80 protein-coding genes and 11 pseudogenes (1 of these 91 only partly in view) are annotated in these 102,840 nt (G+C 66.1%); 47 read left to right on the top strand and 44 right to left on the bottom strand.

What is annotated here, in order from left to right:
• Positions 1–151 precede the first annotated feature (151 nt).
• The gene (locus GO592_RS43910; RefSeq protein WP_016884958.1) at positions 152–571 is read right to left on the bottom strand and encodes an Hsp20/alpha crystallin family protein; all 420 of its coding nucleotides are present in this window, start codon (positions 569–571) and stop codon (positions 152–154) included.
• A 315-nt stretch (positions 572–886) separates the two neighbouring features.
• Positions 887–1,174, bottom strand: coding sequence for a hypothetical protein (locus tag GO592_RS43905; RefSeq protein WP_005561790.1), 288 nt, complete (start codon positions 1,172–1,174; stop codon positions 887–889).
• Here GO592_RS43905 and GO592_RS43900 point away from each other — a divergent pair.
• A protein-coding gene (locus tag GO592_RS43900; protein ID WP_202715318.1) for an IS3 family transposase occupies positions 1,154–2,370 on the top strand; the annotation gives its coding sequence in 2 pieces (ribosomal slippage) (positions 1,154–1,403 and positions 1,403–2,370; 1,218 coding nt in all). The genes GO592_RS43905 and GO592_RS43900 overlap by 21 nt on opposite strands.
• Here GO592_RS43900 and GO592_RS43895 read toward each other — a convergent pair.
• Positions 2,356–3,027, bottom strand: a pseudogene (locus GO592_RS43895) (IS701 family transposase); the annotation flags it as partial. The gene GO592_RS43900 and the pseudogene GO592_RS43895 sit on opposite strands and share 15 nt — an antisense overlap.
• 203 nt (positions 3,028–3,230) lie before the next feature.
• On the opposite strand from GO592_RS43895, the gene GO592_RS43890 reads away from it, so the two are divergent.
• The gene (locus GO592_RS43890) at positions 3,231–4,265 is read left to right on the top strand and encodes an IS110 family transposase (RefSeq protein ID WP_007296753.1); all 1,035 of its coding nucleotides are present in this window, start codon (positions 3,231–3,233) and stop codon (positions 4,263–4,265) included.
• 16 nt (positions 4,266–4,281) lie between these two features.
• On the opposite strand, the pseudogene GO592_RS43885 reads toward GO592_RS43890, so the two are convergent.
• Both GO592_RS43885 and GO592_RS43880 read right to left on the bottom strand, forming a co-directional pair.
• Positions 4,282–4,599 (bottom strand): annotated as a pseudogene (locus GO592_RS43885) (transposase); the annotation flags it as partial.
• Between the two features lie 664 nt (positions 4,600–5,263).
• Positions 5,264–7,237: a potassium transporter Kup gene (locus GO592_RS43880; RefSeq protein ID WP_050998590.1), complete on the bottom strand. Its 1,974-nt coding sequence runs from the start codon at positions 7,235–7,237 to the stop codon at positions 5,264–5,266.
• Positions 7,238–7,484: 247 nt separating this feature from the next.
• On the opposite strand from GO592_RS43880, the gene GO592_RS43875 reads away from it, so the two are divergent.
• Together GO592_RS43875 and GO592_RS43870 are read left to right on the top strand one after the other, a co-directional pair.
• Positions 7,485–8,963 carry an APC family permease gene (locus GO592_RS43875; RefSeq protein WP_007296757.1) on the top strand — a complete coding sequence of 493 codons (1,479 nt, stop codon included), beginning with the start codon at positions 7,485–7,487 and terminating at the stop codon, positions 8,961–8,963.
• A 296-nt stretch (positions 8,964–9,259) separates the two neighbouring features.
• Positions 9,260–10,813 carry an IS1634 family transposase gene (locus GO592_RS43870; protein WP_039950968.1) on the top strand — a complete coding sequence of 518 codons (1,554 nt, stop codon included), beginning with the start codon at positions 9,260–9,262 and terminating at the stop codon, positions 10,811–10,813.
• 517 nt (positions 10,814–11,330) lie between these two features.
• On the opposite strand, the gene GO592_RS43865 is transcribed toward GO592_RS43870, so the two are convergent.
• A complete protein-coding gene (locus GO592_RS43865; RefSeq protein ID WP_007296760.1) occupies positions 11,331–11,705 on the bottom strand; it encodes a hypothetical protein in 375 nt (124 codons plus the stop codon).
• A gap of 78 nt (positions 11,706–11,783) precedes the next feature.
• Between GO592_RS43865 and GO592_RS43860 the strand changes: the two genes are divergently transcribed.
• The 10 genes and pseudogenes from GO592_RS43860 (at position 11,784) to tkt (GO592_RS43815) (ending at position 22,339) form a co-directional block, all read left to right on the top strand.
• Positions 11,784–12,131 (top strand): dsRBD fold-containing protein, encoded by a 348-nt coding sequence (locus tag GO592_RS43860; protein ID WP_237720382.1) that lies wholly within the window; start codon positions 11,784–11,786, stop codon positions 12,129–12,131.
• A 270-nt stretch (positions 12,132–12,401) separates the two neighbouring features.
• Positions 12,402–13,172 (top strand): AAA family ATPase, encoded by a 771-nt coding sequence (locus tag GO592_RS43855; RefSeq protein WP_082324895.1) that lies wholly within the window; start codon positions 12,402–12,404, stop codon positions 13,170–13,172.
• Between the two features lie 353 nt (positions 13,173–13,525).
• Positions 13,526–13,618 (top strand): annotated as a pseudogene (locus GO592_RS43850) (universal stress protein); the annotation flags it as partial.
• A pseudogene (locus GO592_RS43845) lies at positions 13,612–14,394 on the top strand (aldehyde dehydrogenase family protein); the annotation flags it as partial. The pseudogenes GO592_RS43850 and GO592_RS43845, both read left to right, overlap by 7 nt.
• Before the next feature lie 82 nt (positions 14,395–14,476).
• The gene (locus GO592_RS43840) at positions 14,477–15,907 is read left to right on the top strand and encodes an aldehyde dehydrogenase family protein (RefSeq protein WP_202715317.1); all 1,431 of its coding nucleotides are present in this window, start codon (positions 14,477–14,479) and stop codon (positions 15,905–15,907) included.
• A gap of 55 nt (positions 15,908–15,962) precedes the next feature.
• Entirely contained in the window at positions 15,963–16,913 is a 951-nt protein-coding gene (gnd, locus tag GO592_RS43835; protein WP_082324894.1) for a phosphogluconate dehydrogenase (NAD(+)-dependent, decarboxylating), read from the top strand.
• Positions 16,910–17,911, top strand: coding sequence for a class II fructose-bisphosphatase (gene glpX, locus GO592_RS43830; protein ID WP_128642699.1), 1,002 nt, complete (start codon positions 16,910–16,912; stop codon positions 17,909–17,911). Before gnd ends, glpX begins: the two co-directional genes overlap by 4 nt.
• Positions 17,912–17,949: 38 nt before the next feature.
• Positions 17,950–18,963, top strand: a complete 1,014-nt coding sequence (gene fgd, locus GO592_RS43825; RefSeq protein WP_202715302.1) for a glucose-6-phosphate dehydrogenase (coenzyme-F420) — start codon at positions 17,950–17,952, stop codon at positions 18,961–18,963.
• 260 nt (positions 18,964–19,223) lie between these two features.
• Positions 19,224–20,073, top strand: a pseudogene (locus GO592_RS43820) (3-hydroxybutyryl-CoA dehydrogenase).
• 100 nt (positions 20,074–20,173) lie between these two features.
• Complete coding sequence (gene tkt / locus GO592_RS43815) at positions 20,174–22,339, top strand: transketolase (protein ID WP_202715301.1); 2,166 nt, start codon at positions 20,174–20,176, stop codon at positions 22,337–22,339.
• A 1,219-nt stretch (positions 22,340–23,558) separates the two neighbouring features.
• Here tkt (GO592_RS43815) and GO592_RS43810 read toward each other — a convergent pair.
• Positions 23,559–25,175, bottom strand: coding sequence for a hypothetical protein (locus GO592_RS43810; RefSeq protein WP_202715299.1), 1,617 nt, complete (start codon positions 25,173–25,175; stop codon positions 23,559–23,561).
• A 379-nt stretch (positions 25,176–25,554) separates the two neighbouring features.
• Positions 25,555–26,364 (bottom strand): annotated as a pseudogene (locus GO592_RS43805) (IS701 family transposase); the annotation flags it as partial.
• Here GO592_RS43805 and GO592_RS43800 point away from each other — a divergent pair.
• The 3 genes and pseudogenes from GO592_RS43800 to GO592_RS43790 form a co-directional block, all read left to right on the top strand.
• Positions 26,349–27,155, top strand: a pseudogene (locus tag GO592_RS43800) (IS701 family transposase); the annotation flags it as partial. The pseudogenes GO592_RS43805 and GO592_RS43800 sit on opposite strands and share 16 nt — an antisense overlap.
• A gap of 329 nt (positions 27,156–27,484) precedes the next feature.
• The gene (locus GO592_RS43795) at positions 27,485–29,101 is read left to right on the top strand and encodes a hypothetical protein (RefSeq protein WP_202715299.1); all 1,617 of its coding nucleotides are present in this window, start codon (positions 27,485–27,487) and stop codon (positions 29,099–29,101) included.
• Positions 29,102–29,227: 126 nt separating this feature from the next.
• Positions 29,228–29,599 (top strand): IS5 family transposase, encoded by a 372-nt coding sequence (locus tag GO592_RS43790; protein WP_039951996.1) that lies wholly within the window; start codon positions 29,228–29,230, stop codon positions 29,597–29,599.
• Here GO592_RS43790 and GO592_RS43785 read toward each other — a convergent pair.
• Genes GO592_RS43785 through GO592_RS43730 form a run of 12 tightly spaced genes read right to left on the bottom strand, consistent with a single transcriptional unit; the run spans position 29,586 to position 41,903 of the window.
• The gene (locus GO592_RS43785; protein ID WP_007298831.1) at positions 29,586–30,002 is read right to left on the bottom strand and encodes an SRPBCC family protein; all 417 of its coding nucleotides are present in this window, start codon (positions 30,000–30,002) and stop codon (positions 29,586–29,588) included. The two genes, GO592_RS43790 and GO592_RS43785, sit on opposite strands and share 14 nt — an antisense overlap.
• Positions 29,993–30,766 carry a tyrosine-protein phosphatase gene (locus tag GO592_RS43780; protein WP_007298830.1) on the bottom strand — a complete coding sequence of 258 codons (774 nt, stop codon included), beginning with the start codon at positions 30,764–30,766 and terminating at the stop codon, positions 29,993–29,995. Before GO592_RS43780 ends, GO592_RS43785 begins: the two co-directional genes overlap by 10 nt.
• Entirely contained in the window at positions 30,763–31,902 is a 1,140-nt protein-coding gene (locus GO592_RS43775; RefSeq protein ID WP_007298829.1) for a thiolase family protein, read from the bottom strand. Before GO592_RS43775 ends, GO592_RS43780 begins: the two co-directional genes overlap by 4 nt.
• Positions 31,902–32,312 (bottom strand): Zn-ribbon domain-containing OB-fold protein, encoded by a 411-nt coding sequence (locus GO592_RS43770; protein WP_007298828.1) that lies wholly within the window; start codon positions 32,310–32,312, stop codon positions 31,902–31,904. The genes GO592_RS43775 and GO592_RS43770 overlap by 1 nt, the downstream gene beginning before the upstream one ends.
• A complete protein-coding gene (locus tag GO592_RS43765) occupies positions 32,312–33,811 on the bottom strand; it encodes a carboxyl transferase (protein ID WP_007298827.1) in 1,500 nt (499 codons plus the stop codon). The genes GO592_RS43770 and GO592_RS43765 overlap by 1 nt, the downstream gene beginning before the upstream one ends.
• The gene (locus tag GO592_RS43760) at positions 33,811–35,217 is read right to left on the bottom strand and encodes an acetyl-CoA carboxylase biotin carboxylase subunit (RefSeq protein WP_007298826.1); all 1,407 of its coding nucleotides are present in this window, start codon (positions 35,215–35,217) and stop codon (positions 33,811–33,813) included. The genes GO592_RS43765 and GO592_RS43760 overlap by 1 nt, the downstream gene beginning before the upstream one ends.
• Positions 35,210–35,782, bottom strand: a complete 573-nt coding sequence (locus GO592_RS43755) for an acetyl-CoA carboxylase biotin carboxyl carrier protein (protein ID WP_007298825.1) — start codon at positions 35,780–35,782, stop codon at positions 35,210–35,212. Before GO592_RS43755 ends, GO592_RS43760 begins: the two co-directional genes overlap by 8 nt.
• Positions 35,779–37,518 (bottom strand): pyruvate, phosphate dikinase, encoded by a 1,740-nt coding sequence (locus tag GO592_RS43750; RefSeq protein ID WP_007298824.1) that lies wholly within the window; start codon positions 37,516–37,518, stop codon positions 35,779–35,781. Before GO592_RS43750 ends, GO592_RS43755 begins: the two co-directional genes overlap by 4 nt.
• The gene (locus tag GO592_RS43745; RefSeq protein WP_007298823.1) at positions 37,515–38,123 is read right to left on the bottom strand and encodes a hypothetical protein; all 609 of its coding nucleotides are present in this window, start codon (positions 38,121–38,123) and stop codon (positions 37,515–37,517) included. The genes GO592_RS43750 and GO592_RS43745 overlap by 4 nt, the downstream gene beginning before the upstream one ends.
• A gap of 23 nt (positions 38,124–38,146) precedes the next feature.
• Positions 38,147–39,619, bottom strand: coding sequence for an AMP-binding protein (locus GO592_RS43740; protein ID WP_007298822.1), 1,473 nt, complete (start codon positions 39,617–39,619; stop codon positions 38,147–38,149).
• Entirely contained in the window at positions 39,606–41,183 is a 1,578-nt protein-coding gene (locus tag GO592_RS43735; protein WP_007298821.1) for a hypothetical protein, read from the bottom strand. The genes GO592_RS43740 and GO592_RS43735 overlap by 14 nt, the downstream gene beginning before the upstream one ends.
• A gap of 3 nt (positions 41,184–41,186) precedes the next feature.
• Positions 41,187–41,903, bottom strand: a complete 717-nt coding sequence (locus GO592_RS43730; RefSeq protein ID WP_039951994.1) for a PEP-utilizing enzyme — start codon at positions 41,901–41,903, stop codon at positions 41,187–41,189.
• A gap of 107 nt (positions 41,904–42,010) precedes the next feature.
• Between GO592_RS43730 and GO592_RS43725 the strand changes: the two genes are divergently transcribed.
• A complete protein-coding gene (locus GO592_RS43725; protein WP_007298819.1) occupies positions 42,011–42,856 on the top strand; it encodes a helix-turn-helix transcriptional regulator in 846 nt (281 codons plus the stop codon).
• A 46-nt stretch (positions 42,857–42,902) separates the two neighbouring features.
• Here GO592_RS43725 and GO592_RS43720 read toward each other — a convergent pair whose 3' ends face one another.
• The 5 genes and pseudogenes from GO592_RS43720 to GO592_RS43700 all read right to left on the bottom strand — a co-directional run.
• The gene (locus tag GO592_RS43720; protein WP_237720500.1) at positions 42,903–44,048 is read right to left on the bottom strand and encodes a hypothetical protein; all 1,146 of its coding nucleotides are present in this window, start codon (positions 44,046–44,048) and stop codon (positions 42,903–42,905) included.
• Positions 44,049–44,071: 23 nt separating this feature from the next.
• Positions 44,072–45,700 carry a PEP-utilizing enzyme gene (locus GO592_RS43715; protein WP_039952015.1) on the bottom strand — a complete coding sequence of 543 codons (1,629 nt, stop codon included), beginning with the start codon at positions 45,698–45,700 and terminating at the stop codon, positions 44,072–44,074.
• Positions 45,701–45,702: 2 nt separating this feature from the next.
• Positions 45,703–46,737 (bottom strand): hypothetical protein, encoded by a 1,035-nt coding sequence (locus tag GO592_RS43710; protein WP_237737284.1) that lies wholly within the window; start codon positions 46,735–46,737, stop codon positions 45,703–45,705.
• Between the two features lie 158 nt (positions 46,738–46,895).
• Complete coding sequence (locus GO592_RS43705) at positions 46,896–47,273, bottom strand: PEP-utilizing enzyme (RefSeq protein WP_039951992.1); 378 nt, start codon at positions 47,271–47,273, stop codon at positions 46,896–46,898.
• A gap of 200 nt (positions 47,274–47,473) precedes the next feature.
• Positions 47,474–48,823: pseudogene (locus GO592_RS43700) on the bottom strand (fatty acyl-CoA synthetase); the annotation flags it as partial.
• A gap of 105 nt (positions 48,824–48,928) precedes the next feature.
• Between GO592_RS43700 and GO592_RS43695 the strand changes: the two are divergent.
• Together GO592_RS43695 and GO592_RS43690 are read left to right on the top strand one after the other, a co-directional pair.
• A complete protein-coding gene (locus tag GO592_RS43695) occupies positions 48,929–49,282 on the top strand; it encodes a hypothetical protein (RefSeq protein ID WP_007298815.1) in 354 nt (117 codons plus the stop codon).
• 69 nt (positions 49,283–49,351) lie between these two features.
• On the top strand, positions 49,352–49,600 hold the full coding sequence (locus GO592_RS43690) for a hypothetical protein (RefSeq protein WP_039952012.1): 249 nt from the start codon (positions 49,352–49,354) through the stop codon (positions 49,598–49,600).
• Between the two features lie 864 nt (positions 49,601–50,464).
• On the opposite strand, the gene GO592_RS43685 is transcribed toward GO592_RS43690, so the two are convergent.
• From GO592_RS43685 to GO592_RS43665, 5 genes are all read right to left on the bottom strand, one after another.
• Positions 50,465–50,914, bottom strand: a complete 450-nt coding sequence (locus GO592_RS43685) for a hypothetical protein (RefSeq protein ID WP_007298813.1) — start codon at positions 50,912–50,914, stop codon at positions 50,465–50,467.
• Positions 50,915–51,226, bottom strand: a complete 312-nt coding sequence (locus tag GO592_RS43680; protein ID WP_007298812.1) for a WhiB family transcriptional regulator — start codon at positions 51,224–51,226, stop codon at positions 50,915–50,917. It lies immediately after the preceding gene.
• A 2,370-nt stretch (positions 51,227–53,596) separates the two neighbouring features.
• On the bottom strand, positions 53,597–54,616 hold the full coding sequence (locus tag GO592_RS43675) for a beta-ketoacyl-ACP synthase III (protein ID WP_007298809.1): 1,020 nt from the start codon (positions 54,614–54,616) through the stop codon (positions 53,597–53,599).
• Positions 54,617–55,229: 613 nt separating this feature from the next.
• Positions 55,230–55,505, bottom strand: a complete 276-nt coding sequence (locus GO592_RS43670) for a hypothetical protein (RefSeq protein ID WP_007298808.1) — start codon at positions 55,503–55,505, stop codon at positions 55,230–55,232.
• Between the two features lie 347 nt (positions 55,506–55,852).
• A complete protein-coding gene (locus GO592_RS43665) occupies positions 55,853–56,404 on the bottom strand; it encodes a universal stress protein (protein WP_007298807.1) in 552 nt (183 codons plus the stop codon).
• 332 nt (positions 56,405–56,736) lie between these two features.
• Between GO592_RS43665 and GO592_RS46450 the strand changes: the two are divergent.
• The 3 genes and pseudogenes from GO592_RS46450 (at position 56,737) to GO592_RS43650 (ending at position 58,732) form a co-directional block, all read left to right on the top strand.
• Positions 56,737–57,159, top strand: a pseudogene (locus GO592_RS46450) (pyridoxamine 5'-phosphate oxidase family protein).
• Positions 57,160–57,602: 443 nt separating this feature from the next.
• Positions 57,603–57,931 (top strand): annotated as a pseudogene (locus GO592_RS43655) (hydantoinase/oxoprolinase family protein); the annotation flags it as partial.
• Positions 57,932–58,105: 174 nt separating this feature from the next.
• Positions 58,106–58,732: a carbonic anhydrase gene (locus GO592_RS43650; RefSeq protein ID WP_007298801.1), complete on the top strand. Its 627-nt coding sequence runs from the start codon at positions 58,106–58,108 to the stop codon at positions 58,730–58,732.
• A 263-nt stretch (positions 58,733–58,995) separates the two neighbouring features.
• Here the strand turns inward: GO592_RS43650 and GO592_RS43645 are convergent, their stop codons facing one another.
• Positions 58,996–60,393: an NAD-dependent malic enzyme gene (locus GO592_RS43645; RefSeq protein ID WP_007298800.1), complete on the bottom strand. Its 1,398-nt coding sequence runs from the start codon at positions 60,391–60,393 to the stop codon at positions 58,996–58,998.
• Positions 60,394–60,674: 281 nt separating this feature from the next.
• Here GO592_RS43645 and GO592_RS43640 point away from each other — a divergent pair, with 281 nt between their 5' ends.
• From GO592_RS43640 to GO592_RS43630, 3 genes are all read left to right on the top strand, one after another.
• On the top strand, positions 60,675–61,013 hold the full coding sequence (locus tag GO592_RS43640; protein ID WP_007298799.1) for a hypothetical protein: 339 nt from the start codon (positions 60,675–60,677) through the stop codon (positions 61,011–61,013).
• A 149-nt stretch (positions 61,014–61,162) separates the two neighbouring features.
• Positions 61,163–61,714 (top strand): hypothetical protein, encoded by a 552-nt coding sequence (locus GO592_RS46445; protein ID WP_007298798.1) that lies wholly within the window; start codon positions 61,163–61,165, stop codon positions 61,712–61,714.
• Complete coding sequence (locus GO592_RS43630; protein ID WP_337952693.1) at positions 61,702–62,100, top strand: ATP-binding protein; 399 nt, start codon at positions 61,702–61,704, stop codon at positions 62,098–62,100. The genes GO592_RS46445 and GO592_RS43630 overlap by 13 nt, the downstream gene beginning before the upstream one ends.
• Before the next feature lie 426 nt (positions 62,101–62,526).
• On the opposite strand, the gene GO592_RS43625 is transcribed toward GO592_RS43630, so the two are convergent.
• A complete protein-coding gene (locus GO592_RS43625) occupies positions 62,527–62,814 on the bottom strand; it encodes a hypothetical protein (protein ID WP_039952009.1) in 288 nt (95 codons plus the stop codon).
• 348 nt (positions 62,815–63,162) lie between these two features.
• Positions 63,163–63,828, bottom strand: a complete 666-nt coding sequence (locus tag GO592_RS43620; RefSeq protein WP_237720498.1) for a DUF1275 family protein — start codon at positions 63,826–63,828, stop codon at positions 63,163–63,165.
• A gap of 306 nt (positions 63,829–64,134) precedes the next feature.
• Here GO592_RS43620 and GO592_RS43615 point away from each other — a divergent pair, with 306 nt between their 5' ends.
• From GO592_RS43615 to GO592_RS43585, 7 genes are all read left to right on the top strand, one after another.
• Positions 64,135–64,500, top strand: coding sequence for an ArsR/SmtB family transcription factor (locus GO592_RS43615; RefSeq protein ID WP_007298794.1), 366 nt, complete (start codon positions 64,135–64,137; stop codon positions 64,498–64,500).
• A 131-nt stretch (positions 64,501–64,631) separates the two neighbouring features.
• A complete protein-coding gene (locus GO592_RS43610; RefSeq protein WP_007298793.1) occupies positions 64,632–65,510 on the top strand; it encodes a hypothetical protein in 879 nt (292 codons plus the stop codon).
• A gap of 68 nt (positions 65,511–65,578) precedes the next feature.
• Positions 65,579–67,492, top strand: a complete 1,914-nt coding sequence (locus GO592_RS43605; RefSeq protein WP_039952008.1) for a phosphoenolpyruvate carboxykinase (GTP) — start codon at positions 65,579–65,581, stop codon at positions 67,490–67,492.
• Between the two features lie 372 nt (positions 67,493–67,864).
• A complete protein-coding gene (locus GO592_RS43600) occupies positions 67,865–69,601 on the top strand; it encodes a SulP family inorganic anion transporter (protein WP_007298791.1) in 1,737 nt (578 codons plus the stop codon).
• Positions 69,598–70,005: a DUF5313 family protein gene (locus GO592_RS43595; protein ID WP_007298790.1), complete on the top strand. Its 408-nt coding sequence runs from the start codon at positions 69,598–69,600 to the stop codon at positions 70,003–70,005. Before GO592_RS43600 ends, GO592_RS43595 begins: the two co-directional genes overlap by 4 nt.
• Before the next feature lie 260 nt (positions 70,006–70,265).
• Positions 70,266–70,454, top strand: coding sequence for a hypothetical protein (locus GO592_RS43590; RefSeq protein ID WP_007298789.1), 189 nt, complete (start codon positions 70,266–70,268; stop codon positions 70,452–70,454).
• 180 nt (positions 70,455–70,634) lie between these two features.
• Positions 70,635–70,892, top strand: a complete 258-nt coding sequence (locus GO592_RS43585) for a hypothetical protein (protein ID WP_007298788.1) — start codon at positions 70,635–70,637, stop codon at positions 70,890–70,892.
• An 80-nt stretch (positions 70,893–70,972) separates the two neighbouring features.
• On the opposite strand, the pseudogene GO592_RS43580 reads toward GO592_RS43585, so the two are convergent.
• Positions 70,973–71,502, bottom strand: a pseudogene (locus tag GO592_RS43580) (universal stress protein).
• Between the two features lie 250 nt (positions 71,503–71,752).
• On the opposite strand from GO592_RS43580, the gene GO592_RS43575 reads away from it, so the two are divergent.
• The 3 genes from GO592_RS43575 (at position 71,753) to GO592_RS43565 (ending at position 73,965) form a co-directional block, all read left to right on the top strand.
• Entirely contained in the window at positions 71,753–72,025 is a 273-nt protein-coding gene (locus tag GO592_RS43575) for a hypothetical protein (protein WP_039951986.1), read from the top strand.
• A gap of 74 nt (positions 72,026–72,099) precedes the next feature.
• Positions 72,100–72,522 (top strand): pyridoxamine 5'-phosphate oxidase family protein, encoded by a 423-nt coding sequence (locus GO592_RS43570; protein ID WP_007298786.1) that lies wholly within the window; start codon positions 72,100–72,102, stop codon positions 72,520–72,522.
• A gap of 318 nt (positions 72,523–72,840) precedes the next feature.
• Positions 72,841–73,965 carry a calcium:proton antiporter gene (locus GO592_RS43565; protein ID WP_039951985.1) on the top strand — a complete coding sequence of 375 codons (1,125 nt, stop codon included), beginning with the start codon at positions 72,841–72,843 and terminating at the stop codon, positions 73,963–73,965.
• Positions 73,966–74,077: 112 nt separating this feature from the next.
• Here GO592_RS43565 and GO592_RS43560 read toward each other — a convergent pair whose 3' ends face one another.
• Together GO592_RS43560 and GO592_RS43555 are read right to left on the bottom strand one after the other, a co-directional pair.
• Complete coding sequence (locus GO592_RS43560; RefSeq protein ID WP_007298784.1) at positions 74,078–75,244, bottom strand: PQQ-dependent sugar dehydrogenase; 1,167 nt, start codon at positions 75,242–75,244, stop codon at positions 74,078–74,080.
• Positions 75,245–75,369: 125 nt separating this feature from the next.
• Positions 75,370–78,075 (bottom strand): cation-transporting P-type ATPase, encoded by a 2,706-nt coding sequence (locus GO592_RS43555; protein WP_007298783.1) that lies wholly within the window; start codon positions 78,073–78,075, stop codon positions 75,370–75,372.
• A gap of 501 nt (positions 78,076–78,576) precedes the next feature.
• On the opposite strand from GO592_RS43555, the gene GO592_RS43550 reads away from it, so the two are divergent.
• From GO592_RS43550 to GO592_RS43530, 5 genes are all read left to right on the top strand, one after another.
• Positions 78,577–79,533 (top strand): HAMP domain-containing sensor histidine kinase, encoded by a 957-nt coding sequence (locus GO592_RS43550; protein WP_007298782.1) that lies wholly within the window; start codon positions 78,577–78,579, stop codon positions 79,531–79,533.
• A 2-nt stretch (positions 79,534–79,535) separates the two neighbouring features.
• Positions 79,536–80,192 carry a response regulator gene (locus GO592_RS43545; protein WP_039952006.1) on the top strand — a complete coding sequence of 219 codons (657 nt, stop codon included), beginning with the start codon at positions 79,536–79,538 and terminating at the stop codon, positions 80,190–80,192.
• A gap of 47 nt (positions 80,193–80,239) precedes the next feature.
• Complete coding sequence (locus GO592_RS43540; RefSeq protein ID WP_039952005.1) at positions 80,240–83,200, top strand: UPF0182 family protein; 2,961 nt, start codon at positions 80,240–80,242, stop codon at positions 83,198–83,200.
• Between the two features lie 230 nt (positions 83,201–83,430).
• Positions 83,431–83,688 carry a hypothetical protein gene (locus tag GO592_RS43535; protein ID WP_007298779.1) on the top strand — a complete coding sequence of 86 codons (258 nt, stop codon included), beginning with the start codon at positions 83,431–83,433 and terminating at the stop codon, positions 83,686–83,688.
• 214 nt (positions 83,689–83,902) lie between these two features.
• The gene (locus tag GO592_RS43530) at positions 83,903–85,210 is read left to right on the top strand and encodes a hemolysin family protein (protein ID WP_007298778.1); all 1,308 of its coding nucleotides are present in this window, start codon (positions 83,903–83,905) and stop codon (positions 85,208–85,210) included.
• Positions 85,211–86,289: 1,079 nt separating this feature from the next.
• On the opposite strand, the gene GO592_RS43525 is transcribed toward GO592_RS43530, so the two are convergent.
• Together GO592_RS43525 and GO592_RS43520 are read right to left on the bottom strand one after the other, a co-directional pair.
• Entirely contained in the window at positions 86,290–87,177 is an 888-nt protein-coding gene (locus tag GO592_RS43525) for an AraC family transcriptional regulator (RefSeq protein ID WP_007298777.1), read from the bottom strand.
• A gap of 131 nt (positions 87,178–87,308) precedes the next feature.
• The gene (locus GO592_RS43520; RefSeq protein WP_007298776.1) at positions 87,309–88,067 is read right to left on the bottom strand and encodes an SDR family NAD(P)-dependent oxidoreductase; all 759 of its coding nucleotides are present in this window, start codon (positions 88,065–88,067) and stop codon (positions 87,309–87,311) included.
• Positions 88,068–88,662: 595 nt separating this feature from the next.
• Between GO592_RS43520 and GO592_RS43515 the strand changes: the two genes are divergently transcribed.
• Both GO592_RS43515 and GO592_RS43510 read left to right on the top strand, forming a co-directional pair.
• Positions 88,663–89,655, top strand: a complete 993-nt coding sequence (locus GO592_RS43515) for an alpha/beta hydrolase (RefSeq protein WP_039952004.1) — start codon at positions 88,663–88,665, stop codon at positions 89,653–89,655.
• 157 nt (positions 89,656–89,812) lie between these two features.
• The gene (locus GO592_RS43510; RefSeq protein WP_007298774.1) at positions 89,813–90,832 is read left to right on the top strand and encodes a hypothetical protein; all 1,020 of its coding nucleotides are present in this window, start codon (positions 89,813–89,815) and stop codon (positions 90,830–90,832) included.
• A gap of 90 nt (positions 90,833–90,922) precedes the next feature.
• On the opposite strand, the gene GO592_RS43505 is transcribed toward GO592_RS43510, so the two are convergent.
• From GO592_RS43505 to GO592_RS43480, 6 genes are all read right to left on the bottom strand, one after another.
• The gene (locus GO592_RS43505) at positions 90,923–91,726 is read right to left on the bottom strand and encodes a DeoR/GlpR family DNA-binding transcription regulator (RefSeq protein WP_157234278.1); all 804 of its coding nucleotides are present in this window, start codon (positions 91,724–91,726) and stop codon (positions 90,923–90,925) included.
• Between the two features lie 96 nt (positions 91,727–91,822).
• On the bottom strand, positions 91,823–92,599 hold the full coding sequence (locus GO592_RS43500) for a triose-phosphate isomerase family protein (RefSeq protein WP_007298772.1): 777 nt from the start codon (positions 92,597–92,599) through the stop codon (positions 91,823–91,825).
• 7 nt (positions 92,600–92,606) lie between these two features.
• Complete coding sequence (locus GO592_RS43495; RefSeq protein WP_007298771.1) at positions 92,607–94,322, bottom strand: dihydroxyacetone kinase family protein; 1,716 nt, start codon at positions 94,320–94,322, stop codon at positions 92,607–92,609.
• Positions 94,319–95,452 carry a substrate-binding domain-containing protein gene (locus GO592_RS43490; protein WP_007298770.1) on the bottom strand — a complete coding sequence of 378 codons (1,134 nt, stop codon included), beginning with the start codon at positions 95,450–95,452 and terminating at the stop codon, positions 94,319–94,321. The genes GO592_RS43495 and GO592_RS43490 overlap by 4 nt, the downstream gene beginning before the upstream one ends.
• Positions 95,425–96,441: an ABC transporter permease gene (locus tag GO592_RS43485; RefSeq protein WP_082324959.1), complete on the bottom strand. Its 1,017-nt coding sequence runs from the start codon at positions 96,439–96,441 to the stop codon at positions 95,425–95,427. Before GO592_RS43485 ends, GO592_RS43490 begins: the two co-directional genes overlap by 28 nt.
• Positions 96,442–96,494: 53 nt before the next feature.
• Positions 96,495–98,012 carry a sugar ABC transporter ATP-binding protein gene (locus GO592_RS43480; RefSeq protein WP_007298768.1) on the bottom strand — a complete coding sequence of 506 codons (1,518 nt, stop codon included), beginning with the start codon at positions 98,010–98,012 and terminating at the stop codon, positions 96,495–96,497.
• Between the two features lie 224 nt (positions 98,013–98,236).
• On the opposite strand from GO592_RS43480, the gene GO592_RS43475 reads away from it, so the two are divergent.
• From GO592_RS43475 to tkt (GO592_RS43460), 4 genes are all read left to right on the top strand, one after another.
• Positions 98,237–98,737: a ribose-5-phosphate isomerase gene (locus GO592_RS43475; protein ID WP_039952000.1), complete on the top strand. Its 501-nt coding sequence runs from the start codon at positions 98,237–98,239 to the stop codon at positions 98,735–98,737.
• 1 nt (position 98,738) lies between these two features.
• Positions 98,739–99,503, top strand: a complete 765-nt coding sequence (locus GO592_RS43470) for an SDR family oxidoreductase (RefSeq protein WP_007298766.1) — start codon at positions 98,739–98,741, stop codon at positions 99,501–99,503.
• Between the two features lie 99 nt (positions 99,504–99,602).
• Positions 99,603–100,727: a transaldolase gene (tal, locus tag GO592_RS43465; RefSeq protein WP_007298765.1), complete on the top strand. Its 1,125-nt coding sequence runs from the start codon at positions 99,603–99,605 to the stop codon at positions 100,725–100,727.
• Positions 100,728–100,806: 79 nt separating this feature from the next.
• Positions 100,807–102,840 carry the 5' portion of a transketolase gene (tkt, locus tag GO592_RS43460; protein ID WP_039951982.1) on the top strand. The gene runs 105 nt beyond the window's last position, so the window shows 2,034 of its 2,139 coding nt (coding positions 1–2,034); its start codon is at positions 100,807–100,809; its stop codon lies off the right edge, out of view.

Genomic DNA, 102,840 nt, shown 5'->3' with positions numbered 1-102,840 from the left:
GTCGGCGAGGATGCCCTCCGAATCGGCCACGAACAGGCCGAACTCGTGCCAGAGCCACACCTCGCACCCATCCGGCTCCGAAACCGTGGGACCGATGTTCGCCAATGTCATCGTGCTCACCCCCACTCACTCCCTCCCGTGCGGGTCGGGGTCAGGCGTGGATCGCCTTCTTCTCTCCGCTGCCGCTGATCTCGATCCTGCGCGGCTTGGCCTTCTCCGCGACGGGGATGATCAACCGCAGTACCCCGGCGTCGTACGTGGCTTCGACCTTGTCGATGTCGAGATTCTCACCCAGGAACAACTGCCGGCGGAACACACCCCGCGGCCGCTCGGACGCGAGCATCTCCTGATTCTCGTCACGGGCGGGTCGCTCGGCATGCACCGTCAACACGTTGCGTTCGACGTCGAGGTTCAGGGAATCGACGTCCACCCCGGGCAGATCGAACTCGACGATGAACCGATCATCCTCACGCCAGGCATCCATCGGCATCACCGCCGGTCGTGCCGTGGTACCGAGGATCTGCTGAGTCAACCGGTCGAGGTCGCGGAACGGATCCGTGCGCATCAACATTGTTTCCACCTCCAGAAACCTCTCTGTTTGTTCACAGTATCTACAGCATGCGCTGTAGATTTGTTATAGCGTTCGACATAGAACATGACAAGAGTCATGGCGAAAAAATTCCCAGACCCGACACCCGCATCTCCCCCGCTCTTGCTGACATCACCACGGGCCGAGTCCCCGTCGTGCGACCCGATGCCGGGCTCGGCGAGCACCGCGTAGCGCGAACCTTGCCCGTGGTGGCGACACACCGCCGTACGGTTCGAGCACATGTGGGTGGAGCGGGTCAAGGTCCGCCGCGCCCCAGGATGGCGAGTTTCTGGCCGGTTACCCGTCGCGGACGTCGTGGTCGTCGCCGAAGGGGACCGCGAAGGCTTGCTCGAGCCAGTCCGCCTCGGGCGCGTCCCAGGCATGGTCGGTGCCGGCGGAGGACAGTGCATCGTCGACGGTGCCGACCGGCTGCGCCTGCTCGAGCCGGTCGGCTTCGGGCGCATCCCAGGGCACCGGTACGCGGGAAGCCGGTTCGGGGTCGAGCAGGCCGCCGGCGGTGTCGAGGGTGTGCGTCTGCTCGAGCCGGTCGGCCTCGGGCACGACATCGAAGGGGCGGGTGTTCATGAGGAATTCCGGAAAGACGCGGTCGCGTTGTATCGCGCGGCCGACGGCAAACGCACGTACGCGGCGGTGGCCGCGGATGTGGGCGTCAGTGGCGAAACGCTACGGACGTGGGTCCGCAAGGACACCGCCCGTAACGCGCGCTCGCAGGACCGCAGTACCGGCGCCGACGGGACCGAGGCGGACGAGCTCGCGCGGCTGCGCGCGGAGAATGCGCGGCTGCGCGGTGCGGAAAAGGAATGGCAGCTCGAACGCGAGATTCTGCGCCGGGCGGCCGCGTATTTCGCAAAGGAGGTGAAGTGAAGACCCGCCGCTGGGACTTCATCTCCGACCATCGCGCCGAGTTCGGCGTGCAGCGGCTGTGCCGGGTGCTCGGGACCTCCCGCTCCGGCTACTACAAGCACCTGGCCACCGAGGATGCTCGCGCCGACCGCCAGGCCGACGAGGCCACGACGGTCGCCGAGATCCGCGCCATCCATGCCAAGCACCGCAGCGCCTACGGCGCCCCGCGGGTGCACGCCGAACTCCGCTCCAGCGGGCGCAAGATCAACCGCAAGCGGGTGACTCGGCTGATGCGAATCAACCACGTCGTGGGCCGGCACCTGCGCCGCACCAAGCGCACGACCATCGTGGACAAGTCAGCTCCACCGGTCCCGGATCTGGTGATGCGGGACTTCACCGCTTCGGCTGTGGATACCAAGTGGTGTGGGGACGTCACCTACATTCCGGTGGGCTCGTCGTGGTTGTTTTTGGCGACGGTGATCGACATCTGTTCACGTCGGGTGGTGGGGTGGTCCATCGCCGACCATATGCGCACCGAGCTCGTCACGGACGCGATCGAGATGGCGGTGCGCACCCGCGGTGGTGATGTCCATGGGGTCGTATTCCATAGCGATCGCGGATCTCAGTACACCGCAAAGGCTTTCGGCGATGTATGCCGCCGTCATGGGATCCGCCCGAGTCGAGGCCGGGTCGGCTCGAGTTACGACAATGCTCTCGCCGAGTCGTTCTTCCAAGGACTCAAGAGGGAGTGGCTGCACGGACGGAGTTGGACGTCGAAGTCGCAGGCACGGCTGGAGCTGTTCGAGTGGCTCTCGTACTTCAATCGACGTCGCCGTCACTCCGCGCTGGGATACCTCTCCCCGGTGGAGTTCGAACAACGACTGATCGCGTCGTCTACGCTGTCAGTTGCCGCATGAAATCCGGTGTCCACTCTCAAGGGGCAACCTCACGAGTCCGGTCTCGTTCTTGGTGGTCTGAAAGCACTCCTCGATCGCCCAGCGACTGCCAGCTACCCGGACCAGCTCGGCGGGTTCGGTGTCGGCGGGGCCATAGCAGATGTAGTAGGCAATCTCGTCGGGGTCGGTGATCGACCGGCGGGCCAGCAGCCAGTGGCCGCAACCCCGTTCGCGCAGTGGCCGAATGTCTACGACCGCCCAGTCGTAGAGCCTGGGTCCGTGGGCGCCGTCGCCGCAGTTTATCCGCTGCCACGCGGTCGCTGGCAGGTCGGCGATCACGGCGTGGGCTCGGCGCTGACGCAACTCCATCGAGATCACCATCTGCGACTTCGGAACGGCGAGAACATGGGCCACACCACGGGATTCGAGCCATAGCCGGAGCTTGCCGACCTGCCCGTAGGCCTCGTCGCCGGTAAACCACCCGAACGGCACCCCGGCGTCGAGGGCTCGTTCGATCATCGTTTGCGCCAGTTCGGGTTTCGTCGCGAAAGCTACCTCGTCGCCGATCCCGGCGGTCCGGCACCGATCGCGGTCCTCGGTCCAGGCCCTCGGAAGATACAACTCGCGATCGATCAGCGCCCGGCCCCGGTCGGAGGCGTAGGCGAGAAACACCCCGATCCCAGTGTCACGATTGATCGTGTCGACCGGTTCGCTCTACCATCCGACCTGCCTTCGTGGCTTCTGCCAGTTCTGCGGCCGGCCGACACACGAAAAGGACCGGCCGACCTGGCTTGAGAGGAGCGTGGCGTCGCCCCGACTGGGATATGCCGATCGACCGGTCCATGCCAACCACCCGCAACCTGGGCAGGAGACATACCACCATGATCGTCATCGGGATCGATGCGCACAAGCGCACCCACACGGCCGTCGCCGCCGATCAGAACGGGAGCCAGCTGTCGACGAAAACCACTGGCACCGCCAGCAAGGACCATCTGGCGCTGCTGCGATGGGGCGCAGAACAATGCGACGATCGCATGTGGGCGATCGAGGACTGCCGGCACCTGAGCCGCCGTCTGGAGCGGGACCTGTTGGCCGCCGGTGAACGGGTCGTGCGGGTGCCGCCGAAGCTGATGGCGAACGCGCGTGACGGTGCTCGTACCTATGGAAAGTCCGATCCGATCGACGCGCTCGCGGTGGCTCGGGCCGCCCTGCGGGAACCGAACCTACCGGAAGCCCGGCTCGAGGGTATGGAACGAGAAATTCGACTTCTGGTCGATCACAGGGACGATCTCGTCGCCGAGCGCACCCGCATCATCGGGCGGTTGCGCTGGCATCTGCACGAACTCAATCCTGGCTGGACACCGCCGAAGCGATTGGAACGAGCCAGCGCCTACGACAAGATCGAGGTGTTCTTGTCGGAGTTGTCGGGGCTCGTGTCGGACTTGGCCGGCCGCCTCGTCGACCATCTCCGGCGCCTCACGGTCGAGATCGAGGAACTCACCACCGAGATCACTGTCCGAACCACGGTGCTGGCACCGTCATTGCTGGCCATCCCCGGATGTGGGCCACTGACGGCGGCGAAGCTGCTCGGTGAGACCGCCGGTGTCGATCGCTTCCGGTCCAAGGATGCCTTCGCGCGCCACAACGGAACCGCACCGCTGCCGGTGTGGTCGTCGAACCATGCCCGACATCGTCTCTCGCGCACCGGGAACCGGCGGATCAACGCAGCGATCCATATCATCGCACTCACCCAGGCTCATTGCCATCCCGACGCCCGAGCCCTCTTGGCCCGGCGCAAAGCGGGCGGTGACGGTGGCATGGAAGCCCTTCGCATCCTCAAGCGCAGGCTTTCCGATGTCGTCTATCGCGCCATGCTCGCGGACCGACCACTGATGGGCACCGCGACGGCTGCTTGACAGAGGAGCAGTGGCTGTTCTCGATACGTCCGGCCGTGCCGGAATACTGCCGGGCCACCCCGGCCGAGCGGGTGCCCTTCTTCAAAAATCCTGTCTCGTCGACGATCAACACGCCCTTGTCGGCGTCACCGATCGTCTCGACCACGACCTCACGCACGTCGTCACGAAGCCCCTCGCAGTCCCAGGAGTAGAAGTTCAGCAGCCGCTGCATGCCCTCCGGGCCCGTATCACCGGCCGCCTCCGCCAGTGTCCATCCGTTCTTGCGTTCGACCTCACCGAGCAGTCCGCGCACATACGCGGCCATCCGCCGCCGCGACTCCACCCGCGAAAACCTCGGGCACCCCCATCATGTCGGTCAGTGCTGCGTCGCCGCAACCGCCGCGGGCGCGGTCGCGGTCGCGGTCGCGGTCGCGGTCGCGGTCGCGGTCGCGGTCGCGGTCGCGGTCGCGGTCGCGGTCGCGGTCGCTAGAGCTTCACGTTGACCTTCTCGCAGGCGGAGTTCCCCGCCCCGACGACGCTCACCGTTCTGACCGGCATACTCGGCGGACCCGCGGTAGGCGCCGGCGGTATGCGCCGGCGTGCAGAATCTTTCCCGGAGGCGGATCGGACAAGCGCGGCTCGAGGCCTGTTGCGGAACGTAAGACAGTCACCGGAGGGCTCAAACGGGAATGCGCAAGTTCAGAGTGTCACGGTCAGGTGCCTCGTCCGGAACGTGCCGGTAGGCGTTGGGCTTGCGGAAGATTGCGCAGCAGGTGTGGCGAGTGTCGGCTCGTGTCATAACGTTGGTCGCATCGAGGGGATGCGGTTCACCGAACATGGTTGCACGGATGCCTTCGAAGGTGTTGTGTCCGTCGATCGGTTCAGCCTCGGTCGCCGACGCAGAAACACGTCGCAGACCGAACCGGGCTCAGCACCAGCCATGTTCGGCGATGTACGTTCGGCCAGAGCCGGTCGGTTGTCGCGGGGTCGGACAAACCGGATTGGGCGGATCCACTTTCCTACACGTCGATTCGGGAACCCATGATAACTGTCCGCTCGCCCGGCAGGCGGAAGTACTCGGCAGCGTCGCCCGTGATGTCGGAGGTGGCGATGAACAGGCGCTTGCGCCATGTTGCCATCGTCGGTGCGGTCCCCATCGTCAGCTCGATCTTCGACAGGAAGTAGGAAGCGTCATCGATCGCGATCGGCCCCTCGGTGTCGGCGGGGTCGAGCAGGCGCAGCGCGTCCGGGATGTTCGGCGTTTCCATGTACCCGAAATACACTGTCACGAGGACGATCCCGTCTTCGACGTAGCCGAGAGCATCGACCTCCGTCCGCTCCGCGTCCGGTACGCGCGGCACCGGCAGGGTGTCGATCGACATGATCACCACGTGTTCGTGCAGCACGCGGTTGTGCTCGACATTGGCCCGCATCGCCAACGGCGCGGTCTGCTTACCGCGGTTTAGGAACACCGCAGTGCCGGGGACCCGAACCAGCGGCGGCCGACAATCGTGCAGCTGGTCGACGAACACGCGCAGTGGTCCCTCCGCCTGTCCCCGCGCGCGTGTGACGATGGCGCGACCGCGCTGCCAGGTGGTCATCACCGTGAACGCCGTGAGCCCGATCAGCAACGGCAACCACGCCCCGTGCACCAGTTTGGTCAAGTTCGCCGCCAGAAAGAGCAGGTCGACCGCCAGCAAGCAGCCGGCGCCGATCACGACCAGCCACAACGGCGTGCCCCACTTGGTGCGGGCGACGTAGAAGAACAGCAGCGTCGTGATCGTGATCGTCGCGGTCACGGCCATGCCGAATGCGTACGCCAATGCCGCCGAACTGCGGAAGGCGAACACCAGCGTGAGCACCGACACCATCAGCACCCAGTTGATCCACGGAACGTAGATCTGACCGATCCTCGACTCCGAGGTGTGCACCACCCGCAACCTCGGCAGGTAACCGAGCCTCGCCGCCTGCGACGCCACCGAGTAGGCGCCGGTGATCACCGCCTGGGAGGCGATCACCGTCGCAGCGGTGGCCAATAGCACCATCGGCAAACGCGCCCAGCCCGGGGCGAGCAGGAAGAACGGGCTTCCCACCGCGCCCTGGTCACCGAGAAGCAGCGCGCCCTGGCCGAGGTAGCTCAGTACGCACGCCGGTAAAACGAGCAGCACCCAGCCCTGGGTGATCGCCGGCCGTCCGAAATGGCCCATATCGGCATACAGCGCCTCGGCACCGGTGACCGCGAGAACGACCGCGGTTAACGCGAAGAACGCGATGCCGAAGTGCCCGAACATGAAGTTCAGCGCATACGTCGGCGAGAGCGCCCGAAGAATTTCCGGATGTCGGGCAATGCCGGTCACACCGCACGCACCGATCGACACGAACCAGACGAACATCACCGGCCCGAACAGCCGACCTACCGCCGCCGTGCCGCGCCGCTGCACGGAGAACAATCCCACGATGATCACCGCCGTGAGCGGCACAATCAGCTCCTCCAGTCCCGGCTGGACGACCTTCAGGCCTTCCACCGCGGACAGCACGGAAATCGCGGGTGTGATCACGCTGTCGCCGAAGAACAGCGCGGCGCCGAAGACACCGAGACCGGCCAGCACCGCGGTCACGCGACGCCCCCCCACGCCACCGAGGCGCCGCAGCAGCGTGATCAGGGCCATGATCCCGCCCTCGCCGTCGTTGTCGACGCGCATCACCAACAGAACGTAGGTCACGGTGACAATGATCATCACCGACCAGAAGATCAGCGACACGACGCCGTAGACGTTGTTCGTGCTGATCGGCACGGGGTGCGGGTCCTTCGGGTTGAACACCGTCTGGATGGTGTAGATCGGGCTGGTCCCGATGTCACCGAACACGACACCGAGTGCCCCAACCACCACGGCGGCGCGAAACGTTTCCCGACCGTCCACCGCACGAACCGGCGGACTACCTCCGGACTCAGTGGCCACGGTGCGCTCCTCGTCTGCAGGTCCGGCTCCCATTGTCGTCCCGGAGGCGCTAACCGCGGAATATCGAGCACCTCGCCCTGCGTGTCTGCGTGTCGCGGAAGCCAGGCACGCGCACTGCGCGAGAGCTGGTGGAGTTGTCCGGCACACAGTCCCACTCAGCTCACCTCAAGTGCCGATGGCCCACCCGGTCAGCCGCTGCCAATCCGGGCCGGTCACAGCCGGCGGGTAGGTGCTGCCGAGCACTACCTGCGTAATCACCTGCGGGTTTAGGATTTGTTGCATGGCACATGCGACTGGCGACCCGGACGCCGCCGGTAAGCGCGGTGAACTCAAACGGGTTCTGGGTCCCGGTTTGCTACTCTTCTTCATTGTCGGCGACATTCTCGGTGCGGGGGTCTACGCGGTCACCGGAAGCATGATCGAGAACGTGGGCGGAATGGCCTGGCTTCCGTTTATTCTCGCGTTCATCATTGCAACGCTGACTGCCTTCTCCTACCTCGAACTCGTCACGAAATACCCCCAAGCCGCCGGGGCCGCCCTATACGTGCACAAGGCTTTCGGCATCCATATCGTCACGTTCATTGTTGCGTTCGCCGTCATCTGCTCGGGCATCACGAGTGCGTCGACGTCATCGAATGTCGTCGCAGGTAACCTACTAGCCGGGCTGCACGAAACATTCAGTGATGCAGACGGAGTGGGCTGGTTCGACATTCCGACCGGGGAGACCGCACAACTCGTCGTCGCGCTGCTCTTCATGGGCCTGCTCGCTGTGATCAACCTCCGTGGCGTCGGCGAATCCGTGAAATTGAATGTGGTATTGACCCTCATCGAGATGACCGCGCTCGCAGTCGTCATCGTCATCGGCCTCGTCGCGGCCGGCAGCGGCAGCGCCGAAGGCGACATCGGGAATCTGATGGTATTCGAAGACCCGAACGAGAAGGGATGGTTCCTCGCGGTCACGGTTGCGACCGCCATTGCCTTCTTCGCCATGGTCGGATTCGAGGACTCGGTGAACATGGTCGAGGAGACCAAGAAACCCGAACGCATCTTTCCCAAGATGATGCTCACCGGACTCGGAGTCACCTGTTTGATCTACATCCTGGTCGTTGTCGCGGTCATCGCCGCGCTGCCATTGGACTACGACTCCGGAAGTGAGGGGATCCTGTTGCACGTGGTCCGGCTCGGGGCACCGGGGCTGCCGATCGATGAGATCTTTCCCTATCTGACGGTGTTCGCGGTCGCGAACACCGCACTCATCAACATGCTGATGGCGAGTCGACTGATCTACGGGCTGGCGAAGCAGCAGGTACTCCCGACTGTACTCGGGTCCATCCTACCGGCGCGCCGCTCGCCCTGGGCGGCGATCGTGTTCACGACAAGCATGACTCTTGCGCTCATTGTCGTGGTCAACCAGATGTCCGGGAATTCGGTGGTCGGCGCCCTGTCCGGGACGACCGGGCTGTTGTTGTTGTGCGTATTCGCGGTGGTCAACATCGCGTGCCTCATGCTCAAACGGCGGGCGGACAAAACGTTCTTCCGCGCTCCCGTCTGGGTGCCGGCCGTCGCAGCGGTGCTGTGTCTTTTCCTCGCCGGACCGTGGGCACGTACCGAGGAGCAGATGATCCAATACCGGATCGCCGGCGTGATGCTGGTCGTCGGCATCGTGCTGTGGGCGATCACGTTCGTGATCAACAAGCGCAGCGGGCTCGACACGAAATTCTCCGACATCGACCACCTGGCCGCGGACGAGGGAGCCTGATCCCGCCCATCGCTACGACGGTAGACCGAAGTCCGATCTATTCGTCCCCTCCGTCGTTTCGTCGCCGGTCGCGACCGTGCCGTCCGAATCGTGCGAGTAGGTCGTACTCGTACTCCTGCCACCGCCGCACCTCGCAACTCGTCGGCTCCGAAACCCGGGGGCTGATGTTCACCAAGGGCCACCCTCCTGACTTGCACAGGTAGGAAGGGATTGCCAGGGTTGACGTGGAGTCTGCGCTGGTAGAGAGCTTGCTGGTTCGGGATTTGGCACACTAACGGGTCGGTAGGATCTGGCAGGTGGCGGCGTATATTCGCAAAGTTCGGACTGCATCCGGGGCGACGGCGGTGCAGATCGCGGTCAAGCAGGGCCGCCGCGACAAAGTCGTCGAGCACCTCGGCTCCGCACACACGGACGGCGAGTTGACGGCCCTGCTGCAGACGGCTCGGGAGAGGTTGCAGGCCGGCCAGCAGGAACTCGACCTCGGCCTCGGCGGTGGTGAGCGCGGGTCGGTGATCGCGGCGAAACGATCCCGCTGGCTGATTGAGGTGATCGAGACCGGATGGCGCAGGTTAGGGTTCGATGCGATTGACGACGACGCGTTCTTCCAGTTGGTCCTCGGTCGACTCGTAGAGCCGACCTCGATGAGCGACACCGCCCGAGTCGTCGGCGAGATTGGCCTGACCCCAGCCCACCGCAACACCTACGCCAACGCACTCAAGCGTTGCGCTACGAGCGATTACCAGGATCGTGTCGCCACGAAACGCTTCGAGCATGCCGCGACGACCGGAGGCCTGTCACTGATTCTCTACGACGTGACGACCCTGTATTTCGAGGCGGAGAAGGAAGACGACCTCCGCAAGGTCGGCTACTCGAAGGAACGTCGCGTCGATCCACAGATCGTGGTCGGACTGCTCGTCGACCGGACCGGATTCCCCCTCGAGATCGGCTGTTTCGAGGGCAACAAGGCCGAAACCCACACGATCGTGCCCATGATCCGGCAGTTTCAGACCCGGCACGACATCGCCGGTGTCGAGATGGTCGTCGCCGCGGACGCCGGCATGCTGTCGGCCGGCAACCTCAAGGACCTCGACGACGCCCGCCTGAAGTTCATCGTCGGCTCCCGTGTTACCAAGGCGCCCGCTGATCTGGCGAACCATTTCCATTGGAACGGTGACGTTTTCACCGACGGTCAGATCATCGACACAGTCACCCCGAGGCATGCGAAGAGCACCGTCAACAATGTCCGTCACCGGACCGAACCCGTCTGGGACGCAGCCGGACATCCGAAGTCGTGGCGGGCGGTGTGGCAGTACTCGAAGCGCCGCGCCGTCCGCGACAACCAAACCCTGAACGCCCAAGAAGCCCGGGCCCGCGAGGTCGTCGACGGGGCGAAGGCGCCGAAATCGACGAGGTTCGTCAAGACCACCGCGGGCGGCCGCACCCTCGACAGCGCATCTCTCGATCGAGCCCGGTCGCTGGTCGGGTTGAAAGGCTACGTCACCAACCTCTCCGCTACCCTGATGACACCGGGCGAGGTGATCGGCAAATATCACGACCTCTGGCACGTCGAGCAGTCGTTCCGCATGTCGAAAACTGATCTACGGGCGCGGCCGATGTTCCACCACACCCGAGACGCGATCGAAGCCCACCTCACCGTCGTGTTCACGGCCCTCGCCGTAGCCCGCTACTTGCAAGCCGAGACCGGGATCTCGATCGGACGCATCGTGAAAATCCTCCGGCCGCTGCAAGAAATCAGCCTGACCATCGCCGGTCAACCCCACACCGCCGCCGACCCACTCACCGCCGACGCAGCCCGCATCCTCACCGCACTGGACATCCCGCACTCGTAGTCAGCGTTGGCACACTAAATCTGTGCAAGTCAGGTCGTACTCCTGCCACCGCCGCACCTCGCAACTCGTCGGCTCCGAAACCCGGGGGCTGATGTTCACCAAGGGCCACCCTGCTGTCCCACTCACTCCCGTCCCGCGTGGGTCGGGGTCAGGCATGGATCGCCTTCCTCCTTCTGCTTCTGCTGATTTCGTGTACGGTGAGGCCCTTCTCCGCGACGGGATGGGTCAACCGCAATACCCGGCGTCGTAGTCGTACGTGGCGTCGATAATGTCGGTCTCGAGATTCCCGCCCGGGAACAACTGTCGACCACGCCTGGTCTCCCGGCCTCGACTGCCAGGCTCTGGCCACCGGAGGCCCATTGCTGTGCTGGTCGCAGTCACAATGGCGGTGGCGACCGGTCGACGCCTGCGATCCTCGAGCAAGGAGATCTTCGCGATAGACTCGCAGACGGTGCAACCACTGTCGACTCGAAGGCGGCCGAGGATGAGTGTCATCGTAGTTGCCCGGTTCACCATTTCAGATCTGGAAGCGGCCAAACAGTCCATCAGAGATGGACGCTGCGTTACTCGACGAGATCACGATACGAAACAGTCTGGGATACAACACCATCGGTTCACCGAGGGCATTGGTGAGCACGTCGGCATCGACGAGTGGGACAGGATCGAGTCCTTCCAGGAAATTTTTCGAAGGCGTATGAAGATCACCCAGGTCACCGAGCACGCAGGGGCCCAGGGACACCCGGTTGTTGCTGTGGTGCGCGAGTTCGCGCAGTACATCCGTGACAGCGCCGGCGACAGCGTGATAACCCGCAGCAGGGACCAGAGGTCCGCGGCCTCCACGGTGAGCGTCGGATGTCACTGCGGCCGAGGACTTGCGGCCCTTTTCCGGCACTCCCGGCCGAGGTTCGATGGAGACGTACGAGACGCACGTGAAGAAGAGATCGCAGCACCGGCGACGACGGGAGTGGATGTGAACGGGGAACAGTGGTCGGTGAGCATCGTCATCGACGGGCACAAACCGGACGACGCGGACATGTCGGTGTCGGCGCGGGCCCGCCTACCGAGACCGGACGACACCGCACTCGAGGGCACGGGATCTGCGAGCCTCCATTCGACACATTTCGACGTGGTGACGATCGGCAAGCAGCTCGCCGTCGCCCGCGCACTGGCCGACCTGTCACACCAGTTGTTCGAATCGGCCTCCGAGTACGAGGCGATCACCCGCCGCGCTCTGCGGATCCGACATCGAACGTCAGAGGTGGCTCCCCCTCGCACGTGGTCCTCGGCGACTCACGGCGTCACCCGGGCGGCAACGTAGTCTGTCACGTCGGTGAGTGTGACGAGTTTTCCGTAGTCGGCCTCCGGAATGTCGATCTCGAAGGTCGAATGCAGCCTGACGAGGAATTTCAGCCAATCCAGCTAATCGAGATCCACCTGATCCTGAACCGGCTGGTCGGCGACCACGTTGCCGCCCTCGACTTCGGGTGCGACGTCCTGCGGTGCACGCGTCTATCGCGCCGGCGGGGTCGAGGTCGATGGCGCCTACGATGGTGCGCAGGGCTTGAATCCCGTCTAGGGCGAGCAGGTGATGGCGAATCCGCTTGAAACGCAACGATCGTTGCTCGGGCGCCCCCTGCCTGAAGGTGACAGACCGGGCTCGCCGCACGCTTCTAGGCATTTTGGCCGACACTGGCAACGCACCGCCGCCCAGATCGAAGTATTGTCCGCCTTGTTGTTGATCCGCGTCGGCCAGATCGGACATATTATGCACTTCCGGCACATCACGATCAGTGGTGAACCGGGAAGCGGGAAAAGTTCCGTCGGGCGAGAGCTTGCGCGGATTTACGGCATGGATATTGTGAGCACGGGCGCACTACAGCGAGAATTGGCAGCTTCGCTGGGCGTATCACTTTTGGATGTTAACAAGAGGGCTGAACTTGATCAGTCGATTGATTTGCGTATAGATAGCATTCCGCAGGGGAAGGGCGCGCAGACTACCTCATTGATATTCGATTCTCGACTGGCTTGGCATTTTGTTCCAAATGCATTCAAACTACATCTCATCGTAGACCCCACTGTGGCCGCTGAGAGATTGCACCGGACTCGTGAATCAAGTGTCGGCGGAGCCCACCGCGTGCGACAAACAGAACGTCGCGCAGATCTCGGGCTGGACGGGCCTCGTATTCAGGTCCCGCAGCACCGGGTCGACGTCGACCGACAGACCATGCTCGATATCTCTTGGTGCGCTACCAGTGAACTCCACAATTCGGCGGCACACACACGAGAATCAAAAGGGCAGAAAATCATTGGCCATATTTCGGGCGCGGAACCGCTCTCCGGTGGTCCGCCCCTCCCCTGAGCCACCCGGCGACACCCAGAACAGGAACATACCGCGCCCCGCGCCGCCGTACGACCCGTAGGGCGGCGAGCAGCGTAACGTCCCCGCAACGGGGGACCTGGACTACCTCGGCCTCAGCCCCGAACGAAGGCACGCGAGAACCACACTAACGCCGGCCCCGCGGGTCCACGACCAGCTCCATCACATGGCGACCGGCACGACGGTGAATGTGCACAACGGTCCACCGTTGACATCGTCGGAAGTGTAGGGACTGGCAAGGCCGCGGGTGGACCTCCGACCCGAAGGCGACGACCATGGATCTCAGGACAAGCCCTCCCACCGTGCCACCACCCGCCAAGAAGGTAGGGAACAACATGGCTGCCGACCGTCCGATCGTCGTCGGAACAGACGGATCACCGTCGGCGCTGCAGGCAGTGTCGTGGGCCGCGAAGGAAGCGGCTTGGCGGCGTTGACCTTCACCGGATCCAACGGTGTCGGTGTCCGCCTCCGTGAGGCGGTCGCAGACCGCAACGTCAAGGTGCAACTCGAACTCGGCGGCAAGAACCCCGCCATCGTGCTGGCGGACGCCGAACTCGAGGATGCGGCCGTGCAGGTCGTTCGCGGAGCCATGCTGGCCGCCGGACAGCGGTGCACGGCCACCAGTCGCGTGTATGTTCAGCGCCCGGTGGCCACGGAATTCCGCGAACTGCTGCTCGCCCAGGTCAACCGACTGGTGGTGGGCAACCCGTACGACGAGGCCACCGACATCGGGCCGATGTCCTCACCGGAGCAACGCGACACCGTGGTCGAGTACCTTCGGCTCGCGCACGAGGAGGGTGCGGACATCCTGCTCGGTGGCACGGCAGACGGTGAGGGTTGCTTCCTCGAACCGACGGTGCTGACCGGTGTGGCCCCGTCCAGCCGACTCGTGCGGGAGGAAATCTTCGGCCCGGTGCTCGTCCTGACCGAGGTCGAGGATTTCGACGAAGCGCTGGCCGCGGCGAACGACACCGTGTTCGGCCTGTCGGCCTCGCTGTTCACATCGAACATCTCCAAAGCCATGCAGTTCGTGCGCCGGATCAATTCCGGCCTGGTGCATGTCAATCGGGAGACGGCGAGTGTGGAGCCGCACGTCCCGTTCGGCGGAGTCAAGGCCTCGAGCAGCATGAATCGTGAGCAGGGAAAGGCTGCCCGCACGTTCTTCACCACCACCAAAACGGTCTATCTCAGATCGCCGAACTGACGGGGGCGATCGCACATTTTCGAGATCAATCGCTTGGCCCCAGCACTTTTCAGCACCACCAACGCTTCGACGGAGGAAAATGATGGACCACACTCAGACGTTCTACATCGGCGGCACCTGGGTCGACCCGATCGGCTCGAAGACGCTCGAGGTGATCAACCCGGCGACGGAGAAGCCGATCGCCACGATCGCGATGGGCAACGAGCAGGACGTTGACCTCGCAGTCACCGCCGCACGCACGGCGTTCGACAGTTTCGCGTCGACCACCCCGGCCGAGCGTATCGCCCTGCTGGAGAAGATCATCGAGGTGTACAAGCGGCGTATGAAGGACCTCGCGGCCGCCGTCACCAGCGAGATGGGAGCGCCCACCGGCCTCGCGGGGGCCGCTCAGGCGCCGGCAGGTCTCGGGCACTTCATGGCGACGCTCGACGCCCTCGAGAACTTCACGTTCGAGGAAAAGATCGACACCACGACCGTGGTGCGCGAGCCGGTCGGCGTCTGCGCCTTCATCACCCCATGGAACTGGCCGCTCAACCAGATCGTCGCCAAGGTGGCACCCGCCCTGGCAGCCGGATGCACGATGGTGCTCAAACCGTCGGAGATCGCGCCCCTGAACGCAATCATCTTCGCCGAGATCCTGGACGAAGCCGGGGTTCCCGCAGGCGTCTTCAACCTCGTCAACGGTGATGGCCTGACCGTGGGAACGGCACTGTCCGCGCACCCCGAAGTCGACATGGTCTCGTTCACCGGGTCGACTCGGGCCGGCGTCGAGGTCGCCAAGAACGCGGCACCGACGGTCAAGCGCGTCGCCCAGGAACTCGGCGGCAAGTCGGCCAACATCGTGCTCGACGACGCCGACTTCGAGGACGTCATCACTCGCGACGTCACCGGCATGGTGGTGAACTCGGGCCAGTCCTGCAACGCCGGATCCCGCATCCTCATCCCCGCGGATCGCATGGACGAGGCTGTGGAGATCGCAAAGAAGGCCGCGGCCACCATCGTCGTCGGAGCTCCGGATGCGGAGGGCACGACCGTCGGTCCCGTGGTGTCGCAGGCACAGTTCGACAAGATCCAGGGACTCATCCAGAAGGGCATCGACGAGGGCGGCACGCTCGTCGTCGGTGGCACCGGCCGCCCGGACGGGCTGCAGGAGGGTTACTTCGTCAAGCCCACCGTCTTCGCCGACGTCACCAATGACATGACGATCGCGCAGGAGGAGATCTTCGGGCCGGTGATGATGTTCATCGGCTACGAAGACGAGGACGACGCGGTGCGCATCGCCAACGACACGCAATACGGGCTCGCCGGCATGGTGTCTTCCGGAAACCCCGAACGTGCTCGGAAGGTCGCTCGGCGGATGCGGACCGGAATGGTGCACCTCAACGGTGCCCCGCTGGCCGCCAATGCACCGTTCGGTGGATACAAGCAGTCCGGCAACGGCCGTGAATTCGGCAAGTTCGGTTTGGAGGACTTCCTCGAGGTGAAGGCCATCTTCGGGGACAACCAGAACTGACACACCCACGGGAGGTCGAGCACGCGTGCCCACGGGGCTCGGCCTCCCCCACCGGTTGTGCTCTGTCGATTCGGAAAGGCTCCACGCTATGCAGATCGGGCTTATCGGGCTGGGAAAGATGGGCTTCAACATGCGCGAACGGCTCCGCTGTTCGGGCACCGAGGTCCTCGGTTACGACCCACACGTCAACAGTTCCGACGTCTCGTCCATCGACGCGCTCGTCGAAGCACTCCCCTCACCGTGCATCGTCTGGGTGATGGTTCCGGCGGGTGCGCCGACGCAGGAGACGATCACACACCTGTCACAGGCGCTTTCTCCGGGCGACCTCGTCATCGAAGGAGGCAACTCCCGCTTCATCGACGACATCCACCACGCAAAAGCCCTCGACGCGCGAGGAATCGGGTACATCGACTGCGGTGTGTCCGGCGGAATCTGGGGCCTCGAGAACGGCTACGCGTTGATGGTGGGCGGATCCGAGGAACACGTCGACAGGGCGATGCCGCTCTTCGACGCCCTCCGCCCGGAAGGCCCGCGCAGCGAAGGATTCGTACACGCGGGACCCATTGGAGCAGGTCATTATTCAAAGATGGTGCACAACGGAATCGAGTACGGCCTGATGCAGGCGTACGCGGAGGGCTTCGAGCTGCTCGAGGCCACGGAACTCGTCGAGAACGTCCCGGCAGTGATCGAGGCCTGGAGCCGTGGCACCGTGGTGCGATCGTGGCTCCTCGACCTCCTCGTACGCGCCCTCAAAGACGATCCCGAGCTGTCCGGGATCTCCGGCTGGACCCAAGACTCCGGAGAAGGCCGATGGACCGTCGAAGAGGCCATCCGCAATGCCGTTCCGGTACCGGTCATCTCGGCTGCACTCTTCGCCCGGTTCGCCAGCAGGCAGGAAACCTCACCGTCGATGAAGGCAGTCTCCGCCCTGCGGAATCAGTTCGGTGGACACTCCACGAGCAGCGCCGACGCTGCACACGATCAGGTGAAGGCAGCGGCCCGATGACCGTGAGCCGCCGGGAGAAGCCGGACCGCAATCTCGCCCTCGAACTGGTCCGCGTAACGGAAGCAGCCGCGATGGCCGCTGGACGCTGGGTGGGACGGGGCGACAAGATCGGCGGCGACGGCGCCGCAGTCGACGCAATCCGGCAGCTCATCAATTCCGTGACCATGCGCGGAGTCGTCGTGATCGGCGAGGGAGAGAAAGACAACGCCCCCATGCTCTACAACGGTGAGTGCGTCGGAACCGGCGACGGTCCCGAGTGCGATGTCGCGGTCGACCCGGTGGATGGCACGACGATGATGTCCAAGGGAATGTCCAATGCCATCGCCGTGCTCGCGGTGTCCGAGCGCGGAACGATGTTCGATCCGTCTGCGGTGTTCTACATGGAGAAGATCGCGGTCGGTCCCGATGCCGCCGACGTCATCGACATCACCGCGCCGGTCCACGAGAACATCCGACGGGTGGCACGAGCGAAGAAGTCGTCGGTCTCGGACGTAACAGTGGCCGTACTCGACCGGCTCCGCCACGGCGACCTCATCAATACCGTGCGAGACGCCGGAGCCAGGGTCCAACTGCTGGCGGACGGAGATGTCGCCGGCGCCATCGCGGCCGCGGATCCACGTTCGGCACCGGACATGCTGCTGGGGATCGGCGGCACCCCCGAGGGCGTGATCGCAGCAGCGGCCCTGCGATGCATGGGAGGCGCGATCCAGGGACGGCTCGCCCCCACCAACGAGGCCGAACGCCGGCGAGCGATCGACGCAGGCCACGACCTCGACCGGGTGCTTCATACCGAAGATCTCGTTTCCGGAGACAACGTGTTCTTCTGCGCGACGGGCGTCACCGACGGTGACCTCCTCCGCGGGGTCCGATACGCCGCCGGCGGAGCGTCCACCCAGTCGATCGTCATGCGATCCAAGTCCGGCACGGTCCGGATGATCGACGGACAACACAGTCTGAACAAACTCCGTGAGTACTCCGCGGTGGACTTCCACGGCTGACGACCCACTTCGTACACACAGAAAAGCAGGAAACGCACATGACCGCAGAACTCAAGCTCGGGTACAAGGCGTCGGCGGAACAGTTCGGCCCACGTGAACTGGTCGAACTCTCAGTGCTCGCCGAAAGTCATGGACTCGACAGCGCCATGGTGAGCGACCACTTCCAGCCGTGGCGGCACAAGGGTGGCCACGCCCCGTTCTCCCTGGCGTGGATGACGGCCGTCGGTGAGCGGACCACAAGGATCCAGCTCGGCACCTCGGTTCTGACACCGACATTCCGGTACAACCCCGCAGTCATCGCGCAAGCATTCGCCACGATGGGACTGCTCTATCCCGGCCGGGTGATGCTCGGGGTCGGCACCGGTGAGGCGCTCAACGAAATCGCGACCGGGTTCGAAGGCGATTGGCCCGACTTCAAGGAACGCTTTGCCCGCCTGCGCGAATCCGTGCAACTCATGCGCGAACTGTGGAAGGGCGGCCGGGTCGACTTCGAAGGTCAGTACTACCGCACCACCGGCGCCTCGATCTATGACGTACCCGTAGAAGGCATTCCGGTGTACATCGCAGCAGGCGGTCCGGTCGTCGCCCGCTACGCCGGCCGTGCGGGTGACGGATTCATCTGCACCTCCGGTAAAGGCATGGAGCTCTACAACGACAAACTGATGCCAGCCGTCGCCGAGGGCGCGCAGAAAGCCGAACGGAAGGTCGAGGACATCGATCGCCTGATCGAGATCAAAATTTCCTACGACACTGATCCCGCACAAGCACTGGAGAACACCCGATTCTGGGCGCCGCTGTCCCTGACACCCGAGCAGAAACATGACATCACCGACCCGATCGAGATGGAGGCCGCCGCGGATGCGCTCCCCATCGAGCAGGTCGCGAAGCGGTGGATCGTGGGCGCCGACCCGGACGCAGTGGTCGAGGCGATCAAGCCCTACATCGACGCAGGGCTGAACCACCTGGTGTTCCACGCTCCCGGTCACGACCAGAAGCGCTTCCTTGAGTTGTTCGAACGTGACCTGGCGCCCCGGCTGCGGGGGCTCGGCTAACTCACCCAGCCCGTCACCGCACCGTCCAGCCAGACACCGCGGTGACCGTCACCGCACACGTCCAGCCATAGACAGTGCGATGACCGTCGGCGGCGCACCAGGTGTGCGGCCCTACAGGAGTGACTGGAAGTTCCCACCACTCACCTGGGCCGTACGTCACCACCGCCTGGTGCGCCGCTGTACGACTTCTTCAGCGGCACCTACCTATGCCCCCAGAGCCGATGCAGTCGCTCCACCACCCTGACGACCAAGGAGATCACGTGAAGCGAGTGGGCGTCATCGACGGCGGGACAATGGGGGCAGGGATCACGGAAGTAGTTGCGCGAGCATGCAATTCAGTGACCATCATCGAACGCGACACCACCTCGGCCACTGCGCAACGGACCGTATCCAGTCGTCCCTTGCCCGTGCGGTCAAGTCGGGACGACTCGACACCAACGCCTCGGCAGATATCTCCGCGAGAATCAACGTCACACTCGGTATCGAAGACTTCGCGGACCACAACCTCGTGATCGAAGCCGCTCCCGAGATCGAAGCCGTGAAGCTCGACCTCTTCCGCACCCTCGACGACATCGTCGGCCCATCGGCAATTCTGGCAACAAATACCTCCGCCATTCCGGTCATCCGGCTCGCAAACGCCACCCGAAACCCCGGGCGGGTGATCGGCATCCACTTCTTCAACTCAGTGCCCGTCCTGCCGCTCATCGAGATCGTCGTCAGCCTCACCACCGCAGAACACGTGGTGGTCGACCACGTCACTACCTACGTACAAGAGCGGCTGGGAATAAGGACCATCCGCTCGGGGGACCGGGCAAGTTTCGTGGTCAATGCCTGCTGATTCCGTACCCGGTCAATTCGATCAAAATGCTCGAAACCGGATTCGCCAGCCGGGAGGATATTGACGAAGGCATGACCAGTGGCTCTGCCCATCCTCTTGGACCTCTGACACTGTGCGACAGAATCGGCCTCGATGTCGTACTCGCGATCACCGAATCGCTGCACGCCGAGTTCCGGGAGCAACAACACCGTCCGCCGCCGTTGTTACAGCGCATGGTCGATGCCGGCCGTCTCGGTAAGAAGACGGGCCAAGGGTTCTACTCCTACACATAGTCCAGACCGTCCGTCGAGAAATGGGCGGCCAGAATCAGTCCCGGCACCGACAGCAGTCGAGTGCCCATATTCCCGACCCCGCAATAGGAGACTTCTGCCCGTGTCGATCACAGACGACATCCACGTCCTCACGCAACCGGTTCACCCCGCCGACTGGACCGAACTGGACACCAAGGCCGTCGACACCATCCGGGTGCTCGCCGCGGACGCGGTGCAGAAGGTGGGTAACGGCCACCCCGGCACGGCCATGAGCCTCGCGCCCCTCGCCTACACCCTGTTCCAGCGCGTCATGCGCCACGACCCCACCGATGTCGACTGGATCGGCCGCGACCGGTTCGTGCTGTCCTGCGGGCACTCCAGTCTCACCCTTTACATTCAGCTGTACCTCGCCGGCTACGGGCTCGAACTCGACGACCTGGAAGCATTGCGCACCTGGGGCTCGAAGACCCCCGGACACCCCGAGCACGGCCACACCCGCGGCGTCGAGATCACCACCGGTCCGCTGGGTCAGGGACTCGCCTCCGCCGTGGGCATGGCCATGGCCGCCCGCCGTGAGCGCGGCCTCTTCGACCCCGAGCCCGCGCTCGGCGACAGCCCGTTCGATCACCACATCTACGTGATCGCCTCCGACGGGGACATCGAGGAGGGCGTCACCTCCGAGGCCTCCTCCATCGCCGGCGTCCAGCAGCTCGGCAACCTGACGCTGATCTACGACGACAACAAGATCTCCATCGAGGACGACACCGCGATCGCGCTGTCCGAGGACACCGCCGCCCGCTACGAGGCGTACGGCTGGCACGTGCAGATCGTCGAGGGTGGCGAGAACGTCGTCGCCATCGAAGAGGCCCTGAACAAGGCCCGCGAGGTCACCGACAAGCCGTCGATGATCCTGCTCCGCACGATCATCGGCTTCCCCGCACCGACCAAGATGAACACGGGCGCGGCGCACGGCGCCGCCCTCGGTGCCGACGAGGTCGCGGCCGTGAAGAAGGCTCTCGGCTTCGATCCGGACAAGACGTTCGAGGTCGCCGACGAAGTCATCGCCCACACCCGCAAGGTCGTCGAGCGCGGCGCGCAGGCACACAAGGAATGGCAGGCCCAGTACGACGAGTGGACGCAGCGCGCCCCCGAGGGCAAGAAGCTGCTCGACCGTCTGATCGGCCGCGACCTGCCCGCCGGCTGGGCCGACGTCCTCCCCACCTGGGAGCCGGATCCCAAGGGAGTCGCGACCCGCAAGGCGTCTGCCGCCGTCCTCAACGCCGTCGGACCGGTGCTCCCCGAACTGTGGGGCGGCTCCGCCGACCTCGCCGAGAGCAACAACACCACGATCAAGGGCGCCGATTCCTTCGGTCCCGAAGCCATCTCCACCCGGATGTGGACGGCCCAGCCGTATGGCCGGACCCTGCACTTCGGGGTCCGCGAACACGCCATGGGCTCAATCCTCAACGGAATCGCGCTGCACGGGCCGACCCGCCCGTACGGCGGCACCTTCCTCGTCTTCAGCGACTACATGCGTCCCGCCGTGCGGCTCGCCGCGATCATGAAGACCCCGGTCACCTATGTGTGGACGCACGACTCCATCGGACTCGGCGAGGACGGGCCCACCCACCAGCCGATCGAGCACCTCGCCGCGCTGCGCGCGATCCCCGGCCTGTACGTCGTGCGGCCCGGCGACGCCAACGAGACCGCCCACGCCTGGCGCGCCGTCCTCGAGAAGGGCGCCGACGAGGCCACCCGCGCTCCCGCCGGCCTCGCCCTGACCCGCCAGGACCTGCCCGTCCTCGAGGGCACCAGCTACGAGGGTGTCTCCCGCGGCGGCTACGTCCTCGCCGACGCCTCCACCGGCGCACCGGAGGTCGTGCTCATCGGCACCGGGTCCGAGCTGCAGCTCGCCGTGGCCGCCCGCGAGACCCTCGAGGCCGACGGCATCCCCACCCGAGTCGTGTCCATGCCCTGCGTCGAATGGTTCGACGCCCAGGACCAGGCCTACCGCGACGGCGTCCTCCCCCCGACGGTCAAGGCGCGGGTCTCCGTCGAAGCCGGCATCTCCATGCCCTGGTACCGCTTCGTCGGCGACGCGGGCGAAATCGTGTCCATCGAGCACTTCGGCGCGTCCGCCGACTACAAGACCCTGTTCCGCGAGTTCGGTTTCACCGCCGAAGCCGTCACCGCCGCCGCACAGCGCTCACTCGCACATGCCAAGCGCTCTCGGCACTCTCCGCCTCCGCTGACGAGCAATTCTACCCCAGCTACCAGAGCGAACTGACTACGCACACAATGCCTAGCCGTACACGAACCGGCAGTCCGTGTGCCCCGGAGTCAGCCAGTCCTCGTACCACACGCAAATCCCTTTCAGTTCTGGTCCGCTCCGCCGTGAATGTGAATAACAAGCATTTCCGTTACTCGGCGTACCCCAAAGCGATGCCTGCAGTGCCGGTATCCCCTGGGCCCTTTCGATTTCGGGGATGGCCACGGGAGTTGCGGCAACGGCCGCCGATATCGTCGACAGGTACCTCATCGGTTCGTCAAGGAGATGAAGATGTCCAAGGACCTACCCGCGGGAGCGTTCAACAGTACATCGTCGCAAGCGGCCCCGATAGCGATGCAGATTCACTCGTACCGCAGGCTGCAGCCGAATCCGCTACGCCGGCCGCGGACGCTGCGAAACACCCGCAGTTCTCCACCCGGGTGGAGCCCGAACTGCTGCGGCAGGTGAAAATCGAAGTAGCCACCCGCGGAACGACGTTGCAGGCAGCGACGGGCGAAGCATTCCGGCTGTGGCTATCCTCCAGGTAGGCCCGCATCCGAGCATGAGACACATCCACGTGAGTGTGATTGTCTCACTTCATTCTTTCGGAAACGTCACCACCACAACGGGGATCTCGTGATGCCCCGTCCACCGCGAGCGCGCGAGATCAAGCCAGCAGGAAACCGCTGGGTGGTAGAACCGACACACGCCTCGATGAGCAGCTTCGGCAAACTCCGCAGCCGTACCGACAGATCCGCCCCCGGTCGTCGACTCCTACTTTGCTCTCGCCGCGACCGTGACCGTACGCCGGCGTCTGATCAACAACGCGCGCAACCTCTACCGCTCGCCCAACCTGTTCGGCTGATAGCTTGGCGCGGTTACGAACCGCGCAAGCTGACATGTGTGCACAACACACGGAAAGACTTACTCACCAATTGATTACCCAAATGTTGTTAATCAACAACGTTCAAAACCGATTCCAAATCGGACGAAACAGACACCCGCGCAACACCGACACCCCGTCGCCGGCACTCCCCCGACACGTCGCCGACACCCCCACATGTCATCAGACCAGGTCACAACACCATTACGCCCCCAACAGCACACACGGCTCGCACCCCGGAAGTCGGGTGCGGGCCGTACACGGAGAGAGGCGAACTAGGTAGCTAAGAGCGGCGTAGCCGGGTTTTGGAGTCAAGTTTTGTGGTGTTCGGGTCATGTTCGACTGCTTGATATTTCAGGCCGCGAGTTGCGCTGTGTCGGTAAGGGTGTCGACGGCGATGCGGTAGGCGGTCGCAACCGCTCGGAGGCGGCCGGGAGTGGTTGTCGGGGCGGCGAGTTCGGACAGACCCGTGCGTAGGACCCGATCGTGGACACAGGTGAGGAACTTCGCGGTGTCGAGTCCGAGGTCGGTGACCTGGTAGCGGTGGGTGCCCTGGATCCGGACGATGAGGTTGCGGGTCTTCAGGCGGCGCAGGTCGTAGGTCATCTGCCCGGTGGACACCGTGCCCGGGTCGAGTCCGCGCAGCTCGCCGGTGAGGTTGCGCAGGTCCTTGTTGGTGAAACCGTTCGGGTGCAGCCGGAAGACCAGCAGCGCAGACAGCAGGGCGTGGCTGCGCCCGTCGGCGAATCGCAGTCCCGGCACTCGGGTGCCGGCGGCGGTGGTGACGGGCCCGGTGATGGTGGTGAGGGCGTCGGCACCGGTGATCGGGTCGTGACTGAGTCGTTGGACGCGCAGCAGGCGGCGGTTGGCGTGAAAGCCGATCTCCCGCAGGGCGGGCAGATGTGTCAGTCGTTTCCCGATGTGGAAATCGCGGGTGTCGTTGATGGTGGTTTCGGTGCGTAGAGCCCGTCCCTCCTTGTGATACTGCTTGATGGTGGTGTGTTTGTAGTCGACGTGCAGGCTGGGGGTGACGCCCTCGGTGATCACCCGCGTGCGGAATCGTCCCGGGGTGGCCCGCGGCCCCCGGCGCATCAACCTGCGGTCGAAGACCAACGTGACCTGGTCCGGGCGACCGACGTCGAGATTGTCGCGGATGACCTGCTCGAAGAACACCCGCCCGGAGACCGGCGCGTCGAGCATCTGGGTCAGGGAGAACTCCGCCTGCAGCACCGACAGGTCGTAGCGGTAGCCCGCGTCCCGATCGGCGTCGGTGAACGGATCGGGCAGGATGGTCAGCCACTTCCGGAGCAGAGCATCGATGCGTGGACCGGTGAGCCGGTCGCAGATCGCCTGCAGCGCGTCCGGATCGTCGACGGCAGCGAAGGCGTTGTCGAGTGCGGTGAACCCGAGCCCGGCTCTCGCCGCCTGACGCTGGGCCCAGTGGTGGCCGTTGATACACAGTTTGGCGTTGTAGGGAAAGTACGAGCAGAACTTGAGGAAGAACGGGCCGAAGTCGGCGTCGACGCAATAGAAGTAGTAATGGTTGACCACGCCGGTGGACTTGACGATCCACGGATAACTCTTGCCGGCGGCGTCGCGGCGCTTCTCGGTGCGGAACAACGGCGTCCTCTCCTGCGCCCGTCCGATGAACACCACCCCCTCGGGCGCAGCAAAATGCTCGAGATACTCGTGCATCACATCGTCCTTGCGCTGGCCCCTGGCGAAGTCCACCCACGGGATGCGGCGAGTGTCGGCGAAACGGTGCACCGCCGCAGCGAAGCGGTCGGTGATCCTGGCCAACGGGGCGGTCGAGGCGACCGGCAACCCGAGCTGTCGGTGCACGTAGGCGACCAGGCCCGGGGCGTACTGCAAACCGGGGACGTAGACGTTCAGGTACATCCGGTCGATGCACTCGACCTCGAAGAGCGTGTGCGTGGTCAACACGTCGGCGACGCTGCGCGGTAGGGTCATGATGAGCTCCGGACGATCGGGCGGCCAGTAGGCCAACCAACCGCTACGACGGTTCATACACCCGATCGACGTCGTCGACCAGGGTCATCACCCCGACCGGCCGGAGCCCCCGGACCGCAGCGGTCACCACACGACTCGTCGGGCTGGGGCGAAGCCCCGGTAGTACTACAGTCGCGTTTAGGGCAGGTGCCCTCGGGCTCGGTAGTGGCATTGTCGGGCTCGGTGTTGATGGCGGCGGCGCCACTGGGAGCGTGCGAGGACGTGGCGGGGATCGGGTAGATACGTCCAGATCAGGTGGCAGAGCAACCGTCGGATCTCGGGCACGCTCAGTGCGATCAACTCACTGTCGTCGCCGGGTTCTCGGGCACGCTCAGTGCGATCAACTCACTGTCGTCGCCGGGTTCTCGGGCCCCCTTTTTGACCGGGTGACGGTGAGGAACGTGTGCGCGAGCATCGAGAGGGTGATGTGGCGGTACCAGCCCGTGTACTGCCGAACCTGGTAGTGGTCGAGGCCCGTCTGGCCCTTCGCAGTCTGGAAGGTTTCCTTTATCGCCCAACGTGTTCCGGCGACGGTGACCAATTCGGTCAAGGTGGTGCGCGCCGGGCAGTGGCACAGGTAGTACGCCAGATCCTCCGGGTCGGTGCGACTGCGACGGGCCAGGAGCCAGTACACCGTCGTCGGCCAGTTCACCCCGCGCACCGGTGTGCGCGCCCAGTCGTAGAGTCGCTCGCCTTTCGCGCCGTCACCGGCCGAGCGGGTCCGCCACGCCTGGGCAGGCAACGCCGCGATCGCCTCGTCGGCACGGAGCTCGGCGCCGTCGACGGTAATGACGTGTTGGTTCACCGAAGTAGCTAGCACGTAGGACAGTCCGAGTTCCTCGCAACGGGCACGGAGCCGGTGCACCTGCCCGTATACGGCATCTCCGGTGACCCATCGTGCCGGCACACCGGCGGCGACGGCGCGTTCGAGCATCGCGATCGCCAGCTCGGGTTTGGTCGCGAACTTACGCTCGGCGGGGATCCCGGCCTGCGCGCACCGGTCACGGTCGGCGGTCCAGGCTGTGGGCAGGTACAACTCTCGGTCGATCAGCGTTCGACTCGCCGGGGTGGCATAGGTCAAGAACACCCCGATCTGGCAGTTCTCGACCCGGCCCGCGGTCCCCGAGTACTGGCGGGCCACCCCGGCAGTATTCCGGCACGGCCGGGCGGATCGAGAACAGCCAGATCGGGGTGTTTCTCGCCTACGCCTCCGACCGGGGTCGGGCGCTGATCGATCGCGAGTTGTATCTTCCGAGGGCCTGGACCGAGGACCGCGATCGGTGCCGGACCGCCGGGATCGGCGACGAGGTGGCTTTCGCGACGAAACCCGAACTGGCGCAGATGATGATCGAACGGGCTCTCGATGCCGGGGTGCCGTTCGGGTGGTTTACCGGTGACGAGGCCTACGGGCAGGTCGGCAAGCTCCGGCTCTGGCTCGAATCCCGTGGTGTGGCCCATGTTCTCGCCGTCCCGAAGTCGCAGATGGTGATCTCGATGGAGTTGCGCCAGCGCCGCGCCCACGCCGTGATCGCCGACCTGCCGGCGACCGCGTGGCAGCGGATCAACTGCGGCGACGGCGCCCACGGACCCAGGCTCTACGACTGGGCGGTCGTAGACATTCGTCCACTGCGCGAATGGGGTCGCGGCCACTGGCTGCTGGCCCGCCGGTCGATCACCGACCCCGACGAGATTGCCTACTACATCTGCTATGGCCCCGCCGACACCGGTCCCGCCGAGCTGGTCCGGGTGGCCGGCAGTCGCTGGGCGATCGAGGAGTGCTTTCAGACCACCAAGAACGAGACCGGACTCGATCACTATCAGGTGCGTGGGTACCCGGCCTGGTACCGGCACATCACCTTGTCGATGGCCGCGGCTGCCTTCCTGACGATCCTGCGCCGCGGCGCTCAAAAAGGGGATCTGAAACCGGTACCCGAGATCTAATTCCTCTGACAATCAACGAGATCCGGCGATTGTTCAACCGCGTCGCCTGCCCGGTGCGACACGCTCTCCTCCATGTCTGGCACTGGTCGAACTGGCGCCGAGCCAGCCAGGCCAGGGCCCGCGCCAGCCACTACAAACATCGAGATCACAAACTGTCGTTGCAGTACTACCGGGGCTTCGCCCCAGCCCGACGAGTCGTGTGGTGACCGCTGCGGTCCGGGGGCTCCGGCCGGTCGGGGTGATGACCCTGGTCGACGACGTCGATCGGGTGTATGAACCGTCGTAGCGGTTGGTTGGCCTACTGGCCGCCCGATCGTCCGGAGCTCATCATGACCCTACCGCGCAGCGTCGCCGACGTGTTGACCACGCACACGCTCTTCGAGGTCGAGTGCATCGACCGGATGTACCTGAACGTCTACGTCCCCGGTTTGCAGTACGCCCCGGGCCTGGTCGCCTACGTGCACCGACAGCTCGGGTTGCCGGTCGCCTCGACCGCCCCGTTGGCCAGGATCACCGACCGCTTCGCTGCGGCGGTGCACCGTTTCGCCGACACTCGCCGCATCCCGTGGGTGGACTTCGCCAGGGGCCAGCGCAAGGACGATGTGATGCACGAGTATCTCGAGCATTTTGCTGCGCCCGAGGGGGTGGTGTTCATCGGACGGGCGCAGGAGAGGACGCCGTTGTTCCGCACCGAGAAGCGCCGCGACGCCGCCGGCAAGAGTTATCCGTGGATCGTCAAGTCCACCGGCGTGGTCAACCATTACTACTTCTATTGCGTCGACGCCGACTTCGGCCCGTTCTTCCTCAAGTTCTGCTCGTACTTTCCCTACAACGCCAAACTGTGTATCAACGGCCACCACTGGGCCCAGCGTCAGGCGGCGAGAGCCGGGCTCGGGTTCACCGCACTCGACAACGCCTTCGCTGCCGTCGACGATCCGGACGCGCTGCAGGCGATCTGCGACCGGCTCACCGGTCCACGCATCGATGCTCTGCTCCGGAAGTGGCTGACCATCCTGCCCGATCCGTTCACCGACGCCGATCGGGACGCGGGCTACCGCTACGACCTGTCGGTGCTGCAGGCGGAGTTCTCCCTGACCCAGATGCTCGACGCGCCGGTCTCCGGGCGGGTGTTCTTCGAGCAGGTCATCCGCGACAATCTCGACGTCGGTCGCCCGGACCAGGTCACGTTGGTCTTCGACCGCAGGTTGATGCGCCGGGGGCCGCGGGCCACCCCGGGACGATTCCGCACGCGGGTGATCACCGAGGGCGTCACCCCCAGCCTGCACGTCGACTACAAACACACCACCATCAAGCAGTATCACAAGGAGGGACGGGCTCTACGCACCGAAACCACCATCAACGACACCCGCGATTTCCACATCGGGAAACGACTGACACATCTGCCCGCCCTGCGGGAGATCGGCTTTCACGCCAACCGCCGCCTGCTGCGCGTCCAACGACTCAGTCACGACCCGATCACCGGTGCCGACGCCCTCACCACCATCACCGGGCCCGTCACCACCGCCGCCGGCACCCGAGTGCCGGGACTGCGATTCGCCGACGGGCGCAGCCACGCCCTGCTGTCTGCGCTGCTGGTCTTCCGGCTGCACCCGAACGGTTTCACCAACAAGGACCTGCGCAACCTCACCGGCGAGCTGCGCGGACTCGACCCGGGCACGGTGTCCACCGGGCAGATGACCTACGACCTGCGCCGCCTGAAGACCCGCAACCTCATCGTCCGGATCCAGGGCACCCACCGCTACCAGGTCACCGACCTCGGACTCGACACCGCGAAGTTCCTCACCTGTGTCCACGATCGGGTCCTACGCACGGGTCTGTCCGAACTCGCCGCCCCGACAACCACTCCCGGCCGCCTCCGAGCGGTTGCGACCGCCTACCGCATCGCCGTCGACACCCTTACCGACACAGCGCAACTCGCGGCCTGAAATATCAAGCAGTCGAACATGACCCGGACACCACAAAACTTGACTCCAAAACCCGGCTACGCCGCTCTTAGCTACCTAGGGCGTGTCTCCCAATGATTTGGGGTGTTGTGCTGCAGACTCTTCGCTGTGGCAGACGTTGTTAATCGGTTTGAGGTGTTGACGGACAAGCAGTGGGAGTTGCTTGCGCTGCTGTTGCCCAGTTCGGATGGGCTGCGGGGGCGGAAGTTCCAGAACAGCCGACTCGTGGTGGAGGGGATGCTCTACCGACTGCGTACCGGGCTCCCGTGGCGGGATCTACCTGCGCATTTCGGCCCCTGGAAGACGGTGTGGAAACGGCACCGACGCTACGCCGGGGATGGAACGTGGGATCGGGTACTCATAGCCCTGGCGGCGATGGCCGATGCCGGTGGCGACCTGGATTGGGCGGTGCCGGTGGATTCCACCGTGGTGCGGGTGCACCAGCACGGCGCCAACGCCGCGCGTACTAGTTCTGGATAGCGGCGACGTCGTTGGCGAGTTCGTCCAGGGCAGCGCGATAGATGCCTGCGATTGCCTGGGCGAGGGCGGCATCTTCCTCAGCGAAGGCGGTTTCGAACTCCGCGTTCCAGGTGACCTGAGCACCATCGGGATGGTCGTTGACGGCGAAGGTCGATCGGTACGAGCGCAGCGGCAGCGGGCCTGACACGTAGTCGTATGCGTACCGCCGTTGCTGGTCGTCGTGTTCGACGATCCTCTCGATCGCCTCGCCGCCACCGTCGGCGAAGGTGGCGTGCCGCAGGTCTCCACGCTGGGTCGACTTCTCCAGCGCCGGGATCCAGTCCGCGACGTTGGCGGTGTCCCCGCCGATCTTCCATACGAGGTCGGGTTCAGCTGTGATGACTCGGGATTCGCTTATCTGCATGTCGTGTCCTCCGGGATGGTGTCGTCGTGGGTGATCAGCAGTGTGGTCAGCCGGTCGACCGCTTCGGGTCCGACGCCGTTGTCGGCAAGCAGCGTCAGGACTCCGCCGTACCGGTCGTCGATATTGTCGAGGAATCGTTCCATCGCGTCAGGTGGGGCGGTCCATACCTGCGGTGGGTACAAGTCGGTTGCGGCACCGTAGGAGGCCATCTCGCGCAGCCGGTGCATGGACGCGACCACGTCGTCGGGGGCGGTGGCGTAGTCGGTGACGATGTCCTCCCGCCGCACCCCGATGGCGTCGAGGAGCAGTGCGACAGCCACACCGGTGCGGTCCTTGCCGACGGTGCAGTGCACCAGCACGGGCAGCACGCCTGGGTCGAGCAGCCTGGAGATCAGGGAGACGACACCGGCCGCGTCCTGTGCCAGGTAGGCGAGATACCGAGTGACCAAGGGGTCGTCACCGGGCATCGGGGCCACCGCGGAGGCCGGGGAGACGGTGTCGTTGATGCTGAACGGGTGCGGAAGGTGGAGCACCCCCAGCTCGTCGAGGGGCCCGCGCCCTTCGACGGCGACTTCATGCGGCAACCGTAGGTCGATGGTGGCGCGGATTCCGGTGTCCGCGATCAGCGCACGGGCAGCGTCCGAGGCGAGGAATTGCGGGGTCCCACTGCGGTAGAGCAATCCGCGGCGGACCTGTCCCCCATCGTTGGTGCACAGGCCTCCGACATCGCGGAATCCCAGGAGCCCCGTGTAGGAGGTGGTCATGCCTGGGCGGACAGGATTGTGACCACGCAGGCATTACCGTCCATGCCGGCCGCGCCGCCGCCCATGGTCTCCACGAGACCGACGCGGTGCCGGTCGACCTGCCGGGCGCCGGCCTTGCCGCGGAGCTGCCACGCTATTTCGGCCAGCTGTGCCATTCCGGTCGCGCCGAGCGGGTGGCCACGTGAGAGCAACCCACCGCTCGGGTTGACCGGTTGCACACCGTCGCGGGTGGTGTGACCGGACGGGGCGAGTTCGGCGCCCTTGCCGCGGGGGGCGATCCCGAGTGCCTCGAGGGTGAGGATCTCGCCGATGGTGAAGGCATCGTGCACCTCGAGCACATCGATCTCCTGTGGGCTGCGACCAGCCTGCGCGTAGGCCTTCTGAGCGGCGCGGGCCACGCTGGCGAATCCCCAGACGTCGTCGCTGCGCTGGTCCCACAGGGCACCGGAGACCATGGCGGACGCCTCGATCCGCAGATCGTTCCGGTTTCCGCGCTCCCCGCCGACGATGGCGGCGCCGGCACCATCGCTGGTCGGGCAGCACTGCAGGAAGGTCAAAGGTTCGGCGATCATTCGGGAGTCGAGCACTTCCTGAATCGTTGGCACCGTGTCCCGCAGTTGGGCGCGGGGATTATTCATGCCATTGCTCTTGTTCTTCACCGCGACCGCGGCGAGCTGTTCGGGGGTGACTCCGAACTCGCCGATATACCGTTGCGCCTGCAGGGCATACAGGCCCGGCAGGGGCAGGGACGACGCGCCTTCGGGGTCGGTGGCCTCGGGCACGATGGCTCCGGAGAACAGGGTGGACATCTGATCGACTCCGAGTACCAGGACGCACTTGAACCGGCCGAGCCGCACCGCTTCGACGGCCTCGTGGTAGGCGCTGGTGCCGCTGGCGCAGGCATTCTCGACGGTCCACATCGGCACGGACGGTATCCCGAGTCCGCGTTGGATGCGGGTGGCCACCCCGGGTGGGCCGAAGACCGAGCCGACGATGATCGCGTCGATCGCGTCCGGTCGGATGTCGGCGTCGCGGACCGCCTCGGCCACTGCGGTCCAGGCGAGTGACTCGACCCGCTGGTCCGGGAACCGTCCGTAGGCGGAGGTTCCGACACCCCACAGCATCGCCTGCTCCATCACTGCACCTTTCTCGTAGCGACCAGGTCGCCGTCGTCTGTTCCGGTGATCTCGAGACGTGCACCGGGTTCGAGGACGGCCGGTTCGGCGAGGTGAACGAGCACCCGGGGGCCGTCGTCGAGATCGAGATACGCCAGCCCGAAGGGCGGCCGGCGGGTACCGACCGGGATGGCGACCACCGTGGAGGACCACACCTTGCCGGTGCGGGCGAACCGGTCCGGTTCGGTGGCCTGGTAGCACACCGGGCACCACGGGAGCCCTTGCTGTGCGGTCGGGTACCGGCACACGGTGCATCGGGAGCCGAGCACGGCGTCGCCGTCGAGGAACGGCCGGGAGTCGGCGACCGGCAGGCCCCCGACCGCGGCCCCTGGGCGACGTTTGGTGGGCCGGCCCACCCCCAGCTCGCTCATCAGTGATCCCCTTCCAGGGTGAGCGTGAAGTCGTCGGCCTCGATATGCAGGTAGGCACCCACCGAGGTCTCGACCAGTTCCCGGATGTAACGCATTTCCCTGCTCGTCGGCGCGAAATCACGGTGGCGCTGTGGGGTGGCGCGCATGATATCGATGTCGTTCTCGGGCACCAACAGTCGCAGAATCAGCTCGTCATCGCTGATCGATTCCCCGAACTTCTTGCGCAGCTCGCCGAGGGTGGGCTGCGGCGGCTCCCAGTTCTCGTAAGTCTTCGCCTTCGGAGAGCTCGTGATCTTGTCGAGGACGTTGGCATCGAGCGGGGCGACCGGCTTGCCGTAGAAGCCGTTCGCGTAGATCATCACCTCGTCCGGCACGACCGAGTACCGCGAGCCGGTCACCACGTTGAGCACCGCCTGCGTGCCGACCAGCTGCGAGAACGGGGTCGCCATCACCGGATAGCCCAATTCCTCACGTACCCGCGACATTTCGTCGAGGACCTCCTCGAAACGGTCCTCCATGCCACGGTCGCGCAGCTGCGCCTTGAAGGTGCCCGCCATCCCACCGGGCAGCTGGTGACGGTACTGGAACAGGGAGTACTCGGCGGGCTGTCCGACCGGCAGATCCTCATATTCGGCGACGCGGAGCAGATGCTCCTCGACCGCGGCGAAGCGGGAGTCGTCGAGATCGACGTCGAAGCCGGCGTAGCGCAGGTTCGCCACCGTGTTCTCGGTGGACGGCAGGGAAACCCCCGCAGCGAGTGGTCGGCTCGCGGTGTGCACGCGGTCGGCGCCGGCGAGGACGCCTTCGAGGTAGTTCACCGGAGCCAGGGCGTTGTTGCTGTGGAAGTGGATCTCCACGGGCAGGTCACCGGCGGCGCCCTTGATGGCGGCGATCAGCGAGCGGGTGCGTTCGGGGGTGAGCAGTCCGGCTGCGTCCTCGATCTCAATACCGTCCGCGCCGAGCGCGGCGAGTTCGCGGGTGCGGGCCGCGTAGTACTCGTCGGTGTGGTGCGGGCTGTCTGCGTAGAGGATGCACGGCAGAGCCTTCGCGCCTTCGGCCTGCACGGTCTTGACCAGGCGGCCGATCTTGTCGATGTTGAACAGGCCGTCGTAGATCCAGAAACTGCCGATGCCGTGGGCGCACAGCCGCTGCACCCACAGGTCCATCACGCTGTCGGCGGTCAGCCCGAAGGTGACGATGCCGTTGCTGCGGGTGCCGGCGCGGACCGTGGTCTGCGGCATGGCCTTCGACAGGGAGATCAACTGCTCCCACGGGTCCTCTTTGCAGTGTCGCACGAGGACTTCGAAGATCGAGCTACCGACGAGGTCGATGGTATGGAAGCCGGTGCGATCCAGTTCGGCGGCCATGGGCAGGCCCATGTCCTTGCGCAGGCGCATGCCCCACCAGCTCTGCGGACCGTCCCGCAGCGTCTGGTCCACGATGTCGATCCTGCGGCGGCTGCCGTCGGCGTTGCGCGGGGCGCAATCGAGGTAACTCATCAGATCTTCTCCAAATAGTCGGGTAGGCCCCGAGAGGCGATCCAGTCGGTGGTGGCGATTCCGGCCCGGAAGTCCGGATGGTCGAGGGCGGCGCGGGCGAAATCCGCGGTCGTGGGGACGCCGGCGACAGCCAGGTTCGCGAGCGCGGCCACCATGCGATCGGCGGCGGTGTCCCGGTCCGGGCCGTGTGCCACGACCTTGGCCAGAAGGGAGTCGTAGTACGGGGTGACGATGTAGCCGGGTTCGCAGTGGCTGTCGACCCGAATACCCTCGCCCGTCGGGGGCTCCCACCGTTCGACGGTGCCGGGATTGGGGATGAACCCGCGGGCGGGGTCTTCGGTGGTGATGCGGACCTCGATGGCATGCCCGGTCACGTGGATATCGTCCTGGGTGAGCCGCAGGGGCTCACCGGCCGCCGATCTCAGCTGTTCGGCGACGAGGTCGACCCCGGTGACCATCTCGGTGACCGGATGCTCGACCTGAATTCGTGCGTTGAACTCGAGGAAGGCGTACTCGTGTGTGTCGGCGTCGTAGATGAATTCGACGGTGCCGGCGCTGTCGAGGCGGAGCGCCTCGGCGAAGGCGACGCCGCTTCGGCGCAGGTCCTGCCGAATTTGCTCCGGAAGGTTCGGCGCGGGAGATTCCTCGACCACCTTCTGGTGGCGGCGCTGCAGAGTGCAGTCCCGCTCTCCGAGGTGGATGACCGAGCCGTGTTTATCCCCGAGGACTTGCACCTCGATGTGCCGGGCGTTGCGGATGAACCGTTCGATGTAGGTGCGGCCGTCACCGAACGCCGACTGCGCCTCGGCCGCGGCCGGGGCCCATCGCGCCCGGAGTTCGGTCTCGTTCTCGACCACCGACATGCCGCGGCCCCCGCCGCCGGCAGCAGCTTTGACCAGTACCGGGTAGCCCAGCTCGGCGGCCGCGGCGACCGCCGCCTCGGTCGAGTCGAGCACCGGGGACCCGGACAGCACCGGAATTCCGGCCGAGCGTGCCAGCTCCCGTGCCCGCGCTTTGTCGCCGGCCTCGGCGACCGCCTCGGGACGGGGACCGATGAAAACCAGGCCCTCGGCGACACATGCGGCCGCGAACTCGGGATTTTCGGAGAGGAATCCGTATCCCGGGTGCACCGCATCGCATCCGGTGCCGAGTGCCGCGGCTAACACTGCCGGGATCGACAGGTAGCTCTGCCCGGCGGGGGCGGGACCGATGCACACGGCGCGGTCGGCCATCCGGGCGGCGAGGCCGTTTCTGTCCACGGTGGAGGTCACGGCCACCGTCTCGATACCGAGTGCCTGGCAGGCCCGGATCACTCGAACGGCGATTTCCCCGCGGTTGGCGACCAGGACCCGTCGCAGCGGCGTTCTGGCGGGTGCCTCGGTGGTCAGGGCGGACGGGCTAGCCATCGGTCGGCCTGATCAGGAACAGCGGCTGGTCGAATCCGACGAGTTCGGCGTTGTTCGCGCAGATTTGCACGATCTCGCCGCCCTGGGGTGCCACGACGGGGTTCATCAATTTCATCACCTCGACGATCGCGAGTTGTTGGCCTGCCTCGATGGTCTGGCCGACCGTCACGAACGGTGCCTCGCCGGGGCTCGGCGCCGTCCAGAATGCGCCGACCGTCGGAGATTTCACCTCGGTGCAGCCTGTGGTGTCGGCGGCCGCAGCTGGTACCGGTGCCGCGGCGACGGGCGCCGCACCGCCGTTGCCTGCCGTGGCCTGTACCTCGGCGGGCACGGGTGTGGTCGGTGCTGCGGGGGCGGCGGGCGGTGTCGACGGCACCGTGGCCGCGGATGCTGTCGGGGCGGATGTTGTCGGGGCGGTGGGTGTCGGTGCCGCCGGGAGGCCGTCCTTGCCGACGGTGATGCGCATGCCGTCCATTTCCAGTGTCATGGCGGCCCAACCGGAGTCGTGGAAGGTGCGCAGAATCTCCCGCACTTCGCGGTGGGTGATGCGCTCCGGTGTGCTCATGAGGTTCTCCTGTGGTGTGCGATGGTGGCGAGTAGCACCGGCAACCGGTGGGCGGTGACGATCGCATCTACTCCGGCGTCGATGGCGGCGCGGACGCCGTCGGGGGCGCAGAACACTGCTCCGCGAACGGTTTTGGTTCCACGAGGAATGTCCGGAAGTTGCTCACCGAGTTCCTCGGCGGGGAGGGCGTCGGCATCGAAGACCGGTTCGACGGCGACATCGATGCCCACCTGCAGGGACGTCGCGCCCTCGGCCCATTCGGTGAGACGGCGCAGGTCCTCGTCCTTACTCTCGTCGACCGCCGAGGTCGGCAGTTCGCCGGCGTAGACGCGGCCGGTGGTCGCGTCTACGGTGACGGTACGACCGACCAAGCTTTCGACTGTTCCGGTGCCGCAACCGACGACACAGGGGGTATCGAGGGCGCGGCTGACGACGGCGGCGTGCGAGGTTGCACCACCCTGCTCGGTGACGACGGCAGCGGCCGCGATCATGCCGTGCACGTCGTCCGGGCTGGTCGATTTGCGGACCAGGATGCACCCCGGGTTCGCCTGCGCCGCTTCGGGAGTATCCACCACGATGCCCGTGGCAACACCGGGGCTGGCGGCCACTCCGGACACCAGCACCTCGGCGGAATCTGCTGCACCGGCGGCGATTTCCGGCCGGAGCAGGGTGCGGATCTGATCTGCGGTGACCCGGGACAGGGCCTCGGCCGGTTCGATGACGCCCTCGTCGACGAGTTCGACCGCGATCCGCACTGCGGCGCGGGCGGTTCGCTTCGCCGGGCGAGACTGCAGCAGGAACAGCTCTCCGCTCTGGACGGTGAATTCGATGTCCTGGGCGTCTTTTCCTTCGCGGTCGAGGCGGTCGGCGGCCTCGAGCAGTTCGGTGTGCACGGTGGGCCAGCGCTCGTGCAGGTCGGTCAATGGTTTCGGGGTGACCCGGCCAGACACGACGTCCTCACCCTGGCCGCGCTGCAGGTACTCGCCGTAGGGTTCGCGGGTGCCGTCGACGGGGTTGCGGGTGAACAGCACCCCGGTGCCGGAGTCATCGTCGAGGTTGCCGAACACCATGGCCTGCACCGTGACCGCCGTACCGAGGTCGTCCGGGATGCCGTAGTGCTTGCGGTACGCGACCGCACGGCGGGACCGGCTGGACTGGAACACCGCGGCAACCGCGGCGCGCAGCTGCTCCCACGGGTCGGCGGGCACCATTTCGTCGACGTCGCCGGCGATCGCGGCGCGCACCGACGCGGTGTCGGGTAGGTCCTCGAGGTCGTCAGTGCAGCCGAGGACGAGGCGGCCGTAGAAGCCGGTGAAGCGGCGGTGTACCTCGGCCGCGAAGTCGGGGTCACCGCTTTCGGCTGCCAGCGCGGCCTCGACCGCGTCGTTGCAACCGAGATCGAGGATGGTGTCCATCATGCCGGGCATGCTGATCGCCGCGCCGGATCGCACCGACACCAGCAACGGGCGTTCCGTTCCACCGAAGGTGCGTCCGAGTTGCTTCTCCAGCAAGCGGATTCCGGTGACGAGTTCGTCGGCCAGCCCGTCAGGCAGGCCACCTTCGGCGAAGTAGGCCGCGCAGGCCTCGGTGGTGACCACGAAGGCCGGCGGCACCCGCAGGCCCAGTGACCGCATCCGCCACAGGCTCCATGCCTTCCCGCCGACCAGGTCTCGGCTCGGCTCCGTGGCGGTCTCGTCGGGAATAACCAACCAGCGGAAACTCGTCACGGTGCTCATTCGGGGCGCTCCCGTCCAGTCAGACGGAGGATGTGTTCGTGCATCTGGAACCACACGGTGTGGACGGAATCGACGCGGACGCCGCTGACGTAGTCGCTCTCGCCGCCTTCGGCGCGGATCAGTGCCGCGCCGATCCGGTCGAGGAATCGATCGACCAACGGATCCCTTTGAGCGAGGGGGCGCAGGACCTTCTGCGTCTTCTCGTGCACGCGGCCGAGCTTGGCGATGATCTTGTTGTCGTAGTCGGCGTCGGCGTGGTCGTTGCTCACTCGGGTGCCGTCGACCTCGACGGTCTGCCAGTCGGTGGTCAGGGCGAGTACCTGCTTGTTCACGCCGGTCTCGAATGAGTCCATCGCCTCGGTGATGGCCGGATCCGAGCGCAGGTCGGCGAAGGCACGCGGATACACACCGTCGAGGACCGCACGGCCGGCGGGGGTGATCATGTAGTTGCCGCGCGCAGCCATGACCGCACCATCGGCGACGGCCTTCTCCAAGGCATCCTCGACATCGCCGATCGGGAGAGCGTTGATCTCCGCCAGTTGTTCGGCAGATCCGAGCTGACGCAGGGTCAGGGTGTGAACAGTGAGTTCATACGGGTCGAGCATGATGGGTCCTTTCAGTGTCGGGGTCATGCCCGCGCGGCGGCGACCATGCGGTCGCGCACCTCGCGGCGCAAGGATTTCCCGACCGGACTGGTGGGGATGTTCGGCCAAATCTCCAGGGAGCGAGGTCGTTTGAAACCGGCCAATCGGTCGGCGCAGAACTCGAGGATCTCGTCGGGCTCGGCGGCGGAGCGGGTGACGACGGCGGCGGCGACGCGTTCACCCCACTTGTCGTCGGGCAGGCCCACGACCGCGGCCTCGACGACGGCGGGATGGGTCAGCAGGGCATCTTCGACCTCACGGGGGTAGACGTTGAAGCCGCCCGAAATGATGACGTCGTGCCGGCGGTCGAGCAGGTGCAGATAGCCGTCGTCGTCCCAGCGACCGATGTCGCCGGTGTGCAACCAGCCGTCCGGCTCGATCGTCTCGGCGGTCGCCACGGGACGGCGCCAGTAGCGGCTCATCGTGTGCGGTCCCCGGGTCAGGACCTCTCCGACCTCACCTGGCCCCAGCACGGTGCCGTCAGTGGACCGGACCTGGACTTCGACGAAGGTGTAGGGCTTGCCGGCGGAGGTGAGCCGGTCGGAGGTGTGCTCCCACGGCTGCAGGCAGGTGATCGCCAACGGTGCCTCGGCCTGACCGTAGAGTTGGGCGAACACCGGGCCGAGAATGTCGATTCCGCGTTGGAGCACGCTGGTGGCGATCGGGGCACCCCCATAACACAGGCGCTCGAGCGCCAGGTCCGCAGCCGCGGTTGCCGGGTCCTCGAGCAGCATCGCGATCATCGTCGGCACCATGAACGTCGACGTGGCCCTGTACTTTTGCCCGGCCTCGAGGAAGGCGCCGGGCGAGAACTTCGACACGATCACGTTCGGCGCGCCCTTTACCAGGTGCGGCAGGAAGAACGCGCCGCTGCCGTGGGTGATCGGCGCGGCGTGCAGCATCACCGAATCCGGCCGCAGGTTGGGCAGCAGGTCGACCAAGAAGTTCGCGACTTCGGCGAGCTCGCTGCGCGTGGTCAGCACGACCGCTTTGGGCTTGCCGGTCGTGCCCCCGGTGTAGGCGAGGCGCAGCGGCGCATCCTGATCCCGCCGCACATCGCACGGGCCGTCCGGAGCGTCGGCGATGAGGTCAGGCAGCTGATCTGCGGTGATCATCACCTCGACGTGGGCAGGCGGATCCCCGGCATAGACCAGGGCACGCGCCTGTGAGTCCTCGACCTTGTAGGCGTGCTCATGGACGGTCTCGCGCACGTTCAGCGGGACACGAACCAGGCCGGCCTTCGCGAGGGCGTAGTACACGACGACACCGTCGATGCCGTTCGGCATCAGGACTGCGACGCGGTCACCGGCATCGAGGCCGCGGGCCAGCAATGCGTGGCCGAGGCGGTCGGTGAGCGCGTCGAACTCGGCGAAGCTCACCACCCGGTCGCCGTCGATCAAGGCGGGGGCGGAACCGAACTGCTTACCGGCGCGGCGGATCAGGTCACCGATCTGCATCGTCGCTCCCCTTCGCGGTATTGGTGGTGGGCAGATCGGCGCGGCGCAGCCCGGAACCGCGGCCTTCGAGGTTTCGGGAGCCGCGCTGGGTGAGGTGGTACAGTTCGTCCGCCTGCGCGGTGCCGTGGTTCCACTTCACCCATTCCTCGTCGAGGTACCGGTGGGTCCCGTCGAGTACAGCGGGGACAAATCCCTGCGCACGCCGGTTGTACTCGTCGATGTCGATCCGGCCGGTGCTGGTGGTCCACAGTCCGGACTTCTCGGTCAGGCTGGATGATCCGGAGAACTGATCGCCTGCGGTCGGCGCGTAACCGTCGTCGGTGAGCACCGAGTAAGGAATTCCGGTGAGCATGTTCTGGTTCATCCCGGAGTACCGCGCCATGGTGTATTCATTCGACTTCTGGTGTGGCAGGCTCAGCAGTCCCACCATCTCGCCCAGGTTGTCGCGACCGTATTCATCGTTCATCAACGGCTTGAATCGCTGCACCCGTTCGTCGATCTGGAACCAGTCGTCCTGCCGGTACGTTCCGGCGAGGTGCGCGAAGTCCTTGCCCACCGACGAGTAGACCAGGGCACCGGCGTCGATCATCTGCTCACGCGACCAGTTCGCGATCCTCTTCCACAGGTCGGTGGTTGCCTCGTTGAGGATCTCGCGGTACTGCTCCATGGTGTCGGCGAGGGTGTCTGCGTTGTCCATGCCAACCGGGATGTAGCCGTCGGTCAACGGATCGGAGGTGTACATGCCGACTGCTTCGATGTTCGCGGCGTTGTATCCGGGTTCGGCTTCGAAGGACGCCCAATCGTCCATGAGATGGAAGTTGGTGTCTTTGAACACGATTGGAATGGTGAGGTTGTTGAACGGCAACTGGGTGGCGATCCCGTCCATCCAGGGATAGTCACCCTCGGCGAGATCGAAGAAGTCCCGCATGATCATCTGCCGGTTTTTGCCGAAGTCGTAGGGTCCACTGTTGTGCAGACCTATCCGGCATTCGCAGTGCGCGAGGAACGCGAACTGGGACAGTTGGGCGACGAGTTTGGTGGCGGCGGTGTGCAGCCGGTCGCCGGGAACCACACCGTGTAGATCCGATTCGAACACCTGCAGCGTTCGTTCGGGCAGGAACTGGCTGCGGTCGCCGAACTCCTTGTTGGTCAGGTGTCCGTCGTTGCGGTGGTACGCCAGATTGAACCGGCGGGAGAAGTCGAGCACGTCGACGACATCGTCGACCGCGTCGGTCGGTCGCAGCAGGCCCCAGTTCATCAGCATTTCACGGCCGATGAGATAGAACGCGGGCATTCCCCAGGCGGCGTTCACCGTGTCTACCTTCAGGCTGACCTCACGGGCGCGGTCGCCGAGTTTCTCCGCCGGTGTCGCCGCGTCGATCTCGCGGAGCAGGGTCGGGAGCCGGTAGAAGCTGTTGAGGTAGCTCACCAGCATGTAAGGGTTCATCGGGAACAGCTTCGACTCCTGCACGGTGCGCGTGATGCACAGCCAGTATGTGGTGTCGGACAAATTCCGCAGGTAGTTGTTGGTTTCCAGTAATGATCGGTAGTTCAGGTTCGCCATGTCTCAGCCCTCGTTTTCGATCAGCCAGATCCGGGCATGCCCGGTGTCACCCGTTTCGTATGCGTCCGCTGCCGGGGGTGCAGCGGTGACTTCGAGCTCGACCATGTCGCCGTTCTTCAGGTCGTTGATCTTGCAGTTCATCAGGGTGGGGACGTCGTACTCGCGGGCGAGAATGCCCAGGTGCGAGCGCACGGTGCCGCCGAGGCAGATGACACCGGCGAACCCTTCGATGATCGGGGCGGTCAAGGTGCCGCCGGAGTCATCGATCACTGCGATCGTGCCGGGAGGGATGCCGTCCGTGAGGAACTCCATGACCTGCTCGATGGTGGAGACCAACGCGACCGGTCCGCTGACCGTCTGAGACTTCTTGATGACGTTGTCACCGACGCCGACGTGACGGCGACCATCGGAGTCCAGTCCGTCCGTGAAAGAACTCGCTGGGCGGTCTGCGCGCTTGTACTTGTCCGGTTCGGATTCGAGCGAGGCTGTCGCCGAGTATTCGAACCGGTACCCGGAGTCGAGGGTCTCCAGCTCGATGGCCCGGGCATCCTCCACGGAGAAGAGATCAAACTGACGTTCAAATACAATGTCTTTCCACTGCTCATCGGATGCCGCGAATCGTTGCGCTGCCAATGACCGCACTGCGGCGTTGAAGCGACCGGGCAATGGCAGCATTTCGGTCGATCCCCATTTCGGGGCAGTAACCACGGAGTCGGACATGTCACCTCGCTGATGTGTGTGGTGGTCGTTCGGCCACCGACGCCGGAATCTGGGCTCGAGCTGGGCCCTTACGCCTAGCTTCTTTTTCTTGTGAGGAAAATCTAGTTATGATCGTCACTGTGACCCAGTCCACGTTGGGGGACAGTTCCGCCGGTTCGTCGAAGACCACACGGTCCACTCCCCGCACTCGCTCCCCGCTCCGCGCCAACCTCCACCAGACAGATTACGAACGCGCTTTCGATGTCCTCGAGGCGTGCGCTGACGCGGCCTGTCTTCCCGATTTCAAAGAACGCGCCGTAGACGCCATCAGTGAGCATTTCGAGCTCCGTCACGTCTCGTTGTTCGCCGGCGCGACCTTTCACACCATCTTCGAGGACGCAGCTCCGTTGACGGCAGGAAAAACTGCCAAGATGCTTCCGGAATACCAAGACCGGTGGGCACGATACGACGTGTTCGGTACCCCCGCCGCGATGCGCCAGCTCGTCTCCAGCGGCTTGTCCTCACTGGACGAGTTGCAATCCATGGGTCATTTGCCCGCAGGCGCTGACGCGTACGTCAGGTATTTTCTGTCCTCCACGTGGCGGATGAACACCGCTGCGGCGCTGCGCCTGGAGCTGAACTCGGGGCACACCGCCCTGCTGGGGATGTTCGATCCGGAACCGGGCAAGATTGGCCCATCTGAAGCAGCCACATTACGACTGCTCAGCAAGCAGATGTCGGCGATGGCCCGCGGCTTGCCCGCGTCGAGGCCGCAGGCAGCGCTCACGCGACTTTCCGCGCGGCAGCGGCAGGTTGTCCAGCTCGTCGCCGACGGCTTGTCGAACGCGCAGATCGCCGAGATCCTCTCCCTCGCTGAGGACAGCGTGAAGAAGTACGTCACCCGTATTTTGACGACTACCGGGTGCCAGTCGCGGATGGAACTGGCGCTGCTCGCCCGAGCTCAGCGGATATAGGTAAAGGGGCCGCGGACAATTCGTCCGCGGCCCCGTCACGCTCCGGTCAGAGGAAGGATGATTCCTTCGTCAGTCCGTAGCGGGGATGTTCACCGATCACCATCGACTCGAAGATGCCGTAACCCACAGCGTCGCCTTCCCGGCACCGGATTACGCAGTCCCGCAACTGGTGTACCTCCCGAGCGGTGTTCGCCTCGGACACATCGTCGTAGCGCTCACCGTCCAGATGCTCTGCCCCATGCCACTGTCCGTGCCGTTGGCCCTTGAAACCGAAATACAGCCCAGTACCGAGGTGGAACCCGGTGTCGCTGACCGGTTCGATCTCGATCGTGCGGGTCTCGCCCCACCCCGCGTCGAAGGTCAGCGTGCCGCCGAGCAGTCGCCGATTGTCGGGATCGTACTTCAACTCGTCCCGCAGTCCCTGCAGCGGACGTTGCGTGCCGTCGGGGAGGTTCTCGAAACCTGAGAAGTAGGTCACCGCACCGTCGACCCACTGCAGGTAGTGGTGGATCTCGTAGCTGGTCCCGTCTGGCCGCTGCAGCCACATCGGGCTCCAGGTGAGAAGGAAGTTGCTATCGAGTCGTTGGTGCTTGAAGACGTCCGGTGCGGGTTCGCCGACATCCATCCGGACTCCCCACGAGTGGTCGCGGAAGCCGAACCATTCCTCGTCGCGTACCTCGATCCGCTTGCCGTCCATCCAGATTTCACCGCTCACGGTCGACGCCTGGTGGTATCGCAGCAGGTCGGACTGGACTCGGAATCCCTGCGGTTCGCGCTGGGAGTCTTTCTGCTCTAGGAATGGTGGCAGAACACCGGTGATGGTGAGGTCGAAGCGGATCGGGACGATGTCGTTCTCCTGCAGAACGAATCGGACCTTGCGCAACGGTTCGAGGACCTCGTAGTCGAGGGGGCCGACCCCGACCCGTTCCGGATCGGCATCGAGTTGCCGGCTCGCACGGACCGTGAGCTGTTCTTTGCCCCTGGAGATTCCGGCGAACATGTCGATGACGTTCCGGTTGTGGTACTTGCCGATGCCCACGTCCACTTGGATGGAGCCGTCCCGGGCGAACAGTGATCCCCACAGCTTCTCGGTCCAGGCGATATCGGCCTGACTGATCGTCGCGAACGTTTCGGGGGTCTGGTGGTATAGCAGCTCGTCGGCGGGAACGAGTTTCTGCATTGATTGGCGCACGGCGGCGCCTCCTTTCAGGGGGACTAGCGAAGCGGTGAGAACGAGCCGGGGAGATCGTTGGCGACGAGGGCGTTGCCGAAGATCGCAGCGGCCCGATCGTCGTCGTCGAATGGGTCCGGATAGAGCGCGAGGGTATCGGGGGACATCGACCAGTTGATCTGGTCGGTGACACCGGCGTACGCCGCGAACGGTCGCAACCCTGAGGTGTACATGGTAGTGGCGGCCATGATTCGCTCGGTCCGGTTCATCGCCGCGAACCGCTGATACAGCTTCATGTGGCACCGGCTGAGCTCGGCCGCGACGCTCGACCATTGCGCCGGTGGAATCAGTTCGCGAGTGCCGTCGGTGCGATATCCGTAGACCGCGGCTTCTGTGACCGACCCGATTAATTGTTCGGGTTCGGTGAAGGTGGTGCCCCAGTCGTTGATTTCGAATTCGGTGAACGCCGAGCGGTCGAAGGTCAAGGCCATGGTCAGTCCGGTGTAGGGCGGATCGAGATCTTCCGCCCACGGGTAGGCCCAGGTACTGGGTGCGAGCGAGAGATAGTCACGCACGATTGTCTGCTGGCTGCCGACTGGACGCGGATAGGGACCGGAGTCGCAGATGCCGACCCGTGAGTCGCAGAAGTAGAGGAAGGAGTATCCCGAGACGGTCGCGTTGAGCCTCTTCAGGCCCTTTGCCGTGATCGGGTCCAGTCTCGTTGCTCCCCTCGTCAGGTCTTCGACGACGTCCGTGGGCAGGTAACGGTTGGTGAAGCCTGCGTCCTTGTAATCGAGCGTTCCGTCTCCGCGGTGGGCGAGGGAAAGCCTGCGCCAGAAGTCGACGACCGTACGGACGTCCTCGAGGCGCTCATCCGGGGCCAGCTTGCCCATCTGAATCAAACATTCGCGCCCGCACAGGTAGTGGTAACCGATCATCCAAATCCATAAAGGACTGATTTTGTTCGGACCTTCGCGGAGGCGCCGACCCAACTCCTCGGCCGGCATCGCGTCGTCAATCACCCGTACTCGATCGGCGTAACTGTGGAAGTCTTCGATGACCGACAAAGACATGTAGGGCAGCATGGGAAAGAGTTCGGAAGTGAAGCCCGACCGACGCGTGATCTCGGGTTTGAAAGCCCTTCCCATGTGCTGCACCAGGTCGTTGAGCCGTTCGTCGGTCAGATCCTCCGCAATGAGCTGATCGAGAATCTCCGCGGAAATCTCGAGGTTGAAGTCCTTGACTGCGATCTCGTCGCCGACACGGCGGATGTATTCCCACCAGTCTGCGCTGACGCTTGCCGCGGACGGCGTCTGTTCGTGACTAGTCGTTTCCTGGGCGACCACCCCTGCTCCATCCGCGATGCGCAGGCTAATCGTTGTGCCGTCCGGAATGTCGCCCGGCAATTCGGCGCCCACGAGGCACGGAACCTCGAACTCGCGGGACACGATCGCCAAATGCGATCGGAGCGTGCCATCGAGGCAGACAATGCCGCCCAGTCGTCCGAGGATGGGTGACAAGAACGTGGTTCCTCCCGAGGCGACCAACGCAATCGTCGATTCGAGGTCACTGTCGAGGGATGCAATCACGTCATCGGGGGACCGGAAATACCGCAGCGTGCCGGTGACCGGAGCGAAGGAATAGGACGGAACGCCCTTGCCGAGAACGGACATGTTCACTCTCCCAACGGTCGGAAACAGCCGTCGCGATCCTCTGGCACGAAGACACCGCCGATCAGTTGCAGCGCGAGTGCCGGATCACTGAATCTTTCGAAAGATTCGGCGATCCGGGGTGTAATGGACCAATCGATTTCGTCGTAGCAGCCGGCCAGGCGAGCCCACGCCTTGAGTTTCCACGCGTACATCTCGGTGGCATAGAGATTGCGTTCCTCGGGGTCGGTCTCGGCCAAGCGTTGATACAGCGCTCGGTGCGCCTTCCGGATCGACTTGGTGGCTTCTTCGACCTCGTCGGTACCCAGCGGACGGAGCGTGCCGTCGTCGGTGCAGAACACCCGGGTGTCGATGATGTCGGCCTGATAGTCGCTCGGCGTGAACCAGGCGGTACCCCAGACATTGTTGTCCATTTTCACGGTGGCCGGCAGCCGGTACGCAATAACGAAATGATGGTATGGCAGCGTTTCGCGAATACCGTCAACCCACGGGAAGTCGCCGTCCCCATCCGTGCAGGTCTCGCGCAGGGCCAGGAAACTGCCGTCCTCGAGCTGATACGGTCCGGTGTCACAGACCGCGGTCCGCGCATCGCAGTTTTCGAGGAAGGCGTATCCCGTCAGCCGTGCACCGAACTTGCGGATCCCGGCCTTGACGGCGTCGTCGGCCGGAATAAGGTTCGCGCGAATTTCCGACAGCAGAACGTCATCGATGACGTGCGAGCTGTTGGCGGGCTCGGCATCCATGTTGAACAGCACGTTGTCGGTGCGCATCGCAATGGTGGCTTCACGCCAGAATCGGAGGACCTCCAACTGATCGGCGAGACCGTCCGACAAGCTGTTTTCACCGAGATCTACGAACAGTTCGCGGCCGGTGAGATAGTGCAGGGGGGTAGCCGCGAGGTTGATGAAGCTGCGCTTGTTGCCGATGGGCAGGGCTTTGCGCACGAGTTCGGTGGGCGTGGCGTGCTTCCGAATGGTGCGAATGCGCTCCGGCACACGAAGATAGTCCTCCATCATCGACATCAAGATGTAGGTGTTCATCCCGAACAGTTCCGACTCGAACACCGTCCGCGCCGACAATTCGGACTTGTAGGCCGCACCGGCAGCATGCACCAGCCAGTTCCACTCGTCGAGCGTCGGCTCGTAGTCGGGGTCTGTGTAGAGCGCCTTCAGATTCGCGGGCGCTGTGAGTTGCGCTGTCATACCGTCACCGCCCCTGCGGCGACGGCAACCCGCGCTGCCTCGGCGTCGTAGAGGTCGAGAACGACGGTGTCGCCGTCGGTGACTGTTCCGGTCAGTTCGGCGGCGAGCACACAGGGCACGTCGGATTCCCGGCACAAGATCGCCAGGTGCGATTCGCGGCTACCTGCCGTGCAGACGATCGCCCGCAGGTCGGGCAGGATCGGTGACAGGAAAGTCATTCCGCCTTTGCTGACAAATGCGATGGTGTCCTCGAGATCGTCGTCGTCGATCGACAGAACGTCGGACGTGTCGTTGAACCAGCGGGCGACTCCTCGCACCTGACTTGTGGTGAAGAGATTGACTCCGGTCCCGACCTCGTTCAGATTTTCGCTCATCACTGCTCCGTTTCGCGCGCGGGGGCGTGGATTGGCTTGAAAGCGCTTATCAGCGCTGGTTACAGGCTATGAATTCATCGCTTTGTGACCCAGTCCACTTAGGGGGACAGTATTGATCGGCGTCACATTTACGGCTCGTCCCCGGTTTCTTGCGAACACCCGGACACGGCCCGCCCTACGCCACGACGCACACATTTTGCCTAGTGTGCTTTCACGTCGATAAAACGAAACTGATCGCGGAGCGTCCGTTTGAGGATTTTTCCGCTGGGGTTCTTCGGCAGCGACTCGGCCAGCACCACATACTTGGGGACTTTGTAGCCGGCGAGCCGGCCACGGCAGTGTGCCACGATGTCCTGCTCGTCGAGTTCGACGCCGGCGGACGGGACCACGACCGCGGCGACCGCCTCGATCCACCGCGGGTGCGGCACCGCGAACACGGCGGCCTCACCGACGCCGTCGAGTTCGTAGAGTGTTTCCTCGACCTCCCGGGTCGCGACGTTCTCCCCGCCGGTCTTGATCATGTCCTTCTTGCGGTCGACCACCCACAGGTAGCCGTCCTCGTCAAGGTAACCGAGGTCGCCGGAGTGGAACCACCCGCCGACGAATGCTTCCGCGGTCTTCTCGGGTTGCCTGAGGTAGCCGACCGTGGCGTGCGGGCTGCGGTGCACGATCTCGCCGACCTCGCCCGCCGGCAACGGCAGATCCCGGTCGTCCACGATGCGTGTCTCCACGTTGAGAGCAGGTTTGCCCGCCGAACCACCACGTGTCTCTTGATCTTCCGGCACGAGAGCCGTCGCGAGTGACGCCATTTCCGTCTGCCCGTAGAAGTTCCACAACCGGATACCCGGCAACCGGCGGTTCATTTCGCGCAGGATCTCCACCGGCAGCGGCGAAGCCCCGTAGTAGCCCTTGCGCAGCGAACGCAGGTCGGTGGTCGCGAACTCGGGTGACTGCAGCAGCGAGATCCACACCGTCGGCGGGCAGAACAGGTTGGTCACCTGCTCGGCCTCGATGGTGCGGAGCAACACCCGCGGGTCGGGCCCGTCGACGATGATGCTCGTCGCGCCGAGATAGATGTCGGTGCTGAGGAAGTTGTCGAGCTGAGCGCAGTGGTACAGCGGCAGCGCGTGCACCTCCACGTCGTCGCTGCTCATGCCGCCGGTGACGATGCAGCTGATGTACTGCCACATCAGCGACCGGTTGGTGAGCATCGCGCCCTTGGGCCGTGACTCGGTGCCCGACGTGTACATGATGCGGACCACGTCGTCGTCTGTCACGTACACCTCGGGCGGCGAACCGAATTCACCCTCCGCCCAGTCCGTCACCGAACGCCAGCCACCCGGTGTGGCCGTATCGCCGAGCGGGATGGTCGCCCGTACCCGGACGCTTCCCTTCGATTCCGCGAGCGCCTTCTCGGCAACGGGCACCAGGGCGTCCTCGACGACGAACGCGTCGGCTGCGCAGTCGTCGAGGATGTATGCCACCTCGCTACCTGTGAGCATGAAGTTGATCGGTACCAGTAATGTGACACAAGCCACAGCTAAGGTCGCGGAGATGCCTTACCCTGCTGAGAAACACGCCACCTAAGACTTCCCCCACGAATCGACACACAGAGTGAGTCGGAACCCGCGCCCACTCGAGGAGGTGCGGTCGCCATGACCACAGAACAGCTGGTCCGCAACACCATCATCGCGGTCGCGCTCTCGGATCCGTTCGATTGCGTCGAGGTCGACGTTCCCGTCGTCGAGGTCGAGGGAGAACATTGCCGCGACAATGTCTCGGGGCGACTGGCTGGCGATATCGGCGGCGACTTCGACGACTGGGTTCTCGCCGCCACCCGGTCCGGCCTTTTCACTCCGCGTGAGATCGAGGCCCTGGCCCGGTCATGGCACGCCGACCCCCGGACGCTGTTCGGAGCGCTCCTCACCTACGCCGACGACATGACCCGCAAGCGCTACGAGATCGCCTGGGACTCGCTCGACGAGGCAGACTCACGCGAGTACGCCTGACGGTGCCCACCGACATGGAAACGCGTGACAGTCAACGCACCCGCCCGCAATGAGCAACAAGAAGCGGACCTGAGCAGCATGGGAGGACGACGCCCGATGACGAACTCGACCGTTCCGGAGCAGTTGCTGCACGCCGTACAGGACCGCACCACCGAGATGCGCCGATGGTTGGATACAGACAACAACAGCGAAACGCTGATGGCGCATCTCCACGACGAACCGGTCGACACAAAGTGGCTGCGCACCTATCAGCGCCTGGGCCGCGACCTCATGTCGGCCGTCGGAAACGCCCAGGAGCAGTTGCCGCGACGGCGATGAACGCCGAACAGGACAATGCGGTCGAACGGGTACGGGACACGCGCGCGGTCCTTCGAACCGTCACGCCCGCCGAGAACACGAGGGTTCCCACGTTGGCGACCGATACTGTGGCTCGCAGCTACACCGCAGCCTATCCGCGGGCCGTGCAGGGGAAGCGATAAAGGTGTCCCCCGCCCTCATACAGCCGCCGACATCCTCATTCGACCTCCCCGGTGCGCGACAGAGGACGTCTCATCGCTCGGCTGTGAGCCGACATTCTGCAGTGCCCGCGAATACCCGATGTCCGTGAGCTCGCCGACCTCCGTCCAGTCTGTCGCGGGCCACCGGTCGACGGCGAATCGGCTCCCCGCGGAGCAATCGCTGTCACTATCACGATGTCCGCGGATAACCACTGCGCCGAATAACCACTGCGCCGAAAGCTTACTCGGCAGGACACCGGCGCCCACTCCACTCAGCGGCCATCACGGCGCTGATGCGCATGCGGACGACGCACCACCCACAGTCCGATTGCGGATGCGCGAGCGTAACGGCCGCCCCTATCCGCTGCATCACGCCGGTCAGATCAGGCATCCGGTCCGCACACCATCGTCATAGACGCACCCCTGTTGCCAGCCACACCGCCCCAGAGTGCGACCGGAACGGTACCGGTAAGGGGATTCGATCTCCCGTCGATCAACTTGCAGCACAGACGAATTGGCCGGGCCAAGCGCGCCCGGAAATGGCGCGGAACAGCTAGCTGGGTGTCAGAACCGGTGCCCGCGATCGGGGTCACGAGAGCGGTGCGCCTCGAACGGCACGAACCAGGCGGCCGGATCCACCACCACACCGTCGGTGATCGGGGCAGCGTCGGACAGGGTCGGCGCATCACGGTCTCCGCACAATACATCCGTCGGCCCGCTCCAGGTCGCCGTCCCGCCGGTGCACCGGGAGATCGGCCACCACCATGTCCAGGTCACCGGCAGCGGCGTGCTCGGCCGCGGCGGCCAACACCAGATGCAACGCCACCACCTCCGCGGGGCATGTCGGCTCCGGATCGCGGCCGGTGGCGATGTCGGCGGCCAGGTCGTCGAACGCGCGGGCCATCCGCCGCCACCACCCGGTGTCCTGATCCCACGTCACCGCGGGCAGTGTGACCAGCAGCGACCCCTGCTCCGCCGACTCGATCGCCCTCCCCGCCAACGCATCCGCATCGCCGTACACCGTCGCCGCGAACGTGGTGGCAATGACCGCAACCATCCGGGCCTGACGCGACGTCAGCCCCGGATCCAGGTCGTTCCCGCTGCCCGCGAGGGGGAACAAGATCACGTTCCGCATTCAGGCCCCCTCGACGCCAGCATTCACCACGGTGCCGCATGGCCGGCGCAGATGCCGGCGGCGGCCCCGTTCGGTCATCCCACCCCAGATCCCGTAGCCCTCCCCCATCGCCAGGGCGCGCCCGCGGCACTCTGTCAGCACTGGGCACCCCGCACAGATCCGCTGGGCCGCCGCCTCGCGGCGGGCCCGGGCACCGGCATGTTCGGAATCCGGGGCGAAGAACACCGACGCCCCGACATCGCGGCACCGCGCCCACTCACGCCACACCCACGAGGTGCTCACACCCCAGCCGACGGTGACAACGATGCACACGGCACACGAAACCCCCTTCGCCGAACAGCGGGAGCCACGACCAACTAAACCTGCACACCCCGCAGCCAGTCGTCCTCCCCGAGTACCCGGGGCGACGCCCGGCACCCGTCAGCCTTCGCATAACAAACCGGTCGCCCTCATTGTGCACGAATCAGCCATCGCCCGCGCAGTACGCCCTCCACGTCTCATCATGTGAGAGCGTCGGCGACGACTCACACCCGACGATCGAACTCCGCGAACGCAGGCGCAGGGTTTCGACCCGCCGTCCTCCTTACCGCGACCGGATACTCGAAAAGCGTTGCACCGCAGCAGGTCCGGTCTGCTGAGATCTCCGGCGCTCGACCACGCGCCTGATGCGAGTGGGATCCCGATGGCCGGCATGCGTCTCGGCGCCGCTCGGGGCGCGGATCGGGGAGGCAGGTGGGCCTCACCGCCGGCAACAGGCAACATCCACATTCCGCCGACTCGCCGCTCGAGGTCGGTGCGGCGGGCCTGAACGCCATGCCAGCAATTGCACTTCGAGGAACGCGCGAACCACAAACCGGGCCAGGGGCGCCGGATCGGAATGGCGTGCGATCTCCTTGATCAATCGGCCGCGGACAAACTCCCGACAGATGGTGGTCCCGCCCGAATCGGGATCGACATACGGGTTCGCCGCTGTCGGAGGTGAATTCGAGCGCGATACGGATTCCTGCCCGCACCACACGGTAACCCACGAGCGGCCGGGTATCCGTGGCGATGTAGCACCATCTGCTCGACCGCGCCCACCGGTTCGGTCCGCACGGCCTCGACCAAGCGAACGTCGTACTGTTCGGTCACAATGGAGACCGGCCAGTTCTCCTTCCGTCGAGTGGTGGAAGTGCATTCGCCGGTGAGCGGAGCGCCGCTGCACCATCGCTCGGCGGCCTATCTGTGGCAGACGACGGCCGACGATTGTGTGCGGTGGTGGCACTGCCTCGGTGCCGAGCGCGAGGGTCCTCCTGCGGATGTCATCGTCCGCGATGTCCGCGATGAACCGTGCGACCTGAGGCGGCAGCCTGCGGCTCTCCTCACCGGTCAGGAACTCGAGCGGCAGCAGGCCCAACTGCTCGAGACGCGGGATGAGCTCACGTGGCACCGGCCCGTCGGGGTCGGCACGCAGTCGGTCCTGCTGCTCTGCGGTCAGAAGTCGCCAGCGCTGCTCGAGGTCCGCGGTCATGCGATGATGCTACCGTCGGCGCACCCAGTGCACGGACCGGAAGCGGCACCACCTACCGCCGACCGCGACGTCCGGCCTCTGCCCCGCCGGCCAATCGCGAGTCGCAATGTGTACCGGCCGACGGGGTCAGGGCCGCCCGAGTTTGGGAGCGAGCGGCCCTGACCACAATACGGCGGCAGGCCTTCGCCGTCCCAGGCTTACCGCGCGGGTCGGTGCGAGCACGCAGCACCGTATCCGGGCCCGGGCCCGCAGAACGTCCACAGTGCCTTTGCCGCAAGGTGATAGCGATGCAGGACCTCATTTGACGGTGTATGCATTCACCTCGGCCAACTCCCGCCTTTGGCGCGGGCACGGGCCGCACCCGGCGCGATCGGCCCCAACGCGGCGTGCTCACCTGGCTCGTCACCGCGCTCGCGAATGTGGACGTCGCCCGCCTTGGCGTCCCGGAGGACGGGCCGTCGTTCGTGCTCGCGGTGCACACCGACGACCGAACCGTTGGTGCCGGCGACGTGTCATCAGCGACGCCGATGCGCCGATGCCGGGTTGATCTGATGCCGGTCGAGGTGCGGAGGATCAAGGCACGGCGGCGGTCAGCTCGAGCGCGATGCCGTCGGAGTCACGGAACTCGAGGATCGCGAGGCTTACGGCGGTCAGATGTTTGCTTCCACCGTGATCGACTCCGATTTCTTCCAGCAGCTATGCGGCACGGGTGAGATCGTCGACGCTGGGCACGGCGCAACTGAGGTGCTCGAGGCCGGCTGGGTCCTCGTCGAATCGGTCGAACTCCGGTGCGGCGGGTCGCAAGCCGGGCAAGCCACCGGGAAGGTGACCTCGCCGAACAGGAAGGACAGGGCCTCGGAGGTCATCTCGCCGGCGTTCTCTCGCACCTCGAGGGCGACATCGAAGCCGAAGACGGCGTCATATAGGGCTCTCGAGCGACCGGAATCGGACGGGTGACGCGGATGTGGCTGACGTTGGTAACGGCGACCGCCGTGGCGTACTCCTCTCGTGGAACCCCGCAAAGGACGGGTGTGGGCGGGCAGGGATGATGATCCCTGCACGGTCCGTCGACGTTCGGCATTCCGGGACGGGTGCATCGACGGGCGCGCGTGGCTCGGACCGGTGAGGAACGCCAGGACTGAAAGTGGTGGTGGCGGTGCGAGATCAGCTTCTCAGGAGTGCTGTCGTGCGGCGGGCAGGGTGACGACCTGGGCGGCGTAGGTCAGGCCGGCGCCGAACCCGACGAGCAGTGCTGTGTCCCCGGCGTGCGAATCCCCGGTGCGGAGCAAGGTGTCCATGGCGAGCGGCACGGAGGCGGCGGAGGTGTTGCCCGCCTCGACGATGTCCCGTGCGACCACCGTGGCGGGTTTCAGCTTCAGTCGCTTGGTGATCGCTTCGGTGATCCGCAGGTTCGCCTGGTGTGGGATGAAGGCATCGACTTCGTCGATCGCGACACCTGCCCGGTCGAGGGCAGATCGGCTGACTTTTTCCATCTCGGACACCGCCCATCGGAATATCGCGGGCCCGTCCATCCGCACGGTGGGCGGTGGGCCCATCGGATTGTCGCGGAACGTCGTCAGCGACGGATGTTGCGTGAGGGCGTGCGCCTGGGATCCGTCCGAACCCCATTCCACCGGTCCGATGCCCGGTTCGTCGGAGGGACCGACCACCACAGCGCCCGCGCCGTCGGAGAAAATGAACGCGGTGGACTTGTCCGTGAAGTCGACAAACTCGCTGAGACGCTCGACGCCGATGACCAGCACATGGCTCGCGGTGCGCCCGCGCACGACGTCGGAAGCCAGTGCGAGTGCAAGGCAGAAACCGGCGCATCCGGCGGAGACGTCGAATGCGCTTCCGGTGATCCCTAGCTGGTGCGCGATCTGCGGGCCGGCCGCGGGCGTCTGGTAGGGGAAGGTCGAGGTCGCCACGATCACGGACCCGATCTGGTCCGGGCACACCGCGGACGAATGCAGGGCGTCTCGACCGGCGCGCACGGCCATGTCGATCAGGGTCTCGTCGGGTCCGGCGAAGCGCCGAACCTGAATGCCCGATCGGACCCGAATCCATTCGTCGGTGGAGTCGATTTGACGGCAGATGTCGTCGTTGGTGACCACCCGACATGGTCGATACACCCCCAGTCCGAGGATCGAACTGTTTTGGATTTCCTGGCTGTTCGTGATCGGAATTGCCACGGGCGCTCTCCGTCGGTCGACCTGCAGCACTCGCCGTCCGCGTCTGCTGCTGGCTGGTGGGTTGTCCTCCAGTGTCGTGACCGCCGGCGACGAAGGGCAGCCACCCTAGGGTGAGGTCGCCACCACCTTGTTTCGCTTGCGTCGGCCCTGATTGGTTCTGCCGGGTACCGACGGCACGCCCTCGAAAAACAAAAATGCGTCGTGAACACCCTCTCGACCCGTCCGGTGGTATGCCGACTACGGGGGCCAAATTCTGCGTGGTGGCCGTCGACGACCGTGGCAGGAGGTCCTCATGCCGTACCAAACCGCACTCTCGCGCATGCGCAGCATCCGCGACGCACGACAGTTCGCGGTGTCGCCCCCGAGCGGGAGGAAGTCCTGCTCGGCGGCCGTCGGCGCTTACTCGACGGCGTATTCGGTAGGCAGCTGTGGCGTCGCCGGGGCGCCCCGGTCGCTCGCCTCCGCACACCTTGTTCCACTCGTGCACTGTCACCGTGCTGGAGCCACGACCCCTATCGGCAGTGGCGCGCGGACACCGCCGTGCAACGGCTACCGTGACGACAGCCGCCGGCACCGCGAACAAGTCCGTTAGGATCGCCGCCGCTCCCGATCATTAAATGTGCAGACACTTCGCGCTCGCCCACGCATACTGCAGCGCGGCATCGACATGCGCGAGCGCAGCCCGTGCGTCCCGGATCTGAGCCGCGACGACCGCTGCCAAGGCGTCCGGATCGGTCGTCGAACCCTCCCCGTCACTCCGCAGACCATGGCGGGCGTCCAGCCAATCCTCGATCTCCGCCCGCACCCGCAGGAGCCGGTCCCGGAGCGCCACTACCATCTCCTCAGTGTCCCGCGCATTCTCCCGGTAGGTGCTCGTCGGATCGGCCATGCCCTTTATCCTCCTCTTCCCCTACCCCGGCCGAGACGATCGTTGGCCAGGTCATCCGGGTGGCGCTCGAGCATGAGTAGGTCGATGCCTGTGACGTCGCGGGTGGGGTAAGTGAGGGCCGGGTGCAACGGGTCACCGTTTCGGATGTTGGTTTGGGTGGAGCTGCGTCCGATCGTCAGCCACCGCCTCGACCCCCACCTGCTCGGTCTCCACAAGCGACGCCAACGTGACCCGGAGCAGGCCTCCGACGGATCCCGCTGCCTGGGCACCCTCCAGGCTCATATGGCTCCGGAAGGCGCTGTGACACAGAGGTCACCGGCTTACTCAGCGACCGACTGTCGGTCGCCTCACTCGGCGACCGGTTGGCGCGGTGTCGGTGTGTGTTCGGGGACGAGGACCACCGGACGGCGGCCGTGGTGGATCAGGTGCGAGGACACCGACTCCCCTACCACCCGCTCGAGGACGGACACCAGCCCTCCCCGCGAGCTGCCGATGATGATCATCAGGGCGTCATTCGCATCGGCGATCGTCGCCAACAGGTGCGCCGGGCTGCCCTCATGGGAGTAGTAGCTCCAATTCCCCGGGAGCGACGCCAGCATGGTGCACGCCTCGTTGCGTTCGCGCTCGACGGTGTCGACGATGCGTTGCTCCCAATCGTTCCGGTCCGGTTCAACCGGAAAGTCGTCGAGGTCGACGATGTGGGCCACGTGCAGATACGCAGTGAGCGGTATCGCGAGATCCATGGCGAAGGCGAGCGCAGTATGGCTGGCCGGATACCGGTCGAACCCCACCACCAGGTGGCACACCGGCACCGTCGCGGCCGCGGGTCCGTCCACCCGCACGGGTTTCCGCCAATCCCGCACCGCCTCCCGCGACGGGTGCTTCCTGTCCTTGATCATCTGCTCCTCCTCACCACCCGGCCGGAGCGAGACCGGCCGCTCCGGCGCCGACGGTCACCGCCGCGGTGCCCAAACGCGCTCGCTGACCGGCGGGGTACCACCAGCCGAAACACCTCAAACGGCAACGCTTCCCGGTGATCTGCGATCGGCCCATCAGGCCTGGAGAAATACCCTGGCACACCCGGGCAGAAGGGCCCGGCGTGCCCGGCGCAGTGGTGTGGTCATCGTGAGTTGGGGAACTGGCGTGCCGGAGTGACCTTGTCCTCTGTTTCCACACCTCGGTGTGCGTTGATTGTTGAAGTGGTCGGGCACTTCGAGCTGAGGAGACCGTCATGACCACGACAGCCCCGGATTCGGCGCTCTCCGCGGCCGAGTGCATTCGCTTGCTGCGGTCGGTTCCGGTAGGGCTGATGGTCTTCACCGAGAACGCGGCGCCGGCACTGCGCCCGGTGACCTTCGCCGCCGTCGGGGGCGAGGTCGTCATCCCCACCGACGACGAGTCGTTCTAACGCTTCGACGGGGAGTTTCTCGCCTTCGAAGCAGGAGGCATCGATCTGATCACCCGAGCGGGCTGGAGTGTCACTGCCATGGGACACGCCACCTACGTGTCCTACGCGGACGCCATGACCAGATTCCACGACCGGAGCGCGGTCCCGTGGTCGATCCATCCCGGCGACTGCCACCTCGCCATCGACATGGAATATGTGAGCGGCCGACGCGTCACGCTGATACGCCGTCACGGTGACAACCGATGAAGGATGTGTGACGAGCCGCAGGAATCCGGAACCCGGATTCGAGTGGCACGGGATCGTCGAGCGACGACCGGCCCGCCTCGGCGGATAACGCCATCACCGGGCTCGGTACCGTCTTCCACCTTCCGGGTCTGCAGGGTTTTCGCTCCCGGCCTGATCACCGCCGTCCTGGTCGTGCGGTGCGGGCCGCAGTTGGCCTGGCTAGGTGGTTCCCGCCGACATCCGGAGCCGGCCGTGTTGCCGCTGTGGGCGTGCGGCGCAGCCGAACTCACCCCGCGGAATGCAGTCCACGGCCACCTCGTTCGGCGAGCCGCTGCGGCGCGTGTTCGACGACGTACTGCGCCCGGCTTCCGACGTCGAGGCGGCCCATCTCGCGGAGCGTGGCAACCCGGACAACCTCTACCAGGCCGCCGCGCCCGCAAGAGCGCCGCCGCTCAGGCCCGAGGATGCCAAACTTCGACAAGGTGATCGACTGCCACATGGGCGGCACCTCCACCGACGTGTCGCACTTCGCCGGCGAATTCGAGCGCGTGTTCGACACCCAGGTGGCCGGGGGTCGGGCTGCGGTCGCCGATTCACTCGGCATTCGCACCGTGATGGTCCTGCCGATGGCCGGTGTCCTGTCGGCGCTTGGCATGGGCTGGCCGAGACCACCGCCATGTGCGAGCAATCGGTGGTCATCACACTCGAACCGGCCACCCTGCCGCGGCTGAGCGAGGTGGTCGAGACCCTGGAATCATGGGCCCGCGCTGAATCGCTCGACGAGGGCGTCCCCACCGGAGCTGATCCGAATGACATTCCTGACCTCCGACTCGCACCGGCTGATCGGCACCGAATCGTCGCCCGTCACTTCTCCTCACACGTCCCGTCGGCGAGGCGCGCACCGGAGTTTCCGTCGCCGTAATGTTCCCGCCGAGCAGCCGCAACAGGCCGGGTGCACGATAGCCGCATGCCCCACTCCAACCCGGTTGCCGCGTGGAAAACCCTCCGCCAGGGTAACGAGCGCTTCGTCAGCGGAGTCTCGATCCACCCCAGTCAGGGAATCGCCGACCGCGCGCAGCTCGACGCCGAGCAACACCCCACCGCGGTGGTGTTCGGATGCGGAGACTCACGTGTCGCTGCGGAAATCATCTTCGACCAGGGACTCAGTGACATGTTCGTCGTCCGCACGGCCGGCCATGTCCTCGACGACGCCGTGCTCGGTTCCATCGAATACGCGGTGCAGCTCCTCGACGCGCCCTTGATCGTCGTGCTGGGTCACGACGGTTGCGGCGCCGTGAAGTCCACGCTCGACGCGCTGGACAAGGGCAAGGTTCCGGACGGCTTCATCCGCAGCATCGTCGAACGGGTGGCGCCGTCGATCATGGTGGGTCGCAAAGAGGGCCTCACCACCGTCGACGAACTCGAAGGCCGCCACGTCGTGGAGACCGGGGCTCTGCTCATGCAGCGTTCGCGCATCATCGCCGATCGCGTCGGAAGTGGTGCCTGCGCTATTGCCGGCGTCACCTACAAGCTGTCCGACGGCCGGATGCACCTGCAGGGAGGGGTCGGAGACATCGGCGAGCTCCGCGACTGACGCGACACACCGAGCCCGCTGATCCGCTGATCCGCTGATCCACCGGTCCATCCGGAGACCTGACGCGGTGAACGGAACGCACTCGCAGATCGCGAACCGGCCGATCTCCGCGGCCCCCGAGGTCACCGCGGAGGAGACCCGGAAGGTCCTCGCCAGGCCGGCGAGCATTGCGACTCGATCGATTCCCACGTGGCGACGCATCGGGACACCTCGTGCCCGCTGCGGTGATCGCCCGGGCGCACGCACGACGACGATCGAGTGGCTCACTTCTGCGGCTGTGGCCCTCGTTCGGCCACCTGACGCACCGCCGCCGCGACCGCCGGCGCGACAGTGGCGTCGAACACGCTCGGCACGATGTAGGTGGCATTGAGCTCCGGCGGCGACACCCTGTCGGCGATCGCTCCGGCCGCGGCGATCAGCATCTCGTCGGTGATGTCGACCGCGTGCGCGTCGAGCAGACCACGGAACACCCCCGGGAAGGCGAGCACGTTGTTGATCTGGTTCGGGAAGTCCGACCGGCCGGTGGCCACCACGGTGGCATATTCGCCGGCGGCGACCGGGTCGACCTCCGGGACCGGATTGGCCAGCGCGAACACGATCGACTCGTCGGCCATCGCCGCGATGTCGTCGCCCGTGACAATGTTCGGCGCCGAGACCCCGATGAACACGTCCGCCCCGACCAGCGCGTCCCGCAGTGATCCCGTCCGACCCTCCGGATTGGTGTGCTCGGCGATCCAGGTACGAAACTCGTCGGCGGTGTCGTCCGGGGACAGAATTCCCTTCCGTCCGCAGCCGATGATGTTCGTCGCGCCCTGGGCGACGAGCAACCGGATGACGGCGTGCCCGGCGGCGCCGACGCCGGACACCACGATCCGGGCCCGGTCGAGCGACTTGCCGACCACCCGCAGCGCGTTGGTCAGGGCGGCCAGGACCACGATCGCGGTGCCGTGCTGGTCGTCGTGGAACACCGGAATGTCGAGGATATCGCGGAGCCGGGCCTCGATCTCGAAACACCTTGGGGCGGAAATATCTTCAAGGTTGATCCCGCCATAGACGGGCGCCAGGGCCCGGACGATCTCGACGATGGCATCCGGGTCCTGGGTGTCCAGGCACACCGGCCAGGCGTCCACACCACCGAATTGTTTGAACAGTGCCGCCTTGCCCTCCATCACCGGGATCGACGCCGCGGCACCGATGTTGCCCAGACCCAGCACCGCGGACCCGTCGGTGACCACTGCGACGGTGTTGCGTTTGATCGTCAACCGGCGCACGTCCTCGGGGTGTTCAGCGATCGCGGTACACACCCGGGCTACACCGGGGGTGTAGGCGCGGGAGAGGTCGTCGCGGTGTGTCAGCGGAACCGTCGGGTTCACCTCGAGTTTGCCGCCCAAATGCAGAAGGAAGGTGCGGTCGCTGACCTTGCCGACGACCACGCCGGGCACCTCGGCGATCGCGGTCGCGATCTGGTCGGCGTGCGCGACGTCCGAGGCGTCGCAGGTGAGGTCGATGACCATATGGTCAGGGTGGCTCTCGGCCACATCGAGCGCCGTCATCGCGCCCTTCACCGACGCGATGGCTGCCGCCAACGTCGACGTGGTGCCGGCGCCGACCGGTGCATGAACCCGGACGGTGATCGAATAACCGGGGCTGGGACTGGGCATGGGAACTCCTGATCGAGTGACGAGCAGCAGGCGCCCACAGGGGGCGTGACCCGATCAGCCCGCACGGCCGGCGCCCCCGCCGCAACTCTTCAGTCTGCGCGGCCAGCGCCGATCCGGACAAGAGGAGTTCGGCTGATTCCGCGCGCGAAACGCTGCCCCGCGTCCCCGGGCCGCGGAGAAGGATGGAAGACACCCGGCGACCAACCACCAGGCGCGAACACAGAACACCGCCGCTGCGGCGCCCCACCGCGAGAGACAAACCGGAAAGAGCAGGAGCCGTCATGACGGCACACAAGAATCCACCGGTCGGGCCCACCACCGATCACGAACGAATCCGCTGTTGGATCCAGCACCATCACGGGGCGCCCGCAACGACCACCCGGCCCCCGGCCCGCCCCGCGTCTGCGACCACTACGCTGCTGGTCGACTTCGCCGGTCTGCGCCCGGGATCGGGTCTCGAGCACATTTCCTGGAAGCAAGGGTTCGCCCTGTTCGACGCACAGGCCCTCGCGTTCCAATTCCCCGGCACCGAGGACAGTCTCGCGTTCGAGCTGATACCACGCACCACCGGAAGACCAGCAGGGCGGCACCAGACCACACCCCGACCGGCACCGGAATGAGAGTCGCGAACAGATGGCAGGGGAATCGGCACCAGGCCGATTTCGTCGAGTCGACCCCCTCCCCAGCAAAGAAGGTGGTTTCGAGCCGGCGCACACCCCGGCCCGTTCCATGTTGCCCTCCGCAACGTTTCCCTCCGCACCGGCGGCTCGTGACGTACGATCAGCCGATGCTGGGACCGGCCGCCCTCCCCAAGGCTGTTGCACGAATCAACTACCGGCTGGTGCACATCCCGTTGCAGCTGATCGAAGACGTCGCAATCTCCCAGCTCGACGAGGCCGCACCCACCCGGCTCGCCTACGAACAGTTCCTGATCGGATGCGACCGCACCGCGGCCCATCCCCTCGGCGACCCCGGCGCCGCCGCCCGCGCCGCCGCGCTGCATGCGCACACCGCGCCGTCCGGCTGGTCCTCGCCCGCCGCCGGCATCGAGCCCACCGGGCGGACGTCATTCCCCTCGACTTCCGCCGTGCACGATCCCGCCGCCGAATCTAGCCGTTACCTCGTCGGGAATTCGTGTCCCGGAACGGAAAGCTCGCCGCGAAACTATGTGAACCGGTCCCGACCGGGTACGCGGACAAGGCGCACCGGGCGGGTGGGAGTAGGGTCGACGAGATGTCCTGCAGGATGGCGAAATACGGTGAGCCGGTGCGGCTCCGCGTCCCGGCGGACTTCGACCAATTACCGGTGGTGCGGGCGCTGACACGCACCCTCGCGGTTGTCGCGGACATCACCCTCGCCGCCGACGAGGTCTGCACCCAGCTGATCGCCTCGGCCCGCCCCGGCTCCGACCTCCACTGCACCATTACGCCCGCCGAACACCGATTACGGATCACGATCGCCGCCCACATGGAACACCCCGGGGTGCCGAGGCGGCAGGGCATCGGGTGGCACGTCCTCGACACCCTGACCGACTCGCTGTCGGTATCGGAGAACCCCGCCGACACCGACCCGACCGGATTGGACGTGGTCGTCGACTTCGTCAAACACCGCGCAATCGAGATCGGGCTCGCCGAAGACCGCGGTCAACCGGCCCTGACGTGCCCCAGCGCATCCCAGTCGGCAAGCCCCGGTACGTGCACCGGGTGAGGGGTCGTGTGTCGCGCACGGACACACCGCACACGACCCGGACGCAGCCGACGTGCCGGCACACCCTCCGGACCGGTGCCGGAACGACCCGAACACGGTGAATCTCAAAGCCGGGCAGAGCCGAAACGGCGCACCAGCGCAGACTGCGAGAACGCGCCGCGGCAGGACGCCGAGCCGATCGCCGCGCCGGGATCGGTGACGGCAGGGGAAACCCCGCCGGGGTCCATTGGGAGGATCCCGCCGGGGTTTGGGCACCGACTCCATCGGGGGTCGATCCAGAGTTTTCGGGCCCGGTTTCTCTGTCGGGCTGGGTAAGCGGTGTCCGTGGTCGGCGCTCCGGCTCTGATCAGAGGACTCTGCGCGCGGTGGACGGCAGCGACTGGGCCGGACTCTCGGCGCAGGGAGCCGGGCCGTCTCGCCGCGTCCCTACTTCCGTCGTTCCGTACTCCTCGTTCCCTCGACCTCGAGCTCGTCGCCGTCGCGGAAGACCAACTGTCCTTCGTCGAGGAGCACCGCCCAGCGGCGCGGAAGCGCCCAATCCCGCCCGTACGGCCGGGTCGCCGAGTCGATCACCTCGCCGTGATCTTCGACGATCACCCCGCTCTTCTGCGGCCTTTGATCCGCGGCGAGCGCCGGATCGGGCGAGTGGTGTGTCGTCACCCGAGCGCCCACCGACCACGCGGGCCGTATCGCGGTCTCCTTCTGGAGCTTCATCGGCCCATCGTTGCGCATCACGCCGGCGACTGCCACTCGTTCTGCCGTTCGACGGTGATTGGTTACCGCGAGTTAACCCCTCGTCCCGGGAAGCACGCCACGGCGAAAGTGTCCGCGGGGTCCGGTCCGCGCTCCGCCGGGACCCGGCATAGCTGCCTCCCCGGCGTTGTCACCGACACTGGTGGGCGCGGTGGCCCATCGAGGGGTCGTGCTGGCACTCGCTGGCGCGCGGTGACACCGCGGCCTTGCGCGGCCAGGCGGCGGTCTGCGGGGACCTGTGGGCGACTTCGCGGGTCTGCTCCGGATCGGCCGATCCACCCCCGCGCTGGTCGATCGGCGGTGGGGCACCTACCTTTCCAGCCCATACGGGCCGGCGGTGTCGGCCGGGTCGGGGGGGTTGTTTCTGAAGGCGTAGGCGGCGAGAGTCGCGGCGCCCGCGGCGCCCCAGAGGGCGCCGAACCCGAGCACCCGGTACGTCGCCGCACCGGCGGCCGCCCCCACCGCGACCGCACCCCAGAGCCGCAGGTATCGAACCCATCGATGGGGTCCCCGGCCGAAGAGTCGATCGGTCAGGGACCGCGCCGCGTCGGCGAGCAGGCCGCCGGTCTCGAGCAGGGTGGCTTCGGCTCCCATGGCCAGGGCGAGGGCGAATCCGATCAGGGGTGCGGTGGCGGTGACCGCGTGGAGAGCGCCGGCCGCCGCGAGGAGGCCCGCCGCGAGCAGCAGTACCCGCGGCACCCGCTGGCGTGGCCATATCCGGCCGACCACCGCGGCCAGGACGACACCGACGACGAACCCGGCAAGGATGGCCCCGGTCAGGCCCACGACGAACCACGAACTGCTGCCGAGGGCGACGCCGGCTCGGGTAGTGGTGGCTTCGATCGAGGAGACGAAGAACCCGCCGAGCAGGACGAACCCGAAGGCGTCGACGAATCCGAGGTGCATCGCGACGATCGTCTCCACCGGTCGCCGTGACCGCGGTCGCGCTGCCATCTCTGCATCGGTTGTGCTCACCGGCTCTCTCACCACCGGTAGGTCGCCGGCATCGGGCAGGGTGGGGATCGTGGACCAGCGCGGTCGGTCCGGTCCTCTCCCCTCGCTGGCGAGGCGCCTGCCGCGACCGTTTTACGGGCGCCCCGGGTTTCGGGATGCGGGGCCGGAAGGGGCTCTGCAGCGCGAATTCTAGCAAATTGCTAAGATTCGCAAGTAACGCAACCTGACGGAGCTATCAGGTTGCAGGCGAGCCCGCAGACCCGGCGACGCGGCGAGCGCGACACGCACCTCGCCGCCGCTGGCTCGACCCGGACGACAGGAGGAGCCATGACCGCGAACTCGCGCCAACCGCTGTATCAGATGAAGGCGGACTTCTTCAAAACGTTGGGGCACCCGGCGCGCATCCGGGTCCTCGAGCTTCTCAGCGAACGCGAACACGCCGTGTCCGAGATGTTGCCCGAGGTGGGAATCGAGCCGGCGAACCTGTCCCAGCAGCTGTCGATCCTCCGGCGCGCCGGTCTGGTCACCGCCCGCCGCGAGGGCCTGTCGGTGTCCTACGCGCTGACCTCCCCCCGCATCGCCGAACTCCTGCGGGTGGCGCGGGGGATCTTGACGGGGGTGGTGGCCGGGCAGGCCGAGGTGCTCGAGGACGTTTCCGAATCTCCTGCCTTGGTGGGTGAAACCGGGGGCTGACGGGGGCTCACCAAGGCAGGAATCCCCCATTGCATGGGTTGATTGCGAATTTTCTTAAGTGCGTACATTGTGCGATCGGGTGGCATCGGAGATTCGCTCCCGACCGGAAAACGAGAAAAGAGAAGTGGGCGGTGACGAACAATCACGACGGTGGTGCCAGCGGTCCGTCCGACGGCGGTCCGGTCTTGACGGGAATCAGCGTGGCCGTCGTCGCGGTGTCCACCACCGGCTCGCGCGCGGCCGGGTCGGCGCGGACCCGGCCGCCGTGGGTCGCGATGGAGGACTATGCGGCCCTCATCCGGGAGAACACCCCGATGCGCGCGCTGTGCCTTCCGGTGACCACGGGCGACCCGCACGTGCTGACCGAGCGCATCCTGGGACTCCCGACGGGGGTGTCCGCGGTGTTCGTGGTCGGGGTGGGGCACCGGGAGTCCGCGGCGGTGGCGCGTGCGGTGACCGAGCGCGGCGGGCCCGTGGTCCTGACCGAACTGGACGTGCTGACGGCGGCGGTGGCGGCCGCGACGATCACCACCCTGCGCCGCCGCGGCGTGCCGCCGCGCGCCGGCCGGGTCGTCGTCACCGGCGCGTCGTGGGCGCCGTTGCTGGCTCCGGTGTTGATCGCCTCCGGGGTCGGTGATCTGAGCAGCTGGCACGAGCGCGATGCCGAGGCATTCCCGCTGCGCCGGTTGATGAACCACAACGATGTCCTGGTCGACCTCGCCGGCTGCGCCCCCGACGGTGCCGCCCCCGGGCGCACGGTGACGGTCCCGGCCGACGGCTTTGCCTATGGTGCGCTGGTGCTGCCCGGGCTGCTCGCCGCGCTGTGTGGACACGAGGTGCGGACCGTGACGGTCGAGGTGGTGGCCGCCTGCGTGCGGGCGCTGGCGCTGATCACCCCCGCCGACCGGATGCTGCCGTCCGCCGGTGACCGGCTGCTGGTCTCCGCCGTCGCCCGCCACGTGAGCCGGGCCCTCGGCCATCCCGTCCCGTATCGCGATCCACAGCGGTGATCGAACGCACCGCACCGCACCGCACCGCACCGCAGCACATTCTGTCGGATTCTTGTGAGGAGAACACCGTGAGCACCCCCACCGCCCCCGGCGCTGCCGGCGCCGGCACTGCCCCGACCGCGCATCCCGCCGTCGTGTCCTGGGTCGACGAGGTCGCCGACCTCACCGCCCCGGACGAGGTGGTGTGGTGCGACGGCAGCGCCGGCGAATGGGACCGGCTGACCACACAATTGGTGGACAAGGGCACCTTCGTGCGACTGGAGCGCAAACCGAACTCCTTCTGGTGCGCCTCCGACCCCGACGACGTCGCCCGGGTCGAGGACCGCACATTCCTCTGCTCACAGTTCCAGGCCGACGCCGGTCCGACGAACAACTGGATGGACCCGGTCGACATGAAGACGCTGATGACCGAGCACTACCGCGGCGCGATGGCCGGCCGCACGATGTACGTCATCGCGTTCTGCATGGGCCCCCTCGATGCGGCCGAGCCGAAGTTCGGGGTCCAGATCACCGATTCGGAGTACGTGGCGGTCTCGATGCAGATCATGACCCGCTCCGGCACCCCGGTCTGGGACAGGCTCACCGCGGGCACCGAATTCGTCCGATGCCTGCACTCAGTCGGCGCCCCCCTCTACCCCGGGCAGACCGACGTGCCGTGGCCGTGCGACCACACCAAATACATCTCCCACTTCCCCGAGGAGCGCACCATCTGGAGTTACGGCTCCGGCTACGGCGGCAACGCCCTGCTCGGCAAGAAGTGCTACTCGCTGCGGATCGCGTCGAAGATGGGCAAGGACGAGGGCTGGCTCGCCGAACACATGCTCATCCTCAAACTCACCTCACCCCAGCAGACGGTGCACTACATCGCCGCCGCGTTCCCCTCGTCCTGCGGCAAAACCAACCTCGCCATGCTCGAACCCACCCTCGACGGGTGGACCGCCGAAACCATCGGCGACGACATCGCCTGGCTGCGATTCGGCGACGACGGCCGGCTCTACGCGGTCAACCCGGAGGCCGGATTCTTCGGCGTCGCCCCCGGCACCGGCGTCCACACCAACCCGCACGCCATGGCCACCATCGAGTGGGGTAACTCGATCTTCACCAACGTCGCCCTCACCGACAACGGCGACATCTGGTGGGAAGGGCTGACCGACAGCCCGCCGCCGCACCTGACGGACTGGAAACGGCGGGACTGGACCCCGGCCTCCGGAGAGCCTGCCGCGCACCCGAATTCCCGGTATTGCACCCCGATCGCCCAGTGTCCGACCGTTGCCCCCGAGTGGGATGATCCGGCCGGGGTGCCGATCTCGGCGATCCTCTTCGGCGGCCGCCGCGCCACCACCATCCCACTGGTCACCGAATCGCGCAGCTGGCAGCACGGGGTGTTCCTGGCCTCGACCCTGTCGTCGGAAACCACGGCCGCCGCGGCCGGGCGGGTCGGCGTGGTGCGCCGCGACCCGATGGCGATGCTGCCGTTCCTCGGCTACCACGTCGGGGACTACTTCCAGCACTGGCTCGACATCGGCGAGAAGACAAGCCCGGAGCTGTTGCCGAAGATCTTCTACGTCAACTGGTTCCGCCGCGGCGATGACGACGAATTCCTCTGGCCGGGCTTCGGGGAGAATTCCCGGGTCCTCGAGTGGGCGCTGCGGCGGATCGAGGGCACCGCCGACGCCGACGAGACCCCGATCGGCCTGGTGCCCACCCCGGGCGCCCTCGACCTGACGGGCCTGAAGTTCGATCACACCAAGATCGCCTCCGCCCTGCAGGTCGACACGACCGAATGGGTAGCCGAGACCCGGTTGATCGACGAGTGGTACGCGAGGATCGGCGGCAACACGCTGCCCGACGTCCTGCGCCAAGAACTCGGGGCTCTCAAGCTCCGCCTGGCCGAGCTCGAACTCGGCGACGCCCTCCACCGCAGGGGCACTCACGCCACCTCCCCCGAGAAGGATTCGCGCTGGTCACGACCGCACTTCTGACCGGGACGCGCAACGCTCCTCGGGTGCGTCACCCTCGGCGACGCACCCGAGGAGCGGCGCCTGGGGCACCTGGTTCCCCATGCCGGCCGGGCAGCACGGATCAGTTCGAGACCGTGCCGGGTTCCAAGCGATGAGGCCGTCCGGTCCCGGCCCCGACCAGCGTCCGGCGCCCACACCCGGGGCAGCGGTCGTCGCCGGCCCGCAGCGCCGACACCCGGCACCACCGCCCGCACTCGGTGCAGTGCAGAATCCGCCCCCGCAGGGCCGCGATCTGGGTTACCCGCATCACTCAACTTTCCATGATGGTTACTTGCTAACATTAGCAATTATAGAACGGATGGCCCCGCTGGCCGTCATTACCGAGGAACGTCGATGACCGAACCCACCCCCACCGGCCCCGCCGACGCGGCCGAGAGCACCCTCGCGCGGGCGGCGCGGTCGGTGGCCGCGCTGCTGCCGCGCTGGGGTGAGTGGAAACCCGCGGCCGGCGCCCCCGGCGCGGACCTGCTCGCCGGGCTGATCGTCGCGCTGGTGGCGCTGCCGCTGGCGTTGGGGTTCGGGATCAGTTCCGGCCTCGGCGCCGCCGCCGGGCTGACCACCGCCGTCATCGCCGGGGCGGTGGCGGCCGTGTTCGGCGGGTCCCGGTTCCAGGTGTCGGGCCCGACCGGTGCGATGACCGTGGTACTGGTGCCGATCGTCGGCCAGTACGGTCCGACCGGGGTCCTCGCGGTCGGACTGATCGCCGGACTGGTGCTGGTCGTACTGGCGTTCGCCGGGGTGGGCCGGGCCGTGCGGTACATGCCGGCCCCGGTGATCGAGGGATTCACCGCCGGCATCGCCGTCGTCATCGCGTTGCAGCAGTTTCCCGCCGCGCTGGGCATCACCGGCGCCGCCGGGGAGAAGGTGTGGCAGAGCGCCGCCGACGCCGTCCATCAGTTCGCCCAGGACCCCTCCCTGCTGACTCCGGCGACCTCACTGGCGGTGGCCGCGGTCATTCTCGTCGGCGGCCGCTACCTCCCCCGGGTCCCGTTCTCCCTGATCGCGGTCGCCGCCGCCACCCTGATCGCGCAGCTCTTTCACCTCGACATCGCCCGGATCGGCGCCATTCCGGCCGGGTTCGCCGCCCCCACCCTGAGTTTCCTGCACCTCGGCGAGCTGACGTCGCTGATCGCCCCCGCCCTCGCGGTCGCCGCGCTGGCGGCGCTCGAGTCGCTGCTGTCGGCGACCGCCGCCGACTCGATGGCCGTGGGAACCCGCCACAACCCGGACCGGGAACTGTTCGGGCAGGGGCTGGCGAACATCGCCGCCCCGCTGTTCGGCGGTGTCCCGGCGACCGGGGCGATCGCCCGCACCGCCGTCAACGTGCGCTCCGGTGCCCGTACCCGGCTCGCCGCCCTCACCCACGCGCTCATCCTCGCGGCGATCGTGTATCTGGCGGCCGGGCTCGTCGCGCAGATTCCGCTCGCCGCCCTGGCGGGGGTGCTGCTGGCGACCACGGTGCGGATGGTCGAGACCGCGTCGATCCTGGCGATCACCCGAGCCACCCGCGCCGATGCGGTCGTGATGGTGGCCACCTTCCTGGTCACCGTCGTCTTCGACCTGGTCACCGCGGTCGCCGTCGGGGTCGGGTTCGCCGCCGTCCTCGCGCTTCGCGCGGTCGCGAAATCCGCCCGCCTCGAACAGGTCCCCCTCGAAACCGACGACCACCTCGCCGAGGAACACGACCTGCTCCGCGAGCACATCGTCGCCTACCGGATCGACGGCGCCCTGTTCTTCGCCGCCGCCCACCGGTTCCTGCTCGAACTCGCCGACGTCTCCGACGTAAAGGTGGTGATCCTGCGGATGTCGCGGATCACCACCATCGACGCCAGCGGCGCGATCGTCCTCAAGGACGTCATCACCAAACTCGAGCACCGGCACATCACCGTCCTGATCTCCGGAGCCAAACCCGAACACCTCCGACCCCTGAAGGCACTCGGGGTGTTCACCACCACCGACAGCGAAGACCGCCACCTCTTCGACACCACCCCGCGCGCCATCGCCTACGCCCGCATGCTCGTCCTACCCGAACACCACTACACCTCCACCACGAACGAGGACCGACCATGACCGAGAACCCCGCCGACAACACAACCCCCACACCCGAACCCACTGCGCGGCAACGCCTCGGCTACGTCCTGGGCAGAACACTGCCCGCCGAGTTGCACCCGTGGGTCATCGAAGACGCCACCGGCCCCGGCGCCACCCGCCGCTACGCCACCCGCTGCCTCATCCCGCTGATCCCGATCCTCGCCGGGCTCCTGCTCATCCCCGGCCCCTGGATCATCCGCACCGGCATGGTCCTGCTGCTGTTCCTGCCGTTCGTGTACTTCCTCCTCGCCCTGAAGAACATTTACCTCCGCCACCGACTGGTCAGCCACGGCCTCGACCCCCGCCTCCTCAACGCCACCAAACAACGCCGACTCGACCGCGAGCAGGCCTCCTACGAATCCCGCTACCGATCCGCCCCCTGACCCCGCAAACAACCGCACCCCAGATCCGGGGGTCCACCCAGTTCACTACCAAACGATTAATTGCTAATCTTCGTAAGTAGAAAAAATGGAATGGACGATGAACTGGGCGGGGTATGCGCACCTCCCGGATCGAGCGACGCGGAACCGGGGCTCGGCGAAACCACCCAGGGCTGGATCGGCACGCATGTGGTGGTGGCGCGCCGCCCCATCGGTCCGGCAGTGCGCCCGATCACCGGCCACGCCCGCGAGGGAGGAACGTCATGCCACATTTCCGCTACGTCGGCACCCGCGAGAGAATCCATCTCGGTGCCGCGACCCGGATGATCAACTACGGCGACATCGTCGCGGCGCGAACCAATCCCGACCCGCGCTACTTCGAGCTGGTGGAACCGGACCAGATCACCGAACAGCTGAGCCACCAAACCATGGGAGCGCCGGAACGCGAATAGTCCGCACGCCTGAACCTCGGGCCGATGGCCTTCTCCCACGCGTCCCCGTGCCCGATCCCCGCCCTCCCGGCGTCGCCGACGGGGGCGACACCGGAACGGGGGCGACACCGGAACGGAACCACCACCCATGCTCGCCGACCGCAGAAACCAGCCACCACCCCGAACAGAAGCCAGGATCCGATGACAACCCGCACCATCCACGCCGCCGATCTGCAGTGGAACTCACTCGCCCTGTGGATTCTCGAGTGGGAAGGCGTCGACAACCCCGAACCGACCCTGAGCGAGTGGAGCACCGAACTCGCCGCCGCGGCCACCGGGATCGACCGCCGAATCAGCTGGAACCCCACCCAGAACACCGCCACCGCCCCCGAGGACGTCGACCTGCCCCAGATCGAACACACCCTCCGCGGCGCCGTACGCCGCCTCGCCCACGGATGACCCCATCCCGGCCACAACGGGACGGACTCGCGGCGTCCGAGTCGCGGTGCGAGTGACCGGACCTCGCTGTGGCATCTCACTCAGCGCCCGCCGATGTGTTCGGGGACCAGGACAACCGGACGGCGGCCATGGTGGATCAGATGCGAGGACACCGACTCCCCCACCACCCGCTCGAGGACGGACACCAGCTCTCCCCGTGAGCTGCCGATGATGATCATCAGGGCGTCATTCGCATCGGCGATCGTCGCCAACAGGTGCGCCGGGTTGCCCTCGTGGGAGTAGTAGCTCCAGTTCCCGGGCAGCGCTGCGAGCATGGTGCACGCCTCCGTGCGTTCCCGGTCGACCGTCTCGACGATGCGCCGTTCCCAATCGTCCCGGTCCGGTTCGACCGGAAAATCGTCGAGGTCGACGACGTGGGCGACATGCAGATACGCGTGAAGCGGCACCGCGAGGCCCATGGCGAAGGACAGCGCCTGATGGCTGGCGGGATACCGGTCGAACCCCACCACCAGTGGCACACCGGCGCGGTCGCGGCTGCGGGCCCGTCCACCCGCACCGGTCTCCGCCAGTCCCGCACGCCGTCCCAGTCGGAAGGCTTCTTCTTGATCATCTGCTCCTCCTCACCGCCGCGGCGCCCAGCGCGGTCGCCGCACCGGCAGAGGTACGTCCGGTGCTCGATCGGCGGTACGGTCCTCGACTCCCATGGCGGCTGAAGGTGGTGTACCCACAACAGCACCCGACACCCACGATCAGCCGGATCACCGCGGAACGTCGTGCACACACGGGCCCGGTCACGAAACCCACCAAGGCGCCACCCGATCAGGAGCGGCCCTCGCCCACGGCGACCACCAGCCCCGCCGGTGACCGATCATCGCGTCGACGATCCGCAGGCACCCCCGGCGCTGCCCGCACGCGCAAACCCACCGAACACCGGCGAAGCGACTCTGCCCGGGACCAGCGATATTACCGGCAATGCCTGGCAATTCGACGTCATCAATAAGACGCCGGGCGCACCGGCCGTGGTGGCGACCAGGCAGGCCGGTACGACGGCGCACACGCTCCGCGGTCCGACAACGGTGTCCGTCAAGGTGGGTGTGTTTCCTCGTGAGTTCGGGGACCGGCCTAGCGGGTGACCTTGTCCTCTGTTCCACCACCCGCGGTGAGGTGAGTGTTGAAGTGGTCGGGCACGTCGAGGGAGGACACCGCCATGACCACGACAGCACCGGATTCGGTGCTCTCCGCAGCCGAGTGCATTCGCCTGCTGCGGTCGGTTCCGGTCGGTCGAATGGTCTTCACCGAGAACGCGGCGCCGGCGCTGCGTCCGGTGACCTTCGCCGCCGTCGGGGGCGAAGTCGTCATCCCCACCGACGACGAGTCGTTCGCACGGTTCGACGGGGAGTTTCTCGCCTTCGAAGCGGGAGACATCGATCTGATCACCCGAATCGGGTGGAGTGTCACTGCCATGGGCCACGCCACGTACGTGTCCTTCGCCGATTCCGTGGCCAGATTCCATGACCGGAACGCGGTCCCGTGGTCGATCCATCCCGGGGACCGGCATCTCATCATCGACATGGAATACGTGTCGGGCCGACGCGTCACGCTGATGCGGCGCCACGGTGACAACCGATGATGGTGTGGGACCAGACGCCGGAAACCCGAACCGGATTGATCAGACTGGCAAGGGGTACCGGTCGCCCCGCTGGGGCGCGCTGAATCAGCAAGCACCATCAGGGCATTCGGGCGCACCCCCTGACCTCCGAGTCGGCCCTGCGCACACCGCTCGTGCCGTCACCACGGGATGCCGTTCTACAGCACATCCCGGCGCACCTCCCCGGTCCGCAGTCGAAATAGTCGGTAGCTGTTGTCGACCTAACGGATTTCGGTCACAGATCCCTGGGAATCGTCATTTCAGTAAACAGGACCCGAAAGGTGCTGGCAGAGTCGAACCATGGCGCTTCGTTGGCGGTCGACTATCACCATGTGGACCCTCATTGGTCCACCGGTCGCGATGGCCGTGCTCGCCGCCACCTGGGGACGCGACCTCGAACCTGCGCTTTCGCTCGCGGTGGCACTGGCGCTGATCGGCGCGGCCCTGGCAGCGGTCCATCATGCCGACGTGGTCGCCCGCCGGATCAGCGAGCCGTTCGGGTCCCTGCTCCTTGCGGTCACGGTCACGGTCATCCAGGTGGGGCTGATCGTGGCCTTGATGATCTCCGGTGGCCCCTCGACGGCGTCCCTCGCACGAGACACCGTCTTCGCCGCCGTGATGATCACCCTCAACGGCATCGTCGGGCTCTCCCTGTTCATCGGCGCAGGGCGTCGCGGGTTCGCACTGTTCAACGCCAAGGGTACCGGCGCCGCCCTCGCAACCGTAGCCTCGCTCATCACCCTTGCCCTGGTGCTGCCCACGTTCACCAGCAGCCCGCCCAAGCCCGAATTCTCCCCTTCCCAACTCGCTTTCGCCGCGATGGCCTCGCTCCTGCTGTACGGGATGTTCGCCCTCACCCAGACCGGATCCCATCGTCACTTCTTCCCTCCGGCCGTCGCGGAGAACCCGCCCACCGAGATCGGACAGAGTCCCCGACAACCGACGGCCGCGATGGCCGGGCTGAGCCTGACCCTGCTGGTGGTGGCGTTGGGCGCGGTCGTAGGGTTGGCGAAGGTCGGAGCCCCCGCGGTCGAGGGCGCAGTCAGGGACGCCGCGCTGTCGCAATCCCTCGTCGGCGTCGTCATCGCCCTACTCGTGCTGGTGCCGAACACCCTGACCGCCGTGCGGGCAGCACAGCGAAACCAGGTCCAGGCCAGCCTGAACCTGGCACTCGGATCGGCGATGGCCAGCATCGGGTTGACCATTCCCGCCGTCGCGGTCGCCTCGATCTGGATGGACGGACCATTGCTCCTCGGTCTCGGCCCGACGCAACTCGTGCTCCTCGCCCTCACCGTGGTGGTGGCGATCCTGACGGTGGTCCCCGGCCGCGCCACCCGGCTACACGGCGAACTTCACCTGGCGCTGCTCACCGCCTATGTGGTCCTGTGCATTCACCCGTATCCGGGATCGGAGGTGCCGATTTGATGGAATTGGGCCGCCCGACTGCCGGCCTGCGACGACGGCGTGCCGGTGAGTCGAGATACGGGTGCTGGGACCGGGGAATTCGCCCGTCGTTTCGGGTCGGAGGGCGGGAATCTCACTGTCCGGCTTTGGGCCTCACGCGGAGCACCTGGTCGCCGTCGCCGTTGTCGGTGGTGACGAGCAGCGACCCGCCGGGCTGGGCGGTGACCGTGCGGATGCGGCCGTAGTTGCCGGCCAGTTCGGGTGGCGCGGTCTCGGCGACGACATGCGCACCGGTGGGGTCGAGTCGCAGGAACAGCACTTTGCGGCCTTTCTGGACGCCGACGGCGAGGGCTCCGTCCCAGTCGCCCCAGCCCGGGCCGGTGACGAATGTGCCGCTGGCGGTGGCGATGGTGGCGGTTCCGGAACTCCATACCGCCTCGATCGCGGCGGGTACCCGGTCGAGGTCGGTCATCGGCACGGATTCGTCGTAGAACCCGTCGCCGGTATCGGGTTTCCATCCGTAGTTGCCGCCGGCGACGAGTCGGTTGACCTCGTCGTCGCGGTGGGTGCCCTGTTCGACGGAGTAGATGTCTCCGGTGCCCGTGTGCACTGTCAGCCCTTGGACGTTGCGGTGCCCGAGGGTGTAGACGGCGCTGTCGGGGAATGGGTTGTCCACCGGGGGTGACCCGGTGGCGGCTTCGATCCGTAACACCTTGCCGCCGAGGGAATTCAGATCCTGCGGCGCCGCCGCTTGGGTGGCGTCACCCGTGGAGATCAACAGCGTCCCGTCCTGGTGCGGGAGGAGGCGGCATCCGCCGTGCCGGCCGCGGTCGCTGAGGGGCAGGCCGTCGATCAGCACACCGGTGGGCGTCAGAGCGGTCCACTGGACGTTTGCGGTCCAGGATTGCACCCGGATGTCGGTGACCTCGCCCGCCGCATGGGTGTGGCAGGTGTAGAGGGTGCGGGTGACCTCGAAGTCGGTGGCGAGGGCGATGCCCATCAGGCCCAGTTCGTGGTGGACGACGAGGTCGGGCAGATCCGCGGCGAGCACGCCGGTGGAGCCGTCCGGGTGTTTGACGACGAAGCGTCCGGAGCGTTCGCCGGTCAGCAGGGTGCCGTCCGGCGCGGCGACCACGTCCCAGGGGTGGTCGAGATCGTCGAGTTCGGTGACGACGTCCAGTGCTGGGAAGGCGAGCGCACCGTCCGGTGAGGGTGCGCCGCATGCTGTCGCGGCCGCGCAGCAGGCAGCGCTCACCGCCGCCGCCCACGATGGCAGATACCGGTGTGGGTGTGTCGTCATGAGAGGGTTCCCTTTCTACGCGTGACGAGTCTGTGGCCTGCATGCAGGCGACACCACCATCGGGATGCAGGCGTACAGCCTTGATGCACTGCGGAATCGGAATATCCATTGGGTGCTTCATTGCGTCACCCAGCGTGGGCGATAGTGTTCCGGCGTCGGCTGCGGATCACCCACTTTTCGGCCTCGGCGACGAAGAACACGACGAGTCCCACGCCGAGGACCTTGGCCCATTCGGTCGCCGTGAGCCCGGACGAGCCGAAGATCGCCTGCATGAACGGGGCGTAGGTGAACAGCATCTGCAGCACGATGCACGCGGTGATCGCGCCGAGCACGTACCTGTTGCCGAACAGCCCTTCCCGGTTCAGGACGGAGGCTTTGATGTGCCGGCTGTTGATCAGATAGAACATCTCGGTGATCACGATCGCATTGACGGCGATGGTGCGGGCCACCTCGACGGTGGTGCCGGATTCGAGTTCCCACAGGAACAGCCCGAGCGCGCCGGACATCATGAGCACCGACACCAGGGCCACCCGCCAGACAAAGAACCCGGACAGCAGTGACTCGGTCGGGGGGCGGGGTGGACGGCGCATCACGGAGGGTTCGGTCGGCTCGAACGCCAACGCCAGCCCGAGTGTGCTGACCGTGGCCAGGTTGATCCACAACACCTGCGCCGGGGTCAGCGGCAGTGTCAGCTGGAACAGGATCGCCGCGATTACCACCAGGGCTTCGCCGCCGTTGGTGGGCAGCATGAACAGCACGAACTTCTTGAGGTTGTCGTAGACGCCGCGTCCTTCGCGCACCGCGGCGGCGATCGTCGCGAAGTTGTCGTCGACGAGCACCATGTCCGAGGCTTCCTTGGCGGCCTCGGTGCCGGTGCGGCCCATCGCGACCCCGACGTCGGCGCGGGTCAGGGCCGGGGAGTCGTTGACTCCGTCCCCGGTCATGGCGACGACCTGGCCACCGTCTTGGAGGGCGCGCACCAATCGGAGTTTGTGTTCGGGGCTGGCGCGGGCGAAGATGTCGGTCTCGGCGACGACGCGGCGTAGTGCCGGGTCGTCGAGTTCGTCGATCTGCGCACCGGTCACGGGCCGCGTCCCGGTGCCGAGGCCCATTTGCGCCCCGATCTCGGCGGCGGTGTCGGCGTGGTCGCCGGTGATCATCTTGACGGTGATGCCGGCCCGGTGGCAGTCCCGCACGGCGTCGATCGCTTCCTGCCGCGGGGGGTCGATGATTCCTACCAGGGCAAGCAGGGTGAATCCGTCCTCGGCGTCGTCGGCGTCGAGGATGCCGTCCGTGGAGGGGCGGTCCCGGTAGGCGAGGGCCAGAACCCGCAGTCCCTGCGCGGCGGTCTCGGTGGCGCGGCGCTGCCAGTGGGTGCGGTCGATGCGGACCGCTTCGCCGGCGTCGAGGTGGTGCGTGCACGCCGTGAGTACCCGCTCGGGGGCGCCCTTGAGGTAAATCCGTCCCTCATCTGCGGTGTCGCCGGGATGCAGGGTTGCCATGTAGCGCCGCTCGGATTCGAACGGGATCGTGTCGAGCCGGGGCCACGCCGTCGCCGCGGCCGCCCGGGTGATGCCGGCCTTGACCCCGAGGACCAGCAGCGCAGCCTCGGTCGGGTCGCCGTCGATTTCCCACGCGTCGTCGGCCTCATAGAGCTTGGCGTCGTTGCACAGCACTCCGGCCCGCACTGCCACCTGCAGGGCCGGGTCGGTGTTCGGGTCGATGACGACCCCGTCGTCTTCGGTGAGGTTGCCGACCGGGGCGTAGCCGACCCCGCCGACGTCGATGGAGCGGTGCGCGATGACCACCTTCTGTACGGTCATCTCGTTGCGGGTCAGTGTGCCGGTCTTGTCCGAGCAGATCACCGTCACCGAACCGAGGGTCTCCACCGCCGGCAGCCGGCGGATCACCGCGTGGCGCCGCGCCATCCGCAGCACGCCCAGCGACAGGGTCACCGTCATGATCGCGGGCAGCCCTTCGGGGATGGCGGAGGCGGCGAGAGCGACGACGAGGGTGAACATCTCGGAGGGTGATTCGCCGCGCCAGACGATCCCGAGGAGGAAGGTGCCTGCGGCGGCGGTGAGGATCACGACGGCCAGCCACCGGCCGAACCGGTCGATCTGCCGCAACAGCGGGGTGGTGGTCTTGGCGATGCCCGCGAGCAGCGCATTGATCCGGCCCAGTTCGGTGCCCGCCCCGGTCGCGGTGACGACGCCGTCGCCTTGTCCGAACACGGCCACCGTGCCGGCGTAGGCGGTGGATCGGCGGTCGGCCAGTTCGGTGTCGCGGTCCACCGGGTTCGAGGTCTTGTCGACGGGCGCGGACTCCCCGGTGAGCGCCGCCTCGTCGATGCGGAGTTCGCGCACCCGGATCAACCGCACGTCGGCCGGGACCCGGTCCCCCGAGACCAGGCGGACCACATCCCCGGGAACGAGGTCGGCGGCGGGGATCTCCACGATCTGTCCGTCGCGGTGGACACGAGCCCGGGGAGAGAGCATTGCGCGGATCGACTCGAGCGCGGATTCGGCTCGCCCCTCCTGGATGAAGCCGAGGATCGCGTTGATCACCACCGCCCCGAGCAGTACGGCCGTGTCCACCCAGTGTGCGAGGAATGCGGTGATTGCCGCGGCAGTCATCATGACGTACAGCAGCACGTTGTGGAACTGCCGCAGCAACCGCCACCACCACCGGTCACTGCGGCCGGCAGGCAGCGTGTTGGGGCCGTGGACGGCGAGGCGCCGGGCGGCTTCCTCCGAGGTCAGACCGGTTGGTGTCGAATCGAGCAGGTCCAGCGTCCCCGGCGCTTCCAACGCATGCCATGGGGGATCCATTGCCTGCAACCTCATCTTTGGTGGGGTGACCCGTCGCATACCGGTTTCTCAGACCAATCCTGTTGCGCTGCTGCGCCTATCACGGGATTCGTGGCAGAACCCCGGCGGCGGCCTCGCGTCGAATCCGCGTGACTCTCACACCGCTGGTGGGGTTGTGCAACGCTCCTGTGGGTGACTGGCCCGGGCTGATCGGCGACCGCTCGCGGGTGGACGGGTTCATCGTCACCCACACGAACGCACCGGCACAATCGGGTCTGACACCCATTTTTCGGGGTGCCGAACATGTAGCCGGGTCGACGACGGCACCTCGGGAGCCGGACGAAATGGGTGCCGTTGCCGATTGACGCCGGTTCGGCTCCAACGGAAGGCTGACACTAGGGCAATGCCGACGGTCACCGGCAACCGAAGGGCACTGGACACGCGGGGCGCGGCGGTCAACCGGAGACGTCAACCGGAGACTCAGGGATGTGCATCACGTTCGCAGCGAGGAGGCCGAGGATCGTGTCGTTGTTCTGGCGGATCTTCCTTCTCAACGCGGCGGTCCTCGTCACCGCGACCGCATTGCTGGTGTTCCTGCCCGTGACGGTGTCGACGCCGGTCCTGCTCACCGAGGCACTCATCCTGATCGCCGGTCTGGCGGCCACGCTTGTCGCCAATGCCGCGCTGCTGCGGATCGGGCTCGCCCCGCTGCGGCGGCTCACCCGCGCCATGACCACCATCGACCTCCTCCGGCCGGACCCCCGCCCGGCAGCGACGGGACATGCAGGGATCGCGGATCTGATCGAAACCTTCAACACGATGCTCGACCGCCTCGAGGCCGAGCGCGCCACCAGCAACGCTCGAGCGCTGTCGGCGCAGGAGGCCGAACGGCACCGCATCGCCCAGGAACTCCACGACGAGGTCGGTCAGACCCTGACCGCGGTCCTGCTCGAACTGAAAAGAGTCGCCGACCGCGCACCCGAGCCGACCCGCACGGATCTGCACCGTGTCCAGGAAATCACCCGCGAGAGTCTCGACGAGATCCGGCGGATCGCCCGCCGGCTGCGCCCGGGCGTGCTCGACGAGCTCGGATTGGTCAGTGCCCTGAAAGCCCTCGCGGCCGAAACCGCCGATCACACCGGACTCACGGTGCACCGGTCCTTCGAGGCCGATCTGCCCGACCTCGGAAAGGACACCGAACTGGTCGTGTATCGCGTGGCTCAGGAAAGTGTCACCAACATCGCCCGGCACGCCCACGCCCGCCGCCTCGACATCGCTCTCCACCGTGCAGACACGGACGGAATCCAGCTCCGCATACGGGATGACGGATGCGGGCTCGGCGACACCGCCGAAGGTGCCGGCATCCGGGGAATGCGCGAGCGGGCACTGCTGATCGGCGCGCACCTCACACTCGGCCCGGGCCCGGGCGGCGGCACCGAGGTGCGACTGGACGTGCCACAATCGAAACGAGGCCAGTGATCATGCCGGACACGACGACCCGCATCCTGCTCGCCGACGATCACGCCCTGGTCCGTCGCGGCGTCCGCCTCATCCTCGACAACGAACCCGACCTCACCGTCGTCGGCGAGGCCGGTGACGGCGCCGAAGCGATCGAGATGACCCGCCGCTATCAACCCGACCTGGTCATCCTCGACATCGCGATGCCGCGCCTGACCGGGCTGCAGGCCGCGCGGGAATTGTCCAAGTCGCGAGGCGATCTGCGCATCCTCATCCTCACGATGTACGACAACGAGCAGTATTTCTTCGAAGCCCTCAAGGCCGGGGCGTGCGGATATGTGCTCAAATCGGTGGCGGACCGCGATCTCGTCGAGGCCTGCCGCGCCGCGATGCGCGACGAGCCGTTCCTCTATCCGGGGGCGGTGACCGCCCTCATCCGGAATTATCTGGCGCGCGCCGAAGACGGCGACGACCTCCCCGACAAAGCCATCACGGACCGGGAGGAGGAGATTCTCAAACTCGTCGCCGAAGGGCACACCTCGAAGGACATCGGCGACATCCTCGCCATCAGCATCAAAACCGTTGAGCGGCACCGGGCCAACCTGCTCCAGAAGCTCGGCCTGCGGGACCGCCTGGAACTCACCCGCTACGCAATCCGCGCGGGCCTGATCGAACCCTAGCCACGCCCGGTGTGGCCGGGTCGCCGAAGAAGGAGGAGTTGTCCGTCATGGCCAGCCCACCGACCGAGAGAGTGCAGTTGCCGCGATCGGCAAAAGTGGTGCTGACCGGGGTGTTCGTCTTCACTATCGTGCTGATCCTCGGACCGGTGGTGATCAACACGTACGCGGACTGGTTGTGGTTCGGTGAGGTCGGCTTCCGGGCCGTCTGGGGCACCGTCATTCTCACCAGGCTCACGTTGTTGGTCCTGGTGACGCTGGTGGTCGGCGGCACGCTGTTCGGGTCGATCGTCCTGGCCTACCGCTCGCGGCCGGTGTTCCTCCCCAAGCCCCCAGGCCGTGATCCGGTCGAGCCCTACCGAACCGCGGCGATCAGCCGGAGACGGCTGCTGGGGATCGGGATTCCCGTCGGCTTCGGTGTCATCTGCGGACTGATGTCCCAATCGCAGTGGACGACGGTGCAACTGTTCATGCATGGCACCTCGTTCGGTACGGTCGACCCGCAGTTCGGGCACGATGTCGGCTTCTACGCCTTCGATCTGCCATTCTACCGGTTCGTGCTGAACTGGTTGTTCACGGCGATCCTGCTCGGGTTCCTTGCCAATCTGTCGACGCACTACCTGTTCGGTGGGGTCAGGGTGACCGCCACGTCCGGCGCCCTCACTCTGGCCGCGCGGGTCCAACTCGCGGTCCTCGCGGGGACCCTGGTCCTGCTCAAAGCCGTCGCATACTGGCTCGACCGGTACTCCCTGGTCTCGAGCAGCCGCAAGGAACCGACGTTCACCGGCGCCGGATACACCGACGTTCACGCGATACTGCCGGCGAAACTGATCCTGCTCGCCATCGCCGTCATCTGCGCGGCCGCGTTCTTCGCCGCAATCGTGTTGCGCGATCTGCGGATCCCCGCGATGGCGACCGCCCTGCTGGTGCTGTCCTCGATCCTCGTCGGCGGTGTCTGGCCGCTGCTGATGGAGCAGTTCTCCGTCCGGCCCAACGCCGCCGACGTCGAACGCCCCTACATCGAGCGCAACATCGACGCCACCCGGCAGGCCTACGGGATCGGCCCCGACACGGTCGAATACACCGGCTACCCCGGCATCGGAACGACATCACCGAGAGAGGTGCCCGCGGACCGCACGACCATCGCCAACACCCGGCTGCTCGACCCCAACGTGCTCTCCCGCACCTTCACCCAGCAGCAACAGCTCAAGAACTTCTACAGCTTCCCGGCCACCCTGGACGTCGATCGGTACGTCATCGACGGTGAACCCCGCGACTACATCGTCGCCGCCCGCGAACTCTCCCCGGACAGTCTCACCGGCAACCAAACCGACTGGATCAACAAACACACCGTCTACACCCACGGAAACGGTTTCGTCGCCGCCCCCGCGAACCGGGTGAACGCCGCCGTGCGCGACGCCACCCGCGACACCGCCAACAGTGACAGCGGTTACCCGATCTACACGGTCAGTGACATCGCCTCCCAGGGCTCCGGCGGACAGGTCATCCCGGTCGACCAGCCACGCACCTACTTCGGCGAAGTGATCGCACAGGCCAAGCCCGACTATGCCGTCGTCGGACACGTCGAGGGCTCCGAGGCCCGCGAATACGACACCGACACCTCGAAATACACCTACACCGGGTCGGGCGGCGTGCCGATCGGGAACTGGTTCCACCGCTGGGTTTTCGCCGCCAAGTACACCGAACGCAACATTCTGTTCTCCCGGGCGATCGGACCCGACTCGAAGATCCTCTACAACCGCGAACCCCGCGACCGCGTCCAGCGGGTTGCCCCGTGGCTGACGACAGACGCGAACCCCTATCCGGCGGTCGTGGGCGGCAGAATCGTGTGGATCATCGACGCCTACACCACCCTCGACGCCTACCCCTACTCGACACCCAACTCCCTGCAAGCGGCGACCATCGACGATACGGGACGGGTCATGCCGCGCAACGAGATCGCCTACGCACGCAACTCGGTGAAAGCCACCGTCGACGCCTACGACGGCACCGTCACCCTCTACCAGATCGACGAACACGACCCCGTCCTGCGCACCTGGATGAATGTCTTCCCCGGCACCGTCGAACCCCCATCGGCGATCTCCGACGAGTTGCGTGCCCACTTCCGCTACCCCGAAGACCTGTTCAAGATCCAACGCGAGATGATCGCCAAATATCATGTCAACGATCCCCGCGAATTCTTCACCACCAACGCCTTCTGGTCGGTGCCCAGCGACCCGACCGTCGACGACAACCCCCACCAACCCCCCTTCTACGTCCTCGTCGGGGACCAGGCCACCGCGCAACCGTCGTTCCGGCTGGCCAGTGCGATGGTCGGATACAACCGAGAATTCCTCTCCGCGTACATCTCCGCGCACTCCGACCCGGAGAACTACGGAAAGATCAGCGTCCTGCAACTGCCCACCGACACCCTCACCCAGGGCCCGCAACAGATCCAGAACTCGATGATCTCCGACACCCGCGTCGCCTCCGAACGCACCCTGCTCGAACGATCCAACCGAATCCAGTACGGCAACCTGCTCACCCTCCCCATCGCCGACGGCGGCGTCCTGTACGTCGAACCCCTCTACACCGAAAGGACCTCCTCGGCGCAGGACAGCTCGACCTTCCCGCAACTCTCGCGCGTGCTGGTCAGTTACCGGGAACCCGGAACCGGCGGCGTCCGTGTCGGCTACGCACCCACCCTCGCCGAAGCACTCGACCAGGTCTTCGGCCCCGGCACCGGCCGTGCCGCCACCGCACCCGGCGGCGACGCGGCCACCGCACCACCACCCCCGGCAGAACCACCGCCACAGGAATCACTGCCGGACGGCCCCGCCGCGCCACCACCACCCCCGCCACCGGCGGCGGACACCACCGCGGCGCTCGAACTGAAAGCCGCCCTCGAACAGCTCCGCGACGCCCAGCGGCGGGGCGACTTCAGCGGTTACGGAGCCGCCCTCGACCGCCTGCAACAAGCAGTCGACGCCTACCTCACCACCGGCGGATAAGCCCTGGGGGCAAATGGGGGCACTAAAGGCGCTTCATCAAGCGCCTGCGAAAGGAAGTGCTGTCGATGCCCCACAGGGTTGCTGTCCGGCCACGAAAACGGTTCGACGATGGACAAATCCACCGGTAACACGATGCTCAACCGAACGCGCGATCACCATGCCCCAGGGGGTCACAGTGCGCACGGCGCGGATTCGGTACGACCCAGAGTGAAATGGGTGGCAGGAGTGCAATGAACACCAGGCCCATCGAGATCCGCGACCTGCAACCCTGGTGGGTGGCGGCCGCATTCGTATGCGGCTGTGCCGCGGTGATCCTGTTCTCGCCAATCCGTGTTCTCGTTGCCGCGACACTCATGACCTTCGCCGGACTCCTCGCCTTCCACACCAGTCGGTACCGCCGCACCGGCGCACGGGCAGCATCCGTCAGCGCCGGGCTAGCGATCCCTGCACTACCCCTTTCCGTACTCCACTTGGTCGACTCACTCTGACCAACCCGAACCACGGCCCTCCGGGGACCGTCGCCGGCCTCGTCCGCTAGGGAGTGCGTCCAATTCAGTGGACGGGCGCTGACCACCGACCCTCGATGTCCGTTTTGTCCGATTTGGCTACACTGGGGGTCACTCAGATCGACGTCGCCTCCGAGGGGAAAACGACCATGGGTCATCGTCACAGACCCCGGCCGCTTCGAGATGGGTGGCTGCGATGAATGACACGGTGGTCGATGCCGGACTGGTGCTGCTTTTCGTGCTGGTCGGCGGCGTGTTCGCGGCCACCGAGATCGCGTTGGTGTCGCTGCGCGAGGGCCAGATCCGGCGCCTCGAGCGCCGCGGTGGCCGCGGGGCTCGGACCGCCGCCCTGGCCCGCAACCCGAACCGGTTCCTGTCCGCGGTGCAGATCGGCGTCACGGTGGCCGGGTTCCTGTCGGCCGCCTACGGTGCCTCCACCATCGCGCCCGCCCTGGCGCCGACACTCGAGTCGTGGGGGCTGCCGACCGGGCCGGCATCGGCCATCGCGCTGGTCGGCACCACCCTGGCGATCGCCTACCTGTCGCTGATTCTCGGCGAACTCGTCCCCAAACGCATTGCCCTGCAACGTGCCACCGGCGTCTCGTTGCTGACCGCGCCCGCGCTGGATCGATTCGCCACGGTGATGCGCCCGGTCATCTGGTTGCTGTCGGCCTCCACCGACCTGCTGGTCCGCATCCTGGGCGGCGACCCGAGGAGCACGAACGAGGCGATCACTCACGACGAGTTGCGCGACCTCGTCCTCGGTCACACCGCAATCGCCGAGAACGAGCGCCGCATCCACTCGGAGGTCTTCGACGCCGGCCAACGGTCCCTGGCCGAGGTCATGCGTCCGCGCACCGACGTCCGGTTCCTGCCCGCCGACACCCCGGTGGCGCAGGCGGGGCAGCAGGCCCTGGAATGGGGGCACAGCCGGTATCCGGTCATTGGGTCCTCCTTCGACGACATCGTCGGATTCGTCCACCTCCGCGACCTGCTCCGTGCCGACCAGTCCGAGGCCAACACCGTGGCCGACGTGTGCCGGCCGGTCCTGCAACTGCCCGCCTCGAAACCGGCGCTGGCGGCGCTGGCGGACATGCGACACGACGATCGTCAGATGACGATCGTCGTCGACGAATACGGCGGCACCGCAGGCATTGCCACCCTCGAGGACATCGTGGAAGAAATCGTCGGCGAGATCGGCGACGAATACGACGACCCCACCGGCCCCGACCCGTCACCGATGCCGCCCCACCGACCCCTCGACGGGCTACTGATCGTCGAAGATTTCGAAGAGGCGACCGGCCTCACGCTGCCCGATGGCCCCTACGAGACGGTCGCCGGTTTCCTGTTGCACCGACTCCAGCGCGTCCCCCAACTCGGTGACAGCATCACCTTCGACGGCCACATTTTCACCGTCAGCGCCCTCGACGGGCGCCGCATCTCCCGGATCCGGGTCACCCGCCGGGTATCGGATCCGCGGCGCCCCGCCACCGACCGGCCCTAAGTCGGGTGGTCCGCGCTCGACCACAGTCAGGCTGATCAAGGCGATCCGGGCGCGCCGCGACGGCCCCGGGAAGACACTCCCTCGATCCGCCCGCCGCGCATGGGCAGAGCGAGGGGCAGCCGAACACTGTCAACTCATCGGAGGTGAAGGTGGGTGCTGGAATCGACGGCCTCCGCATGCTTAGCCTGCCGTCCTTGACGGTGACTATCCACTTCGTCCCCGGACCCGAGTTTCCCCACACATCGCGTACCTTCGCCTCCGCTTTCACTCAATCCTCATAGGCGCCGACTGCGCACGACAGAACAGCTGGAACCGATTTCGTCACAGTCGGCCTCCGCGGACGGAATCGTCGAACACCGGATCCACGATTGGGCCAGACCTGACTCCACACAGAAGTTAAGTCGCTGTGCGAAGTGACGGAATCCCACCGGCCCCGGCTACCCACAAGGGGGTGGCCGGTGGGATTCCTCTCGCCCATCTCATGATGCTCGAGTGCTCACCCCAGTTCGCACGAGGGTGACACAACTGCTGCGGCACGCCCATGGAGCAGCAGTTGATGCTGGCGGATAACCCGATCAGTCCAGTCTGCGAAGCCAGGCCGATGGAGCCCTCCCCTCGCCCGATCCCTGAAATCGGGCGAGACCCGAAACCCACCATGAGAGGGCGACATCTCGAGGACTGCAGCCAATCCAGTAGCACAAAGACTAGACCTAGAAATAGTCAAGCACAAGTAAAGGGGCGGGACCGTTGCGGACCCCGTGGAATCCGCCCCGGCCCCGCATCCTCACGGTAGCGAATCACAGGAAGGCGGGACCGTTGGGTCCCCACATCACCTGGGCCGTACGGACGCCGACACGACCGACGACCGCTTCGGCGACTCAATGTTCGTTACGCTGCGATTCAATTCCACGAGTCCGCTGCGCGCATCGGACATCATCACCAACTTCGAGTTGGTGGGAACCCCGTAGTCGTCTCAGGTCGCTGGGCCCCAGGGTCACTTCGGGTTCTCGGCGGTGATCGTTGCCATCTCCCGGTCGATTTCGTCGCCGGACTCTGAGAGTACCGGTCGTGTGCCCGGGTCAGGCTGTCGCCTGACCTTCCTCACACATTCTCAGTGCGTCGGCACTCGGCGCAACACCGAACTCGCGACGGTACTCCCGGCTGAACTGAGAGGCACTGCTGTAGCCAACGGAATGTGCTACTGCCGCAATGTCGTGCGGGCGTTTGAACAGTTGGAGTCGTGCTTCTTGGAGGCGAATTCGCTTCTGGTACTGAATTGGGCTCATCGCGGTAACCGCGCGGAACTGTTTGTGGAACGACGAGATGCCCATCCCGCTCAGCTGTGCCAGTTCCTCGACCTGGATCGGTTCGAATGCGTTGGAACGCAGGTGCCGGATGGCACGACCGATATAGGTCAGGCTGCTGTCTCTGAGGCCGATCTGGCGCACCGTTGGTCCGGCAGGGCCGGACAGGACACGCCACAGGATCTCGCGCTCGAGCAGTGGTGCGAGGACGGGTGCGTCGACCGGCCGTTCTATCAGAGCAAGCAGTCGAGCGACCGCGTCGAGCATTTCCGGGGTCGCCGGGTTGATCGAGATGCCGGGGGGCGGGGGCGTCAGTATCCCGGGGAGGCCCGAGGCCGCCTCCACAAGTAGTTCGGCGATCGACGACGAACGAAGTTCGAGTGCGAAACCGAGGTAGGGCTCGGCACGGGAAGCTCGAACGTAGTGGCCCGTTATCGGGAGATCGACCGCAACGGTCATGAAGGCCCCCGGTACCTGGTCATACACTCTGTCGGCGAGCGCGATTCGCTTCGCACCCTGCATCGAGAACGCGAGAATTGGTTCGGCGATCGACGGAGTCGGTTGTGTGGGGTCGGTGATTCTGTTGATCCGGACGCCGGGCAGCCCGAGGTCTTCTTTGTGCGCATGCGTGGTGATCAGTCTGCGGATCTCTTCGATACTCACGTGATGTTCCTGTTCTTCCAAACCCGTGCTGAACCGATCATATGAGTTCGAAGTCGGCGCCAGGGCAGTTGGCGTTGCGGGGTCAAGCGCCCGGCGGTGGTTCCTCGTGGGCTTTGGGTCCGGGAGAGATTTCAGAGCCGCTCGCCGCCGGACACCTCGAGCACCTGCCCGGTGATCCACGCCGCCGCATCGCTCAGCAGGAACGCGATGACCTTCGCGATATCCTCGGGCTCACCGACCCGTCCCAGAGCGAACGCCTGGCTGATGGCCGGAAGCATTTCGGGCATCTTCGTGAAGGCGTCGTCGGCAATTCGTGTCCTCGTAGTTCCCGGCGCGACGCTGTTGACGCGGATTCCGCGCTCAGCAAACTCTTTCGCCCAGAATGCGGTGACGGTGTGTATCGCGCCCTTCTGCGCGGCGTAGGCGGAGTAGCCCGGGTTTACTCGGTTCGGGAGCGCCGCGGTACTGCCGGTGTTGACGATCGCTCCGCCGTCAGCGAGCACAGGAAGAAGTCTCTGCGTCAGGAAATACGGGCCTTTGAACAACACGTTGTGGAAGTGGTCGAAGGTTTCCTCGGTGATGTCGGCGAACATCGCGGGACCACCCACGCCCGCGTTGTTGACCAGGTAGTTCACCTCGGAAGCATCCCAGCGGGACGCCATCTCGACCTTCACCTGGGCGACGAACTCGTCGATGCCCGATACGGCGGCGAGGTCCAGCGGGAGCGCGACCGCGGAGCCACCCTCGGCTTCGATCTTCGCGACGGTCTGCTCGCCCTCGCTCTTGTGAGACCGGTACGTCGTGATGACGCCGAGGCCCTGCTTGGCAAGTTGTCGGGCCGTGGCCTGGCCGATGCCGGCGCTGGAGCCGGTGACGAGTGCGATCTGCATGTGAACCACCTCTTCGAATGGGGAGTGTGCTCGAGTAATCTCCATTCAAGAAGACCGAACTCCGTCGCTGTAGACCGATGCGCTCCGATGCTTGCCTATTGCTCTGCGGCGTGGGCGAAACGAGGTGCCCGTCGCCAACTGTCGTAGCAATGGGCAAGAGGTGGAGAGCATCGGTCTACGGGTTTTCTCGATGTGCTGGCTTGATTGAGTCATGAACGCAAACTACGGATTTACCTGCACGATGACCGCAAAGCCGGGCATGGGAGACCAGCTGGTCGAGCTCCTGCTCACGGGCCTCGACGAGGGCAACCCGGCAGCCAGCGAATGGTGCGTGGTGTACCTGGTGAGCCGCTCGGCCACCAACCCTGACGTCGTCACGGTCCAGGAGGGCTGGACGACCGAGGAGGACCACCACCGGATCTTCGCCGGAGAGGCAGCCCAGGCGATCGCCGCACAGTTCGCCGACATCCTGGCCGACGAGCCGACCTACGGCGACCTCATCCCCGTCCGAGGCAAGGCCAACTACCACACCTTCTCCGCGCCTTCCGAACTCAACAGCCCCGACGCGGGCCAACCCGCACCCCACAAACCCGACTTGACCGTCCCCCACCCTCCCCTCGACCCCGAACTCCAGGACCTTCTCTCCTCCATGCCGGAAACACCGCCGCTGGACAAGCAGACCCTTGAGATGATCCGCCCCTACGCGACCCTTCCCGCCGAAACCGCCATCGCCAGCCATCTGCCCGTCGACCGTCAGGAAATCTCGATCGCGAGCTTCGACGGCGCCCAGATCCCGGTCACCATCCTCAGACCTATCGGCAGCGATCTCACGGGCGGCAACGCGCCCTGCGTCTACTGGCTCCACGGCGGCGGAATGATTATGGGCGACCGCTACTCCCAGATCGACATTCCGCTCGATTGGCTCGCCAGGTTCGGCGCGGTCGTCGTCTCCGTCGACTACCGCCTGGCACCCGAGTTCTCCGGCACGACGCTCGTCGAGGACTGCTACGCAGGCCTGGTCTGGGCCGCAGATCACGCCACCGATCTCGGAATCGACCTGGGCAAGCTCGTGATCGCCGGTACCAGCGCCGGGGGCGGACTTGCCGCCGGCACTGCCCTGCTCGCCCGCGAACGCAAGGGTCCCGCCCTCGCCGCACAGGTCCTGATCGGTCCGATGCTCGACCATCGAAACAACACCGCCTCGAGCCATCAGTTCGACGGGGCTGCCATCTGGTCGCGCGACGCGAACGCTTTCGGCTGGCACTCAGTGCTCGAGGGTATCGGCGACGGACCTGTCCCGAGTTGCGTCTCGCCCGCTATCGCCGACGACCTCTCCGGTCTCCCGACCACCTACATCGACGCGGGCTCGGCTGAGGTCTTCCGAGACGAGGCCGTCGCCTACGCCACACGAATCTGGGCCGCCGGAGGCCAAGCCGATCTGCAGGTCTGGGCCGGCGGATTCCACGGCTTCGACGCACTCTTCCCGCACGCCGCGCTATCCCAGATCGCCCGGCAGACCCGCAGCGATTGGCTCGGTCGTGTCCTTGCCGGCTCCGCTGTGCGCACCCCCACCGCAACCGATAGGTAGGCACCGCAAAGACAACCCAGCGTGAGGCGCTGCAGACAGGCGCGGCGCCTCACGCTGCAAACGCCTGGTCGTCGATAACCACCGAGTCACCGCGTCGACCACGCCATCGTCGGCCCCGCCCAGCGGGGCCTGAAGAACCCTTTCCACCTGGAGCACCATGAATTCCACCACGCGGAGCCAGATCGTCATCACCGGCCCACGGTCCTCAGTGTCCGGGCTGGTCGTGGCCCTCGAGTCCGAAGAGTTGGGACGCACACCCGGCATGCCGCCGTTTCCCATCGACACAGTGATCGCCCCGAAACAGCGCACATGGCTGACCCCGTCCGGCACTGCTCGGCAGGTCGAGGCAGAATTTCCAAGGGTCACGGGACCAATGCTGGCAACGACCGAAACCGGCTTTCTCGAAGTCCGCTACACCGTGGAAGCCGATGGCAGCTCCGCACGAGCGGTCGAGGCTCTTGCCTCACGGGTCCCCGAGCTGACGGTAGTCCTGGCTGAACAGCGAGAGGCCCTCCGGACCGAACTCATCGTCTACCGCGGCGGACGACGCATCGCCGCGGTCGACTGCGCATGCAACGGGATTGTCGTTCTGCCGTCACGGCACCACCTCACGCTCCAGGAGTGCATCGTCCAGGCAAGCGAAGGTGCGCTCGTGACCGGAAGCCTCCTGCCGTTCGCCGTGTTGGACGACGTTCGCGGCAACGGCACCCTTCGTCACGACGCCGGCGCCTGGACCGCAACAGTCATCGACTGCACCGATGGCACGACACTCACACTGGCGCAGCCAGACCCTCAGGTGTGGACCGCACAGATGGTCCTTGCCAACGCGCGCGCACTCGCCGATCTCCTCCCGCTTCAGGCAGCCGAGGAATCCCCGATCGATACCCTGCCAGCGGTCTTCGATGACCTCCTGCCATATGCGCTCTTCGCCAGAGACGCCTACCAGCTGCGCGACATTGCAGTGCTCGCCTGCGCGTGGGCTACCGGCCGCACCGTCGATGCCGAAGTCGAAGAAGCGGTCGCGGAACTTTGCCGGCGACTTCCCGTTCGAGCCGTCGCGGAGGCCGCGATCGGATCGGATGAGGAAACACCCGCTCGTGAGGCACTCGTCGAGACTCTGAACCGCCTGCGCACCGACCAACGCGGTCTGCGCGTCGTTGGTGGTTCGGCGTCATGACATCCTGCAGGACGGCTGGCCACCGCAGCACCGCGAGCTTGACCGACGCGGCGGTGTTCGTACGCGAAGCGGGCACTGGTTGGAGGGGTGTTAGTGTCGGCGACCCGGCTTCGCGACAACGACGTCGTTGCCGGCATCGCGTAGTCGATCGATGTGTTCTTGATCGGTTGCCGCGTCGACGATGACCGTGTCGAAATCGGATAAGGGTGCCATCGCGTGGAGTGCGCGTTGGTCGAACTTGGTGTGGTCGGCGTACAACACCCGTTTCTGAGCGGCCTCGAACATGGCCCTTTTGACCTGGACCGTCTCGTGATGCTGGTGGAAACAGACGTCGCCGATGATCGCCGGGGTGGACATGAAGAACACGTCCGCTCGCAGTGCCTGCAACGCGGAAATGGTGACCGCTCCCATGTAGGCGTCGCACCACTGGTAGTACTGACCCCCGGTGGAGATGAGGGCGATGCCTTCCTGGTCGTTGAGGGTGGTGAGCACTCGTTGCGAGTTGGTGATGACGGTCAGGGGGCGGCGCTGCGGCAACAGGTCGGCGAGGGCGAGTCCGGTCGTGGAGTCGTCCAGGATGACTGCCTGTCCGGGCTCGACCAGTTCGAAGGCAGCGTGGGCGATCGCCTGCTTCTCCGGTTGATGTTGTCGGGTCCGGTATTCGATGCTTGCCTCGACGAGGCTGGTCGCCACGGCGGTGACGCTACCGCGGGACTTGCGCAGGATGCCCTTGGCGGCGAGGGTATCGAGGTCCCGGTGAATCGTCATGACGCTGACGCCGAAACGATCGGCGAGCTCTTCGATACGCATGGACCCGGAACGAAGCACGAGCTCGGTGATGGCGTCGTGTCGGTCACTCTGGTTGAGGTTTTCCGAGCGTTGGGCACTGGTCATGCGCTTGTTCATCCGCCTTTCCGTTCCGCCCTGCGGATCCGGCTGGACAGTCCCGCGCCGGATCCGCAGGTCTCGGTATCGAGAGTAGTCGAGCGGTTATCCAGGTCGCCCCGCGACTTCTCCGACTATTTCGGTGAGCGCTGCCCGCAGATTGTCGGGGTCATGTACGAAGCGGCCGAAGAAGAGGCCGTCGACGGACTGTGCGATCTGCGGGTACAGCCCGGGTCCCGCACTGCCGCCGTACATGAGCCGGGTCCGGCCACCGCGCTCGCCGGTGACCTCGCGCAGGCGCCGGACGATCTCGACGATGCGGTCGGGTGACGCGGGAACGGGTGCACCGATGGCCCAGACGGGTTCGTAGGCGAAGACGAGATCGGCGGTGTCTGGGACCGCCGCGAGGACCGGATCGATCTGGCGGCGGCACGCGGCCACGGCCTCGTCGACCGATTCCTGCGTCGTCTCACCGATGCACACGATCGGGGTGATGTCCCTCCGGACGAGGGCTTCGGCCTTCCGCGCCGTGGTCTCGTCGTCCTCCCCGAACAACCGCCTGCGCTCGGCGTGCCCGATGGCCGTGACGGTGCAGCCGAGTTCCTCCAGATCTGCGGCCGAGACCTCCCCGGTGAACGCGCCGCGCTCCTCCCAGTGCACGTCCTGGGCCCCGTAGTCGATACGGCTTCCGCAGAACACCTCTTGTGCGGTCGGGATCGACAGGAAGGAGGGCAACGCGAACACGTCGAGGATGTCGTCGGCGTGCAGTTCTTCGACGATCTCGCGGAGGCTCTCGAGCCAGAATCGGGTTTGCGCGGGTCCGAAGTACATCTTCAGGCTCACACCCACGATGGCCCGCTCGGCGACGTTCCGGGACGTCATCGTGCGCCTACTTCTCCGCTTCCGAGCCGACAGTCCGGGCACACAGGGCCAACGACACGGCTCCCGCATCGGGGTGCCCCACGCTGCGCTCGGCCAATGGACGTGCCCGCCCGAGCCGTGGTGAGAGTTCGGCAGTGGAATCGGCCGCGGCGGTCGCGGCCGCTGCGGCCGCCGCCCACAATTCGTACCCGTTCTGCGTGCCGTCGGCCTTCTCCTCGAGGGTGCGGACCAGGGGGTCGAGTGCGTCGACGAGGGTTTTGTCGCCTACCTTCGCCCCACCGGCCTCGACGACCGCGTCCAGTGCCGCACGGGCGGCGCGAACGATGTCCGCCGTCGACACCGCCGCAGTATCACTGAACTCACCGCCGGCGGCGCGAAGCCCGAGCCCCCACAGCGCCCCGGATGTTCCGCCCGCCCGCTCGGCCCAGGCATCTCCGGCGACCGCCAGTACCGACGACGCCCCTGCCCCTCGCGCGAATGCATCCTCGGCGGCATCGAATGCTGCACCGGAGCCGCGGGCCATTCCGAAGCCGTGGTCGCCGTCGCCGGCGAAGGAATCGATGCGGCCGAGTTCGGCTTCGGAATCGCTGAGGGTGTGCGCGATCTGGGACAGGGCGGCGACCACGCGGGCGGCGGAGGTCCGGGATTCCTCCGTCGCAGCGGGGAATACGTTCGCGGATGCTGTCGTCACGGCCGCCTGGCGGGCCTCCCATCGTTCGGTCGGCACGGCCGCCCCGCATCGCATTGCGGGGGTCTGCGCCGGTGCGGTCCACAACGTTTCGAGTTCGTCGTCCAGCCAGCAGACGGTGAGCGAACACCCGGCCATGTCCAGGCTGGTGATGTATTCGCCGGCGATGGGGGCGATCAGTTCGAGTCCGCGGTCACGCAGCAGCGCTCCGACATGTTTCCAGAGCACGAACAGCTCTTCGTACTTGGTCGATCCGAGGCCGTTGAGGAGCACAGCGACGCGGTCGCTCGCGTCGGCGGGTGCGGCGGCGAGGACCTTGTCGACGAGCATCTGCGCGAGTCCGCTGGCAGCGGTGAGCGGCTCGGTCGAGACACCCGGCTCGCCGTGAATGCCGAGCCCGACACCCATCGATTGGGGTTCGACGGTGAAGAGTGGCTCTTGCTTGCCGGGCAGGGTCACCCCGGCGAACGCGACGCCCAGGGATCGGGTGCGGCGGTTGCCGGTCTCGGCGATGCGGACCACTCCGTCCAAGTTGTATCCCGCCTCGGCGGCGGCACCAGCGAGTTTGAAGACGACGACGTCGCCGGCGATTCCGCGTCGCTTCGCCTCCTCGTCGGCCGTTGCGCTCGCGATGTCATCGGTCACGGCCACGACCCGGGTGGGGATGCCTTCGGCAGTCAGTTGCTTCGCGGCGGCACCGAAGTTCAGCACGTCACCGGCGTAGTTCCCGAAGGTGAGCAGAACGCCGCCGCCGTGGGAGGCTTCGCGGGCGACGTTGACGACCCGCTTGGTCGGCGGCGAGGTGAACACGTCGCCGATCACGGCGCCGTCTGCGATCCCGGATCCGACGTAGCCGGCGAAGGCGGGGTAGTGCCCGGATCCCCCACCGACTACCACCGCCACTTTCTCCGGCGCGGAGGCGGTTGACCGGACGACGCCGCCGGTCACCGGTCGCACGAACTCGGCGTTGAGGTCGCAGAAACCGGCGAGTGCATCGTCGACGAACTCGGTCGGCTGCCCGAATACTTTGGTCATGGGTTGGTCCGTTCCTCGTTGGCGATGTCACCGGACTGGAGGTTGGCCTCGATCAGCTGCGGGAGCTGCTCGAGGAAGGCATCCTTTTCGGTGACAACATTTTTCGTGTACTCGTCCACGGTGTCCTGCGTGATTGCAGGCATCGTGTAGGTGTATTCCTTCTCGACCGGTTGGCCGTCGATCACGCGCTTGGCGATGGCCAGTCCGGTGGCCATCTCGACGCGCCCGTGCTGGAGCGAGGAACCGATGAAGTTCCCGTTCTTCACAGCGGCCAGCCCGTCCTGGATGCCGTCGATTCCGACGACGGGGATGTCCTGGTTCGCCTCGAACAGTGCTTGCACGGCGCCGAGTCCCATGTCGTCGTTCTCGGCGACGATTCCGTCGATCTGTCCGCCGAAGCTCGACAGCCAGTTCTTGGTCTTGTTCACCGCCTCGTCGCGTTTCCAGTTCGCGGTGTCCTGCACGAGCACCTTGATCCCTGGATACTTCGCCAGAACCGAGTTGATTCCCTGGGTGCGGTCCAGTTCGGGTGAGGACCCGAGGGGTCCTTGGAGGATGACGATGTTGCCGGTGCCTCCGAGGCGCTGCGCCATCATTTCCATCTCCTGGGCGCCGGCGGAGACGTCGTCAGGAAGGACGGATGAGGTGATTGCGTCCTCGTCGGACAGGGTCGTGTTGACTGCGAACAGCGGGATTCCGGCGTTCTTCGCCGCCTGAATCTGCGGTCCCAGCGAGTCGGCTTGTACCGGGACGATGATGATCGCGTCGACACGCTGGTTGACCAGCTGATCGACTTGAGTGGCCTGGGTCGAAACATCGTTTCCCGCCGAGTTCCACAGCAGTTTGATGTTGTTGGCGTCCGCGTACGCCTCCATGCCCTCTTTTCCCTGGGCAATGAACGAACTCATGTCGTACACGGTCACACCGACGCGGAGTTTGCCGCTCTTGGCGTCCTCGTCACCTGCGCCGCACGCTGTCGTCGCAACCAGGAAGAGGCCGAGGAGCAGCGCGATGATCCATCGCACTCGCCCCGGCGTCTGCGTCAGGCGACCGGATGAGCGTCCCCGCCGTGGAGCAGTTTCGTGTGTCATGTCGGTTCCGTTCACGCGGTGCGGCGACGAGTCGCCCACACGTCGACGGCCACGGCGGTCACGATCAACACGCCGCTGATGACAGCCTGCCAGTACGCGGGCACGACCAGCAGATCGAGACCGTTGTTGAGGGTCTGGATCAGCAGCAGTCCGAGCAGTGTTCCCCAGACGGTGCCCCGGCCGCCCATCAGGCTCGCGCCGCCGATCACGACGGCGGCGATGGCGTCGAGTTCGTAGCCGGCACCGAGGTTCGGCGGGCCGGAGATGACACGTGAGGACAGGATCACCCCGGACAACCCCGCCAGGGCACCACTGAGCACGTAAACGCTGGTGAGGATGCGGCGAGTCTTGACCCCGGCCACCTCGGCGGCCGTACGGTTGCCGCCGACCGCGTAGACCCGCAGACCGAAGGAGGTGCGCTTCATGACGGCGGCGAGGATGACGAACCCGAAGATCATCACGACCACGGGCGCCTGCAGGCCGAGGATCTCGGTGTTCGCGATCTTGCCGTACTCGTCCGGCAGTCCGTTGATGGGGGCGCCTCCGCCGATGACGTAGGCGAAACCTGATGCGGCGGTGAGCATTCCCAGCGTTGCAACGAATGGGGCTACACCGAGTCGGCTCACGATCAGGCCGTTGATCAGGCCGCACAGAATTCCGACACCGATCGCTGCGGCCACCGCCAGCCACAACCGTTCCGGGTGGCCGACGACCACACTCGCTCCGGTCATTGCGCTGACCGCGATGACGCTGCCGACGGACAGGTCGATTCCTCCGGTGAGGATGACCAGCGTCTGACCGAGGGCGACCAGCGCGAACGGGGCTGCCGCGATCATGATGGTGCGGAAGTTGTCCAGGGTCGCGAAACGTGCGCTTTCGTAGCTGAAGTAGCCGATCACGAGCAACAGCACGAGCACCATCGAATTGCGGATGAGGAGTTCCTCGACCCGGGCGCGGGTGAATCGTCCTCTGCTCTCCGCCCTGTCGGGGGCGGGTAGCTCTGGTCGGGTGTTAACTGCGGCAGTCATCGGATGCTCCGTACTGATGAGAGAGAAATGGGTGGGTGTCGGTCGGGTGTCTGTCATGCGGCGACACCCCCTGCGGGGGCCTGGCCGCTGGCCAGACGGAAGATGGTTTCCTGGGCGTCGGCCCGATCGAGTTGGTCGCGGTCGAGCTCGCCGGCGATGCCGCCCGCTCGCGCGACCAGGACGCGGTGACTCAGCCCGATCAGCTCGGGCATATCGGAGCTGACCAGCAGTACCGCGAGACCTGCTGCGGCGAGGTCACGGATGATCGCGTAAATCTCCCCCCGCGCTCCGACGTCGACGCCGCGGGTGGGTTCGTCGAGGAGTAGCACCGAGCAGTTGTGCGTGAGCCACCGGGCGAGAACGACCTTTTGCTGGTTTCCGCCAGACAGGGTTCCGACGAGTTGGTCCAAGCCGCGCGATTTGAGGGCGACCGATTTCATTGCCTCGTCGACGCGAGCCCGGCGGTTGCCCAGTTGCCAGCCGCCCCGCGAATAGGACGAGAGGTGCGGGAGGCTGCCGTTGTCGAGGACGGAGCGGCTCAGGACCAGACCTGCACCCTTGCGGTCTTCGGGCACGATCGCCAGGCCCGCACGGATCGCCTCGGCGGGTGCATTGCGCCGGACCGAACGTCCGTCGACCTCGACGGTGCCGGCGATGGTGCGGCGAATGCCGAAGAGACCCTCGAGAATCTCGGTACGTCCGGCGCCGACAAGTCCACCGAGTCCGAGGATCTCACCCTTTCGTATCGTGAAATCAACGGCGGGACCGCCCCGTTCAACCGTAAGGCCGCTGACCCGCAGACCGATACCTGAGCCCGGAACGGCCGTCTGAGGGAACAAGGCGTCGAGTGGGCGTCCGATCATGGCGTGCACGATCGCCTGCTCCGGGGCTTTGCTGATCGGCACGTCGAGGACGAGGTTGCCGTCTCGGAGCACGATCACCTGATCGGCCAGCTCCTCGATCTCCGCCATCCTGTGGGTGGTGTAGATCATCGCGACGCCCTGGTCCTTGAGTTGGCGGACAACGGTATACAGGCGGGCCACTTCCCGGTCGGGGATGGACGAGGTCGGTTCGTCGAGTAGCAGGACTCGCGCGCCCCATGTCGTTGCTTTGGCGATCTCCACCAATTGGGTCAGCGCGACGGATAGGTGCCGCATCGGACCCTTGGGGTCGATGTCGACTCCGAACATTTCTAACATCGATCTGGCTTGGGAGATCATCGCTCGCCGGTTCAGTAGCCCGGCCTTGGTTCGCAGCTCCCGGCCGACGAAGAGGTTCTCGTACACCAGCATGTCCGGATAGGGGGCCAGTTCCTGTGGAACGATGCCCACGCCCTGTGCCCGCGCGTGCTGCGGACTCACCTGCCCGAGGGGTTGTCCCTCGATCAGCACTTCCCCCTGGTTGGGGCGCAACTGCCCGGTCACGATCTTCATCAGCGTCGACTTGCCGGCGCCGTTCTCACCGGCAAGGACGGTGAGCTTGCCCGGTTCGACCGAGAACGAGACGTCACGGAGCACGGGTACTCCGCCGAAGCCCTTTGCGAGGTTGCGCGCTTCCAGTGCAGGCGCCATTGCCGTCATCCTCCACTCACTTACCTTCGTGTCATACATCACATTCTAACGTGTCATGTCACAAAGTAAACGTGTTTTGTGTGAAAAACAACCCACTTGACGAGATATCAAACGTGTACCACGATATAGATCACATTGACTTTCACATGGGCGTGGGCATCGGGTCCGCGCATCTCATGCGCCTCGACGAATCGATCCGAGGCGCAAGCAAGGAGAAGGCAGAGATGACCGACAAGTGGCGCATCGTCGTCGGCTGCGACGACGCGGGCGTGCAGTACAAGGACGCACTGAAGGCCGATCTCGCTGCCGATCCGCGGGTGGCGCAGGTCGTCGACGTAACGGACGGCATCGATCCAAGCACCGCATATCCGCATGTGGCGGTCGCTGCCGCAGGGCTGATCGCCGACGGGAAAGCGGATCGGGCGCTACTGGTCTGCGGCACCGGTCTCGGCGTCGCGATCAGTGCGAACAAGGTTCCTGGGATTCGCGCCGTCACCGCACATGACAGTTTCTCCGTCGAACGCTCCGTTCTGAGCAACAATGCACAGGTGCTGTGCTTCGGTCAGAGGGTCATCGGTCTCGAACTTGCCCGGCGGCTGGCCCGGGAGTGGCTCGGATACCGATTCGACACGAACTCAGCTTCAGCGGAGAAGGTCGCCGCGATCGACGCACTCGAGAAGGCCAGCGAACCGCAGGCTGCGGCGCTGCCCGGGACGGGATGCTGACATGACCGACCACTCTGTCGATCTCAACTTCGGTCTCGACGGCAAGGTCGCGGTGATCACCGGCGGTGCCTCAGGCATCGGTGCCGCCATCGCCGCCGCATTCGCCGCCAAAGGCGCCGACACCGCGCTCGTGGATCTGTCCGAATCGGCGGCCACCACGACGGCCCGCGGGTTCGGCGGGAACAGCCGCGGATTCGGCGGGGATGTCTCCGATCCCACATCCGTCGAGCAGGCCGTGGACGCCGTCGTCGACGTCTACGGCCGCATCGACATCCTCGTCAACAGCGCCGGAATCGTCATGCTGGCCCCCGCCGAGGACCTCACCGCCGATGCCTGGGACCGCACCATGAACGTCAACCTCAAGGGCACGTTCCTGATGTGTCAGGCCGTCGGCAGACACATGCTCGACGCCGGCAAGGGAACAATCATCAACCTGGCCTCACAGGCCGCCACCGTTGCTCTCGACCAACATGCCGCCTACTGCGCATCCAAATTCGGGGTCGTCGGACTCTCGAAAGTGCTCGCCTCGGAGTGGGCTGGTCGCGGCGTCCGAGTCAACACCATCTCCCCCACCGTCGTTCTCACCGAACTCGGCCGCAAGGCATGGGACGGCCCACGCGGCGACGAGATGAAGAAACTCATCCCCACGGGACGGTTCGCATACCCCGAGGAGATCGGCGCATCCGCGCTCTTCCTCGCCTCCGACAGCTCCGCCATGATCAACGGCGCCGACCTGCTCGTCGACGGCGGCTACACCATCAGGTGACGACAAACTCACTCTGAAGACACACCTTTCAACGCCCAGGGTTGCACCGGCGACCTACCGGGCGGTCGCACCATCCCACCTGCCTTCAACAGGAGACCCATGTCTGCCAACCCCCGCCTTGCCCAACTGTCCGCAGCCGGAGTGTCCGTCTGGCTCGACGATCTCTCCCGCGACCGCCTGCAGTCCGGGAACCTCGCCGAACTGGTATCTACCCGCAGCGTCGTGGGTGTCACTACCAACCCCTCCATCTTTCACGCGGCGTTGACCACCGGCCACGCCTACACCGAACAACTCCGCCGGCTCGCCGCCGACGGCGCCGACGTCGACACCGTGATCCGAACGCTCACCACCGACGACGTCCGCCGCGCCTGCGACCTGCTCGCCCCACAGTTCGAAACCAGCAACGGCGTCGACGGCCGCGTCTCCCTCGAGGTCGACCCGCGGCTCGCACACGACACCGACGCCACCATCGAGCAGGCACTCGAACTGTGGAAGCTCGTCGACAGACCGAACCTGCTGATCAAGATCCCCGCCACCCGGGCGGGCATTCCTGCCATCGCTACGGTGATCGGGGAGGGAATCAGCGTCAACGTCACCCTCATCTTCTCGATCGAGCGCTACCAAGCCGTCATCGACGCCTACCTCGAGGGCCTCGACACCGCCCGGGCCGCCGGGCGTGACCTGGCCTCCATCCATTCGGTGGCCTCGTTCTTCGTCTCCCGTGTCGATACCGAAATCGACGCACAACTCACGCAGATCGGCACCGCAGAAGCTCTGGCTCTGCGCGGTACAGCGGCACTGGCGAATGCTCGCCTGGCCTATCACACCTTCCAGCGGAACTTCACCTCCGACCGATGGGCCGCACTCTCCGACGCCGGCGCTCGACGGCAACGCCCGCTCTGGGCATCCACCGGCGTGAAGAACCCCGAATACCCCGACACCCTGTACGTCACCGAACTGATCGCACCCGACACGGTCAACACCATGCCCGAGGCCACCCTGAACGCCGTCGCCGACCACGGAATCATTCCCGCACACGACAACATCAGCGACACAGTGGAACAGTCCCGCGCAGTCTTCGACGCCTTGACGGACGTCGGTATCAATCTGCCCGAAGTCTTCACCACCCTCGAAGCCGAAGGTGTCGAGAAATTCGTCGCCGCCTGGACGACCCTCACCGAGGCCATCGCGACGCAACTCACGCCGAAACATCACGCGCAGTAGTCACTGCAACCGAACGAGACGACCACATCGACCGCGATGAGCCCCCGCAACATCGCGGCCACCCCAACTCGAGCAATGCATGAAGAGGATCCCACCCGTGAGCACACAGGCATTTTCCTGGACCGCCCTCGACACCAAAGCAGTTGACACCGCCCGCGCGTTAGCGATGGACGCAGTCCAACAGGTCGGCAACGGCCACCCCGGAACCGCGATGAGCCTTGCCCCCGCCGCCTACCTGCTGTTCCAACGGCACCTCCGGCACGATCCGACCGACCCACAATGGATCGGCCGTGACCGGTTCGTTCTGTCCTGCGGTCATTCGAGCCTGACGCTGTACATCCAGCTCTACCTCTCCGGCTACGAACTCGAACTCGACGACCTCCGACAACTGCGGACCTGGGGATCACTGACGCCCGGACATCCCGAGCACGGCCACACCCCCGGAGTGGAAACCACCACCGGGCCCCTCGGCCAAGGCGTAGCGAACGCGGTCGGCATGGCAATGGCCGCCCGGCGAACACGCGGCCTCCTCGACCCGGAATCCCCTGCCGAAGAAAGCATCTTCGATCACACCATCTGGTGCATCGCCTCCGACGGCGACCTCGAAGAGGGCGTCAGCGCCGAAGCGTCCTCACTGGCCGGCACCCAGCAGCTCGGCAACCTGATCCTGCTGTGGGACGACAACCACATTTCCATCGAAGACGACACGAACATCGCCTTCACCGAGGACGTCGCCGCCCGCTACCAGTCGTACGGCTGGCACGTGCAGCGCGTCGACTGGCTCGACGCCGACGGCAGCTACCACGAAAACGTTGCCGCACTGTCCGCGGCACTGGACGCCGCCCGAGCCGTCACCGATCGCCCGTCCTTCATCGCACTGCGCACCGTCATCGGTTTCCCGGCCCCCACCCTGCAGGGCACCGGAAAGTCGCACGGCAGCGCACTCGGACCGGACGAGGTCGCCGCAACCAAGACTCTCATGGGACTCGACCCCGAGAAGTCGTTCGCCGTCGACCCCGAGGTGCTCGCGCACGCCCGCGGTGTCATCGCTCGCGGCCGCGACGCGAAGGGGGCATGGATCCGCCGGTTCGACCGCTGGCGAGCGCAGAACCCCGCCCGGGCCGTCCTCCTCGACCGCCTGAGCACCCGTACGCTACCCGCCGGCTGGGACGACGCACTGCCCTCCTTCCCCGCGGACACGACCGGTATGGCGACCCGCAAGGCATCCGGAACCGTCCTAACCGCCCTTGCCCCCGAACTCCCTGAACTGTGGGGCGGCTCCGCTGATCTCGCGGAATCCAACAACACCACACCCGCGAGTGAGCCGTCGTTCCTGCCGGAGAACCGCCAGACAGCCGCGTTTTCCGGGAACCCCTACGGGAGAGTGCTGCATTTCGGGATCCGCGAGCACGCCATGGGTGCAATCCTCAACGGCATCGCCCTGCACGGCGGAACGCGGCCGTACGGGGGAACGTTTCTCGTCTTCAGCGACTACATGCGACCGGCGGTTCGCCTGGCAGCCCTGATGAAACTGCCCGTTACCTACGTCTGGACACACGACTCGATCGGACTGGGCGAAGACGGACCCACCCATCAACCCATCGAACACCTAGCGGCCCTGCGCGCAATCCCCGGACTCGACGTCGTCCGGCCCGCCGACGCCAACGAAACCGCAGTCGCATGGCGGACCATCCTCACAAACACCGATCGGCCCGCAGGCCTCGCCCTCACCCGGCAGAACGTACCCACCTGGGACCGCACCGTTCACGGCTCCGCAGACGGCACCGCACACGGCGGATACATACTCGCCGACGATGAGAACGGCGAACCCGACATCATAATCATCGCCACCGGATCCGAGGTCCAACTCGCCATGAACGCCCGAGACGAACTCCACCGAGAGGGAATCTCCACCAGAGTTGTCTCCATGCCCTGCATCGAATGGTTCCTCGAACAAGACCTCGCGTACCGGGAACAGGTCCTTCCCGCCGCAGTCACAGCCCGAGTCAGCGTCGAAGCAGGAATCGCCACACCCTGGCGGGAGTTCATCGGCGACACAGGCGTGATCATCAGCCTCGAACACTTCGGGGCAAGCGCATCCGGACCCGAACTC

Origin of the sequence: Rhodococcus sp. 21391 (genome assembly GCF_016772255.1) — a bacterium.
Taxonomy (GTDB): Bacteria; Actinomycetota; Actinomycetes; order Mycobacteriales; family Mycobacteriaceae; genus Rhodococcus_F; species Rhodococcus_F opacus.
Note: the sequence above shows the minus strand (reverse complement) of the source record. Positions and strands in the feature narration are given on the sequence as shown.

Bases quoted from the DNA above. Each gene is read 5' to 3' on its own strand.
- GO592_RS43910 (WP_016884958.1), bottom strand. From the start codon at position 571: ATGTTGATGCGCACGGATCCGTTCCGCGACCTCGACCGGTTGACTCAG.
- GO592_RS43905 (WP_005561790.1), bottom strand. From the start codon at position 1,174: ATGAACACCCGCCCCTTCGATGTCGTGCCCGAGGCCGACCGGCTCGAG.
- GO592_RS43890 (WP_007296753.1), top strand. From the start codon at position 3,231: ATGATCGTCATCGGGATCGATGCGCACAAGCGCACCCACACGGCCGTC.
- GO592_RS43880 (WP_050998590.1), bottom strand. From the start codon at position 7,237: ATGGGAGCCGGACCTGCAGACGAGGAGCGCACCGTGGCCACTGAGTCC.
- GO592_RS43875 (WP_007296757.1), top strand. From the start codon at position 7,485: ATGGCACATGCGACTGGCGACCCGGACGCCGCCGGTAAGCGCGGTGAA.
- GO592_RS43855 (WP_082324895.1), top strand. From the start codon at position 12,402: ATGGCGAATCCGCTTGAAACGCAACGATCGTTGCTCGGGCGCCCCCTG.
- GO592_RS43840 (WP_202715317.1), top strand. From the start codon at position 14,477: ATGGACCACACTCAGACGTTCTACATCGGCGGCACCTGGGTCGACCCG.
- glpX (WP_128642699.1), top strand. From the start codon at position 16,910: ATGACCGTGAGCCGCCGGGAGAAGCCGGACCGCAATCTCGCCCTCGAA.
- fgd (WP_202715302.1), top strand. From the start codon at position 17,950: ATGACCGCAGAACTCAAGCTCGGGTACAAGGCGTCGGCGGAACAGTTC.
- GO592_RS43810 (WP_202715299.1), bottom strand. From the start codon at position 25,175: ATGACCCTACCGCGCAGCGTCGCCGACGTGTTGACCACGCACACGCTC.
- GO592_RS43795 (WP_202715299.1), top strand. From the start codon at position 27,485: ATGACCCTACCGCGCAGCGTCGCCGACGTGTTGACCACGCACACGCTC.
- GO592_RS43785 (WP_007298831.1), bottom strand. From the start codon at position 30,002: ATGCAGATAAGCGAATCCCGAGTCATCACAGCTGAACCCGACCTCGTA.
- GO592_RS43780 (WP_007298830.1), bottom strand. From the start codon at position 30,766: ATGACCACCTCCTACACGGGGCTCCTGGGATTCCGCGATGTCGGAGGC.
- GO592_RS43775 (WP_007298829.1), bottom strand. From the start codon at position 31,902: ATGGAGCAGGCGATGCTGTGGGGTGTCGGAACCTCCGCCTACGGACGG.
- GO592_RS43770 (WP_007298828.1), bottom strand. From the start codon at position 32,312: ATGAGCGAGCTGGGGGTGGGCCGGCCCACCAAACGTCGCCCAGGGGCC.
- GO592_RS43765 (WP_007298827.1), bottom strand. From the start codon at position 33,811: ATGAGTTACCTCGATTGCGCCCCGCGCAACGCCGACGGCAGCCGCCGC.
- GO592_RS43760 (WP_007298826.1), bottom strand. From the start codon at position 35,217: ATGGCTAGCCCGTCCGCCCTGACCACCGAGGCACCCGCCAGAACGCCG.
- GO592_RS43755 (WP_007298825.1), bottom strand. From the start codon at position 35,782: ATGAGCACACCGGAGCGCATCACCCACCGCGAAGTGCGGGAGATTCTG.
- GO592_RS43750 (WP_007298824.1), bottom strand. From the start codon at position 37,518: ATGAGCACCGTGACGAGTTTCCGCTGGTTGGTTATTCCCGACGAGACC.
- GO592_RS43745 (WP_007298823.1), bottom strand. From the start codon at position 38,123: ATGCTCGACCCGTATGAACTCACTGTTCACACCCTGACCCTGCGTCAG.
- GO592_RS43740 (WP_007298822.1), bottom strand. From the start codon at position 39,619: ATGCAGATCGGTGACCTGATCCGCCGCGCCGGTAAGCAGTTCGGTTCC.
- GO592_RS43735 (WP_007298821.1), bottom strand. From the start codon at position 41,183: ATGGCGAACCTGAACTACCGATCATTACTGGAAACCAACAACTACCTG.
- GO592_RS43730 (WP_039951994.1), bottom strand. From the start codon at position 41,903: ATGTCCGACTCCGTGGTTACTGCCCCGAAATGGGGATCGACCGAAATG.
- GO592_RS43725 (WP_007298819.1), top strand. From the start codon at position 42,011: ATGATCGTCACTGTGACCCAGTCCACGTTGGGGGACAGTTCCGCCGGT.
- GO592_RS43715 (WP_039952015.1), bottom strand. From the start codon at position 45,700: ATGTCCGTTCTCGGCAAGGGCGTTCCGTCCTATTCCTTCGCTCCGGTC.
- GO592_RS43710 (WP_237737284.1), bottom strand. From the start codon at position 46,737: ATGAACACCTACATCTTGATGTCGATGATGGAGGACTATCTTCGTGTG.
- GO592_RS43705 (WP_039951992.1), bottom strand. From the start codon at position 47,273: ATGAGCGAAAATCTGAACGAGGTCGGGACCGGAGTCAATCTCTTCACC.
- GO592_RS43695 (WP_007298815.1), top strand. From the start codon at position 48,929: ATGACCACAGAACAGCTGGTCCGCAACACCATCATCGCGGTCGCGCTC.
- GO592_RS43685 (WP_007298813.1), bottom strand. From the start codon at position 50,914: ATGCGGAACGTGATCTTGTTCCCCCTCGCGGGCAGCGGGAACGACCTG.
- GO592_RS43670 (WP_007298808.1), bottom strand. From the start codon at position 55,505: ATGGCCGATCCGACGAGCACCTACCGGGAGAATGCGCGGGACACTGAG.
- GO592_RS43665 (WP_007298807.1), bottom strand. From the start codon at position 56,404: ATGATCAAGGACAGGAAGCACCCGTCGCGGGAGGCGGTGCGGGATTGG.
- GO592_RS43650 (WP_007298801.1), top strand. From the start codon at position 58,106: ATGCCCCACTCCAACCCGGTTGCCGCGTGGAAAACCCTCCGCCAGGGT.
- GO592_RS43645 (WP_007298800.1), bottom strand. From the start codon at position 60,393: ATGCCCAGTCCCAGCCCCGGTTATTCGATCACCGTCCGGGTTCATGCA.
- GO592_RS43640 (WP_007298799.1), top strand. From the start codon at position 60,675: ATGACGGCACACAAGAATCCACCGGTCGGGCCCACCACCGATCACGAA.
- GO592_RS43625 (WP_039952009.1), bottom strand. From the start codon at position 62,814: ATGAAGCTCCAGAAGGAGACCGCGATACGGCCCGCGTGGTCGGTGGGC.
- GO592_RS43615 (WP_007298794.1), top strand. From the start codon at position 64,135: ATGACCGCGAACTCGCGCCAACCGCTGTATCAGATGAAGGCGGACTTC.
- GO592_RS43600 (WP_007298791.1), top strand. From the start codon at position 67,865: ATGACCGAACCCACCCCCACCGGCCCCGCCGACGCGGCCGAGAGCACC.
- GO592_RS43595 (WP_007298790.1), top strand. From the start codon at position 69,598: ATGACCGAGAACCCCGCCGACAACACAACCCCCACACCCGAACCCACT.
- GO592_RS43590 (WP_007298789.1), top strand. From the start codon at position 70,266: ATGCCACATTTCCGCTACGTCGGCACCCGCGAGAGAATCCATCTCGGT.
- GO592_RS43585 (WP_007298788.1), top strand. From the start codon at position 70,635: ATGACAACCCGCACCATCCACGCCGCCGATCTGCAGTGGAACTCACTC.
- GO592_RS43570 (WP_007298786.1), top strand. From the start codon at position 72,100: ATGACCACGACAGCACCGGATTCGGTGCTCTCCGCAGCCGAGTGCATT.
- GO592_RS43565 (WP_039951985.1), top strand. From the start codon at position 72,841: ATGGCGCTTCGTTGGCGGTCGACTATCACCATGTGGACCCTCATTGGT.
- GO592_RS43560 (WP_007298784.1), bottom strand. From the start codon at position 75,244: ATGACGACACACCCACACCGGTATCTGCCATCGTGGGCGGCGGCGGTG.
- GO592_RS43555 (WP_007298783.1), bottom strand. From the start codon at position 78,075: ATGGATCCCCCATGGCATGCGTTGGAAGCGCCGGGGACGCTGGACCTG.
- GO592_RS43545 (WP_039952006.1), top strand. From the start codon at position 79,536: ATGCCGGACACGACGACCCGCATCCTGCTCGCCGACGATCACGCCCTG.
- GO592_RS43540 (WP_039952005.1), top strand. From the start codon at position 80,240: ATGGCCAGCCCACCGACCGAGAGAGTGCAGTTGCCGCGATCGGCAAAA.
- GO592_RS43535 (WP_007298779.1), top strand. From the start codon at position 83,431: ATGAACACCAGGCCCATCGAGATCCGCGACCTGCAACCCTGGTGGGTG.
- GO592_RS43530 (WP_007298778.1), top strand. From the start codon at position 83,903: ATGAATGACACGGTGGTCGATGCCGGACTGGTGCTGCTTTTCGTGCTG.
- GO592_RS43520 (WP_007298776.1), bottom strand. From the start codon at position 88,067: ATGCAGATCGCACTCGTCACCGGCTCCAGCGCCGGCATCGGCCAGGCC.
- GO592_RS43510 (WP_007298774.1), top strand. From the start codon at position 89,813: ATGAATTCCACCACGCGGAGCCAGATCGTCATCACCGGCCCACGGTCC.
- GO592_RS43505 (WP_157234278.1), bottom strand. From the start codon at position 91,726: ATGACCAGTGCCCAACGCTCGGAAAACCTCAACCAGAGTGACCGACAC.
- GO592_RS43500 (WP_007298772.1), bottom strand. From the start codon at position 92,599: ATGACGTCCCGGAACGTCGCCGAGCGGGCCATCGTGGGTGTGAGCCTG.
- GO592_RS43495 (WP_007298771.1), bottom strand. From the start codon at position 94,322: ATGACCAAAGTATTCGGGCAGCCGACCGAGTTCGTCGACGATGCACTC.
- GO592_RS43485 (WP_082324959.1), bottom strand. From the start codon at position 96,441: ATGACTGCCGCAGTTAACACCCGACCAGAGCTACCCGCCCCCGACAGG.
- GO592_RS43480 (WP_007298768.1), bottom strand. From the start codon at position 98,012: ATGGCGCCTGCACTGGAAGCGCGCAACCTCGCAAAGGGCTTCGGCGGA.
- GO592_RS43475 (WP_039952000.1), top strand. From the start codon at position 98,237: ATGACCGACAAGTGGCGCATCGTCGTCGGCTGCGACGACGCGGGCGTG.
- GO592_RS43470 (WP_007298766.1), top strand. From the start codon at position 98,739: ATGACCGACCACTCTGTCGATCTCAACTTCGGTCTCGACGGCAAGGTC.
- tal (WP_007298765.1), top strand. From the start codon at position 99,603: ATGTCTGCCAACCCCCGCCTTGCCCAACTGTCCGCAGCCGGAGTGTCC.